Origin of the sequence: Micromonospora sp. WMMD1128 (genome assembly GCF_027497235.1) — a bacterium.
Taxonomy (GTDB): domain Bacteria; phylum Actinomycetota; class Actinomycetes; order Mycobacteriales; family Micromonosporaceae; genus Micromonospora.
Genome location: NZ_CP114902.1, coordinates 3,926,294 through 4,041,636 on the forward strand (window position 1 = coordinate 3,926,294; position 115,343 = coordinate 4,041,636).

105 protein-coding genes, 2 pseudogenes and 1 riboswitch (2 of these 108 running past the window's edge) are annotated in these 115,343 nt (G+C 73.3%); of the genes and pseudogenes, 18 read left to right on the forward strand and 89 right to left on the reverse strand.

Features of this window, described 5'->3' with window-relative positions:
• Positions 1–439: the 5' portion of an ATP phosphoribosyltransferase gene (gene hisG / locus O7602_RS17450; protein ID WP_281583701.1), read on the reverse strand. It extends 407 nt beyond the left edge of the window; 439 of the gene's 846 nt are visible here — the first part of the coding sequence; the start codon lies at positions 437–439; its stop codon lies beyond the left edge, outside the window.
• Between the two features lie 43 nt (positions 440–482).
• Entirely contained in the window at positions 483–764 is a 282-nt protein-coding gene (locus tag O7602_RS17455) for a phosphoribosyl-ATP diphosphatase (protein WP_348651336.1), read from the reverse strand.
• Between the two features lie 143 nt (positions 765–907).
• Between O7602_RS17455 and O7602_RS17460 the strand changes: the two genes are divergently transcribed.
• On the forward strand, positions 908–1,480 hold the full coding sequence (locus tag O7602_RS17460) for a helix-turn-helix domain-containing protein (RefSeq protein WP_281583703.1): 573 nt from the start codon (positions 908–910) through the stop codon (positions 1,478–1,480).
• A complete protein-coding gene (locus O7602_RS17465) occupies positions 1,477–2,769 on the forward strand; it encodes an MFS transporter (RefSeq protein ID WP_281583704.1) in 1,293 nt (430 codons plus the stop codon). The genes O7602_RS17460 and O7602_RS17465 overlap by 4 nt, the downstream gene beginning before the upstream one ends.
• 152 nt (positions 2,770–2,921) lie before the next feature.
• Here O7602_RS17465 and ribH read toward each other — a convergent pair whose 3' ends face one another.
• From ribH to rpe, 7 genes and pseudogenes are all read right to left on the reverse strand, one after another.
• Positions 2,922–3,419 carry a 6,7-dimethyl-8-ribityllumazine synthase gene (ribH, locus tag O7602_RS17470; protein WP_281583705.1) on the reverse strand — a complete coding sequence of 166 codons (498 nt, stop codon included), beginning with the start codon at positions 3,417–3,419 and terminating at the stop codon, positions 2,922–2,924.
• A 234-nt stretch (positions 3,420–3,653) separates the two neighbouring features.
• Positions 3,654–4,850, reverse strand: a pseudogene (locus O7602_RS17475) (bifunctional 3,4-dihydroxy-2-butanone-4-phosphate synthase/GTP cyclohydrolase II); the annotation flags it as partial.
• On the reverse strand, positions 4,847–5,545 hold the full coding sequence (gene pnuC / locus O7602_RS17480) for a nicotinamide riboside transporter PnuC (RefSeq protein ID WP_281583706.1): 699 nt from the start codon (positions 5,543–5,545) through the stop codon (positions 4,847–4,849). The gene pnuC and the pseudogene O7602_RS17475, both read right to left, overlap by 4 nt.
• On the reverse strand, positions 5,542–6,138 hold the full coding sequence (locus O7602_RS17485) for a riboflavin synthase (protein WP_281583707.1): 597 nt from the start codon (positions 6,136–6,138) through the stop codon (positions 5,542–5,544). Before O7602_RS17485 ends, pnuC begins: the two co-directional genes overlap by 4 nt.
• Positions 6,139–6,140: 2 nt before the next feature.
• Positions 6,141–7,202, reverse strand: coding sequence for a bifunctional diaminohydroxyphosphoribosylaminopyrimidine deaminase/5-amino-6-(5-phosphoribosylamino)uracil reductase RibD (ribD, locus tag O7602_RS17490; RefSeq protein WP_281583708.1), 1,062 nt, complete (start codon positions 7,200–7,202; stop codon positions 6,141–6,143).
• Positions 7,203–7,368: 166 nt separating this feature from the next.
• A riboswitch (FMN riboswitch) is annotated at positions 7,369–7,541 on the reverse strand.
• A gap of 81 nt (positions 7,542–7,622) precedes the next feature.
• On the reverse strand, positions 7,623–8,579 hold the full coding sequence (locus tag O7602_RS17495; protein ID WP_281583709.1) for a response regulator: 957 nt from the start codon (positions 8,577–8,579) through the stop codon (positions 7,623–7,625).
• Position 8,580: 1 nt separating this feature from the next.
• The gene (rpe, locus tag O7602_RS17500) at positions 8,581–9,261 is read right to left on the reverse strand and encodes a ribulose-phosphate 3-epimerase (RefSeq protein ID WP_281583710.1); all 681 of its coding nucleotides are present in this window, start codon (positions 9,259–9,261) and stop codon (positions 8,581–8,583) included.
• 261 nt (positions 9,262–9,522) lie between these two features.
• Between rpe and O7602_RS17505 the strand changes: the two genes are divergently transcribed.
• Both O7602_RS17505 and O7602_RS17510 read left to right on the forward strand, forming a co-directional pair.
• Positions 9,523–10,410, forward strand: a complete 888-nt coding sequence (locus O7602_RS17505) for a septum formation family protein (protein WP_281583711.1) — start codon at positions 9,523–9,525, stop codon at positions 10,408–10,410.
• A 77-nt stretch (positions 10,411–10,487) separates the two neighbouring features.
• Positions 10,488–11,378: a septum formation family protein gene (locus O7602_RS17510; RefSeq protein ID WP_281583712.1), complete on the forward strand. Its 891-nt coding sequence runs from the start codon at positions 10,488–10,490 to the stop codon at positions 11,376–11,378.
• A 43-nt stretch (positions 11,379–11,421) separates the two neighbouring features.
• Here O7602_RS17510 and O7602_RS17515 read toward each other — a convergent pair whose 3' ends face one another.
• The 20 genes from O7602_RS17515 to pyrR all read right to left on the reverse strand — a co-directional run bounded on the left by O7602_RS17515 (position 11,422) and on the right by pyrR (position 35,627).
• Positions 11,422–13,158 (reverse strand): M28 family metallopeptidase, encoded by a 1,737-nt coding sequence (locus O7602_RS17515; protein WP_281583713.1) that lies wholly within the window; start codon positions 13,156–13,158, stop codon positions 11,422–11,424.
• 140 nt (positions 13,159–13,298) lie between these two features.
• A complete protein-coding gene (locus tag O7602_RS17520) occupies positions 13,299–14,801 on the reverse strand; it encodes a transcription antitermination factor NusB (protein WP_281583714.1) in 1,503 nt (500 codons plus the stop codon).
• A complete protein-coding gene (gene fmt / locus O7602_RS17525; protein ID WP_281583715.1) occupies positions 14,798–15,724 on the reverse strand; it encodes a methionyl-tRNA formyltransferase in 927 nt (308 codons plus the stop codon). The genes O7602_RS17520 and fmt overlap by 4 nt, the downstream gene beginning before the upstream one ends.
• Positions 15,725–15,729: 5 nt before the next feature.
• Positions 15,730–16,290 (reverse strand): peptide deformylase, encoded by a 561-nt coding sequence (gene def / locus O7602_RS17530; RefSeq protein ID WP_281583716.1) that lies wholly within the window; start codon positions 16,288–16,290, stop codon positions 15,730–15,732.
• Positions 16,291–16,332: 42 nt separating this feature from the next.
• On the reverse strand, positions 16,333–17,607 hold the full coding sequence (locus tag O7602_RS17535) for a cytochrome P450 (protein ID WP_281583717.1): 1,275 nt from the start codon (positions 17,605–17,607) through the stop codon (positions 16,333–16,335).
• 87 nt (positions 17,608–17,694) lie between these two features.
• Positions 17,695–18,678, reverse strand: a complete 984-nt coding sequence (locus O7602_RS17540; protein WP_281583718.1) for an AAA family ATPase — start codon at positions 18,676–18,678, stop codon at positions 17,695–17,697.
• Positions 18,679–18,901: 223 nt separating this feature from the next.
• The gene (locus O7602_RS17545) at positions 18,902–20,884 is read right to left on the reverse strand and encodes a primosomal protein N' (protein WP_281590366.1); all 1,983 of its coding nucleotides are present in this window, start codon (positions 20,882–20,884) and stop codon (positions 18,902–18,904) included.
• Entirely contained in the window at positions 20,881–22,071 is a 1,191-nt protein-coding gene (gene metK / locus O7602_RS17550; RefSeq protein ID WP_281583719.1) for a methionine adenosyltransferase, read from the reverse strand. Before metK ends, O7602_RS17545 begins: the two co-directional genes overlap by 4 nt.
• A gap of 97 nt (positions 22,072–22,168) precedes the next feature.
• Positions 22,169–23,377, reverse strand: coding sequence for a bifunctional phosphopantothenoylcysteine decarboxylase/phosphopantothenate--cysteine ligase CoaBC (gene coaBC, locus O7602_RS17555; RefSeq protein ID WP_281583720.1), 1,209 nt, complete (start codon positions 23,375–23,377; stop codon positions 22,169–22,171).
• A 14-nt stretch (positions 23,378–23,391) separates the two neighbouring features.
• Positions 23,392–23,658, reverse strand: a complete 267-nt coding sequence (gene rpoZ / locus O7602_RS17560) for a DNA-directed RNA polymerase subunit omega (protein WP_025617742.1) — start codon at positions 23,656–23,658, stop codon at positions 23,392–23,394.
• Positions 23,659–23,709: 51 nt separating this feature from the next.
• Positions 23,710–24,243, reverse strand: a complete 534-nt coding sequence (locus O7602_RS17565; RefSeq protein ID WP_281583721.1) for a guanylate kinase — start codon at positions 24,241–24,243, stop codon at positions 23,710–23,712.
• Positions 24,244–24,268: 25 nt separating this feature from the next.
• The gene (gene mihF, locus O7602_RS17570; protein ID WP_013285515.1) at positions 24,269–24,586 is read right to left on the reverse strand and encodes an integration host factor, actinobacterial type; all 318 of its coding nucleotides are present in this window, start codon (positions 24,584–24,586) and stop codon (positions 24,269–24,271) included.
• Between the two features lie 177 nt (positions 24,587–24,763).
• Positions 24,764–25,600, reverse strand: a complete 837-nt coding sequence (gene pyrF, locus O7602_RS17575) for an orotidine-5'-phosphate decarboxylase (protein ID WP_281583722.1) — start codon at positions 25,598–25,600, stop codon at positions 24,764–24,766.
• A 114-nt stretch (positions 25,601–25,714) separates the two neighbouring features.
• The gene (locus O7602_RS17580; protein WP_281583723.1) at positions 25,715–26,989 is read right to left on the reverse strand and encodes an adenosylmethionine--8-amino-7-oxononanoate transaminase; all 1,275 of its coding nucleotides are present in this window, start codon (positions 26,987–26,989) and stop codon (positions 25,715–25,717) included.
• A gap of 32 nt (positions 26,990–27,021) precedes the next feature.
• Positions 27,022–28,038, reverse strand: a complete 1,017-nt coding sequence (locus O7602_RS17585) for a quinone-dependent dihydroorotate dehydrogenase (RefSeq protein WP_281583724.1) — start codon at positions 28,036–28,038, stop codon at positions 27,022–27,024.
• Between the two features lie 105 nt (positions 28,039–28,143).
• Positions 28,144–31,536, reverse strand: a complete 3,393-nt coding sequence (gene carB, locus O7602_RS17590) for a carbamoyl-phosphate synthase large subunit (protein ID WP_281583725.1) — start codon at positions 31,534–31,536, stop codon at positions 28,144–28,146.
• Positions 31,529–32,677 carry a glutamine-hydrolyzing carbamoyl-phosphate synthase small subunit gene (carA, locus tag O7602_RS17595; protein WP_281583726.1) on the reverse strand — a complete coding sequence of 383 codons (1,149 nt, stop codon included), beginning with the start codon at positions 32,675–32,677 and terminating at the stop codon, positions 31,529–31,531. The genes carB and carA overlap by 8 nt, the downstream gene beginning before the upstream one ends.
• 55 nt (positions 32,678–32,732) lie before the next feature.
• On the reverse strand, positions 32,733–34,064 hold the full coding sequence (locus O7602_RS17600; RefSeq protein WP_281583727.1) for a dihydroorotase: 1,332 nt from the start codon (positions 34,062–34,064) through the stop codon (positions 32,733–32,735).
• Positions 34,061–34,987: an aspartate carbamoyltransferase catalytic subunit gene (locus O7602_RS17605; protein ID WP_281583728.1), complete on the reverse strand. Its 927-nt coding sequence runs from the start codon at positions 34,985–34,987 to the stop codon at positions 34,061–34,063. Before O7602_RS17605 ends, O7602_RS17600 begins: the two co-directional genes overlap by 4 nt.
• Positions 34,988–35,042: 55 nt before the next feature.
• Positions 35,043–35,627, reverse strand: a complete 585-nt coding sequence (gene pyrR, locus O7602_RS17610) for a bifunctional pyr operon transcriptional regulator/uracil phosphoribosyltransferase PyrR (RefSeq protein ID WP_281583729.1) — start codon at positions 35,625–35,627, stop codon at positions 35,043–35,045.
• A 286-nt stretch (positions 35,628–35,913) separates the two neighbouring features.
• Between pyrR and O7602_RS17615 the strand changes: the two genes are divergently transcribed.
• A complete protein-coding gene (locus O7602_RS17615) occupies positions 35,914–36,402 on the forward strand; it encodes a helix-turn-helix domain-containing protein (RefSeq protein WP_013285505.1) in 489 nt (162 codons plus the stop codon).
• Between the two features lie 66 nt (positions 36,403–36,468).
• Here O7602_RS17615 and nusB read toward each other — a convergent pair whose 3' ends face one another.
• The 17 genes from nusB to O7602_RS17700 form a co-directional block, all read right to left on the reverse strand.
• Positions 36,469–36,879, reverse strand: a complete 411-nt coding sequence (nusB, locus tag O7602_RS17620; protein ID WP_281590367.1) for a transcription antitermination factor NusB — start codon at positions 36,877–36,879, stop codon at positions 36,469–36,471.
• 23 nt (positions 36,880–36,902) lie between these two features.
• Positions 36,903–37,460 carry an elongation factor P gene (gene efp / locus O7602_RS17625; RefSeq protein WP_107160036.1) on the reverse strand — a complete coding sequence of 186 codons (558 nt, stop codon included), beginning with the start codon at positions 37,458–37,460 and terminating at the stop codon, positions 36,903–36,905.
• Positions 37,461–37,504: 44 nt separating this feature from the next.
• Positions 37,505–37,951, reverse strand: coding sequence for a type II 3-dehydroquinate dehydratase (aroQ, locus tag O7602_RS17630; RefSeq protein WP_281583730.1), 447 nt, complete (start codon positions 37,949–37,951; stop codon positions 37,505–37,507).
• Positions 37,948–39,024: a 3-dehydroquinate synthase gene (aroB, locus tag O7602_RS17635; protein WP_281583731.1), complete on the reverse strand. Its 1,077-nt coding sequence runs from the start codon at positions 39,022–39,024 to the stop codon at positions 37,948–37,950. The genes aroQ and aroB overlap by 4 nt, the downstream gene beginning before the upstream one ends.
• A gap of 92 nt (positions 39,025–39,116) precedes the next feature.
• Entirely contained in the window at positions 39,117–39,626 is a 510-nt protein-coding gene (locus O7602_RS17640) for a shikimate kinase (protein WP_281583732.1), read from the reverse strand.
• Positions 39,623–40,801, reverse strand: coding sequence for a chorismate synthase (aroC, locus tag O7602_RS17645; RefSeq protein ID WP_281583733.1), 1,179 nt, complete (start codon positions 40,799–40,801; stop codon positions 39,623–39,625). The genes O7602_RS17640 and aroC overlap by 4 nt, the downstream gene beginning before the upstream one ends.
• Before the next feature lie 412 nt (positions 40,802–41,213).
• Positions 41,214–42,044 carry a shikimate dehydrogenase gene (locus tag O7602_RS17650; protein ID WP_281583734.1) on the reverse strand — a complete coding sequence of 277 codons (831 nt, stop codon included), beginning with the start codon at positions 42,042–42,044 and terminating at the stop codon, positions 41,214–41,216.
• Complete coding sequence (gene mltG / locus O7602_RS17655; protein WP_281583735.1) at positions 42,044–43,243, reverse strand: endolytic transglycosylase MltG; 1,200 nt, start codon at positions 43,241–43,243, stop codon at positions 42,044–42,046. The genes O7602_RS17650 and mltG overlap by 1 nt, the downstream gene beginning before the upstream one ends.
• The gene (gene ruvX / locus O7602_RS17660; RefSeq protein WP_281583736.1) at positions 43,227–43,700 is read right to left on the reverse strand and encodes a Holliday junction resolvase RuvX; all 474 of its coding nucleotides are present in this window, start codon (positions 43,698–43,700) and stop codon (positions 43,227–43,229) included. Before ruvX ends, mltG begins: the two co-directional genes overlap by 17 nt.
• A gap of 71 nt (positions 43,701–43,771) precedes the next feature.
• The gene (gene alaS, locus O7602_RS17665) at positions 43,772–46,453 is read right to left on the reverse strand and encodes an alanine--tRNA ligase (protein WP_281583737.1); all 2,682 of its coding nucleotides are present in this window, start codon (positions 46,451–46,453) and stop codon (positions 43,772–43,774) included.
• The gene (locus O7602_RS17670) at positions 46,450–46,755 is read right to left on the reverse strand and encodes a DUF6167 family protein (protein WP_091578080.1); all 306 of its coding nucleotides are present in this window, start codon (positions 46,753–46,755) and stop codon (positions 46,450–46,452) included. The genes alaS and O7602_RS17670 overlap by 4 nt, the downstream gene beginning before the upstream one ends.
• 31 nt (positions 46,756–46,786) lie before the next feature.
• On the reverse strand, positions 46,787–47,248 hold the full coding sequence (locus O7602_RS17675; protein WP_281583738.1) for a DUF948 domain-containing protein: 462 nt from the start codon (positions 47,246–47,248) through the stop codon (positions 46,787–46,789).
• 142 nt (positions 47,249–47,390) lie between these two features.
• The gene (locus tag O7602_RS17680; RefSeq protein ID WP_348651337.1) at positions 47,391–48,293 is read right to left on the reverse strand and encodes a hypothetical protein; all 903 of its coding nucleotides are present in this window, start codon (positions 48,291–48,293) and stop codon (positions 47,391–47,393) included.
• A 125-nt stretch (positions 48,294–48,418) separates the two neighbouring features.
• Positions 48,419–48,901, reverse strand: coding sequence for a hypothetical protein (locus O7602_RS17685; RefSeq protein ID WP_281583740.1), 483 nt, complete (start codon positions 48,899–48,901; stop codon positions 48,419–48,421).
• 1,983 nt (positions 48,902–50,884) lie between these two features.
• A complete protein-coding gene (locus tag O7602_RS17690; RefSeq protein WP_281583741.1) occupies positions 50,885–52,387 on the reverse strand; it encodes a replication-associated recombination protein A in 1,503 nt (500 codons plus the stop codon).
• Positions 52,388–52,461: 74 nt separating this feature from the next.
• Positions 52,462–52,674, reverse strand: coding sequence for a hypothetical protein (locus tag O7602_RS17695; RefSeq protein ID WP_018785054.1), 213 nt, complete (start codon positions 52,672–52,674; stop codon positions 52,462–52,464).
• A gap of 62 nt (positions 52,675–52,736) precedes the next feature.
• Complete coding sequence (locus tag O7602_RS17700; protein ID WP_281583742.1) at positions 52,737–53,306, reverse strand: GNAT family protein; 570 nt, start codon at positions 53,304–53,306, stop codon at positions 52,737–52,739.
• Positions 53,307–53,332: 26 nt separating this feature from the next.
• Here O7602_RS17700 and O7602_RS17705 point away from each other — a divergent pair, with 26 nt between their 5' ends.
• Positions 53,333–54,073: a GNAT family N-acetyltransferase gene (locus O7602_RS17705; RefSeq protein WP_281583743.1), complete on the forward strand. Its 741-nt coding sequence runs from the start codon at positions 53,333–53,335 to the stop codon at positions 54,071–54,073.
• A 575-nt stretch (positions 54,074–54,648) separates the two neighbouring features.
• On the opposite strand, the pseudogene O7602_RS17710 reads toward O7602_RS17705, so the two are convergent.
• The 10 genes and pseudogenes from O7602_RS17710 to O7602_RS17755 all read right to left on the reverse strand — a co-directional run.
• Positions 54,649–55,872: pseudogene (locus O7602_RS17710) on the reverse strand (MFS transporter); the annotation flags it as partial.
• Positions 55,869–56,492, reverse strand: coding sequence for a helix-turn-helix domain-containing protein (locus O7602_RS17715; protein ID WP_281583744.1), 624 nt, complete (start codon positions 56,490–56,492; stop codon positions 55,869–55,871). The gene O7602_RS17715 and the pseudogene O7602_RS17710, both read right to left, overlap by 4 nt.
• Before the next feature lie 69 nt (positions 56,493–56,561).
• Positions 56,562–57,371, reverse strand: a complete 810-nt coding sequence (locus O7602_RS17720; RefSeq protein WP_281583745.1) for a sugar nucleotide-binding protein — start codon at positions 57,369–57,371, stop codon at positions 56,562–56,564.
• A complete protein-coding gene (gene aspS / locus O7602_RS17725; RefSeq protein WP_281583746.1) occupies positions 57,371–59,176 on the reverse strand; it encodes an aspartate--tRNA ligase in 1,806 nt (601 codons plus the stop codon). Before aspS ends, O7602_RS17720 begins: the two co-directional genes overlap by 1 nt.
• 76 nt (positions 59,177–59,252) lie before the next feature.
• Positions 59,253–60,866 carry an MFS transporter gene (locus O7602_RS17730; protein ID WP_281583747.1) on the reverse strand — a complete coding sequence of 538 codons (1,614 nt, stop codon included), beginning with the start codon at positions 60,864–60,866 and terminating at the stop codon, positions 59,253–59,255.
• Between the two features lie 138 nt (positions 60,867–61,004).
• Positions 61,005–62,051, reverse strand: a complete 1,047-nt coding sequence (locus O7602_RS17735) for a S1 family peptidase (RefSeq protein ID WP_281583748.1) — start codon at positions 62,049–62,051, stop codon at positions 61,005–61,007.
• A gap of 295 nt (positions 62,052–62,346) precedes the next feature.
• Complete coding sequence (locus O7602_RS17740; protein ID WP_281583749.1) at positions 62,347–63,450, reverse strand: IS30 family transposase; 1,104 nt, start codon at positions 63,448–63,450, stop codon at positions 62,347–62,349.
• Positions 63,451–63,533: 83 nt separating this feature from the next.
• Positions 63,534–64,469 (reverse strand): acyl-ACP desaturase, encoded by a 936-nt coding sequence (locus O7602_RS17745; RefSeq protein WP_281583750.1) that lies wholly within the window; start codon positions 64,467–64,469, stop codon positions 63,534–63,536.
• A 51-nt stretch (positions 64,470–64,520) separates the two neighbouring features.
• Positions 64,521–65,855, reverse strand: a complete 1,335-nt coding sequence (hisS, locus tag O7602_RS17750) for a histidine--tRNA ligase (RefSeq protein ID WP_281583751.1) — start codon at positions 65,853–65,855, stop codon at positions 64,521–64,523.
• 48 nt (positions 65,856–65,903) lie between these two features.
• On the reverse strand, positions 65,904–66,617 hold the full coding sequence (locus O7602_RS17755) for an MBL fold metallo-hydrolase (RefSeq protein ID WP_281583752.1): 714 nt from the start codon (positions 66,615–66,617) through the stop codon (positions 65,904–65,906).
• Positions 66,618–66,875: 258 nt separating this feature from the next.
• Between O7602_RS17755 and O7602_RS17760 the strand changes: the two genes are divergently transcribed.
• Entirely contained in the window at positions 66,876–67,745 is an 870-nt protein-coding gene (locus tag O7602_RS17760) for a peptidylprolyl isomerase (protein ID WP_281583753.1), read from the forward strand.
• A gap of 86 nt (positions 67,746–67,831) precedes the next feature.
• Positions 67,832–68,668, forward strand: coding sequence for a peptidylprolyl isomerase (locus tag O7602_RS17765; protein WP_281583754.1), 837 nt, complete (start codon positions 67,832–67,834; stop codon positions 68,666–68,668).
• Positions 68,669–68,730: 62 nt separating this feature from the next.
• Here O7602_RS17765 and O7602_RS17770 read toward each other — a convergent pair whose 3' ends face one another.
• The 8 genes from O7602_RS17770 to ruvC form a co-directional block, all read right to left on the reverse strand.
• Positions 68,731–71,163, reverse strand: coding sequence for a bifunctional (p)ppGpp synthetase/guanosine-3',5'-bis(diphosphate) 3'-pyrophosphohydrolase (locus tag O7602_RS17770; RefSeq protein ID WP_281590369.1), 2,433 nt, complete (start codon positions 71,161–71,163; stop codon positions 68,731–68,733).
• A 253-nt stretch (positions 71,164–71,416) separates the two neighbouring features.
• Positions 71,417–71,983: an adenine phosphoribosyltransferase gene (locus O7602_RS17775; protein ID WP_281583755.1), complete on the reverse strand. Its 567-nt coding sequence runs from the start codon at positions 71,981–71,983 to the stop codon at positions 71,417–71,419.
• A gap of 97 nt (positions 71,984–72,080) precedes the next feature.
• On the reverse strand, positions 72,081–73,262 hold the full coding sequence (gene secF, locus O7602_RS17780) for a protein translocase subunit SecF (RefSeq protein WP_281583756.1): 1,182 nt from the start codon (positions 73,260–73,262) through the stop codon (positions 72,081–72,083).
• A gap of 1 nt (position 73,263) precedes the next feature.
• Positions 73,264–75,189 carry a protein translocase subunit SecD gene (secD, locus tag O7602_RS17785; protein ID WP_281583757.1) on the reverse strand — a complete coding sequence of 642 codons (1,926 nt, stop codon included), beginning with the start codon at positions 75,187–75,189 and terminating at the stop codon, positions 73,264–73,266.
• A gap of 224 nt (positions 75,190–75,413) precedes the next feature.
• Positions 75,414–75,758, reverse strand: coding sequence for a preprotein translocase subunit YajC (gene yajC, locus O7602_RS17790; RefSeq protein ID WP_281583758.1), 345 nt, complete (start codon positions 75,756–75,758; stop codon positions 75,414–75,416).
• A gap of 138 nt (positions 75,759–75,896) precedes the next feature.
• Complete coding sequence (gene ruvB / locus O7602_RS17795; RefSeq protein WP_281583759.1) at positions 75,897–76,961, reverse strand: Holliday junction branch migration DNA helicase RuvB; 1,065 nt, start codon at positions 76,959–76,961, stop codon at positions 75,897–75,899.
• A gap of 34 nt (positions 76,962–76,995) precedes the next feature.
• Complete coding sequence (gene ruvA / locus O7602_RS17800; RefSeq protein WP_281583760.1) at positions 76,996–77,598, reverse strand: Holliday junction branch migration protein RuvA; 603 nt, start codon at positions 77,596–77,598, stop codon at positions 76,996–76,998.
• Positions 77,595–78,125: a crossover junction endodeoxyribonuclease RuvC gene (ruvC, locus tag O7602_RS17805; protein ID WP_281583761.1), complete on the reverse strand. Its 531-nt coding sequence runs from the start codon at positions 78,123–78,125 to the stop codon at positions 77,595–77,597. The genes ruvA and ruvC overlap by 4 nt, the downstream gene beginning before the upstream one ends.
• A 183-nt stretch (positions 78,126–78,308) precedes the next feature.
• On the opposite strand from ruvC, the gene O7602_RS17810 reads away from it, so the two are divergent.
• Positions 78,309–79,091, forward strand: a complete 783-nt coding sequence (locus O7602_RS17810) for a 3-hydroxybutyrate dehydrogenase (protein WP_281583762.1) — start codon at positions 78,309–78,311, stop codon at positions 79,089–79,091.
• 14 nt (positions 79,092–79,105) lie between these two features.
• Positions 79,106–81,025 (forward strand): helix-turn-helix domain-containing protein, encoded by a 1,920-nt coding sequence (locus O7602_RS17815; RefSeq protein WP_281583763.1) that lies wholly within the window; start codon positions 79,106–79,108, stop codon positions 81,023–81,025.
• 110 nt (positions 81,026–81,135) lie between these two features.
• Here the strand turns inward: O7602_RS17815 and O7602_RS17820 are convergent, their stop codons facing one another.
• The 8 genes from O7602_RS17820 to dnaE form a co-directional block, all read right to left on the reverse strand.
• Positions 81,136–81,744 (reverse strand): TetR/AcrR family transcriptional regulator, encoded by a 609-nt coding sequence (locus O7602_RS17820; RefSeq protein WP_281583764.1) that lies wholly within the window; start codon positions 81,742–81,744, stop codon positions 81,136–81,138.
• Positions 81,745–81,755: 11 nt separating this feature from the next.
• Positions 81,756–83,321 carry an MFS transporter gene (locus O7602_RS17825; protein ID WP_281583765.1) on the reverse strand — a complete coding sequence of 522 codons (1,566 nt, stop codon included), beginning with the start codon at positions 83,319–83,321 and terminating at the stop codon, positions 81,756–81,758.
• 155 nt (positions 83,322–83,476) lie between these two features.
• The gene (locus O7602_RS17830) at positions 83,477–84,103 is read right to left on the reverse strand and encodes a transcriptional regulator (protein WP_281583766.1); all 627 of its coding nucleotides are present in this window, start codon (positions 84,101–84,103) and stop codon (positions 83,477–83,479) included.
• Positions 84,104–84,201: 98 nt separating this feature from the next.
• On the reverse strand, positions 84,202–85,353 hold the full coding sequence (locus O7602_RS17835; RefSeq protein ID WP_281583767.1) for an acyltransferase: 1,152 nt from the start codon (positions 85,351–85,353) through the stop codon (positions 84,202–84,204).
• 53 nt (positions 85,354–85,406) lie between these two features.
• Entirely contained in the window at positions 85,407–86,723 is a 1,317-nt protein-coding gene (locus tag O7602_RS17840) for a glycosyltransferase 87 family protein (protein ID WP_281583768.1), read from the reverse strand.
• 224 nt (positions 86,724–86,947) lie between these two features.
• Complete coding sequence (locus O7602_RS17845; RefSeq protein WP_281583769.1) at positions 86,948–87,985, reverse strand: aminotransferase class V-fold PLP-dependent enzyme; 1,038 nt, start codon at positions 87,983–87,985, stop codon at positions 86,948–86,950.
• A gap of 369 nt (positions 87,986–88,354) precedes the next feature.
• On the reverse strand, positions 88,355–89,251 hold the full coding sequence (locus O7602_RS17850; RefSeq protein WP_281583770.1) for a hypothetical protein: 897 nt from the start codon (positions 89,249–89,251) through the stop codon (positions 88,355–88,357).
• 38 nt (positions 89,252–89,289) lie between these two features.
• Complete coding sequence (gene dnaE, locus O7602_RS17855; RefSeq protein ID WP_281583771.1) at positions 89,290–92,823, reverse strand: DNA polymerase III subunit alpha; 3,534 nt, start codon at positions 92,821–92,823, stop codon at positions 89,290–89,292.
• 185 nt (positions 92,824–93,008) lie between these two features.
• On the opposite strand from dnaE, the gene O7602_RS17860 reads away from it, so the two are divergent.
• Positions 93,009–93,350, forward strand: coding sequence for a PadR family transcriptional regulator (locus O7602_RS17860; protein WP_281583772.1), 342 nt, complete (start codon positions 93,009–93,011; stop codon positions 93,348–93,350).
• Complete coding sequence (locus O7602_RS17865; protein WP_281583773.1) at positions 93,347–94,291, forward strand: permease prefix domain 1-containing protein; 945 nt, start codon at positions 93,347–93,349, stop codon at positions 94,289–94,291. Before O7602_RS17860 ends, O7602_RS17865 begins: the two co-directional genes overlap by 4 nt.
• A gap of 68 nt (positions 94,292–94,359) precedes the next feature.
• On the opposite strand, the gene O7602_RS17870 is transcribed toward O7602_RS17865, so the two are convergent.
• The 5 genes from O7602_RS17870 to O7602_RS17890 form a co-directional block, all read right to left on the reverse strand.
• Positions 94,360–94,920 (reverse strand): GNAT family protein, encoded by a 561-nt coding sequence (locus O7602_RS17870; RefSeq protein WP_281583774.1) that lies wholly within the window; start codon positions 94,918–94,920, stop codon positions 94,360–94,362.
• 58 nt (positions 94,921–94,978) lie between these two features.
• Positions 94,979–95,173, reverse strand: coding sequence for a DUF397 domain-containing protein (locus O7602_RS17875; protein ID WP_281590371.1), 195 nt, complete (start codon positions 95,171–95,173; stop codon positions 94,979–94,981).
• The gene (locus O7602_RS17880; RefSeq protein ID WP_281583775.1) at positions 95,169–95,387 is read right to left on the reverse strand and encodes a type II toxin-antitoxin system VapB family antitoxin; all 219 of its coding nucleotides are present in this window, start codon (positions 95,385–95,387) and stop codon (positions 95,169–95,171) included. The genes O7602_RS17875 and O7602_RS17880 overlap by 5 nt, the downstream gene beginning before the upstream one ends.
• Positions 95,388–95,479: 92 nt before the next feature.
• On the reverse strand, positions 95,480–95,677 hold the full coding sequence (locus O7602_RS17885; protein ID WP_281583776.1) for a DUF397 domain-containing protein: 198 nt from the start codon (positions 95,675–95,677) through the stop codon (positions 95,480–95,482).
• Positions 95,668–96,465 (reverse strand): helix-turn-helix transcriptional regulator, encoded by a 798-nt coding sequence (locus O7602_RS17890; protein ID WP_281590373.1) that lies wholly within the window; start codon positions 96,463–96,465, stop codon positions 95,668–95,670. Before O7602_RS17890 ends, O7602_RS17885 begins: the two co-directional genes overlap by 10 nt.
• 197 nt (positions 96,466–96,662) lie before the next feature.
• On the opposite strand from O7602_RS17890, the gene O7602_RS17895 reads away from it, so the two are divergent.
• Both O7602_RS17895 and O7602_RS17900 read left to right on the forward strand, forming a co-directional pair.
• Complete coding sequence (locus O7602_RS17895; RefSeq protein ID WP_281583777.1) at positions 96,663–96,947, forward strand: hypothetical protein; 285 nt, start codon at positions 96,663–96,665, stop codon at positions 96,945–96,947.
• Positions 96,944–97,201: a hypothetical protein gene (locus O7602_RS17900; protein WP_281583778.1), complete on the forward strand. Its 258-nt coding sequence runs from the start codon at positions 96,944–96,946 to the stop codon at positions 97,199–97,201. Before O7602_RS17895 ends, O7602_RS17900 begins: the two co-directional genes overlap by 4 nt.
• Before the next feature lie 135 nt (positions 97,202–97,336).
• Here the strand turns inward: O7602_RS17900 and O7602_RS17905 are convergent, their stop codons facing one another.
• The 7 genes from O7602_RS17905 to pgsA all read right to left on the reverse strand — a co-directional run bounded on the left by O7602_RS17905 (position 97,337) and on the right by pgsA (position 103,512).
• Positions 97,337–98,086 carry a YebC/PmpR family DNA-binding transcriptional regulator gene (locus tag O7602_RS17905; protein WP_281583779.1) on the reverse strand — a complete coding sequence of 250 codons (750 nt, stop codon included), beginning with the start codon at positions 98,084–98,086 and terminating at the stop codon, positions 97,337–97,339.
• A 106-nt stretch (positions 98,087–98,192) separates the two neighbouring features.
• The gene (pdxT, locus tag O7602_RS17910; RefSeq protein ID WP_281583780.1) at positions 98,193–98,798 is read right to left on the reverse strand and encodes a pyridoxal 5'-phosphate synthase glutaminase subunit PdxT; all 606 of its coding nucleotides are present in this window, start codon (positions 98,796–98,798) and stop codon (positions 98,193–98,195) included.
• A gap of 80 nt (positions 98,799–98,878) precedes the next feature.
• Positions 98,879–99,727: a pyridoxal 5'-phosphate synthase lyase subunit PdxS gene (pdxS, locus tag O7602_RS17915; RefSeq protein ID WP_281590375.1), complete on the reverse strand. Its 849-nt coding sequence runs from the start codon at positions 99,725–99,727 to the stop codon at positions 98,879–98,881.
• A 515-nt stretch (positions 99,728–100,242) separates the two neighbouring features.
• Positions 100,243–100,761, reverse strand: a complete 519-nt coding sequence (locus O7602_RS17920) for a hypothetical protein (RefSeq protein ID WP_281583781.1) — start codon at positions 100,759–100,761, stop codon at positions 100,243–100,245.
• A 32-nt stretch (positions 100,762–100,793) separates the two neighbouring features.
• A complete protein-coding gene (locus tag O7602_RS17925; RefSeq protein ID WP_281583782.1) occupies positions 100,794–101,954 on the reverse strand; it encodes a glycosyltransferase family 4 protein in 1,161 nt (386 codons plus the stop codon).
• Between the two features lie 8 nt (positions 101,955–101,962).
• Positions 101,963–102,895, reverse strand: a complete 933-nt coding sequence (locus O7602_RS17930; RefSeq protein ID WP_281583783.1) for a phosphatidylinositol mannoside acyltransferase — start codon at positions 102,893–102,895, stop codon at positions 101,963–101,965.
• Complete coding sequence (gene pgsA / locus O7602_RS17935) at positions 102,892–103,512, reverse strand: phosphatidylinositol phosphate synthase (RefSeq protein ID WP_281583784.1); 621 nt, start codon at positions 103,510–103,512, stop codon at positions 102,892–102,894. Before pgsA ends, O7602_RS17930 begins: the two co-directional genes overlap by 4 nt.
• A 252-nt stretch (positions 103,513–103,764) precedes the next feature.
• Between pgsA and O7602_RS17940 the strand changes: the two genes are divergently transcribed.
• Positions 103,765–105,924, forward strand: coding sequence for an elongation factor G-like protein EF-G2 (locus O7602_RS17940; RefSeq protein ID WP_281583785.1), 2,160 nt, complete (start codon positions 103,765–103,767; stop codon positions 105,922–105,924).
• Here O7602_RS17940 and O7602_RS17945 read toward each other — a convergent pair.
• From O7602_RS17945 to thrS, 4 genes are all read right to left on the reverse strand, one after another.
• Entirely contained in the window at positions 105,921–106,979 is a 1,059-nt protein-coding gene (locus O7602_RS17945; protein ID WP_281583786.1) for an aldo/keto reductase, read from the reverse strand. The two genes, O7602_RS17940 and O7602_RS17945, sit on opposite strands and share 4 nt — an antisense overlap.
• A 155-nt stretch (positions 106,980–107,134) precedes the next feature.
• Positions 107,135–107,755: a hypothetical protein gene (locus O7602_RS17950; protein ID WP_281583787.1), complete on the reverse strand. Its 621-nt coding sequence runs from the start codon at positions 107,753–107,755 to the stop codon at positions 107,135–107,137.
• Positions 107,756–107,873: 118 nt separating this feature from the next.
• The gene (locus O7602_RS17955; protein WP_281583788.1) at positions 107,874–108,419 is read right to left on the reverse strand and encodes an HIT domain-containing protein; all 546 of its coding nucleotides are present in this window, start codon (positions 108,417–108,419) and stop codon (positions 107,874–107,876) included.
• 114 nt (positions 108,420–108,533) lie between these two features.
• Positions 108,534–110,546: a threonine--tRNA ligase gene (thrS, locus tag O7602_RS17960; protein ID WP_281583789.1), complete on the reverse strand. Its 2,013-nt coding sequence runs from the start codon at positions 110,544–110,546 to the stop codon at positions 108,534–108,536.
• 203 nt (positions 110,547–110,749) lie between these two features.
• On the opposite strand from thrS, the gene O7602_RS17965 reads away from it, so the two are divergent.
• Positions 110,750–111,775, forward strand: coding sequence for a DUF1775 domain-containing protein (locus tag O7602_RS17965; RefSeq protein WP_281583790.1), 1,026 nt, complete (start codon positions 110,750–110,752; stop codon positions 111,773–111,775).
• Between the two features lie 559 nt (positions 111,776–112,334).
• Here O7602_RS17965 and O7602_RS17970 read toward each other — a convergent pair.
• Positions 112,335–113,267: an ADP-ribosylglycohydrolase family protein gene (locus tag O7602_RS17970; protein WP_281583791.1), complete on the reverse strand. Its 933-nt coding sequence runs from the start codon at positions 113,265–113,267 to the stop codon at positions 112,335–112,337.
• Between the two features lie 73 nt (positions 113,268–113,340).
• On the opposite strand from O7602_RS17970, the gene O7602_RS17975 reads away from it, so the two are divergent.
• On the forward strand, positions 113,341–114,030 hold the full coding sequence (locus tag O7602_RS17975; RefSeq protein ID WP_107160748.1) for a response regulator transcription factor: 690 nt from the start codon (positions 113,341–113,343) through the stop codon (positions 114,028–114,030).
• Positions 114,031–114,059: 29 nt separating this feature from the next.
• Positions 114,060–115,343 carry the 5' portion of a HAMP domain-containing sensor histidine kinase gene (locus O7602_RS17980; protein WP_281590377.1) on the forward strand. 105 nt of this gene lie beyond the right edge of the window, so the window shows 1,284 of its 1,389 coding nt (coding positions 1–1,284); its start codon is at positions 114,060–114,062; its stop codon lies beyond the right edge, outside the window.

Sequence of the window (115,343 nt, forward strand, 5' to 3'; positions counted from 1 at the left end):
CGAGCCGGATGGCGTTCTCCACCGCGCCGTCGAGCCGGATCACCTCGGCCTTGACGTCCAGCTCGGCCAGGTGCCGCTCGACCAGACCCGGGTACGCGGTGGCGATCCGGTGCCCGCCCAGCTCCCGTACGTCGTCCACGTCCTGCGGGCGGGCGGCGAACCGGAAGGTGGCCCGGCCGAAGGCCAGGTCCATCACCTCCTCGGCCGGCGCGCCGGAGTCGATCAGCAGGTCCCGCCCGGTGATCCCGACGTCCAGGTCACCGGAGCCGACGTAGGTGGCGATGTCCTTGGGGCGCAGGTAGAAGAAGTCGATGTCGTTGGGCTCGTCCCGGCAGACCAGGTCCTTCGGGTCGGTGCGCTGGCGGTAGCCCGCCTCGCGCAGCATCTGGGCGGCCTTCTCGGCCAGGGCGCCCTTGTTGGGTACGGCGACGCGCAGCATGGGAGTGCTCCTTCGTTCGATCGGATGATCAGCGGACGGGCACTCAGAGATGTCGGTAGACGTCCTTCAGCTCCAGCCCGGTGGCCAGCATCAGCACCTGCGCCTGGTAGAGCAGTTGGGAGATCTCCTCCGCGGTCCGTTCCGGGCCCTCGTGCTCGGCCGCCATCCACGACTCGGCCGCCTCCTCGACGACCTTCTTGCCGATGAAGTGCACGCCCTTGGCGAGCGCGTCGACCGTGCCGGAGCCCGGGGTGCCGGCGGCGGCCTTGGCCTGCAGCTCGGCGAACAACTCCTCGAACGTCTTCACGGAGGGCGATTCTTCCAGCCGTCCCCGACGGGCGCGCCCACCGGGTCCCCCGGCGTCGCCCACCTCACCAGCCGTCCCCGCCGGGCAGTCGACACGGGGCCACCTCCACCCGCAAAGAAAGCAAGCTTTCGAAATAGTGGTTTCGAAAGTAGTCTTTCGACATGACCGAGCAACGTCCCCGCGAGATCACGGACGTGGACACCCTCCGGGCCTTCACCCATCCGTTGCGCCTGCGCATCCTGAATGCCGTCGGCCTCCACGGGCCGCTGACCGCCACCGAGGTTTCCGAACGCGTCGGCGAGAGCCCCGCCAACTGCTCCTGGCACCTGCGTCAGCTCGCCAAGTACGGCTTCGTCGCCGACGCCGGTGGCGGCACCGGACGGCAGCGACCGTGGCGTCTGGTCACCGACGGCCACCGGTGGGGCGACGGAGACGAGAGCCCCGAGCTGGCCAGGGCCGGCGACGCCGCCGCCCGGGTCCTGCTCGACCTGGAATACCGCAAGCTCTGGGACTGGATGGCCGCCCGCCGCCAGGACTCCCCAGCGTGGCGTGACGCCGGGTTCTTCAACCAGTTCATCGGCTGGTACACCGCCGAGGAAATGGCCGGGCTCCGGGATGAGATCCGCGCGCTCTTCGCCCGGCACCTGGCGCGGCTCGACGACCCGGGGAGCCGGCCACCCGGGTCCCGCCCGGTTCGGATGGTGGCCTGGGGCGTGCCGGAGGTGGAGCGGTGAGAGGACTGCTACGTCGCCCGGACGTCCGGCTGTTCTTCATCGCGCTGACCGTGAGCACGATCGCCGAGTCGGTGCTGCTGCTGGCGCTTGCCGTATGGGTCAAGCAGCTCACCGGCTCCGACGGGCTGGCGGGCGCCACGTTCGTCGCGCTGACCGCCCCGATGGTGCTCGCGCCGCTGGTCGGTTGGGTGGTGGACCGGCTGCCCCGACGCCGGCTGTTCGTGGCGCTCAACGCCGCGACGGCCGTCCTGCTGCTACCGCTGCTGACCGTGCACGACGCCGGCCGGCTCTGGGTGGTCTACGCGGTGGCCGCCGGTTACGGGCTGTCCTATCTCGCGCTCGGCGCCACGGTCACCGCGCTCGTGCAGGAACTGGTCCCCGGCGCACTGCTGCCCGACGCCAACGGCGCGGCCCAGACCGTCAAGCAGGGACTGCGCCTCGCGGGCCCACTGCTCGGCGCCGGGCTGTACGTCCTCCTCGGCGGCCCGGCCCTGGCCGCCGTCTGCGCCGCCGGGTTCCTGTTGTCGGCACTGACCGGGCTGGCCCTACGGCCGTCGCCGACAGCCTGCACACCCCGGGCGCCCGGGGCCACGGACACCAGAGCCCCGGTTGTCGTCGCCGAGGTGGCCGGCCCGGATCGCGCGGGCGGGCGACACGAGCTGGTCGCCGGCGTCCGGCACCTGATGGGCGAGCCGGCGCTACGCCGCGCCACAGTGGCCGCCGTGATCGCCATGATCGGGTTGGGCTTCGGCGAGACGCTCTGGTTCGCGTACGTCGACCAGGGGCTCGGCCGGGAACCGGCCTTCCTCGGCGTGCTGGTCTCGCTCCAGGGCGTCGGCGGCCTGGCCGGCGGGCTCGGGTCGGCGGCGCTGGTGCGCCGGTGCGGCGAGCTGGGCGCGATGGCGATCGGCGTGGCCTGCGTCGCCGTCGCAAGCGTGGCGCTGACCCGACCGGTTCTCGCCCTCGCCGTGGCGGCCAGCCTGCTGATCGGGCTGGGCCTGCCGGTCGCCTGGGTGGCCGTGATCACGCTGGTGCAGCGGGGTACCGCACCCGATCTGGTGGGCCGGGCCTCAGCCGCGCTGGACGCGCTGGCGAGCGGTCCACAGGCCGTGGCCATCGGTGCCGGCGCACTCCTCGTCGGGCTGGTCGACTACCGCCTGCTCTACGCCGCGATCGGCGTCGTGCTCACGGCTGCCGCCGGCTATCTCGTCACCGGCCGCCGCCTGACGACACCTCCCACGGTCGATCACCCGGCCACCTCCGACGCCGTCCCAGCCACAGCGGGGTAGCCCCTGCCACGCCGCCTCTTCCGCCAGCCGCCGGAGCCGAACTCACCACCGACCCACCGCGACCCCGAGCACCGGCGATCATGAGGTTGGCGGCAGTCCGCCTCCGACTTGTCGCCGTCAACCTCATGATCGACAGGGCTGGAGGGCGGTGGTCAGGCGAAGCCGACGCGGTGGGCGTTCGCGGCGTCCAGGGCGCGGACGGCGAGCGCGGCGTCCAACGCGGCCACGGTGGCCGCCCAGCCCTTGTCCTCGGCCGAGCCGGGCAGCCCGGCCCGGTCCCGGGCCTGCTCGATGGTGTCCACCGTGAGCACGCCGTGCGCCACCGGCTTGCCCTCGTCCAGCGCCACCCGGGTCAGCCCCTCGGTGACCGACTGGCAGACGTAGTCGAAGTGGGCGGTCGCGCCGCGCACCACGACGCCGAGCGCGACCACCACGTCGAAGCGCCGGGCCATCGCCTGGGCCACCACCGGCAGCTCCACCGAGCCGGCCACCCGGGCCACCACGGCCCGCGCGCCGCACGCCTGCGCGGCGGCCACCGCCCGGTCGGCCATGTGGTCGGTCAGCTCGCCGTGCCAGCGCGCGGCCACCACGCCGACGGTCATCCCGGCGGCGTCCACCGCGGTCACGCCCGGCTCCCCGAAACCCGCCATCTCCTACGCTCCCCTCTCGTCACCGGCGACCGGACGCCCCATCGGCGCCTCGCCCACCTCGCCCGGCCCGGCCAGCCCATCCGGCCCGGCCAGCCCATCCGGCCCGGCCAGCCCATCCGGCCCGGCCAGCCCATCCGGCCCGGCCAGCCCATCCGGCCCGGCCAGCCCATCCGGCCCGGCCAGCCCATCCGGCCCGGCCAGCCCATCCGGCCCGGACGGCCCGTCCAGACCGTCCAGCAGGTGGCCCATCCGGTCCCGCTTGGTGCGCAGGTAGCGCACGTTCTCCGGGTTGGACCGCACCGGCAACCCCTCCCGGCCGGTGACGGTGAGGCCGTACCCCTCCAGTCCGGCCCGCTTGGCCGGGTTGTTGGTCAGCAGCCGCATCGAGCGGACGCCGAGGTCGTACAGGATCTGCGCGCCGGTGCCGTAGTCCCGCGCGTCGGCCGGCAGTCCGAGGTCGAGGTTGGCGTCCACGGTGTCGCGTCCCTGGTCCTGGAGCTGGTACGCCTGGAGCTTGTGCAGCAGGCCGATGCCGCGACCCTCGTGGCCGCGCATGTAGAGGACCACCCCGCGCCCCTCCTGGGCCACCCGGGCCAGGGCGGCCTGCAACTGCGGGCCGCAGTCGCAGCGCAGCGAGCCGAACACGTCCCCGGTGAGGCACTCGGAGTGCACCCGGACCAGCACGTCCCGGCCGTCGCCGAGGTCACCGAAGACAAGCGCGACGTGCTCGGCCGGGTCGTGCGTGGCGCGGTAGCCGAGCGCCCGGAACACGCCGTACGGCGTGGGCATCCGCGCCTCGGCGGCCAGCTCCACCTGCTTCTCGGTGCGCCGCCGGTAAGCGATCAGGTCGGCGATGGTGACGAGCGTCAGCCCGTGCTCGGCGCAGAACTTCTCCAGGTCCGGCAGGCGCATCATGGTGCCGTCGTCGTTGACCAGCTCGCAGAGCACGCCGGCCGGGCGCAGGCCGGCCAGCCGGGTCAGGTCGACCGCCGCCTCGGTGTGCCCGGGGCGCCGCAGCACCCCGCCCGACCGGGCCCGCAGCGGCACCACGTGACCCGGGCGGGCCAGGTCGGTCGGGTCGGTGCCGGCGTCGGCGAGCAGCCGGATGGTGTGCGACCGGTCGGCGGCCGAGATGCCGGTGCTGACCCCCTCCCGGGCGTCCACGGTCACCGTGTACGCGGTGCCGCGCCGGTCCTGGTTGGTGTGGTGCATCGGCGGCAGGTCCAGCCGGTCGCACTCGTCCTCGGTCAGCGGCACGCACACGTACCCGGAGGTGTGCCGGACCATGAACGCGAGCAGCTCGGGCGTGGCCAGCTCGGCCGCGAAGATCAGGTCGCCCTCGTTCTCCCGGTCGAAGTCGTCGACCACGACCACGGGCCGGCCGGCGGCGATGTCCGCCACCGCCTGTTCGATCGAACCGAAGCTGGTCATGCCACGACCTCCGAGTACGTCGCCGGGATCGGGGTGCGGGCGGCCACGGCGGCGCGGGAGGTGCGCCACCAGGTGTGGAAGCCGGCCGCGCAGAACGCGCCGTAGACCAGGTACATGGCGGCCGACGGGTAGAAGCCGCCGCGCAGCAGCAGCGGCACGCCGACCGCGTCGACGGCGATCCAGACCAGCCAGAACTCCACCCAGCCGCGGGCCATGCCGTAGGTGGCCAGCAGGCTGCCGACCAGGATCCAGGCGTCCGCGAGCGGCCCCCACGAACCGAGCGCGGCAAGCGCCGGGTAGGCGACGGCGGTGCCGACGGCGGCGGCGACGAGCAGGCCGAGCCGTTCCCGGCCGGTGGCCCAGCGCGGCACCACGGCCGGCTCCGCGCCGCCGCCGGACCGGCGGTTGCGCGTCCAGCGCCACCAGCCGTAGACGCTCACCGCGAAGAAGAAGACCTGGCGGCCGGCCTGGCCGTAGAGGTCGTGCGCCTGCGGGGTGGCGAAGACGCCACCGAGGAACACGGTGAACAGCAGCCCGTTGCCGATCATGCCGACCGGCCAGGCCCAGACCACCCGGCGCAGCCCGAGCAGCGCCGAGACCAGCCCGAACACGTTGCCCACGACCTCCCGGACCAGCACCGGCGAACCGGCCACGTGCACCTGGGCGTCGAGCAGCCAGGCGATCGGGCCGGTCACCGCGCACCGCCCATCAGCCGCTCGACGTACTTGGCCAGCACGTCCACCTCCAGGTTGACCGGGTCGCCGGGCCCCTTGGCGCCGAGCGTGGTGAGTTTCAGGGTGGTCGGGATCAGCCCGACGGTGAACCAGTCGTCGCCCACCTCCGCGACGGTGAGCGACACGCCGTCGACGGTGATCGAGCCCTTCTCCACCACGTAGCGGGCCAGCCCGGCCGGCAGCCGGAACCGGACCGTCTCCCACTGCGCGGCCGGTTCCCGGGCGGTCACCTCGCCGACGCCGTCGACGTGCCCCTGCACCAGGTGCCCGCCGAGCCGGCTGTTCAACGCGGCGGCCCGCTCCAGGTTGACCGGGTCGCCGGGGCGCAGCGCCCCGAGCGCGGTGCGGCGCAGCGTCTCGCCCATCACGTCGGCGGTGAAGACGCCCGCGTCGGCGTCGACCACGGTCAGGCAGACCCCGTTGACCGCGATGGAGTCGCCGTGCCGGGCGTCCGAGGTGACGAGCGGGCCGCGAATGGCGACAAGCGCCGAGTCGTCGCCGGTCTCGGTGCTCCGGACGATCTCGCCCAGTTCCTCGACGATGCCGGTGAACATGGTCAGGCCTCCCTCTTCCGGGGCAGCGCGGTGATCCGCAGGTCGGGTCCGACGGGCGTAACGTCGGTGATCTCCAGGTCGATGGCGTCGGCGATGGTCGGCACGCCCGCGTCCGCGAGTGCGGTGGGGCCGGCGCCGAGCAGCTTCGGCGCGACGTAGCCGACGATCCGGTCGACCAGGCCGGCGGCGAGGAACGCGCCGGCAAGCGTGGGGCCGCCCTCCAGCAGCGCGGCCCGCACGCCCCGGTGGTGCAGCTCGGCGAGGAGCGCCGCCAGGTCGACCCGGCCGTCCGGGCCGGCGCCGACCTCCGCGGCGGTCGCCACCCAGGTGCGCGCGGCGCCGTCGCGGACCCGGGCGTCGGCCGGGGTACGCCCCGAGCTGTCCACCACGACCCGCAGCGGCTGCCGGATGGCGAGCGTGCCGTCGCGCAGGTTGCGCGCGGTGAGCCGGGGATCGTCGGCGAGCACGGTGCCCACCCCGGCCAGCACCGCGTCGACGGTGCCGCGCAGCGCGTGCACGTCGGTGCGGGCCGCCTCCGAGGTGATCCACATGCTGGTGCCGTCGGCGGCGGCGGAGCGCCCGTCGAGCGTGGCCGCGTACTTCCAGATGAGGTACGGCCAGCCGCGGCGCATCGAGGTGAGCCAGGCGACGTTGCCGGCCTCGGCCTCCGCGGCGCGTACCCCGAGGGTGACCCGGACCCCGGCGGCGCGCAGCGTGGCCGCGCCGCCGGAGGCCACCGGGTTGGGGTCGGGCACGGCGATCACCACGCGGGCGACACCGGCGGCGATGAGCGCGTGGCTGCACGGGCCGGTGCGGCCGGTGTGGTCGCACGGTTCCAGGGTGACCACCGCGGTGCCGCCGCGGGCGCGCCGGCCGGCCTGCGCCAGCGCGACGATCTCGGCGTGCGGGCCGCCGGCGTACGCGTGGAAGCCCTCGCCGACGACCTCGCCGTCGGCGTCGAGCAGCACGCAGCCGACGATCGGGTTGGGGCTGGTGGCGCCGAGGCCGCGGGTGGCCAGCGCGACGGCACGACGCATCGCCTCGTCGACGGTGACGCTCGCCATGGCCGGTCCTGCCCTCCCGCTCGCCGGTCACGCGCGGGCGGGGTGGGAGGTGGCGGCGGGGTGGCCGCGGACACGCGGCGGCGGAGAACCCGGGAACGGCATGGCCGGCCCCGGGGAGCCCACGGTGCGCTGAGGGTGCTCAGCGGCCGGCGGGCCTCCCCCGTCCGCGCGCTGTCTCCCATCCGGACTTTCTGGGGGCGGACGAGCCGCACCCCAACCGTCGGCCCCGGATTCTCACCAGGTCCACCGTCCGGCCGAAGCCGTCCGGGTCGCGGGCTTACCACGGTCGGACCGTGGATCACCGCCGGTTCGGAATTTCACCGAGCCCCGCCAGCGCGTGGTGGGTACCCCGGAAGTCTTACACGTTCCGGCGCGACGCGCGCCACAGAGGCGAGCTACCTCACAGGCGCGGGCGTCCGGTCAGGTGACGCCGCGGCGGCGGTCGACCGCCACGTACGACCCGGGTTGGCTCTTGGCCACCGTCTTCATCTCCGACGCCACGGCGATGGCCTCCAGCGGGTCGGTGAACCGTTTGCCGCTGTCGGACAGCGACACGCCGATGGAGAGGGTGACCAGCGCGGCCCGGCGGATGTTGCCCCGCCGGTCCTTCAGCTCGACGAAGCCGCGCTCCCGGTCGGTCGGGTCGTAGAGCCCGTCGGCGGCCGTCTCGAAGTCGACCACCGCGCGGCTGGTCAACGGCCGGACCTGGGTGGGGGCGCAGACGATGACGAAGTCGTCGCCGCCGACGTGGCCGAGGAAGGCCGGCGGCAGCCCGATCGACACCACCGCCCGGTGCAGGCTGCGCGCGAGCGCGGAGATGAACTCGTCGCCGCGGACGAAGCCGTACCGGTCGTTCACGCTCTTGAACCGGTCGATGTCGACGTAGCCGACGGCGTAGTCGACGCCGCTGCGCACCCGGTCGCTGATCTCCCGCCGGATGCGGCTGTTGCCGGGCAGGCCGGTCAGCGGGGAGACCTCGCGGAACTCCTTGTTGCGGCGCAGCGTGGAGCTGACCCGGGCGACCAGCTCGGCGGTGTCGAACGGCTTGACCAGGTAGTCGTCGGCGCCGGCGCTGAGCCCGTTGACCTTGTCGGAGGTCATGCCCTTGGCGGTCAGCATGATCACCGGCAGCGCCGAGGTCATCGGGTCGGCGCGCAGCCGGCGGGTCAGCTCCAGGCCGTCGACGCGGGGCATCATCAGGTCGACCACGGCCAGGTCCGGCCGTTGCCGCTCGATGACCTCCAGCGCCTCCTGGCCGTCGGCGGCGTGCAGCACCTCGAAGCCGTGCAGGCGCAGGTTGAACTCGACGAAGCGGGCGATGTCCTCGTCGTCGTCGACGACCAGGATGACGTCGGGGCGGTCGCCGGCCGGGTCCATCTCAGGCCCCGGTCGTCGCGCGTTCCGCCAGGCCCCGCAGGCGGCGTACGGCCTCGGCCGGGTCGTCGGCGCCGTAGACCGCGGTGCCGGCGACGAACGCGTCGGCGCCGGCGGCGGCGGCCTGCTCGATGGTGTCCGCGGCGATGCCGCCGTCGACCTCGATCCGCAGCTCCAGGTGCCCGCTGTCCACGTGCCGGCGGGCCGTGCGCACCTTGTCCAGCAGCGACGGCAGGAAACGCTGGCCGCCGAAGCCGGCCTTGATCGTCATGATCAGCAGCGTGTCGAAGCTGGGCAACAGGTCCAGGTACGGCTCGATCGGGGTGTCCCGGTCGATCGCCAGCCCCGCCTTCGCCCCGGCCGAGCGCAGGTCCTTGGCCAACGCCACCGGGTCGTCGCACGCCTCGGCGTGGAACGTCACGTTGTACGCCCCGGCGTCGGCGTAGCCGGGGGCCCAGCGGCGCGGATCGGTGATCATGAGGTGCACGTCGAACGGGATATCGGTCACCGCGCGCAGGCTCTGCACCACCGGCAGGCCGATGGTGAGGTTGGGCACGAAGTGGTTGTCCATGACGTCCACGTGCAGCCAGTCGGCGGCGGACTCCACGGCGCGGACCTCGTCGGCGAGGCGGGCGAAATCGGCGGCCAGGATGCTTGGCGCGACGACGGGCGGCGGTACGGTCACCGGGCCAGTGTACGAACGCGGTCGCCGGCCGGTCGCGGCACGGCACCACAAGGAACAGGCTGTGACCCTTCCGTCACCTGTGGTGCAGAATCGGCCCGGACGGACGGGGAATCGGCACGAATAGTCGTCTGTGACTGGCCGATCGATTGAAAGATGACGAAACTCCTACCGGGACGGTCACATATGCTGCACGCCCGGGCGCGGGGGCGCCGCACGGGCCCGCGGCGACCGGATGCCATCTCTCCGGCGAAGGGGCGGACGATGCGACGGTGGCTCCACGCGCTCGCGCTCGTGGGCGCGGTGACGGCGATGCTCGCCGGCTGCGCCCCGGCGCACCGGGCCGACGGGGACCTCATCGACGACTGGGCGGCGTTGCCGGCGCCGCGGGTGTTCGTCCCGGCCACCGACGCGTGCCTGCCGCGGCTGACCGCGGTGGTGCAGGCGGCCACCTACGAGACGGTGGACTGCGCGGGCAGCCACCTGGCCGAGGCGGTGCACGTCGGCTCCTTCACCGGACGGGCGGCGGGCGGTGCCCGCCCGGAGCCGGGCTCGCCGGAGCTGCGCGGCGCCCGGACCGAGTGCGACCAGCGGGCCCGGGAGATGATCGGCGGGGACTGGCACGCCGCCCGGCTCACCCTGAACATCGCGCTGCCACCGGCGACCGCCTGGATGGCCGGCGCCCGCTGGTTCCGCTGCGACCTGGCCGAGACCGACAGCATCGACAACACCCGGCCGGTCAACCGGGTGGGCAGCCTGCGCGGCGCGCTCGTCGGCGACAACCCGCTCGTGCACCGCTGCTTCGACCCGAAGCTGATCGGCGCGAACCTCAACTACATGGCGCCGGTGCTGTGCACCGAACCGCACCGGGCCGAGTTCGTCGGCGTCTACTCCGAACGGGACATGAGCTGGGCGGAGTTCGCCCGGAGCGCGCCGTCGGCGCACCGGCGCTGCATGACGCTGATCGCCGCGTTCGCCGACGTGCCGGACAATGCCGAGCTGCCCTACCGGGCCGGGTCCATCTTCTATCCGCCGTCACAGCGGGAGTGGGAGGAGGGCGACCGGGGGGTGCGGTGTTTCCTGTGGAGCGACGACCGCAAACTGACCCGCTCGATGCGCGACGCCGGCCCCGAGGGACTCCCCGTGATCTAGGGCCCGGTGCCGTATGCTGCGTCGCCGAGGCGTACCGGTCGGCCGGGCGGCTCCGGACGGCGGGGAGGTCGGTCGCGATGCGGCGATGGTGGGCGGCGGTCGCCGCGGGCGCGGCTGCGGTGCTGGCGCTCGGCGGCTGTCAGGCGCCGGCCGGGGTCGACCGCGACCTGACCGACGAGTGGCCCGCCTTCGCCGCCCCGGTGGGTTTCGTGCCGGAGACCGACGTCTGCCATCCCACCGTCGCCGACGTCGGCTACCTCAGCGGCTACCAACCGGTCGACTGCGCCGCCGAGCACCGGGCGGAGACGCTGCACGTCGGCACGCTCACCGGCCCGGAGGCCGACCGCTCCGCGCCGCCGCGGGCCGGTTCGGCGGGGATCCGGGCCGCGCACGCCGAGTGCGCCCGGCAGGTGACCCGGGCCGTCGGCGGCGACTGGCGCTCCGGGCGGTTGCAGCTGTCCGTGGTCTTCCCGTCGGCCCTGGCCTGGTCCGGCGGCGCCCGTTGGTACCGCTGCGACGTCGCCGAGGTGTCGGACCTGGACGAGGGCAACGTGACCGCACGCACCGGCAGCCTGCGCGGCGCGCTCAAGCGCGGCTCACCGCTGGCGCTCGCCTGCTTCAACCCGAAGCTGAGCAAGGACGAGGTCCAGGCGATGCGGCCGGTGGCCTGCACGGCGAAGCACCACGCCGAGTTCGTCGGGATCTACCAGGCGCCCGACATCCCCTACGCCGAGTTCCAGCGCACCTCGCTGCGGGCGCACAAGGCCTGCCGGGGGCTGATCGCGAAGTACGCCAAGCTGCCGGACGACAACAACCTGCAGTACCGGGCCGGCACCATCATCTACCACCCGTTCGAGCAGCAGTGGCGCGACGGGGACCGGGGCGTGCAGTGCTTCCTCTGGGTGTCCGACCGGACGCTCACCCGTTCGGTCCGGGGCGCCGGCGGGAAGGCGTTGCCGATCACCTGAGCCGGGGGCGGGGCGGGCCCACGGCCCACCCCGCCCGGCGCGCTCAGCCGACCTGGAGCGTCACGTCGTCGATGACGAAGCTGGTCTGGAGCGAGGCGTCCTCGACGCCGGTCCACTTGAGCGTGACCGTCTGTCCGGCGTATCCGGCCAGGTTGAAGCTGCGCTGGGTGTAGCCGGTGGCCTTGTTCAAGTTCGAGTAGGTCGCCAGCGTGGTGGAGCCGACCTGCACGGTCAGCTTGTCGTACGCGGTCGAGGTGGTGGTCTCGGCCGAGTCGATGTGCAGCCAGAACGCCAGCGTGTAGCTGGTGCAGCCGGCCGGCAGCGTCACCGACTGGGACAGCGTGTCGGTGTGCGAGGAGCCGTACCCGTCCAGCCACGCCTTGTACGAGCCGGTGCGGGCCGCCTGACCCTGGTCGGTGGTGATCACGCCCGAACTGGCCGTCCACGACGTGCTGCCGGACTCGAAGCTGCTGTTGCCGATGAGCTGCCCGCCGGTGCAGCCGCCGCTGCCGCCGGTCACGGTGAGCGTGTAGGTGGCGGTGCGGGTGGCCGAGCCGGTCCCGGTGACGGTGATCGTGAACGTGCCGGTGGTCGCCGAGGACGAGGCGCTGACCGTCATGGTGGCGGAGCCGCCCGAGGTGACCGAGGACGGGCTGAAGCCGACCGTGACCCCGCTCGGGGCGCCGCTCGCCGACAGCGTCACCGTCTGGGCGCTGCCGGCGGTGGTGGCGGTGCTGACCGTGGCGGTGGTGGAGCCGCCCCGGGCGACGCTGCCCGAGGTGGGGCTTACCGCGACGGAGAAGTCGTTGGTCGGGGTGCCACCGCCGACCGCGAGCGCCCAGATCGCGTACGCCACACCGTCGGCGCTGCGGTTGAGCACGGTCGTGTTGATGTTGCTGGTGGTGTCGCAGGAGCGGTGGTAGCAGCCGTCGTACGCCGCGCCCGACGTGCCGCCCCACTTGGCGGCCTGCGCCGCGGTCTTGGTGTAGCTGGCGCCCGCCGCGTAGCCGGAGGTCTGGATGCCGGCGTTGGCGAACGAGTAGTCGTCGGAGCGGCCCTGCCCCTCGGTGTTCTCCTCCGGCGAGATGCCGAACGAGTCCCAGTACGCCTTGAGCGGCGCCGCGGTGGCCGAGGTGATCCGGTTGATGAAGTAGCCGCCGTTGGGCGAGCCCACCATGTCGAAGTTGTAGTAGCCCTTGATGTAGCCCCGCTGGGTGGAGCTGAGCTGGTTGACGTAGTGCTTGGAGCCCTGGAGCCCCTGCTCCTCACCGTTCCACCAGGCGAACCGGACCCGCTTGGTCATGGTCGGGTGCTGCGCGGCCAGCACCAGCGCGTTCTCCAGCAGGGTGGCCGAGCCGGAGCCGTTGTCGTTGATGCCGGGGCCGGCGGAGACGCTGTCCAGGTGGGCGCCGAACATGACCACCTGGTCGGTGGGGCCCTGCGGCCACTCGGCGATCAGGTTGCTGCCCGGGTAGGTGCAGCTGGTGCAGTTCTGCTCGGTGACCGTGTAGCCGGCGGCCTGGAGCTTGCCCTTGACGTAGCTGACCGACGCGGCGTAGCCGGCCGATCCGGCCCGCCGGTTGCCGCCGTTGCTGCTGGCGATGGAGTTGAGCTGGGTGAGGTGGGCCTGGACGTTGGTCAGGGAGACGTCGGGTGCGGCGAGCGCGGCGACGGCCGGGGCGGGCGCGGGGGCGGCGGAGGCGGTGCCGGCCAGGCTCGCCGTCGTCAGGGTGGCGACGAGGGCGAGCGCGAGGCTCATGGTCGGCGTGCTGCGTCTCATGGAGACTCCTCGTGGGAAACGCGGGGGTGACGGACCGTTGGACCGGTGATCGGAACAGTTACATGCATCGATCGAACAGTCAACGGGATGTCACATCCCGCGAACCCCCTCCCCCACGCGGGATGCACCCGCTCGCGGGGTCACCCCCGGCGCAGGACCGCCAGGAACATCGCGTCGGTGCCGTGGCGGTGCGGCCAGAGCTGCACCGTCGGGCCGTCACCCAGGCCCGGCATGCCGGCCGGCAGCAGCGGCCGGGCGTCGACGAAGTCGACCGGGAAGCCACACCGCCGGGACGCCTCGGTCACCGTCACGTGCGTCTCCACCACATGCGGCGAGCAGGTCACGTACGCGACCACGCCCCCCGGGCGGACCGCGCGCAACGCGGCGGTGAGCAGCTCGCGCTGGAGCCGGGTCAGCGGCGGCAGGTCCGACGGCTGACGCCGCCAGCGCGCCTCCGGCCGGCGGCGCAGCGCGCCCAGGCCGGTGCACGGCGCGTCGACGAGCACCCGGTCGAAGTGCCCCTCCGGCAGCTTCGGCTCGGTGCCGACGTCACGCCCGTCGGCGTGCACCACGGTGACCGGCAGGCCGCGGGTGGCCTGGTCGACCAGCCGGGCCCGGTGCTCGGCCACCTCCACCGCGGTCAACCGCGCGTCGCGCGTCGGCGCAAGCGCGCCGAGCAGCCCGGACTTGCCGCCCGGACCGGCGCACAGATCCAACCACCGGCCGTCCGGACCGTCGAGTGGCGCGGCGACGAGCGCGTCCGCCACCAACTGGGATCCCTCGTCCTGCACGTGCGCCCGCCCGTCGGCCACCGCCGCCAACTCACCCGGCGCGCCGCCGGACAGGTAGACCGCGTACGGGGAGAACGCGCCGGGCGCGCCGCCGACCTCGTCCGCGAGCGCCACCGCGTCGGCCCGGCCCGGCCGGGCGCACAGGTGCACCGGCGGGCGCTCGTTGTCCTCGATCAACAGCCTGGTGGTCTCCCCCAGGTCGCCGCCGAGCGCCTCGGCGAACGACCTGACGATCCACTGCGGATGGCTGTACGCCAGCGCCAGGTGCCCGATCGGGTCGGTCTCCTCGGCCGGGGCGAGCTTCGCCACCCAGGCGTCGGCGTCCCGGCCGGCGATCTCCCGCAGCACCGCGTTGGCGAACCCGGTGGCGCCCGGCCCGACCGTCCGGACCAGATCCACGGTGGACGACACCGCGGCGTGCGCGGGCACCCGGGTGTGCAGCAACTGGTAGGCCCCGAGCCGCAGGGCGTCACGCACCGGCGGGTCGATCCGCTGCACGTCCCGGCCCGCCGCGTCGGTGACGATCGCGTCGAGCGTGCCGGTGTGCCGCAGCGTGCCGTAGGTCAACTCGGTGGCGAACGCGGCGTCCCGGCCGCTCAGCCCGGCCTCGCGCAGCATCGCCGGCAGCACCAGGTTGGCGTACGCGTCGTCGCGGTGCACCGCCGCGAGCGCCTCGTACGCGACGTGCCGGGGCAGGTCCACCGCCGGCCGGACCGGACGCTGCCCGCCCCGCCGGTCGGCGCCACCCCGGACCGACCCGCCGGGCCGGCCCGTGCCACGCGGACGATCGCCGCCGCTGCGCTCGTACCCCCGGGGACGCCCGCCCTCGACGGACCGCTCCGGCCCGGTCATGAGAAAACCTCGCCCGCGGCGACCCGGGCGCCGCGCGCCCAGTCGCCGGCCGACATGGCCTTCTTGCCGGCCGCCCGCACCTCGCCGAGCCGCACCGGCCCGGTGGCGGTGCCCACAAGCACCTGGGACTTCTCCACCAGCAACTCACCCGGCTTCAACTCGGGGCCGTTCGCCAGCGGGATGACCGGGCCGAGCTTGACCCGGTCGTCGCGGAACATGGTCCACGGGCCGGGTGCCGGCGTGCACGCGCGCACCCGCCGGTCGACCGCGAACGCCGGGTCGGTCCAGCGGATCCGTGCGTCCTCCACGGTCAGCTTCGGCGCCAGGGACACCCCGTCGGCCGGCTGCGGCTCGGCCCGGGCGGTGCCGGCGCCGATCGCGTCGAGCACCGCGACCAGCAGCCCGGCGCCGGAGTGGGCGAGCCGTTCCAGCAGGTCGCCGGAGGTTTCCGCGGGCCGGATCTCGTCGGTGACGGTGCCGAAGACCGGACCGGTGTCCAGCCCCGCCTCCAGCTGGAAGACGCTGGCCCCGGTCAGCTCGTCGCCGTGCAGCACGGCGTGCTGCACCGGCGCGGCGCCCCGCCACGCGGGCAGCAGCGAGAAGTGCAGGTTGACCCACCCGTGTCGGGGGATCTCCAGCGCCGCCGGCGGCACCAGCGCGCCGTAGGCGACCACGGGCACGCAGTCCGGCGCGAGCGCACGCAACCGGTCGAGGAACTCCGGCTCACGCGGACGGGCCGGGGTGAGCACCTCGACACCGCGCTTGTCCGCCCACGCGCCGACCGGCGAGCGGACCAGGCCCCGACCGCGACCGGCCGGGGCGTCCGGACGGGTCACCACGGCGAGCAGCTCGTGGCCGGAGGCGGCGATCGCGTCCAGGGCCGGCACGGCGACCCCGGGCGTGCCGGCGAAGACCAGACGCATCCGGGTCACCGCCCCAGGCCGAACGGGTTGTGGAGAACGTGCGGGCTCACCTTCACCGTGGGCGGGTCGGCCTGGTCGTACCACTCGGCCTGGCGGATCGCCTTCATGGCCTCCTTGCGGCCGGCCGGGTCGAGCCGGTCGACGAAGAGCACCCCGTCGAGGTGGTCGGTCTCGTGTTGCAGGCAACGGGCCATCAGGCCGGTGCCGACGATCTGCATCGGGTCGCCGTGGGCGCTGAAACCCTTCGCGATCACGTTCTGCCGGCGTTTGGTGTCGAAGTAGAGGCCGGGGATGGACAGGCAGCCCTCCGGGCCGTCCTGCTCCTCGGCGTCGGGGAACTCCAGCACCGGGTTGACCAGATGGCCGAGCATGTCGTCCACGTCGAAGGTGAACACCCGAAGGCCCACCCCGAGCTGCGGCGCGGCCAGTCCGGCGCCGCCCTGCTCACGCATCGTGTCGGTCAGGTCGGCGACCAGCTTGCGCAGCTCGGCGTCGAAGTCGACCACCGGGTCGGCCGGCGTGCGCAGCACCGGATCGCCGAACAGACGGATGGGCTGAACGGTCACGCGGCGGGACTCCTTGTCTGGGACGGCTGGTGCGCCCCCAGTCTACGGAGTCGGCCCGAGGGCCCCGGGCGGCGTACCGGCAACGGTGACCGGGGCCGCCTCGCGCCCCGGCGTGACCGGCAGCGAAGCGTAACCGCGCAGGGTGAGCCGGACCCGCCGCTCGGGCCGGCCGGCCACCGCCAACCCGGGCAGCCGGCGCAGCAGCAGCGGGAACGCCACCTGCGCCTCCAACCGGGCCAGCGCCGCGCCGAGGCAGTAGTGCGGCCCGGCGCCGAAGGACAGCGGATGGACCTGTGGCCGCCACGGGTCGAAGCGCTCCGGCTCCGGATAGCGGCGCGGGTCCCGGTTCGCCGCGCCGAGCGACACCATGATCCAGCTCTCGGTGGGCAGGTCGACCCCGCCGTGCCGGGACGGCGCGGTGCTCATCCGCGAGGTGAGCTGCACCGGCGAGTCGTAGCGCAGCAGCTCGTCGACGTACGCGGGTGCGAACTCCGGATGCTCGCGCAGCGTCGCCGCCGCGCCCGGATGGTCGAGCAGCGCCACCAGGCCGTTGCCGAGCAGGTTCGTGGTGGTCTCGAAACCGGCCACCAGCAGCACGATCAGGTTGGCCAGCAGCTCGTCACCGGAGAGCCGATCGCCGTCGCCCTCGTTCGCCTGGACCAGCGCGGTGGTCAGGTCGTCGGCGGGGGCCCGGCGGCGGGCCGCCACCAGCTCGGTGAAGTAGGCGCGCAGCTCGCCCGCGCCCCGGTCGGCCACCGCCAGCTCCTCGGGCGTGATCTCCGGCTCCAGCACGTTCGTCAGGTCGGTGGCCCAGCGCCGGAACAGCGGCCGGTCCGCCGCCGGCACGCCGAGCAGCGCGCAGATCACCGCGACCGGCAGCGGGTACGCGAACCCGGCCATGAAGTCGACGGGTGCCCCGTCCCGGCCACCGGCCACCATCGCGTCGACAAGTTCGCCGGCCTGTGCCTCGACCACCTGGCGCATGGCGGCGATCCGGCGTGGGGTGAACGTGCCGGCGGCGAGCCGGCGCATCCGGCTGTGGTCGGGCGGGTTGGTGCGCAGCATCGACCGGGAGATCGACATCATCGCCGGGCTCTCCCGCCAACCGGGCAGGAACCTCTCGCGCAGCTCGTCGTCCATCACGCCGAAGCGGGGATCGCGCAGGATCGCGTCGGCCTCGGCGTACCCGGTGACCACGTAGAAGACCGGTCCGGCCTGGACCACCGGACCATGCGCCCGCAACCGCTCGTACGTCGGGTAGGGATCGACCCGGCCCGCCGGTGACAGCAGCAGCGCGAGGGCGTCGGCAGGATCCACGGTCGGGCCTCCCCGGGCGTCGGAGAACCCCATCATGCCCCCGCGCCGCCGGATCGGTCGATCCCCACGCCCGGGGGCGGGGTCGGGTCAGACGCCTGCGCCGGCCTCCCCGGCCAGCACCGCGCCGCCGCCGAGCAGGGCGTGCTCGGGCAGCGGCAGCGTGATGCCGTGCGCGTCCTCCCAGTCGTGGATCAGGGTCGGCCGGGCCTGGGCGGCGAAGAAGTCGGCCGCGCTCATCCCGCCGACCACCGGCTCCTCCACCTCGGCGACCAGCCGGGCGGCGACCATCGGGAGGCCGCCGCGCACCGCCGCGCTGAGCCGCCGGTGCCCGTCGACCACGAAGAAGTATTCCCCGGTGTAGCCGATGCTCAGCGGTTCCATCGCCTCGGCGTCGGTCGCGGTCGCCTCGCCGGCGTGCTCCAGGTCCCAGAGACCGCGCAACGTGGCCACGTCCTCGGTGGGGTAGACCCGGGTCGGGTCGAGCAGCAGCAGCGGCTGGCCGGCGCGCAGCACACCGGCGCCGAGCCGGCCCTCGTAGACGTCGACGACGTGCTGGATCACCTGCTCCGGGGTGGCCCGGGTGGTGTCGCAGATCAGGTCGTAGTTGCGCAGCCGGGCCTTGTCCACGCCGTACCGGACGATGAAGCGGTTGCGCTCGCTCTCGCTGCGCTCGCGCAGCTTGGCCCGCGCCTCCTCAAGCGAGGTGTAGCTCTCGGCCGGGCCGGACGGCCGGGCGAGCACCCGCCGGGCCGCCTCGGTCGGCTCGGTGATCATGTGCACCTTGAGCGCGTCGGTGAAGAAGTGCCAGGCCAGGCGGGAGTCCATCACCAGCGACTCGCCGGAGGCGGCGATGTCCCGCTGGAGCTGGTCGACGTAGCCGTCGACGGCCTGGTCCAGCTCGGCGTGCAGGTTGAGCTGGAGCGCGGTCATCTGCCGCTCCTGCGCCATCTGGCGGTAGAGGTCGCCGACGCTGACCCGGCGCAGCCCCAGCCGCTTGGCGATCTCGACGGAAACGGTGCTCTTGCCGCTGCCGAGATCACCGTTGAAGACGATCGACTGACGAACGGTCACGACTGGTCCACCCCTGCTCACCGGCTGACTGACGACATCGAATCCGTGTGGCCCGACGTGCCCGGAGCACCCGCCGCGCCGCGTCCCGTGCGGAAAATTCGCACGACTGGGCATGACGGGCGATGCTATCACCGCGCGCTGTCCAACTGCCGGACCAGGTGTGCGCCAAACCCCAGCTCACGACCGTGTGCGAGGAGCCGGACGCGCTCGGTGACGGCACCCCTCAGAACAGGCTGAGCGGGTCGACCTGAAGCCGGACCGGGTCGGCCGCCTTGCGGGCGCTACGCTGCCCGGCCGCGGCGTGCAGCGCGCCGGCCAGGTCGGCGGCCCGGGCCCGCGGCACCCGGACCAGCATCCGCTCCCGGCCGTCATCGGCCGGCACCGGCCCGAGGATCTCCGCGTCGTCCGGCAGCCCCGCGCCGGCCAGCAGGTCGGCCACCGCCTCGGCCGCGCCGGTGACGCTTGCCATCCGCACCGCCGGCGGGAAACCCAGCTCGCGGCGCTCGGCCAGCTCCCGCGCCGCGAACCAGGCCGCGTCCCAGCGCAGCAGCGCCTGCACCGGGGCGAGCGCGCCGTCGGCCACCACCACCACCCGGCCACCGGCCGCGCCGGGCCGGGCCAGCGCGGCGGCGGTCAGCCACCGGCGCAGCGCCTCCTCGCCGGCCCGCAGGTCGGCCCGGGTCAACAGCGCCCACGAGTCGAGCAGCAGCACCGCGCCGTAGCCGCCCTCGGCGACCGGCTCGGCGCCCGGTGTGGCGATCACCAGCCCGGCGCCGCCGGGCACGGTCGCCAGCACCTCCTCCCGCCCGGAGGTCCGCACCGGCACCCCCGGGAACGCCCGACCCATTTCCTCGGCGGTCCGCCGGGCCCCGGTGACCGAGGCGCGCAGCCGCCGTCCACCGCACTCCGGGCAGGCGTACGCGGCGGCGACCCGACCGCACCACCGGCAGGCGGGTGTGCCCTGCGCCGACGGCAGGCCGAGCGGACCGGCGCAGTGCGGGCAGCGGGCCGGCGCACGGCAGTCGGCGCACGCGACCGAAGGCAGGTAGCCGCGACGGGGCACCTGCACCAGCACCGGCAGGTCGGCGCGAAGCGCGTCCCGGGCCGTGGTCCAGGCCAGGCTGGGCAGCCGGGCGGAGGCCGCGCCGGGGTCCCGGGCCAGCTGCGGATCGTCGCCGGTGGGCGCCATCGCCGGCATCCGCGCGCGCACGGTGGCCCGGTCGGCGACCACCTCCCGGGCCCACCCGGTCTCCACCAGCAGCTGCCCTTCGGCGGTCCGGGCGAACCCGCCGACCAGGGCCGCCGCGCCGGCCAACTGCGCCCGGGTGAGCAACACCTCGCGGGCGTGCGGGTAGGGCGCCCGAGGCTCGGAGTGCAGGTCGTCCCCGTCGTCCCAGACCGCCACCAGGCCGAGCCGCTCGACCGGGGCGAACATCGCCGCCCGGGTGCCGACCACCACCGGCACCTCGCCCCGGCGGGCGGCCAGGAAGGCACGGTACCGCCGGGACGGGCCGGCGGCGGCGGTGAGGCAGGCGTGCCGGCCGGCGCCCAGCACCGCGGTCAGGGCGGTGCCCAGGCGGTCCAGGTCCCGGCCGTCGGCGACCACCACCACGGCGCCCCGGCCCCCGGCCACGGTCGCCGCCACGGCGTCGGCGTACCGCTCGGCCCAGTCCTCCCCCGGCAGGGCGGACCAGACGGCACGGGGCGCCCGGCCGTCGGCGAGCGCGCGCAGCAGCGCCGGCCCGGCCGGATAGTCCCGCCAGCCCCGCGGATCGACGGCGGGCTCGACCGGTTCGGCGGCCTCGGCCGGCGTGTCGGCGGCGGTGGCGGACTTCTCGGCGCGGGCGTGGCGCGGCGGCACGGCCAGCCGGAGCACGTCGGCCAGGCTGCCGGCGTACCTGTCGGCCACCGCCCGGGCCAGCCGCGCCACCTCCGGGGAGAGCACCGGCACCGGGGAGACGACCTTCTCCAGGTACGCCAGCTTCGGGTGGTCGGACTCGGCGGCGCGCTCCAGCAACCACCCGTCGACGAGCTGACCGGCGAAGCGGACCTTCACCCGGACCCCGGGCCGCGCGTCGGCGTCGAGCGTCTCGGGGACCAGGTAGTCGAACGGGCGGTCGAGGTGCGGCAGCGGCACGTCCACGCAGACGCGAGCGACCGGCGACCCCTCGGCGGGTCGCCGGTCGCGGCGCGTGGTGGCGCTCAGGCTCCCGCGGCCGACTTGAGGTCGGCGGCCCGGTCGGTGCCCTCCCAGGTCAGCTCCGCCAGCTCCCGGCCGAAGTGGCCGTACGCGGCGGTCTGCCGGTAGATCGGGCGCAGCAGGTGCAGGTCCCGGATGATGGCGGCCGGACGCAGGTCGAACACCTCGGCGACAGCCTTCTCGATCGAGGCCACCGGCACCGTCTCGGTGCCGAACGTCTCGACGAACAGGCTCACCGGGTGCGCCTTGCCGATCGCGTACGCGACCTGCGCCTCGCACCGCTCGGCCAGCCCGGCGGCGACCACGTTCTTGGCCACCCACCGCATCGCGTACGCGGCCGACCGGTCCACCTTCGACGGGTCCTTGCCGGAGAACGCGCCGCCACCGTGCCGGGCGTACCCGCCGTAGGTGTCCACGATGATCTTCCGGCCGGTCAGCCCGGCGTCACCCATCGGGCCGCCGATCTCGAACCGCCCGGTCGGGTTCACCAGCAGCCGGTAGCCGTTGGTGTCCAGCCCGAGACCCTCCAGCTCGGGCGCGATCACGTGCTCCCGCACGTCCGGCGTGAGCAGCGACTCCAGCGAGATGTCCGCCGCGTGCTGGCTGGACACCACCACCGTGTTCAGCCGCACCGGCCGCAGCCCGTCGTACTCGATGGTCACCTGGGTCTTGCCGTCCGGCCGCAGATAGGGGATCGTGCCGTCCTTGCGCACCTGGGACAGCCGGCGGGCCAGCCGGTGCGCGAGCGCGATCGGCAACGGCATCAGCTCGGGCGTCTCGGAGCAGGCGAAGCCGAACATCATGCCCTGGTCGCCGGCGCCCTGCGCGTCGAGCGCGCTCTCCGAGCCGCCGGTACGCAGCTCGAACGCGTTGTCCACGCCCTGGGCGATGTCCGGCGACTGCGCGCCGATGGACACGCTCACCCCGCAGGAGGCGCCGTCGAAGCCCTTCTTCGACGAGTCGTAGCCGATCCCGAGGATGGTCTCCCGCACGATGGTCGGGATGTCGGCGTACGCCTTCGTGGTCACCTCGCCGGCGACGTGCACCTGGCCGGTGGTGATCAACGTCTCGACCGCGACCCGGCTGTGCGGGTCCTGTTCGAGCAGCGCGTCGAGAATGCCGTCGCTGATCTGGTCGGCGATCTTGTCCGGGTGGCCTTCCGTGACCGATTCGGACGTGAACAGACGTGTCACGGCACTCCTAAGCATGTGAAGACTTTTAAAGGTCGCTCGGCGGCAGTTTAGTCGTCCCCGTCGCACTGTGAGTGCGGGAACGCCAGCCGACCAACTCTCAGGACGGTAGGTCGAGTCGAGCGGCCACGAGGTCCCAGACGGCGTCGGCCAGGGCCTCCTTGGGCTGTTCGGTGAGCCGGTGGACGGCTCCGTCGGCGCCGATCACGGTGGCCGCGTTGGTCTCCGCGCCGAAGACCTTGTCGACGCCGACCTCGTTGACCACGATCAGGTCGGCGCGCTTGCGGGCCAGCTTGGCGCGGCCGTTGGCCTCGGCGTCGTGGGTCTCCGCGGCGAACACCACGAGCACCTGCCCGGGCCGACGGCGCCGGCCCAGCTCGGCGGCGATGTCGGGGTTGGTGACCAGCTCGATGGTCGGCGCGACACCGTCCTCCGACTTCTTGATCTTCCCGGTCGCGTAGGTGGCCGGGCGGAAGTCGGCCGGCGCGGCGGCCATCACCACGGCGTCCGCGTCGGCGGAGGCCGTGAGCGTCGCCGTGCGCAACTCCTCGGTGGTGCCCACCCGGACCAGGTCCACCCCGGCCGGGTCGGCGAGCGCCACGTTGGCGGCGACGAGCGTCACCCGGGCGCCCCGGGCCACGGCGGCACGGGCGAACGCGTACCCCTGCTTGCCGGAGGACCGGTTGCCCAGATAGCGGACCGGGTCGAGGGGCTCGCGGGTGCCGCCGGCGGTGACCACCACGTGCCGGCCGGACAGGTCGGCCGGGGCGTCCACGCCCCGGGCCAGCGCCCGGCGGGCGACCGCGAAGATCTCCGCCGGATCGGGCAGCCGACCCTTGCCGGTGTCCCGCCCGGTCAGCCGACCGACCGCCGGCTCGATCACCCGGACGCCCCGCGACCGCAGCGTGGCCACGTTGGCCACGGTCGCGGGGTGCTCCCACATCTCGGTGTGCATGGCCGGCGCGAGCACCACCGGGCACCGCGCGGTCAGCAGCGTGTTGGTGAGCAGGTCGTCGGCGAGGCCGTGGGCGGCCTTGGCGAGCAGGTCGGCGGTGGCGGGCGCGACCACGACGAGGTCGGCGTGCTGCCCGAGGCGCACGTGCGGCACCTCGTGCACGTCGGACCAGACGTCGTCGGCGACCGGCTGGCCGGAGAGCGCCGCCCAGGTCGGCGCGCCGACGAAGCGGAGCGCCGACGCGGTCGGCACCACCCGGACGCGGTGACCCGACTCGGTGAGGAGCCGGAGCAGCTCACACGCCTTGTAGGCGGCGATGCCGCCGCCGACCCCGAGGACGATCTCGGCGGGCATCGGCGTGGGCGCGGTTACGGCTGGTCGGTCGGCTCGGCGGTGAGCAGGCCGGAGTTGATCTCGCGCATCGCGATGGAGAGCGGCTTCTCCTGCGGGGTGGTCTCCACGAGCGGGCCGACGTACTCCAGGAGGCCCTCACCGAGCTGGCTGTAGTAGGCGTTGACCTGACGGGCGCGCTTGGCAGCGAAGATCACCAGCGCGTACTTCGAGGTGGTCTTCTCGAGCAGCTCGTCGATCGGCGGATTGGTGATGCCCTCGGGGTTGGTGGCGATGGATCCCACGAAATTTGACCTCTGCGTCTCGTGCGCCGCACGGGGGCGGTCGGTGGCCGCTCAACCGCCCGGGGGCGGTCGGGCCGGGGCCAGGAATGACGAACCGAGCAATCCTACCAGCTCGGCCGCCGCACGCTCGGTCCGGTCGTGGGCCACGGCGTGTGCGAAGACGGCCGCGACGGCCGGGTCGGCGCGGTACGCGGGCGGCGCGAGCAGCACCAGCCGGGCCTGCGGCACCGCGGTCGCGACGGCGAGCGCGCCGGCCAGGTCCAGCGGCAGCAGCACCGGCCGCCCCTGCGCGAGGCGGGTCCGCACGTCGGCGCGGGGCACCCCCCGGCGGTACGGCCCGATCCGGCACCACTCCAGCAGCTCGCCGGCGTCGACCAGCCGGTCGAAGCCGGCCCGGTCGAGGAAGAGCCGGTCGACGCCGTCGCGCTCGCCGGGCCGGGGCGGGCGGGTGGTGGCGACCACCGGCACCCACACCGACGCAAGGCGCGCCCGGACCAGCTCGACGACACTGCCCCGCCCGGCCCCGGAAGGGCCGGACAGGACAGTGAGCCGAGCCGCCGAGCGCGCCTCGTCATCCGTGCTCACCGCTTGTTTCTACACGGTGGTCCGTTCAGTTGGCGGCGAACTCACCGAGCAGCGCCTTGCGCTGCTGCTCGCCGAGGCCACGCAGGCGACGGCTGTCCGCGATCTTGAGCTTCTCCATGATCTGGGTGGCCCGGATCTTGCCGATGCCCGGCATCGCCTGGAGCACTGCCGAAACCTTCAGCTTGCCCACGACGTCGTCGGACTCGGCCCGCTCAAGGACGGTGGCGAGGGTGGTCTTGCCCTGCTTGAGCTGCTCCTTCAGCTCAGCGCGGGCCTTGCGGATCTCCGCAGCCTTCTCCAGCGCGGCAGCGCGCTGCTCGGGGGTCAGTGACGGGAGCGGCACCAGTTCTCCTCAGGTCCCTAGTACGGCGGGCGGAGCCCCACCGCAGCTGTGAAACGTGGTGTCGCTGGCAACCAAAGGGGTCCGTGGTTCCCAGCGCGGGGAAAACTAGCGGTCAACGGAGCTTTCGGCAACGTGGACGCGCGATGATCAACGTAAAGTGACCGAGCCGTCAGTCAGTCAGGCGGCGCTCAGGGCGGTCCGACACTCGGCCTGCGCGCGCTCGGTGGCGGCCCGTAGGGCGGCCGGCTCGGGCCCCGCACCCAACACCTCCCGGGAGTACGACGGCAACACCGACGGCAGCGCGGCGCCGAAGACCGCGCGTAGTCCGGCCGGGGTGCCGCCCTGCGCGCCCATCCCCGGGGCGAGCAGCGGACCGTTGACCGCGGCGAAGTCGTGACCGGTCTCACCGATCGTCGCACCGACCACCAGACCGAAGCTGCCGAGCGGCTCCGCACCCCGGTTGAGCTGGGAAATCTCATCGATCACATGCTGCGCGACGGTGCGCCCGTCGGCCCCGACCGCGCGCTGCACGGCGGCGCCCTCGGGGTTCGAGGTGAGGGCCAGGACGAACACCCCGCTGCCGTGCGCGGCGGCCGTCTCGATCATCGGCGCGAGGGAACCTACTCCCAGGTAGGGGCTCGCGGTGATCGCGTCGACATACAGCGGGTTGGATGGATCGAGGTACGCCGAGGCGTACGCGCGGACGGTCGATCCGATGTCTCCGCGCTTGACGTCGAGGAGAACGAGCGCGCCCGCATTTCGCAACTGTCGGATAGTTGACTCAAGCACGCCGACCCCGCGCGCGCCGTAGCGCTCGAAGAACGCCGACTGCGGCTTGACCACGGCGACCCGGTCGCCGATCGCCTCCACCACGGTGCGGCTGAACCGCTCCAGCCCGTCCACGTCGTCGGGCAGCCCCCAATCGGCCAGCAGGCCCGGGTGCGGGTCGATGCCCACGCAGAGCGGACCGCGCTCCGCCATGGCCCGGTGCAGTCGGGTGCCGAACGTCTCCATCACGTCTCTCCTTCTCCCGGCGGCCTCGACCGCCTCCGTGTCACCGCGACGGGCCTCCCGTCGCGTCAGGTCGTCACGGCCGGGCTCAGCCGGCCTTCACCGCCCCGTCGGGGCTCAGCCGGCCTTCACCGCCGCGGCCACGCCGGCCGCGATCCGGGCCACGTCGGTGTCGTCGCAGACGTACGGCGGCATGGTGTAGACGAGATCCCGGAACGGGCGCAGCCACACCCCCTCGGCCACCGCGGCGGCGGTGGCCGAAGGCAGATCCACCTCGTGGTCGAGCTGCACCACACCGATCGCGCCGAGCACCCGTACGTCGGCCACCCCCGGGGCGTCGCGTAACGGCGCCAGGCCGGCCCGCAGCCCCTCGGCGATCCCCGCCACCCGGCCGGCCCAGTCACCGGCCCGCAGGAGGCTCAGGGAGGCGTTGGCGACCGCGCAGGCGAGCGGGTTACCCATGAACGTCGGCCCGTGCGCCAGCACCCCGTCGGCGGAGATCGCGGCGGCCACCTCCCGGGTGCAGAGCGCCGCGGCCAGCGTGAGGTAGCCGCCGGTGAGCGCCTTGCCGACGCAGAGCACGTCCGGCGTGACGCCGGCGTGCTCGGCGGCGAACATCCGCCCGGTCCGGCCGAAGCCGGTGGCGATCTCGTCGAAGACCAGCAGGATGCCGTGGCGCCGGGTCACCTCGCGCAGCACCCGCAGGTAGTGCGGGTGGTGGAACCGCATCCCGCCGGCGCCCTGCACCACCGGCTCCACGATCACCGCGGCCAGCTCGTCGGCGTGCCGCTCGACGGCGTCGGAGAGCGCCGCCTCGTACGCCGGGTCCGGCGGGGTGTCGAAGCCGGCCGGCGGCAGCGGCGCGAACACCTGCCGGGGCAGCACGTCGCCCCAGAGGTGGTGCATGCCGCCCTCCGGGTCGCAGACGCTCATCGGGTGGAACGTGTCGCCGTGGTAGCCGCCCCGCCAGGTGCCCAGCCGGCGGCGCCCCGGGCGCCCCACGGCGCGCTGGTACTGGAGGCACATCTTCACCGCGACCTCGACGCTGACCGAGCCGGAGTCGGCCAGGAAGACGTGCTCCAGGCCGTCCGGGGCCAGCTCGACGAGCGTCTCGGCCAGGCGTACCGCGGGCTCGTGGGTGAGCCCGCCGAACATCACGTGGCTCATCCGGCCGAGCTGGTCGGTCACCGCGGCGTCGAGCACCGGGTGCCGGTAGCCGTGGATCGCCGCCCACCACGACGACATGCCGTCGACCAGCTCCCGCCCGTCGGCCAGCCGCAGCCGTACGCCCTCGGCGCTGCGCACCACGAGCGGCGGGCTGGCCGGCGGCAGCGCCGCGTACGGGTGCCAGACGTGCCGGCGGTCGGCGGCGAGGATCTCCTCGGGCGTCACGGCTGCTCCTTCGTGGGGTGCGCCCGGTCCGGTCAGCGTCCGGCGACCGCCCGGACGGTTGACCGGACCAGGGCCGGGCCCCGGTAGATGAATCCGGTGTAGAGCTGGACCAGGTCGGCGCCGGCGTCGAACATCCGGGTCGCGTCGTCCGGGTCGAGGATGCCGCCGACGCCGATCACCGGCAGCCGTCCCCCGGTCTCCCGGTGCACGAACCCGACCAGTTCCCGGGCCCGCCCGGTCAGCGGCCGGCCGGACAGGCCACCGGCTTCGGCGCCGCGCGCCCGGTCGGCCGGGGCGAGCCCGTCCCGGCCGAGTGTGGTGTTGGTGGCGATGACGCCGGCCGCGCCCCGGTCGAGGCAGACCTCCAGCAGCTCGGCGACGGCGGCCTCGGTGAGGTCCGGGGCGATCTTCACCAGCACCGGCTTCTCGCCGACCAGCGCGGCGAGCAGCGCGTCCAGGTGGGAGCGGTCCTGAAGCGACCGCAGGCCCGGGGTGTTCGGTGAGGACACGTTCACCGCGAAGTAGTCGCCGTGGTCGGCAAGCGCCCGGTAGGAGGCGAGGTAGTCCTCGACGGCGTCGTCCAGCGGGGTCACCTTGGACTTGCCGAGCGAGATGCCGAGCGGCACGCCGAGCGGGCGCGGCAGCGCCGCCAGCCGGGCCGCCAGGGCCGGCGCGCCGGCGTTGTTGAACCCCATCCGGTTGATCACGGCCTCGCTGTCGGGCAGCCGGAACAGCCGGGGCCGGGGGTTGCCCGGTTGGGCGTGCGCGGTCACGGTGCCGACCTCGACGAAGCCGAAGCCCAGCGCCGGCCAGGCGGGCAGCGCGACCCCGTTCTTGTCCATCCCGGCCGCCAGCCCGACCGGGTTCGGGAACCGCACCCCGAACACGGTGCGCGGCGAAGCCCGAAAATAGACCCGCCGCAACGCGGCCAACGCCGCACCCCGCCGAGAAACCCCCGCAAGCCGCCCGAGCGTCCACTCGTGCGCCACTTCCGCATCCCCACCCCCAAGGGCAAAGAGCCGGGGCCGCACCACCTTCTCAAACATCACCCCGCACCCCCGGTCCGGTGATCATGAAGTTGACGGCGGCGGCGGAGATCCACATCGCCGCCAACTTCATGATCGCCGGGCACTTCGACGCGGACGTGCGGGTGGTCACTCGTTGGCCCGAAGGGCGGCGTGCAGGTCCTGGAGGGGGCGGACCCGGAGGTCGCCGTTGATGCGCGCCTCGATGCCCATCACCGCCGCCGCGGCGCCGGGGACCGTGGTGACGCAGGGGATGTCCGCCATGACGGCGGCGCTGCGGATCTCGTAGCCGTCCGAGCGGGCACTCGCCCCGGAACCCTGCGGTGTGTTCACCACGAGCGCCACGTCGCCGCCGAGGATCAGCGAGACCGCGTCCGCGCCCGCACCCGCCTCGTAGTGCTTGCGGATCTGCTCGCAGGCGATACCGTGCCGGCGCAGCACCTCGGCCGTGCCGGTGGTGGCGACGATCTCGAAACCCAGATCGGCCAGGCGCTTGATCGGGAAGATCATGCCGCGCTTGTCCCGGTTCGCCACCGACACGAAGATCTTCCCGGTGGTGGGCAGCGACCCGTACGCGGCGGCCTGCGACTTGGCGAACGCCTGACCGAAGCCGGTGTCAATGCCCATCACCTCGCCGGTGGAACGCATCTCCGGGCCGAGCAGCACGTCGATGCCCTTGCCCGACGGGGTCCGGAACCGCTTGAACGGCAGCACCGCCTCCTTGACCGCGATCGGCGCGTCCGGCGGCATGCTGCCGCCGTCCCCGGTCGGCGGCAGCATCCCCTCGGCGCGCAAGTCGGCGATGGTGGCGCCGAGCGCGATCCGGGCCGCCGCCTTGGCCAACGGCACCGCCGTCGCCTTCGAGACGAACGGCACGGTGCGGGATGCGCGCGGGTTGGCCTCCAACACATAGAGCAGGTCGCCCTGGAGCGCGTACTGGACGTTGAGCAGGCCGCGTACCCCGACGCCGCGGGCGATCGCCTCGGTGTAGCGGCGCACCTCGGCCAGGTGCGAGCCGGCCAGCGTGATCGGCGGCAGCGCGCAGGACGAGTCGCCGGAGTGGATGCCGGCCTCCTCGATGTGCTCCATCACGCCGCCCAGGTAGACGTCGCCGTCCGCGTCGACGAGCGCGTCCACGTCGATCTCGATGGCGTCGTCGAGGAAGCGGTCCACGAGCACCGGGTGGTCGGGCGAGATGTCGGTGGCCCGGCCGATGTAGTCGCGCAACGTGGGATCGTCGTAGACGATCTCCATGCCCCGACCGCCGAGCACGTACGAGGGCCGGACCAGCACCGGATATCCGATCTCGTCGGCGATCGCCTTCGCCTCGTCGTACGAGGTGGCCATGCCGTGCGCGGGCGCGCGCAGCCCGGCCCGGGCCAGCACCGCGCCGAACGCGCCCCGCTCCTCGGCCAGGTGGATCGACTCCGGCGAGGTGCCGACGACCGGCACGCCCGCGTCCTTGAGCCGCTGGGCCAGGCCGAGCGGGGTCTGACCGCCGAGCTGCACCACCACCCCGACCACGCCGGGACCACCGGCCGCCTTTCCGGACGAGTCCTCGGCGTGCCAGACCTCCAGCACGTCCTCGAACGTCAGCGGCTCGAAGTAGAGCCGGTCGGCGGTGTCGTAGTCGGTGGAGACGGTCTCCGGGTTGCAGTTGACCATCACCGTCTCGTAACCGACGCCTTCGGCGCCGGAACCGGACCCGGCGGCGGTGCCGATCGGCGCGCTTCGCAGCGCCTGGACCGCGTGCACGCACGAGTAGTCGAACTCGATGCCCTGTCCGATCCGGTTCGGCCCGGAGCCGAGGATGAGCACCTTCGGCCGGGCCGAGGGCGCCACCTCGGTCTCGGCGTCGTACGTCGAGTAGTGGTAGGGCGTGGTCGCCTCGAACTCGGCCGCGCAGGTGTCCACCGTCTTGTAGACCGGCCGGATCCCCAACCGGTGCCGCAGCGTACGGACGCCGTCCTCGGCGGCCAGCTCGGGTCGCAGCGCGGCGAGCTGCCGATCGGACAGGCCGGCCCGCTTGGCCCGCCGCAGCAGCGCGGCGTCGAGCACCGGGGCGCCGGCGATCTCGGCCCGCAGCTCGACCAGCGCGGCGATCTGGTCCAGGAACCACGGGTCCATGCCACCGGACGCCTCGGCCACCTCGGCGATCGACGCGCCCAGGCGCAGCGCCCGCTCGACGGTGTAGAGCCGGCCGTCGTGCGGCACCCGCAGCGCGGCGAGCGTGTTCTCCCGGGTCGCCCCCGCCGGGTCGGGGGTGGTCCAGAAGCCCGACGCCTTGGTTTCCATCGAGCGCATCGCCTTGTTCAGCGCCTCGGAGAAGTTGCGGCCCAGGCTCATCGCCTCCCCCACCGACTTCATCGTGGTGGTCAGCTCCGGATCGGCGCCGGGGAACTTCTCGAACGCGAACCGGGGGATCTTCACCACCACGTAGTCGAGCGTCGGCTCGAACGCGGCGGGCGTCCTGAGCGTGATGTCGTTGGGGATCTCGTCAAGCGTGTAGCCGACCGCGAGCTTCGCGGCGATCTTGGCGATCGGGAAGCCGGTGGCCTTCGACGCCAGCGCCGAGGAACGCGACACCCGCGGGTTCATCTCGATCACCACGATCCGGCCGTCGGCCGGATTGACCGCGAACTGGATGTTGCAGCCGCCGGTGTCCACCCCGACCTCGCGCAGCACCGCGATGCCGAGGTCACGCAGCCGCTGGTACTCCCGGTCGGTGAGCGTCATGGCCGGGGCGACCGTGACGCTGTCGCCGGTGTGCACGCCCATCGGGTCGACGTTCTCGATCGAGCAGACCACCACCACGTTGTCGTGCCGGTCGCGCATCAGCTCCAGCTCGTACTCCTTCCAGCCGAGCACGCTCTCCTCGATCAGCACCTCGTGCACCGGGCTGGCGGCCAGTCCCGTGCCGGCGATCCGGTCGAGGTCCGCGTCGGTGTGCGCCATCCCGGAACCGAGGCCGCCCATGGTGAACGACGGCCGGATGACCACCGGCAGACCCAGCTCGGCGACCGTCTCACGCACCTCGTCCATGGAGTGGCAGACCCGCGAGCGCGGGGTCAGCGCGGCCGGGTCCTCGACGCCGAGGCGTACGCCGGCCTTGGCCACGATCTCCTTGAACAGCTGCCGGTCCTCGCCCCGGTTGATCGCCTCGATGTTCGCGCCGATCAGCTCGACGCCGTACTTCTCCAGCACGCCCGCGGAGTGCAGCGCGACCGCGGTGTTCAACGCGGTCTGCCCGCCCAGGGTGGGCAGCAGCGCGTCCGGGCGTTCCCTGGCGATGACCAGCTCGACGAATTCGGGGGTGATCGGCTCGACGTACGTGGCGTCGGCGAACTCCGGATCCGTCATGATCGTCGCCGGGTTGGAGTTGACCAGGCTGACCCGGATCCCCTCGCTGCGCAGCACCCGACACGCCTGGGTGCCCGAGTAGTCGAACTCGCAGGCCTGTCCGATCACGATCGGCCCCGAGCCGATCACCAGGACGTGCTTCAGGTCGGTCCGCTTAGGCATTCTTTCCGCCTTCGATGAGCTCCGCGAAGCGGTCGAACAGGTAGTCCGCGTCGTGCGGGCCGGCCGCCGCCTCCGGGTGGTACTGGACGGTGAAGGCGGGCACGTCCTCGGCCCGCAGCCCCTCGACCACGTTGTCATTGAGGCACACATGGGAGACCCGGACGCCGCCGAAGTCGGTGTCGACCACCTGGTCGGGCACCACCGCTCCGTCTCCGGCGCCCGGCACCCGCACCGCGAAGCCGTGGTTGTGGCTCGTCACCTCCACCTTGCCGGTGGCCCGGTCGAGCACCGGCTGGTTGATGCCGCGGTGGCCGTACCCGAGCTTGTAGGTGCCGAAGCCGAGCGCCCGGCCGAGGATCTGGCTGCCGAAGCAGATGCCGAACAGCGGGATCCGGCGGGTGAGCACCTCCCGCGCGAGGGCCACCGGGCCGTCGGCGGTCGCCGGGTCGCCCGGACCGGGCGAGAGGAACACCGCGTCCGCGCCGGTGGCGAGCAGGTCGTCGATGGTCGAGCCGGCGGGCAGCACGTGGGTGGTGACGCCGCGCGCGGCGAGCCGGCGCGGCACGTTGCGCTTGATGCCCAGGTCCAGCGCGGCCACCGTGAACCGGTGCTCGCCCTCGGCCTCGACCACGTACGGCTTCGCGGTGGTCACCTCGGCGGACAGGTCCGCGCCGACCATCGACGGCGCGCGGCGGACCCGCTCCAGCAGGGCGTCCGGGTCGTCGTCGACACTGGAGACGCCGACCCGCATCGCGCCGCGCTCGCGCAGGTGCCGGGTCAGCGCCCGGGTGTCCACGCCGCTGATGCCGACCACGCCCTCGGCGGCGAGCCGGTCCTCCAGGCCGCCGGTGGCCCGCCAGTTGGAGCTGATCCGGGCCGGGTCGCGCACCACGTAGCCGGCCACCCAGATCCGGCCGGACTCGTCGTCGGAGCCGTTCACGCCGGTGTTGCCGATGTGCGGCGCGGTCTGCACCACCACCTGGCGGTGGTAGGAGGGGTCGGTGAGCGTCTCCTGGTAGCCGGTCATTCCGGTGTTGAAGACCGCCTCGCCGAAGGTCTCCCCGACGCTGCCGTACGCCTCGCCGTGGAACGTGCGCCCGTCCTCCAGGACGAGGATCGCGTTTCTCCGCCTACTGCTCACTGCGCCCGCCTTCCGTTCGCGACTGCGGGACTCCGCTGCGCTGCGTTCCTCGCGCTCACTTGACAGCCTTTCCGTCCAGAACCGTCGGCTCGCCGCGCAGGAAGGTCGCCACGATGCGACCCGGCAGCGTCATGCGGGCGTACGGGGTGTTGCGACTGCGGCTGGCCAGCTCGGCCGGCTCGATCACGCGCCGGGCGGCCGGGTCGACCAGGGTCAGGTTGGCCGGCACGCCGGGCGCCGGGTCGAGCCCGTGCCCGGCCAGCCCGGCGATCCGGGCCGGGACCCGCGACATCCGCTCGGCGATCAGGTCCCACCGCGGGCCGAGCACGTCGAGCGCGATCGAGAGCGCGGTCTCCAGGCCCAGCATGCCGGGCCGGGCGTACGCCCACTCGCACTCCTTGTCCTCCACCGCGTGCGGCGCGTGGTCGGTGGCGATGACGTCGATCACGCCCTCGGCCAGCGCGGCCCGCAGCGCGGCGACGTCCGTGGCGGTACGCAGCGGCGGGTTGACCTTGAAGACCGGGTCGTAGCTGCTCGCTGGGCTCCAGTTGTTCGCGAGTGCGGGGCTCGCAAGCCCACTCCTCCCGCTCACCGCCTCGTCGGTGAGCAGCAGGTGGTGCGGCGTCACCTCGGCGGTCACCCGCACCCCGCGCGACTTGGCCTGCCGCAGCACCTCGACGCTGCCGGCGGTGGAGACGTGGCAGACGTGCAGCCGGCTGCCCACGTGTTCGGCCAGCAGCACGTCCCGGGCGATGATCGCCTCCTCGGCGACCGCCGGCCAGCCGGTCAGCCCGAGCCGGGTGGACACCTCACCCTCGTGCATCTGCGCGCCCTCGGTGAGCCGGGGCTCCTCGGCGTGCTGGGCGATCACCCCGTCGAATGCCTTGACGTACTCCAACGCCCGGCGCATCAGCCGCGGGTCGGCGACGCAGTGCCCGTCGTCGGAGAAGATCCGCACCCGGGCCGCCGAGTCGGCCATCGCGCCCAGCTCGGCCAGGCGCTCGCCGGCCAGCCCGACGGTGACCGCGCCGATCGGCTGCACGTCGACCAGGCCGGCCTCCCGGCCGAGCCGCCACACCTGCTCGACCACGCCGGCGGTGTCGGCGACCGGCGAGGTGTTGGCCATCGCGCAGACCGCGGTGTAGCCACCGAGCGCCGCCGCCCGGGAGCCGGACTCGACCGTCTCGGCGTCCTCCCGGCCCGGCTCGCGCAGGTGGGTGTGCAGGTCGACCAGGCCGGGCAGCGCGACCAGGCCGGTCGCGTCGACAGCCGTGGCGTCGTCCGCGGTCAGGCCGGCGCCGACCTCGGCCACCACGCCGTCGCGGATGAGCAGGTCGGTCGGCTCGCCGTCGAGCACACGGACGTTCCTGATGAGGTACGCGGTCACCGGTTGTTCCCTCCGAGCAGCAGGTAGAGGACGGCCATCCGCACGGAGACCCCGTTGGCGACCTGTTCGACGATGGTGGAGCGGGGCGAGTCGGCCACCTCGGGCGTGATCTCCATGCCCCGGTTCATCGGGCCTGGGTGCATGACGATCGCGTGCTCGGGCAGCCGGCGCATGCGCGGCCCGTCCAGCCCGTACCGGCGGGCGTACTCCCGGGCCGACGGGAAGTAGGAGTCGCTCATCCGCTCCCGCTGCACCCGCAACATCATCACCACGTCCACGTTCGGTGCAACGGTGTCGAGGTCGTAGGAGACGTCGATGCCGGGGGCGAGCGCGGGCGCGATGTCGACCGGGATGAGCGTCGGCGGGCCGACGAGCGTGACCTTCGCGCCGAGCGTGCTGAGCAGCAGCACGTTGGAGCGGGCCACCCGGGAGTGCAGCACGTCGCCGACGATCGCCACGTGCAGGCCGGCGAGCCGGCCCAGGCGGGAGCGCATGGTGTACGCGTCGAGCAGCGCCTGGGTGGGATGCTCGTGGGTGCCGTCGCCGGCGTTGACGACCGACCCGTCCACCCAGTCGGCCAGCCGGTGCGGCGCGCCGGAGGCGGGGTGCCGGACGACCACCGCGTCCGCGCCCATCGCCTGGAGGGTGAGCGCGGTGTCCTTCAGGCTCTCCCCCTTGGCCACGCTGGAGCCCTTGGCCGAAAAGTTGATCACGTCGGCGCTGAGTCGCTTGGCGGCCGCCTCGAACGAGATCCGGGTCCGGGTGGAGTCCTCGTAGAAGAGGTTGACCACGGTGCGTCCGCGCAGCGCCGGCAGTTTCTTGACCTCACGGCCGGCCACGGTGGCCATCTCGGCGGCGGTGTCAAGCACCAGCGTGGCGGTGTCGGCGTCCAGGTCCGCGCCGGAGAGCAGGTGCCGGATCATCGAGCCCACCTTTCGTTCGCGACTGCGGGGCTCCGCTTCGCTGCACTCCTCGCGCTCACCGGAGGTCGCCTCCGTACAACTTGACCTCGTCGGCGCCGTCGGTCTCGGCGAGGGTGACCTTGACGTTCTCGGCCAGCGCGGTGGGGATGTTCTTGCCCACGTAGTCGGCGCGGATCGGCAGTTGGCGGTGGCCGCGGTCGACCAGGACGGCGAGCTGCACGGAGGCCGGGCGGCCGACGTCGCTGAGCGCGTCGAGCGCGGCCCGCACGGTGCGGCCGGAGAAGAGCACGTCGTCGACGAGCACGACCCGGCGGCCGTCGATCCCGCCCGGCGGCAGGTCGGTCGGGCCGACCGCGCGGGTGGCGTGCCGGCGCAGGTCGTCGCGGTAGAGCGTGATGTCGAGCACGCCCACCGGGACGGTCACGTCCTCGAAGGTGCTGATCCGGGCCGCGAGGCGGCGGGCCAGCGGCACGCCCCGGGTGGGGATGCCGAGCAGCACGGTGTCGGCGGCGCCCTGGGTCTTCTCCAGGATCTGGTGGGCGATGCGGTCGACCACCCGCGAGACGTCGGGTGCGGCGAGGATCACCTTTACCGAGGGTTGTCGCGGCGGCGACGGATGGGCAGCCGGTGGGTAGGCCACGGCGGACCTCCTTCCCCGCCTCACGGGACGGGTCGTTAAAGGACGTCGATCAACTCCCGGCGGACCCTCGACGGGCCCGGACCGGGGCTTCACGCCACGTTACCAGCGGTCATCCGACCCACCGTCGCCGGTCCTGACCTGCCGGTCAGCCCGGAGAAATGTGGACAAGCCAGACCGGTGCCCAGACGTCGTGGACCGTAACACTTGACCACGTGTCGCAATCCCCGTACCGTCACGCTCCGTAGCGATAGCTGGGAGAACCCCGAGCAGCACTGGGAGTGTCCGAATGCCCTCTGAATACGCCAAGTCGCTGGGCGCCCGCCTGCGCTCCATCCGCCAGCAGCAGGGCCTGTCCCTGCAGGGGGTGGAGGAGAAGTCGAACGGGCGGTGGAAGGCCGTCGTGGTCGGCTCGTACGAGCGCGGCGACCGCGCCGTCACCGTGTCCCGCCTGGCGGAACTGGCCGACTTCTACCGCGTTCCCGTCTCCGAGCTGCTGCCCGACGGCAGCGGGGTGCGGCACGAGCCCACCAGCAAGATCGTGCTGGACCTGGAGCGGCTCTACGACGAGGCCTCCGAGGACCTCGCGTACGTCGCCCGGTACGCCCGCGCCATCCAGCAGCAGCGCGGTGACTACAACGGCCGGGTGCTCTCCATCCGCGCCGACGACCTGCGTGCCCTCGCCATCGTGTACGACGCCTCACCGTCGGGCCTGATCGAGCGGCTCACCGAGCACGGTGTGCTGGTCGCCGACCCGCGCGCGTTCTTCGCCTCCTGACGACGCCCGCTGTCACGAAGGGCCCGTGCCGTCCGGCACGGGCCCTTCGTCGTTCCTGCCCACGGCTCAGCGGGTGGCGTACTCGGCGATCCGGCCGAGGATGCCGTTGAGGAAGCGGGGCGAGTCGTCGGTCGACATCTGCCGGGCCAGCTCGACGGCCTCGCTGATCGCCACCGCGTCGTCGATCTCGTCGACGTAGAGCAACTCGTACACGGCGATCCGGGCCAGGTTGCGGTCGACCACCGGCATCCGGTCCAGCGTCCACCCCTCGGCGTAGCTGGCGATCGTCTCGTCGATCCGGTCGAGGTGCGCCGCGACGCCCTCGACCAGCCCGACCGCGTAGCCGACGTGGTCGGGGCGGGGCTGCTCGATCCGCTCCAGATAGCCGGCGAGCACCTCGACCGGGGGGCGGTCCCGCAGGTCGGCCTCGAAGAGCACGTCAAGCGCCCGCTTACGCGCCTTGCGACGCGCCGGCATCTGCTGCTTCGGACCCTCGGCCATCAGGCTCGGCCGAGGTAACGGCCGTCGCGGGTGTCGACCTTGATCTTCTCGCCGGTGGTGATGAACAGCGGCACCTGCACGGTGGCGCCGGTCTCGACGGTGGCCGGCTTGTTGCCGCCGGTGGACCGGTCACCCTGCAACCCCGGCTCGGTGTAGGTGACCTCGAGCACCACCGAGGTCGGCAGCTCGATGTAGAGCGGCACGCCCTCGTGCGTGGCGACGGTCGCCTCGGCCTCCGGGAGGAGGTAGTTGGCGGCCTCGCCGACGGTGCCACCCATCACGGTGATCTGGTCGAACGTCTCCAGATCCATGAAGACGTAGTCCTCGCCGTCGGCGTACAGGTATTGCATGGTGCGCTTGTCCACGGTCGCGGTCTCGACCTTGGTGCCCGCGTTGAAGGTCTTGTCGACCACCTTGCCGGACAGCACGTTCTTCAGCGTGGTGCGCACGAAGGCACCACCCTTACCGGGCTTGACGTGCTGGAACTCGACGACGGCCCACAGCTCGCCGTCCAGGTTGAGTACCAGGCCGTTCTTCAGGTCGTTGGTGGAGGCCATTTCCTGCCTTGATCATCAATTGGCGGACAGACCTGCCAAGTCTACTAGCTGTGTCGAATCGGACTCGCACGCTGCGCCAGATGGTGCAGCGCCAGCCGGTAGCCGTCCACCCCGAGCCCGCAGATCACCCCGGTGGCCACCGCCGAGACCACCGAGTGGTGCCGGAACTCCTCCCGGGCGTGGATGTTGGAGATGTGCACCTCGACGAGCGGGCCGCGGAGCAGGGCGCAGGCGTCCCGGACCGCGATCGAGTAGTGCGACCAGGCGGCCGGGTTGAGCACCACCGCCGCCTCCTCGTCCGCCGCCGCGTGCAGCCAGCCCAGCAACTCGTGCTCGGCGTCGGTCTGCCGGACCACCACGTCCAGCCCCAGCTCACGCCCGGTCCGCTCGCACATGGCCGCCAGGTCGGCGTAGCTGGTCACCCCGTAGACGTCGACCTGGCGGGTGCCGAGCCGGCCCAGGTTCGGCCCGTTGAACACGTACACCCTCACGAGCTGATCTCCCGGTACGCCTCGGCCAGCAGCTCGTCCGGCGGGCCCTCCAGCATCGCCGGGCGGGCGAGGCCGTCGAGCACCACGAACCGCAGCCGACTCCCCCGCGCCTTCTTGTCCACCCGCATCGCGGCGAGCAGCTCCGGCCAGGCGTCCGCCCGGTAGCCGGTGGGCAGGTCGAGCGCGGCCAGCACACGCCGGTGCTGCCGGGCGTCGTCGGCGTCGAGCCGCCCGGCCAGCCGGGCCAGGGTCGCGGCGTACACCAGCCCGACCGCGACCGCGTGGCCGTGCCGCCAGCGGTAGCCCTCCACCTTCTCGATCGCGTGGGCGAGCGTGTGCCCGTAGTTGAGCACCTCGCGTACCCCGGACTCGCGCAGGTCCCCGCCGACCACGTCCGCCTTCACCCGGACCGCCCGCTCCACCAGCTCGCGGACCACCGGGCCGGTCGGGTCCAGCGCGGCGGCCGGGTCCCGCTCGACCAGGTCGAGGATCACCGGGTCGGCGATGAAGCCGCACTTGACCACCTCGGCCATCCCGGCGGCCAGCTCGGCCGGAGGCAGGCCGTCGAGCGTCGCCAGGTCGCAGAGCACGCCGGCCGGCGGATGGAACGCGCCGACCAGGTTCTTGCCGGCGGTCGTGTTGATGCCGGTCTTGCCGCCGACTGCGGCGTCCACCATGCCGAGCAGCGAGGTCGCCACCGGCACCCACCGCACCCCGCGCAGCCAGGTGGCCGCGACGAAACCGGCCAGGTCGGTGACCGCGCCGCCGCCCACCCCCACGACCGCGTCGGTACGGGTGAAGCCCGCCGCGCCCAGGCGGTCCCAGGCGGCGGCGGCCACGTCGACGTGCTTGCCCGCCTCCGCGTCCGGCACCTCCACCAGCAGCGGCGTCACACCGTCGGCGCGGGCTCGCTCGGCGAGCCGCTCGGTGAGGGCCTTGAGCGGCGCCGCGTGCAGGTAGGCCACCCGCTCGGCGCCGGGCAGCAGCGCGTGCGGCGGGTCGAGCAGGTCACGTCCGACAAGCACGTCGTACGGCCGGTCGCCGCCGACCGGGATCCGGGTCACCTCGTCCATCGCCGGCAGCCTAGTGCAGCGCCCGGCCGCATGCGGCGACTGTCCACTCCGTGATCGGCGCGGCTGGTGGTGCTCGGCGCGTTCCACCGCCGTCAGGGCTTGAGCAGCGCGGCGATCTCGGCGGCCAACTCCTCCGGGTCGCGGCCGTCGGTGACCACGGTCGCGGTCGCCACCTCGGCGTAGAGCGGGCGACGCTGGTCCAGCAGGTGTTTGAGGGTGGCGCGCGGGTTCAACGCCAGCAACGGCCGGCCGGCGCCCAACCCGACCCGCCGGATCGCGTCGGGCAGCTCCACCGACAGGTGCACCACGGTGTGGCCGATCAGCGCGGCCCGGTTCTCCTCGGCCAGCACCGCGCCGCCGCCGAGCGCCAGCACCCCGCCGTGCGAGGTCAGCGCCGCCGCCACCGCGGCCCGTTCCAGCGTACGGAAATGGTCCTCGCCCTCGTCGACGAAGATCTCCGGGATGGGCTTGCCGGCGAGGCGCTCGATGTCGGTGTCGGTGTCCCGGAAGTCGACGCCGAGCGCCTCGGCGAGCGCCGCCCCCACCGTGGTCTTGCCCGAGCCGGGCGCCCCGACCAGCACGACCACCGGGCGGGTGCTCACTTGATCACCAGGCTGTCGAGGTAACCGGACAGGTTGCGGCGCATCTCGGCGATCGAGTCGCCGCCGAACTTCTCCACCGCCGCCTCGGCCAGCACCAGCGCGACCATCGCCTCGGCGACCACGGCCGCGGCCGGCACCGCGCACACGTCGGAGCGTTGGTTGATCGCGGTGGTCGGCTCCCCGGTGGTCACGTCGATCGTCGCGAGGGCACGGTTCAGCGACGAGATCGGCTTCATCGCCGCCTTGACCCGCAGCGGCTCGCCGGTGGTGATGCCGCCCTCCAGGCCGCCGGCCCGGTCGGTGACCCGGCGGACGCCGGTGGCGGTGGGGATGATCTCGTCGTGCGCCTCGGAGCCGCGGGAGCGCGCCTGCTGCCAGCCGTCACCGATCTCGACGCCCTTGATCGCCTGGATCGACATCACCGCGGTCGCGAGGCGGGCGTCGAGCTTGCGGTCCCACTGCACGTGGCTGCCCAGGCCCGGCGGCACGCCGTACGCGAGCACCTCGACCACTCCGCCGAGCGTGTCGGCGTCCTTCTTCGCGGCGTCGACCTCGGCGACCATCCGCGCGCTCGCCTCGGCGTCGAGGCAGCGCAGCGGGTCGGCGTCGATGCGGGCGGCGTCCTCCGGGGTGGGCCGCAGGCCCGGCTTCACCGCCACCGGCCCCAGCTCCACCACGTGGGAGACGATCTCGACGCCGAGCGCCTGCTTGACCAGCGCCTTGGCGACCGTGCCCACGGCGACCCGGGCGGCGGTCTCCCGGGCACTGGCCCGCTCCAGGATCGGCCGGGCGTCGGTGTGCCCGTACTTCTGCATGCCGGCCAGGTCGGCGTGGCCCGGGCGGGGGCGGGTCAGCGGGGCGTTGCGCGCCTGACGGGCCAGTTCGTCCGCGTCGACCGGGTCGGCGGCCATCACGGTGCGCCACTTCGGCCACTCGGAGTTGCCCACCCGGATCGCCACCGGGCTGCCGAGCGTCACCCCGTGCCGCAGCCCGCCGATGATCTCGATCTCGTCCTGCTCGAACGCCATCCGGGCGCCCCGCCCGTAGCCGAGCCGGCGGCGGGCCAGCTCGCCGCCGATGTCGGCGCTTGTCACCTCGACGCCGGCGGGTACGCCCTCCAGCATCGCGACGAGGGCGGGTCCGTGCGATTCACCTGCAGTCAGCCAGCGCAACACAGCGGACAGTCTGTCACGCCTCCGACCCGGCCCGGCACGCTGCCGCCGGTGTCCCGCCCTGCGGACGCACCAGTCCGCGCAGCGGCTCCGGGCGGCCGGGCGGCTCCGGGCGGTGGGGCGAATGGACGAGGCCGGGATGGAGCGGGCGCGGCCCGGGGCTGGAACCCCCGGTCTGGGCGGGATAGGCCAGCGGCGCCTACAAACTTGATGACATGGATGACTCACTCCTTCGGGGCGGCCACCACACGCGCTGAGTGAGTCACCTACGCCATCAAGTTTGTAGGCAACCCGAGGCATGCCTAGCAGGACCAGCACCATCGGCCGCGCTGACCTGGGACCTGACTGGCGTGGCGTCGCAGGACCCAGTGGCGCGGCAAGGGCACGCCACGGCACCGCCGCCCGCTGGTCCTGGTCAGGCGAGGGCTCCGCCCCTACCCTCAAGCGCGGCGCGCATCGCCTCGCGCGGTGCGGGAACGCCGGTGAACTGCTCGAACTGCCCGACCGCCTGGGCCAGCAGCAGATCCAGTCCAGAGATCACCCGGCACCCGGCGGCCAGCGCGCCGGCCGCCAGCGGGGTGGGCCACGGGTCGTAGAGCGCGTCGAAGAGCACCGTCTCCGGCCGCCAGTCGAAGTTGTCGGCGAGCGGGTCGGCGACGCCCTTCGGCACCGTGGAGATCACCAGGTCGGCCCGGGCGTGCGCGGGCGCGCCGTCCCACTCCGCGCCGGCCAGCGGCACGCCGGCGGCCACCGCCACCGGACGCAGCTCCTCGACCGCCTCGGGTCGGCGGGCCACCACCGTCACCTCGGCCGCGCCGATCCGGGCCGCCGCCGCGATCGCCGCCCGCGCGGTGCCACCGGCCCCGAGCACGGTGACCACCGCCCCGGCCACGCAGCCGGCGCCGGTGAGCACCTCGACCATGCCGGTGATGTCGGTGTTGTCCGCGTACCAGGCGCCGTCGGATCGGCGTACCAGCGTGTTGGCGGCGCCGACGGCGGCGGCGACCGGCGAGACCTCGTCGGCAAGCGCGAGCGCCGCCTCCTTGCCCGGCATGGTCACCGACAGCCCGGCCCACTCCGGGCCGAGGCCCGCGACCAGGCCGGGCAGCTCGTCCGCGCCGGCCTCGATCTTCGTGTACGACCAGCCGGTCAGCCCGGCCGCCGCGTACCCGGCGTTGTGGATCGCCGGGGAGAGTGAGTGGGCGATCGGCCGGCCGACCACCGCCGCACGGTGTGGGGCGGCCATCAGATGATCCCGGCCTCCTTGGCCTTCTGCTCGTTGCGCCGTTGTTGCTCGTAGGTCTCGGCGAAGGCCGAGTGGCCCTCCTTGTCAATGGCCACGAAGAAGAGCCACTTGCCCGGCGGGGGATCCATCGCCCCCTCCAGCGCCTGCTTGCCCGGGTTGTTGATCGGTGTGGGCACCAGACCGCGCAGCTTGCGGTTGTAGGGGTTCTTCGGGTCGTCCAGCTCGGAGGCGGTCATCTCCTTGGACGTCTTGGTCTTCTGCCCGGTCAGCTCCAGGTAGTAGTTGACCGTGACGTCCATCTCCAGGCAGTTGCAGGGGAACTCGCCGTAGACCCGGTTGTAGGCCACCCGGGCGACCTTGCCCAGGTCGTCGGGGTTGCCGGCCTCGGCCTGGGCCAGCGACGCGACGATCAGCGCCTCGTACGGGGTGACCCCGCCGCGCTCCGCCTGCACCCGGTCGGCGAACTTCATGTCGCCGGTGACGGAAAGGAAGTTGTCCACCATCAGCTTGAGCACCGTCTCGGCGGTGGCCTTCGGCGGGATCTCGTAGGTGTCCGGGAACAGGAAGCCCTCGACCGACGGCTTGACCTTCTTGCCGTCGGAGCGCGTGAACCACCAGTCCGGCACGCCCAGCGCCTCCGGGTCCTTCGCGGCGGTCTCGAAGTCCTTGACCGGGATGTCGGTCTTTTCGGAGAGCAGCTTGTAGATGTTCTTGGCGGTGCGCCCCTCCGGGATGGTGAGCCCGTTGACGACCTTGTTCTTCAGGTCGAGCATGGCCACGACCGCCGCCTCACCGCTCATCTGCTTGCGCAGCTTGTAGGTGCCCGGCTGGATGTTCTTGCTGCGCGAGTTCGCCTCGGCGGCCTCGATGAACGCCTTGGTGCTCTTCACCACATCGGCGGCCACAAGCGTGTCGGCCATGTCGGCGATCAGCGCGTTCTGCTTGATCTGGACCGTCACCTCGCCGGTGCCGGAACCGTCGTAGTCGGGGGTGACCAGGTAGTTCTGGATGCGGTCGAAGCCGTAGTAGGCCCCGCCACCGATGCCACCGAGCAGCACGAGCGCGAGGGCGAGCGCGAGGAGGGTCTTGCCCCTGCCGCCGCCGGACTTGCCCTGCCGGCGGAGCACCGCGCCGCGCCGGTGCCGGCCCTTCTCACCCCTCTCCTGTTCGTCGAACCCCAGGTCAAGGTCGTCGATCATGCGTTCGCCTCCGCTGTGCGTCCAGCCAGCTCTGCAGAATCTCCACCGCGGCGGCCTGGTCGACCACCGCTCGTTGGCGCTTTCCCCGGACGCCCCGTTCCGCCAGCCTACGACTCGCGAGGACGGTAGACATCCTCTCGTCCGTCAGCGTCACCGGAATCGGCCCCATCACATCCGCCAAACGGGTGGCGTAGGCGGAGACGTTCGCCGCCGCCGGGCCGTGTTTCCCGGCGAGGTTCACCGGCAGCCCGACGACGATACCCACCGCCTCGTGCTCGGCGGCCAGCCGGACCAGCTCGGCCATGTCGGCGGGCACCGCGTCCGGCTCGGCGGTCAGGTCGCGGGCCAGGGTGACGAGCGGGGTGGCGAGGATGCCGTGCGGGTCGGACCGGGACACGCCCACCCGAACCTGCCCGACATCCACCCCCAACCGGACACCGTGCACGAACTCAGCCATCTACCGCCACACCTCCCCTGAGTACGGGCCAGGGCGGACCGGGAGGTCCGCCCTGGCATCCAGCGCAGCGCTCATGGGGTGTCGGCGACCGCTTTCTCCACCGTCACCAGCAGGTTCGACGCCTCCGTGGCGGGCAGGCCGCCGCCCTGGGCCAGGTCGTCGCTGCCGCCGCCCCGGCCGGAGAACGCCGCCTTCACCAGATCCTTCGCGCTCAGGCCCCGCCCCCGGGCGGCCTGGTTGACGGCCACCACCAGGGACGCCTTGCCGTTGGACCGGGCGGCCACCGCGACCACCGCCGGGCGGGCCGCGTCGATCCGGCCCCGGATCTCCTGGGCCAGGGTCCGCACGTCGTTCGCCGCCGCGCCCTCGGGCGCCTCGGTGCCCACGTACGCGACCCCCCGCACGTCCTTCGCCTGCGCCGCCAGGGCCCCGGCCCCACCGAGCACGAGCTGGGCGCGGAGCTTCTCCAGCTCCTTCTCCGCGTCGCGCAACTGGGTGACGGTCTGCTCCACCCGGTCGGCGACCTGCTCGCCCGGCACCCGGAACATCTCGGCCAGCCGGGAGACAAGCAGGTGCTCGCGGGCCAGGAAGCCGAACGCGTCCATGCCGACGAGCGCCTCGATCCGGCGGACCCCGGAACCGACCGACGCCTCGGAGAGGATCTTGACCAGGCCGAGCTGGGCCGACCGGGCCACGTGGGTGCCGCCGCACAGCTCCCGGGCGTAGTCACCGACCTCGACCACCCGGACCCGCTCGCCGTACTTCTCGCCGAACAACGCCATCGCGCCGATCCGGCGGGCCTCCTCCTGGCTGGTGACGAACGCGTGCACCTCCAGGTCGGCCAGGAGCACCTCGTTCACCTGCTGCTCCACGTCCTGCAGCACGCTCGGCGTCACCCCGGTCGGGGTGTTGAAGTCGAACCGCAGCCGGCCCGGCGCGTTCAGCGAACCCGCCTGGGTCGCCGACTCGCCGAGGAAGTTCCGCATCGTCTGGTGCACCAGGTGCGTCGCGGTGTGCGACCGCGAGATCGCCCGGCGACGGGACACGTCGATCTCCGCGTACCCGGTCTCCCCGGCCCGGACCTCGCCGCGCACCACCCGGGCCCGGTGCACGATCAGGCCGGGCACCGGCTGCTGCACGTCGAAGACCTCGACCTGGCCGCCGCCGACCGTGATCAGGCCCTGGTCCGGCTGCTGGCCGCCGCCCTCGGCGTAGAACGGGGTGGTGTCGAGCACCAGCTCGACCGTGTCGCCCTCGGCCGCGGCGGCCACCGACGCGCCGCCGGCCAGCAGCGCCCGCACCCGGGACTCCCGGTTCAGCTCGGTGTAGCCGGTGAACTCCACCGGCCCGCCGCCGTCGAGCACCGACCGGTACGCCGACACGTCGGTGTGCCCGGTCTTGCGGGCCTGCGCGTCGGCCTTGGCCCGGCCGCGCTGGTCGGCCATCAACCGGCGGAAGCCGTCCGCGTCGACCTGGAGGCCCTGCTCGGCCGCGATCTCCAGGGTCAGGTCGATCGGGAAGCCGTACGTGTCGTGCAGCTGGAACGCCTTGTCACCGGAAAGCGCCGGCCGGCCGGCCGACTTCGTCTCCGCGATCGCGGTGTCCAGGATCGTGGTGCCGGCGCGCAGCGTGGCCAAGAACGCGTCCTCCTCGGCGTACGCGTACTGCGAGATCCGGCCGAAGTCCTCGGCCAGCTCCGGGTACGACGGGGCCATGCAGTCCCGCGCCACCGGCAGCAGCTCCGGCAGCGCCGGTTCCTGGTAGCCCAGCAGCCGGACCGACCGGATCGCCCGGCGCATGATCCGCCGCAGCACGTAGCCACGGCCCTCGTTCGACGGGGTCACCCCGTCGCCGATCAACATCAGCGCGGTGCGCACGTGGTCGGCGACCACCCGCAGCCGCACGTCGTCCGGGTGCGACTGGTTGGCCGCGTGCCCGGAGTGCGCGCCGTACCGCTTCCCGGTCAGCTCGGCCGCCCGGTCCAGGATCGGCTTGACCTCGTCGATCTCGTAGAGGTTGTCCACACCCTGCAGCAGCGAGGCCATCCGCTCCAGGCCCATGCCGGTGTCGATGTTCTGCGCCGGCAGGTCGCCGAGGATCGGGAAGTCCTCCTTCCCGGTGCCCGGCCCCCGCTCGTACTGCATGAAGACGAGGTTCCAGAACTCCAGGTAGCGGTCCTCGTCGACCTCCGGACCACCCTCGCGGCCGTACTCCGGGCCCCGGTCGTAGTACAGCTCCGAACACGGCCCGCACGGGCCGGGGATGCCCATCGACCAGAAGTTGTCCGCCTTGCCCCGGCGCACGATCCGCTCCGCCGGCACGCCCGTGGCACGCCAGATGTCGTACGCCTCGTCGTCGTCCAGGTAGACCGTCGCCCAGATCCGCTCCGGGTCCAGCCCGAAGCCACCCGCCTCGACCGACTTCGTGGCCAGGTCCCAGGCCAGCGGAATCGCCCCGGACTTGAAGTAGTCACCGAAGGAGAAGTTGCCGTTCATCTGGAAGAACGTGCCGTGCCGGCTGGTCTTGCCGACCTCGTCGATGTCCGGCGTCCGCAGGCACTTCTGCACGCTCGTCGCCCGCTGGTACGGCGGCGTCTGCTGGCCCAGGAAGTAGGGCACGAACTGCACCATGCCCGCGTTGATGAACAGCAGGTTCGGGTCACTGATGGCGGGCAGCGGAGCGGACGGCACCACGGCGTGCCCGTTCGCCTCGAAGTGGGCGAGGAACCGCCGCTTGATCTCCGCCGTCTTCATCGCTGGTGCTCCTCCGGGAAAATCTCTCGGTCACCGATCCGCGGGTCCTCCCGCAGCTCGGCGAACTCGTCGTCGTACGCCTCGCCGCGGGCGAAGGCCTCGTGGATCTCCTGCTCACGCTCGGCCATCCCGACCCGGACGTCGTCCACGAAGGCACGCACCGACTCGACCAGCCCACCGGCGGACTCGGACAACCCGCTCGCGATGCCCGCCGGGGTGTACGCCTGCGCCGTCCGGGTGGCCTTGCGCACCACCAGGACGCCCACGGCCAGGCCGATACCCAGCCAGAACAACCGCCTCATGCTCTCATCCTCCCGCGTACGCCGGTCGGGGTCAGCGGTTGCCGCGCTTGGCGGCCCGACGCTGCTGCTTGATGGTGTCGCGCACCTCACGCTCGGTCTCGGCGTGCCGGCGGGCGGAGGCGGCCTTGCGCACGCCGTACCCGAACGCGGCCACCTTCACCAGCGGGTTCGCGGCGGCGGCGGAGACCACGGTGGCCAGGTTCGCCACGTTCGCGGTGACGTTCTGCGCGTGGCTGGTCATGGTGTCCACCTTGGCGAGCTGGAGGTTCACCCCGTCCAGCGAGGTCTGCACCTGCTCCAGCGCGGTGTTGACGTTCTTCACCGTGGTGTTCACGTCACCGAGCAGCGGCCCGGTCCGGTCGTTCAGGTCGTTGATCATGCGGGTTGCGGCGTCGACGGTGTGCCGGAGACGCAGAATCGGCAGCGTCAGGATCAACACGAGCATTGCGAACGCGATCGCCGCGACGAGCGCCGCGACCTCTCCAAAACTCACGCATGTCCTCCTCAACCAGCGTTCCGGCACGACGTCCCGGAACGCGCGACCGTTCCTACCCTTTTCGCGCCACGCCGACCCGGTCACCGGGCGCGGGCGGGCGCGCCAGCCCCAGACCCTACCGTCCGTGATGGAAGTCGGCTCACGACGGTGACGGGGTCGGCTCACCGAGGGGGTCGTCGGTGAGCGTCGGGTAGGGGTCCTCACCGGTGAGTGACGGATCGGTGGTCGGGGTCGGCCCGGTGCGCTCGTCGTCGATCGCGTTACGCACCTTCACCGACACCAACGAGCCGGCGCACGTCCCCGCTGCGGGCTCGGCGGGCACGGACGGCGCCGGCTCCCCGTCCACCGGCGGCGGCGTGCAGGCGGGGTCGCGGACCCACAGGTCGAGCGTCAGCTCGTCCCGACGCCAGCAGGTGTAGCTGCCCTCGACCTTCTCCTCCGGGCAGCGGTCAACCTTCCAGCGTCGCCAGCCGTCCTTGGCCAGCGCCTGCTCGTAGACGGCGACGGTCTTTTTCCACCCCTGCTCGGACTCGACCGCGCGTTCCCGCAGCCGGCAGTCCTGGAGGCACCAGCGGCTACCGCTGACGTTGTCGACAGTCTTCGTCGCCGCCCAGGACGGCACGTCGAGCGCGTCGAGGGTGTCGAAGACCGGGTCGTGGCTGAGCGTCCGCATCCCGAAGTAGAGCGGCACCGCCCCCAGCAGCACGAGGCTGACCAGGGCGAGGACACCCATCCGCAGTCGACGCCGCTCCCGCATCTGCCGCCGCAGCTCGGAGCGGGCGCCGCGCGCCCCGTCCGCCTCCGGCTCGTCCTCGACCGCTACCGGGCCGGCCGGTCGTGGCGCCGGTCCGTCGCCCGGACCGGGCCGCGCCCCCGCCGGCTCCCCCGGCGGTACGACCGCAGCCGCCCGCGCCACCGCCGGCGCGCCACTGGTCGGCGCTCCGGCAACCGGCGCTCCCGGGGAACCGGGCCGGCCCGGTTCCGCCGTGGGCGGGACGGCCCGCCCGGTCGTCCGCTCGTCCGGCCCGGCCGGACGGGCCACGCCCGCAGCCGCCCGGGCCACCACGGGCGCGGCAGCCGCACCCGGTCCCGGCGCTGCCACCGACCCGGCAGCCGCACGCGGCCCCGGCGCTACCGCCGGCCCGGCAGCCGCACGCGGCCCCGGCGCTACCGCCGGCCCGGGTGCGGCAGCGGGTGGGACGGCGCCGTCGGGCCGCGTCGGTCCACGCCCGTCACCGGTGGGCCGTACCGTGGCCGCGCCCTGACCATGTGCGACACGTCCGGCGCCGGGCGGGCGACCGCCGGCGCGCGACGGGTCGTCGGCCGGGCCGTGGCCACCGGGGCCGGCCGACCCACCGACAGGCATGGCACCGCTGCGCTCCGGGTCGCCGTGCGGCCCGAACCCACCCGGGCCCACCGGTGGGACGCCGGCACGAGCCGGACCACCACCGGCACGGTCACCACCCACCGGCGGCACACCGGCACGAGCCGGACCACCACCGGCACGGTCACCGCCGACCGGCGGGACGCCTGGGCGGGCCGCGCCTCGGGCGGGGCCGGGCTGGCCGGCTCGGACCGGCGGCACGGCCGGGCCGGGCTGCTCGGGTCGTACCGGTGGCACGGCGGCACCGGCCCTGGCGCCCGGACCACGGTCGGCGCCGCTCGGGCGTCCGGTCGGCTCCTCGGCCGGCGGGCCGGCCGGACGGCGGGCGGCCGGCATGGCGGGATCGGTGTGCGAGGTGCGGCCGGCCTGCCGCAGCCAGTCGGCGGGGCGTTCCGGCCGCTGCGGGCGAGGTTCACCCGCGTCGTCGGCCACCCGGCGCGGGGTCCGGGCCGGGTCGGTGGCGGGTTCGGCCGCGCCGGGACCGGCCCCGGAACCACGGGCCGGGGCCTGGCGCGGCGTGGGCGAGCCCGCGCCCTGGACCGGGCCGCCGGAGACGGGCGCGGTGGCGCCGGGAAGGGCCGGGGCGTTTCCGCTGCGCGGCACGGCCACCGGCCGGTCCGGCTCCACGGCGGCCCGGCGGCCGGCACCCGGCACGGGCCGGGCGGGGTCGACCCCGCCGGCCGCTGCGTCGTCCGGCCGAGCACGGCGACCCGCGCCGGGGACCGGCCGTACCCCGGCCGGCGGCATGTCGTCCGGCCGTGCGTGGTGGCCCGGACCGGGGACCGGCGGTGCGCCTGCCGGGTCGTCGTCGGGCCGCGCCCGCCGACCCGCGGCGCCGGCCGGCGCATCATCACGCCGCGCGCGCCGACCCGCCGCCATGTCGGCCGGCACGTCATCCGGGCGTACGCGCCGCCCCGCCGCCGTACCCGGCGGCATGCCGACCGGCACGTCGTCCGGTCGCGCGCGCCGACCCGCGCCGGCGGTCGGCTGAAAGCCACCGGAGTCGTCAGAGGCGTCGGGTCGCGCCCGGCGTCCACCGGGGCCGCGCCGGACCGCCGGGTCGACTCCGGCCGGATGGACGTCGGTCTCCTGTACGCCGTGCCGGCCACGCGGGGTGGGTGGCGTCGACATCCGAGGGTCGTCGACGTCCCCGGCCGGCGGCCGGCCCGGGGCCGGATCGACCGGTCCGCGGTTGGGCACGGGCCCGGCGAAGCCCGGACCGTTCGAGGGCCCGCCCCGGGGACCGGCCGGGCCGACGGGACGGTCGGGGACCGGCGGTTGCTGGCCGGTGGGGCCGTCCGCGCCGCGACCGGATGGCCGGCCACCCGGCCGGGGCGCCTCGGGTACTCCGGGCCAGGGGCCGTCCACCGGACGACGCGGGCCGGTCGGATCGGAGCCCGCGGGGTGGACGGGCGGGGGCCCGTCGGGGCCGCGCTGCGCGACCGGGGCACGGGAGTCAGTCCGGTCGACGCCCGGAGGCATCTGCGGGCCGGGACGAGCGGCGCCCCGAGGAACGTCTCCGCCGGGACGACCGGCGCCCGGAGGCAGCGCGGCTCCGGGCGGCATCGCGGCCCCGGGACGACCGGGGGGCGGCGGCACCTCAGCGCCGGGGTGGCTGGCGCCCGGAGGCGGTGCCGGGGCGCGTCGGCCGGTGTGCTCGGGTCGGCCGGTGTGCTCGGGTCCGCCTGGGTGGGGGCGGCCGGGCGCCTGCGGCGCGGAACCGGCCGGGCCGGCTGCCGGTGACGGACCCGGGCGGCCTCCCACAGGTGACTGCGCACCCGACCGAGCCGACGCCGGAGAGTGCGGACCCGGCGGAACCGCTCCCGGAGGCTGCGGCCCTGGCCGACCCCCCACCGGAGGCTGCGGACCCGGCCGACCGGCGGCCGGAGGCTGCGGGCCGGGCCGACCGGCGGCCGGAGGCTGCGGGGCCGGTCCGCCGGTTGCCGGTGGCACACCGGGGCCGGGTCCGGCGGAACCGGGAGATGCCAGGTCCGGCCGGGACGGACGGCCCGGCTCGGCCGTGGGCGCACCGGGCCGAGGCGGCGTGTCGGCCGGGGCGTCCCCGTCCGGACCGAGCTCGCCGCGCTGCTGCTTGGCCGTACGCAGGTCGTCGATCCAGCCGAACTCCTCGCCCGGCACCGTCTGCTCCGGCTCGGCCTCGGCTCGACCGCGCCCCCACCGCCGTCCCTTGGCCCGCGGGTCACGCCGCTCGTCGGGGCCGTCCGCCGGCCGATCCGGACTACGCGCCATCACTGCTGACCCCCCTCGGCGGCGTCGCCGCCGCCCTCGTTCGCCCCGCCCGCCGGCTCGGTGCCGTCCGCCCGCGCCCCGGTCGCGGCTGCCGGCGCACCGGCCTCCCCCCGCGTCACAGGTGTGGGCAACCCGCGGACGATCCGGCGCAGCACCGGCAGCCGGGTGGCCACCGTCCGCTCCGCGCCGTGCCCACTGGGCCGGTAGTAGTCGGTCCCCACGAGGTCGTCCGGAGCGTACTGCTGGGTGACCACCCCCCGGTGGTCGTCGTGCGGATAGCGGTAGCCCGCCCCGTGCCCGAGGCCGCGCGCTCCGGAGTAGTGGGCGTCGCGCAGCCCGCGCGGCACCGGACCGCCCCGACCGGCGCGTACGTCGGCGACGGCGGCGCCGATGGCGGTGGTGGCCGAGTTCGACTTCGGGGCGGTGGCCAGGTGGATGACCGCCTGGGCGAGGTTGAGCTGCGCCTCGGGCAGGCCCACGTATTCGACCGCGTGCGCGGCGGCGGTGGCCACTGTCAGCGCGGCGGGATCGGCCATCCCGACGTCCTCGCTGGCGAAGATCACCATGCGGCGGGCGATGAACCGGGCATCCTCGCCGGCCACAAGCATCCGGGCCAGCCAGTGCAGTGCCGCGTCCACGTCCGAGCCGCGCATGCTCTTGATGAAGGCGCTCGTCACGTCGTAGTGGGCGTCGCCGTCCCGGTCGTAGCGGACCGCCGCCACGTCGACCGCCTGCTCGGCCACGGCGAGGTCGATCCGCCCGGCGCCGGTGGCGGTCGCGGTGGCCGCCGCCGCCTCCAGCGCGGTGAGCGCCTTGCGGACGTCGCCGCCGGCGAGCCGGACCAGGTGGTCCTCCGCCTCCTCGGCGAGCACCAGCGCGCCGCCGAGACCGCGCTCGTCGATCACCGCGCGGCGCAGCAGCCCGCGGACCGCGTCGTCGTCGAGCGCCTGGAGCGTGAGCAGGACACACCGGGACAGCAGCGGCGAGATGACCGAGAAATAGGGGTTCTCGGTGGTCGCCGCGAGCAGGGTGACCGTGCGGTCCTCGACGGCGGCGAGCAGCGAGTCCTGCTGGGTCTTGCTGAACCGGTGCACCTCGTCGATGAAGAGCACTGTCGGCGGGCCACCGGAGCGGCGCTGTCGTCGGGCGGTCTCGATGACCGCGCGGACGTCCTTCACCCCGGCGGTCAGCGCGGACATCGCCACGAAACGTCTGTCGGTGGCGCGTGCGACGAGGTGGGCGATGGTGGTCTTGCCGCTGCCGGGCGGGCCCCAGAGGATGACCGACATCGGCGCCGCGCCCTCGACCAACTGCCGCAACGGCGCGCCGGGAGCGAGCAGATGGTCCTGACCGACCAGCTCGTCGATGCCGGCCGGTCGCATCCGCACCGGCAGCGGAGAATCCGCCCGGGTGGCGGTGAACCCGTCGCCGCCGCCGAGAGCCGCGGGAGCGTCGGGCGCTCCGGCGGGCTCGCCGAGGGTGAAGAGGGCGTCGGATTCCATCCCGAGAACAGTACCGGGCCGGGCCGACGACGCCGGAATCGCGCCGCCGACCCGACCCAGGTGGTCGTTTCCGGTCAGCCGCGACCCGGACGGCGACCCCGGTACCAGCGACCGCCACCGCCACCGCGCGGGCCGGAGCCGACCCCGGCCAGGTAGAGCGAGAGCAGCAGGAAGCCGATCAGCATGAGGGTCGAGGTGCTGAACAGATCCGGGGCGCCGAGGTCGGTGTTCATGAAGTCGAGAAGCAGCGCGAAGCCGAACACGATGGCCGCGAGAATGGCGAGCATGTCGTTCCTCCGGTGGGGGTTCCCAGTAGGTCGGCGACGGATGTACCCGATCGGTCTGTTCGTCAATCTCCACGGTGGAACCGGTCGGTGGCGAGAATCGCGTACCGCGCCGAGTCCCGCCAGCGACCCCGGACGAGGAGGTGGTCGCGACTCACCCCCTCCGAACGCAGGCCGGCCTTCTCCAGCACCCGTCGGGACGCGGCGTGGTCGGGGCGGGTCGTCGCCTCCGCCCGGTGCAGCCCCACCTGCCCGAACGCGAGATCCAGCAGCAGTCGCGCGATCTCCGTGCCCAGTCCGGTGCCCGAGAACGCGGTACGCACCGCGTAGCCGATCTCGCCGCGCCGATGCTCGACCGACGTCACGGTCAGCACACCGAGGCCGACCAACCGGTCGCCGTCGACCGCCGCGAGGCGGTACGCCGGGCGCGGGTCGCCGCCGGCCGTCTCCCGCCACGCCGTCAGCGCGGCGCGGACCGCGTCGAGGGTGGGTGTCTCGTCGTCCAGCAGCCCGTCGGCCACGGCCGGCTCGCTCAGCAACGCGTACAGCGCCGGCGTGTCCGCGTCGGTCCACTCGCGCAGCACACAGCGCGGACCGGGCAGGTGCACCGCCCGGACGGAGCGGATGGGGGTCATGACCTCTCCTCTCGTAGGCTGGCGGCATGATCGCCGCCGACCAGGTGCTGACCGGACGGGACGCGCTGCTCGCCGCGACCGGCCACCACCCGTACGTCCGGCACGCGCTCCGGCGCGACCAGGCCGTACGCGGGTGGCGGCGCGAGGGCACGGTCGGTTGGCTGCTCCCGCCGGGCGAGTCGTCGGCCGGCGGCGCGGTCGGCGCGCCCGGCCCGGCCCTGGACGCCTTCGCCGACCTCTGGGCGGACGGAACGCTGCGGCCCGGCCAGTCGGTGAACCTGCCCCGTGCCACGGCCGCCGAGGTGGCCGCGCGCCTGCCGGTGGCCCGGACCGGCGAGTGGGACTTCCTCTGGGCCACCGACCCGCCCGCGCGGCAGCCGGGACAGGAGCGGGTGGTCCGGCTCACCGGGGCCGACCACCCCGCGCTGGCCGCGCTCGTCGAGGAGGCATACCCCGGCACCACCTCCCGGCCGGGCGATCCGGGCATCGTCGACTGGTACGGCATCCGGGACGGCGAGCGCCTCATCGCCTGCGGCGCCGACCGCAGCCGGGGTGACATCGGTTTCCTGGCCGGGCTGGCCGTGGCGCCCGGGGATCGCGGCCGGGGCCTGGGCGCGGCGCTGACCGCCGGGATGACGCGCGCGCTGGTCGCCCGGTACGACCAGGTGGCGCTGGGCGTCTACACCGTCAACGTCGGCGCGATCCGGCTCTACCGCCGGCTCGGCTTCACCGGCACCGCGCCGCGCACCACGGTCTACCTGGCCTGAGGCGCGGCGTGCCCGCACGCCCGTTCGCCCACCGCGCCACGATCGCCCGCTCCATGATCGGCGGCTCGACGCACGGCGGCTCGACGGCGTGCGGCGGGAACCGGTTGGCGACGTGGCCGCGGCCCGGCGAACGGGGTGGGGTGACGCGACGGAGGCCGCCGGGTGGACGTGCGTGTTGCTACAAACTTGATGGCACAGATGGATCGGGCGCTGTCCGCTCTTCCGGTGACCGGCGTGAGTCGTTCGTGTCATCAAGTTTGTAGCCTCCGGTGACCTCGTCACCCGGCGCCGGGTGACATCCGTCAGATGGACCGGCCTGCGGCCCCAGCTCCACCGCCGGCCCCCGCCCCCGCCCCCGCGCCGGCCCCGGCTCCGGCGTCAGTTCCCGCGCCGGCGGATGGTGCCCTCACCGGAACGGCCACCGGACCGGGGCCGGCGGGGCTCCCGTCGGGACCGGTGGCGGGGACCGGACCTACCACGGGGCGCGCAACCTCAGACTCGGCAGCCCCGGAATCCGCGATCTCGGGCTCGACGGCCCCGGGCTCGACGGCTCCGGAGCGCGCGGCGGCCCGGCTGGCGCGCCAGGCCGGCAGGTAGAGCGGCGCGGCCACGGCGAGCATCACGGCGCCGACCAGCATGGCGACGCTGATGCTCGTGACGTCCGCCAGCGCGGTCAGCACCACCGCGCCGAGCGCACCGGCCGGCTGGGCCATCATCGAGTTCAGCGACAGCACGCTGGTCCGGTACGGGCCGTCGACCTGGCGGTGCAGCAGCCCCATGTGCAGCGGATTCGACGCGCCGTGCACGGTGTAGCAGGCCAGGTACGCGATGAGCACGCCGACCGGGCCGGCCAGCAGACCCATGCCGACCACTGTCCCGCCCTGGAGCACGCGCATCAGCGCGGCGGCCGGGGCGGCCCCGAGGCGGCGCAGCAGGAACGGGGTGAGCGCGGCGCCGGCCGCGTTGGCCAGCCAGGCCGCCGAGCCGGCGGGACCGAGCAGCGCCGCCGCCCGGTCGGCGTCACCGACCACCTCGGAGAGCCGGACCGGCAGCAGCGACTCGAACGTGACCATGCCGAAGCCCCAGAACAGCTCGACCGCGACCAGTGCCAGCAGGACCCGGTTGCGGCGCAGCAGGCCGACGGCGTGGCCGACCATCCGGGGTGCCTCCAGCACCGAGGCGCGCAGCGCGGCCGGGCCCGAGGCCGGGCGCTGCTCGGCCATGAGCGCCAGCAGCGCCACGATCGAGACCGCCTGGAGCACGACGGCGACAAGCACCGGCAGGGTCAGCGCGCTGACCGGCCCGATCGGGCCGAGCGCGACCAGGCCGCCGCCGAGCAGCGCGCCGGCGCCGATGGCGACGCCGATGACGGTGCCGGCCCAGCCGAGGCCGCGCTCGTACTCGGCGTCCGGGTCGGCGGCCAGCGTGGCGTCGACGTACCAGGACTCCAGCGGGCCGCTGTCGAGCGCCCGGTAGACCCCCTGCAACGCCCAGACCAGGAAGAACATCCAGAACGAGTCGGCCACCGCCATCAGCGCCAGGGAGGCCAGGCCGACCACCCAGGCGACCAGCAGGACCGGCTTGCGACCGAGCGCGTCGGCGAAGCCGCCGGTGGGCAGCTCCAGCGCCAGCACGACCAGGCCCTGCGCGGTGGCGACCAGGCCGATCTGGGACAGCGTCAGCCCGCGCTCCTGCATCAGCAGGATCATCACGGTCATGAGCAGGCCGTTGGGCAGCCAGCGCAGGCCGTAGAGAGTGAGGTAGCGGGACCGGACCTGGCGTACGGACAAAGCGGTCACGGCTTCTCCTCGGCGCGGGGTGGGGTGAGGGGCCGCAGGTCGGCCGGGAGCGGGAGGGAGGCCAGGAAGATCTGCACCTGCTCGGCGCCGGGCTCGGCGGGGTCGGCCTCGGCGCGGTAGCGGTCGAGGATCCGCCACAGCTCGACCTTGAGCGCTTCGAGCCGTTCCACCGGAATGGTCATGAAGATGTCGCCCATGCCGAGGGCGTCGCGCCAGGCCGGCGACCACTCGTCGCGGACCGCGAACCACCGCTGGGCGATCTCGGCGAACTGCCGCACCTGTTCGCCCTGGAGCCACTCGATCGCGGCGCGGGCGTCGGGGTCGTCGTCGAAGTCGGTGCTCTCCCAGTTGGTCACGTCGTGCGCGGACCGCCAGAACCGCTGCCGTCCGCTGCCGAGGTCCGGGGCCTCCTCGACCAGCCCGACGTCGGCGAGCTGGCGCAGGTGGTAACTGGTCGCGCCGGTGTTGGTGCCGAGCAGCTCGGCGAGGCCGGTGGCCGTTGCCGGGCCGCGGACCCGCAGGGCGCCCAGCAGCCGGGTCCGCAGCGGGTGGGCGAGCACCCGGACCTGTTGATGATCGAGCCGCACCTGCCGCGGCTCGGGCTTCTCCACACGTTCCATGGATGCACAATATCTGTGCACAGTTTCTGTGCACAAGACCCATGCAAAGAAACTGTGCAATCGAGGAGGTCAGGCGAACAACTCGGCGACGCCGCGCAGTCGGGTCCGGAGCAGGCCGGCGGCGCGGGTCGAGTCGAGGCGTACCTCGACCGGGCGGTGCAGGCCGGCGGCGACCGTGGTGGTGGTCCGCAGCCCGGCCGGGTCGACGCCGAGCCGGCGGGCCAGCAGCCGCCCGATGTCGGCGCGGCTGACCTGGTCCGGGCCGGCCACGTTGAGCGGGCCGGCCAGCTCGGTAGGCAGCAGTTCCAGCACCGCCGCGGCCAGGTCGGTGACGTCGACCGGGCAGCGGATCTCGTCACTGAACAGCGTGGCCCGGCCGGCGAGCGCGTCCCGGCACCGCTGGATCTGCTTGCTCCCCTCCCCCAGGATCAGCGAGGTCCGCACCAGCAGCGCGGCCGGGTCCACCGCCCGCACCGCCGTCTCGGCCGCCGCCTTCGCCGCCCCGTACGGATACACCGGTGAGGGCGCCTCGTCGTCGGCGTACGGCTCCGGCCGGCCGGCGTGCAGCGCGTCGCTGGACAGGTGCACCAGCCGCGCCCCCACCTCGGCGGCGGCGGACGCGACGTGGGCCGCCCCGTCGGCGGTGACGGCCCAGTCGTCGAAGCGGTACGGGGTGCTGACGACCGCGTCGGGGCGTACCCCGGTCAGCAGCGCGCGCACGGCGGCGCGGTCGGTGACGTCGAGCCGGTGCGACGCGACGCCCGGCGCCGCGACGGCGGCCCGGTGGTGGGTGCCGACCACCAGGTGCCCGGCGGCGACCGCCTGGCGGCACACCTCCCCGCCCAGGAACCCGCTGGCACCCACCACGAGCAGGTGCATCAGGTCGGGTCGGCCACCGGGGCGGCCGGGCCGGCGGTGCCGGCGTGCGGGGCGGCCGGGGCCTTCGGCTTGGCGTCGATGCCGGCCTCGGCGCGCTGCTGCCCGGTGATCGGGGTGGGCGCGCCGGTCAGCGGGTCGAAGCCGCCACGGGTCTTCGGGAACGCGATCACCTCGCGGATCGAGTCCGCGCCGGCGAGCAGCATGCAGACCCGGTCCCAGCCGAACGCGATGCCGCCGTGCGGCGGTGCGCCGTACTTGAACGCCTCCAGCAGGAAGCCGAACTTGTCCTGCGCCTCGTCGGCGGTGATGCCGAGCAGGTCGAACACCCGCTGCTGCACGTCGCCCCGGTGGATACGGATCGAGCCGCCGCCGATCTCGTTGCCGTTGCAGACGATGTCGTACGCGTAGGCGAGCGCCCGGTCCGGCGCGGACTCGAACCGGTCCACCCACTCGGCGTTCGGCGAGGTGAACGGGTGGTGCACGGCGGTCCAGCCGCCGTCGTCGGTCGGCTCGAACATCGGCGCGTCGACCACCCAGCAGAACGCCCACGCGCTCTCGTCGACCAGCCCGGCCCGCTTGGCGATCTCGATCCGGGCCGCGCCGAGCAGCTCCTGCGCCTCCCGGGTGTTCGTGCTCGCGGCGAAGAAGACCGCGTCGCCGGGCTTCGCGCCGACCGCGTCGGCCAGGCCCGCGAGGTGCGCCTCGGAGAGGTTCTTCGCCACCGGGCCGCGCGCCTCGCCGGTCTCCGCGTCGAGCACCACGTACGCCAGGCCGCGCGCGCCGCGCGCCTTGGCCCAGTCCTGCCAGCCGTCCAGCTCCTTGCGGGTCTGCGACGCGCCGCCCGGCATGACCACCGCGCCGACGTAACCGCCCGCGTCGATCGCGCCGGCGAACACCCGGAACCCGGTGCCGCGCAGGTAGTCGGTCAGCTCGGTCAGCTCGACGCCGTAGCGCAGGTCCGGCTTGTCCGAGCCGTACCGGGCCATCGCGTCGTGCCAGGTGATCCGCGGGATGGGGCGGGTGATCTCGTGGTCGGCCAGCTCGGACCAGAGTTTCGCCACGATCGCCTCGCCGAGGTCGATCACGTCGTCCTCGGTGACGAACGACATCTCGATGTCGAGCTGGGTGAACTCCGGCTGCCGGTCGGCGCGGAAGTCCTCGTCCCGGTAGCAGCGGGCGATCTGGTAGTAGCGTTCCATCCCGCCGACCATGAGCAGCTGCTTGAACAGCTGCGGGGACTGCGGCAGCGCGTACCAGCTGCCCGGCTGGAGGCGCACCGGGACCAGGAAGTCGCGGGCGCCCTCCGGGGTGGAGCGGGTGAGCGTCGGGGTCTCGATCTCCAGGAAGTCCCATTCGTGCAGCACCGTGCGGGCGAGCTGGTTGGCCCGGGAGCGCAGCCGCATCGCCCTCGCCGGGCCGCCACGGCGCAGGTCGAGGTAGCGGTACTTCAACCGGATGTCGTCGCCGGCCTCGACCTGGTCGTCCACCGGCAGCGGCAGCGGCGCGGCCTCGGAGAGCACCTCCAGCGCGGCGGCGGTCACCTCGACCTCGCCGGTCGGCAGCTCGGGGTTCTCGTTGCCGGCGGGCCGGCGGGTCACCTCACCGGTGACCTTGACGCAGAACTCGTTGCGCAGCGCGTGCGCGTCCTCCTCGCGCAGCACCACCTGCACGACGCCGGAGGCGTCGCGCAGGTCGACGAAGACGACACCGCCGTGGTCGCGCCGGCGGGCCACCCACCCGGCGAGCGTCACCGTCGAGCCGGCGTCCGCGGCGCGCAGGCTTCCGGCATTGTGGGTACGGATCACGGCTGATGTCTCCTCATCGTCGGGCTGCCCCCGCATTCTGTCAGGGTGGACCGGCCGCCCTCCGGGCACCCGCCGGTCACCGCGGCTCGGCCGGCAGCAGGTGGCTGACCCGGATGTCGTCCTCGGCGAGCGCCCGGGCCCGTTCCTCCACCACCCGGTCCCCTCCGGTGAGCCGGCCGCTGTGCTGGCGCAGGTGCTCCTCCCACGTCGGCACCGCGTAGACCTCGACGAAGCCGTGCGCCCGCTCGCCGGCCCGGAACAGCCCCCAGCGCATCGCGCCGGTGCGCCGGCGGGAGCGGCCGACCGCCCGCATCGCCTCGACGAACTCGGCCTGCCGCTCCGGGCGCACCGTGTACGAGACGGTGACGAGCACCGGGCCGCCGCGCGCCGGCGCCTCCAGCACCAGGTGCGGCTCGGGCCAGAACATCGCCGGGTCCCGGTTCACGCTCCCGGTCTCCCGCAGCGGCCAGAGCAGCACGCTGAGCGCGCCGGCCGCCATCACCACGGCCGCCACGGTGAGCGCGCCGACCAGGCCGACGACCTCACCGAGCGCGCCCCACGCGACCGCGCCGAGCGCCTGGCCGCCGGCGAAGACCATCTGGAAGACCGACAGGCCGCGGGCACGTACCCAGCCGGGCAGGAACAGTTGCATGGCCGCGTTCACGCTTGACAGCACCGTCATCCAGGCCAGCCCGGCGGGCAGCAGCGCGACCACCGCCACGGCCGGCACCGGCACCAGCGCGAGCACGGCGAGCACCGCCGCGTAGAGCAGCCCGGCCAGGAGCAGCAGTTGGTTGTTGGTGAGCGCCAGGCGGATCCGGGGCAGGACCAGCGCGCCGGCCACCGCGCCGACGCCGAGCGCGCCGAGCAGCACGCCGTACCCACCGGCGCCGAGACCGAGCCGGCGGCTCGCGACGAGCGGCAGCAGCGCCCACAGCGCGCTGCCCGGCACCACGAACAGGGCCGCCCGCAGCAGGATCCGGCGGACCACCGGAGAGTGCCGCACGTACCGGCCGCCGGCGCGCAGCGCGGCGGTGAACCGCTCCGGCGTGGCGTCGTGGTCCCGGCGTCCCGGGCGCCAGCGCAGCAGCGTCACCGCGAAGATGGCGAACGTGGCCGCGTTGACCGCGAAGACCACCGGCACGCCGGCCTGGGCCACCAGCACGCCGGCCACCGCCGGCCCGACCGAGCGGGCCAGGTTGACGCTTATCGAGCCGAGCGCCGAGGCGGAGACGATCTGCGACCTGGGCACCAGCTCGGGGATGACCGCCTGCCAGGCGGGCAGTGTGAGCGCCTGGCCGACGCCGAGGCCGAAGGTGAGGGTGAGCAGCAGCGCCGGTGGCATCCGGCCGAGTGCGGTGAGCACGGTGAGCAGCGCCCCGACGGCGGCCAGGAAGCACTGCACGGCGATCAGCAGCCGCCGCCTGTCGAACGTGTCGGCGAGCGCGCCGGCCGGCAGCGCCAGCAGCAGCACCGGCAGCATGCTGGCGGTCTGCACGAGCGAGACGAGCGTCGCCGCGCCGGGCCGGTCGACGAGCAGCCACTGGGCGCCGACGGTCTGCATCCAGATGCCGACGTTGCTGGCCAGCACCGCCAGCCACAGATTGCGGAACGCGGCCGACCGCAGCGGCGACCAGGCGGACGGCGGCCGGTCGTCCGCGTCACCCACGTCGGTCGGGAAGGCGTTCACCGGCCGGTACCTGTCCTGTCCACGGCCACACACTCCCACCCATCACCCGGCCCGGACCCACCCGGGTCCGGTGATTGCGGGCCCGGCACGCACGGAACGGGCCGCCGGTCGCCCGGCGGCCCGTTCGTGGGGTACGGATCAGAAGACGCTCACGCCGTAGACGCTGAGCGGCTCGGTGACCGGCTGGAAGTAGGTCGTGCCACCGGTGCGGCAGTTGCCGCTGCCGCCGGAGGTGAGGCCGAGCGCGGTGCTGCCGCTGAACAGCGAGCCGCCGCTGTCGCCGCCCTCGGCGCAGACGTTGGTGCGGATCAGGCCGGAGACGCTGCCCTCGGCGTAGTTGACCGTCGCGTTGGTGGCCGAGACGGTGCCGCTGCGCAGGCCGGTGGTGCTGCCGGAACGCCGGACCGACTGGCCGACGTAGGCGTTACCGGCCGAGGTGATGTCCTGGTAGCTGCCGTTGTAGAGGTAGACGTTGCCGGCCGCATTGGCCGAGTTGCTGTGCCGGACGATGCCGTAGTCGTTGCCCGGGAAGCTGGTGCCGGCCCGGGTGCCGAGCACGGACGTCTGGCCGGAGTTGGAGTACCAGGTCGAGCCCAGGTTGGTGCAGTGCCCGGCGGTGAGGAAGTAGTAGGTCGAGCCGCTGCGCACGTTGAAGCCGAGCGAGCAGCGGTAGCCGCCGGTGTAGATGGCCTGGCCGCCGGAGATCCGGGTGGTCAGGGTGCCGGCCTCGGCCTCGATCCGGACCGCGCCACCGGTGCGGGCGGCGGCGGCCTTGACCCGCTCCAGCTTTGCGCCGGTGACGGTGCTGTCCACCGAGACGACGACCTGGTTGGTCGCGGCGTCGGTCCACCAGGCGGTGCCCGGGATCTTGGCGGAGCGCTCCAGCTCCCCGGTGGCGGCCTTGAGCTGGTTGGCGCCGCGGGTGACGAGCTTCGGGGTGGCGCCGGCGGCGTGCACCTGGCGGGCGGCGGCGGCGTCGGTCACCGTGACGACCATCTTGCCGCTGGCGTCGGCGTACGTGCCGGCGGCGCGGTCGCCGAGCTTGGCGGCGAGGGTGGCGGCGGCGTCGGGCGAGGCGGGGGCGGGGGCCGCCTGGGCGGGCGCGCCGAGCAGCGAGCCGGTGACCAGGGTACCGGCCACGGCGACGGCGGCGGCGCGACAGAGCGTGGACCTCGTGGGTCGCATGTGACAACCTCCGAACGGGGGTGAACGGGCGCTGTGATGGGGACACGCCCGAGGACAACCCGGCCGACCTGGGGAAACCGTCCGGGCTGACCAAAGTATTCACATATTTAAGATCGTAAGCAAGACGCAAGTTTGCCCGGATTCGCACCGCCACCCGATGTAACGCCCGAGCAACAACATCGTCACCAGGTGTCAGACCCCACCACCCGGCCGCCCGCACAACGCCCCGAGCATGGGGTGATCATGAACTTGGCGGCCTCAGCAGAGAGGCGGGGTCAAGGGGTGAGTGCAATCGTTAGGGTGCGATGAGTTGTGCGAGGCGTTGGGCTGGTGTGTTCCAGTTCAGGGTTTCGCGGGGTCGGGTGTTGAGTTCGTGGGCGATGTCGTCGAGCCCGTTCTGGTCGATGGTGCGGAAGTCGTAGCTGCTTTTGGGGAAGTACTGGCGGAGGAGGCCGTTGGTGTTCTCGTTGGTGCCGCGTTGCCAGGGGCTGTGGGGGTCGCAGAAGTAGACCGGGCAGCCGGTGGCGATGGTGAAGTGCGGGTGGGTGGCCATTTCGGTGCCCTGGTCCCAGGTCAGGGAGCGGCGTAGGTGCGCGGGCATGCGGGTGGCCAGGTCGGTGAGGACGCCGATGACGGCTTCGCTGTCGCGGCCCTGGGGCAGGGCGCCGAGCATCACGTAGCGGGTGGCTCGTTCCACCAGGGTCACGATCGCTGAGGCGCCGGCCTTGCCGATGACCAGGTCACCTTCCCAGTGCCCGGGCACTGCCCGGTCGGTGGCCTCGGCCGGCCGGTTGCTGATGTGCAGGTCCCCGATCCAGGGCCGCCGGCTGCGGGCGGCGCCCGCGGCACGCGACTGCCGGCGCCGCTGGGTGCGTCCCGACCGTAGCGCCACCTGCCGGGTCAACTCGGCTCGCAGGCCGCCCCGCGACTGCACGTAGATCGCCTGGTAGATCGTCTCGTGGGACACCTGCAACTCCGGCCGGTCGGCGAACGTGGCCCGCAACCACGCGGCGATCTGTTTCGGAGACCACCTCCGGGCCAGTTTCCCCGCCACCACCCGCCGCAGCCGCGTACCCACCGCAAGCTTGCCCTGCTGCGGCCGACGCCTGGCCGCGTCAGCCCGCCGCTGCGCCCACTGCGCCTGATACCCCCACCGATACGGGCGACGAGCCCGCCCAGGCGGCAACGACCGCCCGAGCGGATTCTTCGTCCCGTGCCGCGCACTGTGGTGACGCGCCACCTCCCGCGACACCGTGCACACCGGCACCCCGAGCAGCCCCGCGATCTGCGAGATCGTCCTCCCCGAACCCCACAGATGCTCCAACACCTGCCGATGCCCGAACGTCAACACACCCGGCCTCGCCACCAGCACCTCCAGCCCAACCAAGATCAGTTGCACTGAAGCTTAGAAACTGCCAGATCAACACCGCCGCCACCTTCATGATCACCGGATGGCTTCGGGGGAGGGCGGACGGGTGGGGGTCAGGGGGTGGGGGTCAGGCGAGCGGCGCGGGCGGCGCGGCGCTCCTCGAACCGGGACGCCTGGGTCTCCAGCGTGTCGAGCTGGGCGGCGATCTGCTCACGGGCGGCCTCGCCGTCGCCGTTGAGGCCGGTCACCTCGAACAGGTTCCACTGGCGCAGCACCGGCACCACCACCTCGTCCCGGTGCTGGCGCAGGTCGTAGATGCCGGCCAGGGCGATCGCCACCGACTTGCGGGCGAAACCGTCGATGCCCACCCCGGGCATCTGGAAGTCGGCGAGCACGTCGGCGACCGCGCGCATGGCCTGGCTCGGCGCCAGCTCGAACGACGCGGCGAGCAGGTTGCGGTAGAAGACCATGTGCAGGTTCTCGTCCGCCGCCACCCGGGCCAGCAGCGCCTCGCAGGCCGGGTCGCCGGTGGCCCGGCCGGTGTTGCGGTGCGAGATCCGGGTGGCCAGCTCCTGGAACGACACGTACGCCAGCGAGTGCAGCACCTCGTCGTCGTGGGCGTTGCGGTAGCCGGCGGACATGTGCACCATCCGGGCCCGCTCCAGCGCCACCGGGTCGACGGCCCGGGTCACGGTGAGGTAGTCCCGGATCGCGGTGCCGTGCCGCCCCTCCTCGGCGGTCCACCGGTGCACCCAGGTGCCCCACGCGCCGTCCCGGCCGAACAGCGTGGCGATCTCGTGGTGGTAGGAGGGCAGGTTGTCCTCGGTGAGCAGGTTGACGATCAGCGCGGTGCGGGCCGCGTCGGGGATCGTCGAGTCCGCCGGCGACCATGCCTCGCCGCCGAGCGGACCGTCGAACGTGCGGCCAGCGCTCCACGGCACGTACTCGTGCGGGAACCACTCCTTCGCCAGCGACAGGTGCCGGTCGAGGTTCTTCTCCACGACCGGTTCGAGTTCGGTGAGCAGAGCGGTCTGGCTGAGCACGGACACGACGTTCTCCCTACGGTGGCGTAACTTACGCCACCGTAGGTGCAATCGGCGTCAGGCGCCAGTGCCGGCGACCAGCGGCGCGAGGTCCGCCCGCGGCGGGGTCCACTCGCCTGCCGCGGCGGGCGCCTGCTCGCCGGAGCGGATGTCCTTCACCTCGTCACCGTCCGCGCCGGGGAACCAGACGTACGGGATGCCGCGCCGCTCGGCGTACCGGATCTGCTTGCCGAACTTCGCCGCGGACGGCGACACCTCGGTGGGCACCCCCCGCGAGCGCAGCGCCGCCGCGACCGCGTCGCTGGCCGCGCGGTCCTCCTCGGCGGTGACCGCGACCAGCACGCAGGTCGGCACCGACCGGGACACCGACAGCGCCTCGGCGCCGAAGAGCAGGCCGAGCAGCCGGGTCACCCCGATCGAGATGCCCACCCCGGGGAAGCGGACGTTGCCGGAGCTGGCCAGGTTGTCGTACCGGCCGCCGGAGCAGACCGAGCCGAACCGCTCATAGCCGACCATCTGCGTCTCGTAGACCGTGCCGGTGTAGTAGTCCAGGCCACGGGCGATGCGCAGGTCGGCGACGCAGAGCCCCGGCGAGTGCGCGGCGGCGGTCTCCATCACGGCGGTCAACTCGGCGATGCCCTCGTCGAGCAGCGGGTCGGTCACGCCCAGGGCGCGCACCGCGTCGGCGAAGGAGGCGTCCGGCGCGGAGATCTCGGCCAGCGCCAGGCATGCCTTGGCCTGCGCCTCGCTCGCCCCGGCGGCCTCCGCGAGCAGCTCGGCCACTTTCGCCGGGCCGAGCTTGTCGAGCTTGTCCACGGCGCGCAGCGCCGCCATCGGGTCGGTCAGCCCGACGCCCCGGTAGAAGCCCTCGCAGATCTTGCGGTTGTTGACCTGGATGCGCACCGGCGGGATGGGCAACGAGCGCAGCGCGTCGCCGATCACCAGCGGCATCTCGGCCTCGAAGTGCGCCGGCAGCGTGTCCCGGTCGACGATGTCGATGTCGGCCTGGAGGAACTCCCGATAGCGGCCCTCCTGCGGGCGCTCCCCCCGCCACACCTTCTGGATCTGGTAGCGGCGGAACGGGAACTGGAGCTTGCCGGCGTTCTCCAGCACGTAGCGGGCGAACGGCACGGTCAGGTCGAAGTGCAGGCCGAGCGCGTCGTCGCCGGCCGGGCCGTCGGCGTCGGCCTGCAACCGGCGCAGCAGGTAGACCTCCTTCGAGGTCTCCCCCTTGCGCAGCAACTGGTCCAGCGGCTCGACCGAACGGGTCTCCAGCGGCGCGAAGCCGTACAACTCGAACGTGGCGCGGATCCGGTCCAGCACGAACTGCTCGATCATCCGCTGCGCCGGCGTCCACTCGGGGAAGCCGGAGATGGGCGTGGGCTTGCTCATGGCGTACTCCTTGATCCCGCGCGGACCGCGCGGGGATGGCACGGGCGGCTAGAGGCCGCGGGTGGGTGCGGCCGGGCGCGCGTCGCCCGCCACCTCGACGAGGTACGGGTTCGTCGCGCGCTCGCGGCCGACGGTGGTCGCGGGGCCGTGGCCGGGCAGGACGACTGTGTCGTCGGCCAGCGGGAGGACCTTGTCCCGAAGGCTGGCCAGCATGCGGGGCATGCTGCCGCCCGGCAGGTCGGTGCGGCCGATCGAGCCGGCGAAGAGCACGTCACCGGAGAGGCAGACCTCGTCCGCCTCCCAGGGCGAGCCGGCGCCGGGCAGCCGGAACAGCACCGACCCGCCGGTATGGCCGGGAGCGTGGTCGACGGTGATCTCCAACCCGGCCAGCGACAGCGTCGCGCCGTCGGTCAGCTCGGCCACGTCGTCCGGCTCGGTGTACGGCAGCCGCCCACCGAACAGCGCGGTGAGGTCCGCCGAGAGCGCCTTGGTCGGGTCGGCGAGCATCTCGCGGTCGGCCGGGTGCACGTAGGCGGTGATGCCCCGCGCGCCGCAGACCGGCGCGACCGAGAACGTGTGGTCGAGGTGGCCGTGGGTGAGCAGCACGGCGGCCGGATGCAGGCGGTGCTCGGCGAGCACGGCGTCGAGCCGGTCGATCACCCCGATGCCGGGATCGACCACCACGCACTGCTCCCCCGGCCCGGTCGCCACCACGTAGCAGTTGGTGCCGAAGGCGTCCGCGGGAAAGCCGGCCACGAGCACGTCCGTCCCCTCTCCGTCCGGTCGTCGTCGTCGCTCAGCAGCCTAGTCGCACCGGCGAGCGGGTTTCTGCCGCCACCGGCACCGGGCGTCCCACCGATCCCAGTGACCACATCCGATAAGCGCGGGCGGACCTCGTACACCACATTCACAGTCGGTACCCGTACACTCTGGCGGGCGTGTGGCGTGGCGCACCCCGATTCGCAGCGCGGGCGGTGCCGGCGACGCCGACGACGATCAGGCAGAGGAAGGGGAGCACCTGTGGCTTCCAGCAGGGACCGGCAGCGCAAACTGGCGCGGGCCAAGCTCGACCGGCAACTCGCCCGGCGGGCCGCGGCCGCGCGGCGTCGCCGGCAGATCCAGGCCGGCGTGGGCGCCGCGGTGGTGCTCGTGCTGATCGTGGCCGGCTCGGCCTGGGCGCTCGGCGCGTTCGACTCGGAGCCGGAGAAGCAGGCCGCCGAGGACACCTGCCTCTGGACCCCGCAGGACGCCACCGGGAACACCAACCTCAAGGACGTCGGCACCCCGGCCACCCGGGACCTGCCCACGTCGGGCACCCGGCCGATGACTGTCACCACCAACCAGGGCGGGCCGATCACCGTCGAGCTGGACCAGGCCGCCGCCCCCTGCGGCAGCGCCAGCCTTGCCCACCTGGCCGGCCGGCAGTTCTACGACGACACCAAGTGCCACGAGATCACCAGCGAGGGCGCGCTGCGCTGCGGCGACCCGAGCGGCACCGGGATCGGCGGGCCGACCTACACGTTCTACGACGAGAACGTCCCCTCCGCGCCCGAGCCCAGCCCGTCGGCCTCGCCGGCCCCGGGCGAGCCGCCGGCGTACCCGAAGGGCACGGTCGCCATGATCGGTAGCCCGCCGGGCAGCAACGGCAGCCAGTTCCTGATCTTCTTCAAGGACTTCAACCCGGCCAAGCCGGCCTACAGCATCGTCGGCAAGGTCACCGGCGGGCTGGACGTGGTGGAAAAGATCGGCGCGCTGCCGACCGTCGACAACGGCGGCGGCGTCAAGGTCAAGCCGAAGACGGACGTGGTGATCCAGAGCCTCACCGTCGGCGAGCCGAACGCCTCGCCGCCCGCGCCGAGCGAGCCGGCGAGCAGCCCCAGCGCCGGATGACCCGCCGTTGAGCGGGCGTTGATCGACCTTTTGACTTGGCGGCGCCCGGCGCCGTCCCCCGGATACCCAGCAGGTGAGGAGTGACCGTGACGTCCACGAGAGACCGCCAGCGGGCGGCGGCGCGGGCCCGGCTCGAACGGGAGATGGCCGAGCGGGCCGGCAAGGCCCGCAAGCGCCGGCAGACGCAGGCGATCGTCGGCGCCGCCGCCGTGCTGGTGCTCGTCGTGGCCGGCACCGTCTGGCTCGTCACGTCGCTCGGCGACGACGACGAGAAGTCCGGCGACACCGCCGCCGCCGGCTTCGCCCAGTGCGCCTACACGGAGGTGCCCAAGGAGGGCCGGCCGGCGCAGATCAAGGATGTCGGGCTGCCACCGACGCAGCAGGTCGACAAGGGCAGCCAGACGATGACGATCGAGACCAACCTGGGCCCGATCACCGCCAAGCTCGACCGGGCCGCGGTGCCCTGCACCGCCGGCAGCTTCACCCACCTGGCCAGCAAGGGTTTCTTCGACAACACCAAGTGCCACCGGCTGGTCACCGAGGGCATCAAGGTGCTCCAGTGCGGCGACCCGAGCGCGACCGGCAAGGGCTGGCGGGACACCGACGGCACCGGCGGGCCGAGCTACAACCTGGCCGAGGAGAACCTCCCCACCAACAAGCGCCCGCCGTACCCGGAGGGCGTCATCGCGATGGCCAACTCCGGCCAGCCCGGCAGCACCGGCAGCCAGTTCTTCATCGTGTACGGCGACAGCCAGCTCGACCCGAACTACACCGTGCTGGGCACCATCACCGGCGGCATGGACGTGGTGAAGCAGGTCGCCGCCGCGGGTGACGACGGCGCGTTCGCCGAGCAGGCCGGCGGCGGTCACCCGAAGAAGGAGATCGTCATGACCAAGGTGACGATGAGCGACATCGAGGGCTGACCCCGAGTCCGACGAGAAACGCCCGCCGGTCGGACCGGCGGGCGTTTTCCGTGCGCAGGCTCTCAGGCGCCGGACGTCACCCGGTACGCGTCGAAGACCCCGTCGACCTTGCGCACCGCGGCCAGCAGGTGCCCCAGGTGCTTCGGGTCGGCCATCTCGAAGCTGAACCGGCTGACCGCCACCCGGTCCCGGGTGGTGGTCACCGTCGCGGAGAGGATGTTCACCCGCTCCTCCGACAGCACCCGGGTCACGTCGGCGAGCAGCTTGTGCCGGTCGAGCGCCTCCACCTGGATGGCGACGAGGAACGTGGAGGCCGACGTCAGCTTCCAGCTCACCTCGACCACCCGCTCGGGCTGGGCCCGCAGGTCCTCGGCGTTGGCGCAGTCGTCGCGGTGCACGCTGACCCCGCCGGAGCGGGTGACGAAGCCGAACACCGAGTCCGGTGGCACCGGCGTGCAGCAGCGGGCCAGCTTGATCCAGACGTCGCTGACGCCGCGGACCACCACGCCCGGGTCGGCGCTGCTCTGCCGGCTGCGCGGCGGCCGGGTGGCGACGGCGGTCTCGGCGATGTCCTCCGCCGCGCCCTCCTCGCCGCCGTAGGAGGCCATCAGCTTCTGCACCACCGACTGCGCGGAGACCTGACTGTCGCCGACCGCCGCGTAGAGCGAGGCGACGTCCGCGAGGTGCAGGTCCCGCGCGATGGCCATCAGCGCGTCCGAGGTGAGCATCCGCTGCAACGGCATGCCCTGCTTGCGCATCGCCTTGACGATCGAGTCCTTGCCGGCCTCGATCGCCTCCTCGCGCCGCTCCTTGTTGAAATATTGCCGGATCTTGGTGCGTGCCCGGGGGCTCTTGACGAAGCCCAACCAGTCCTGCGTCGGGCCGGCCGTGTCGGACTTCGACGTGAAGATCTCGATCACGTCGCCGTTGGACAGCGTCGACTCCAGCGGCACCAGCTTGCCGTTGACCCGCGCGCCGATGCACTTGTGCCCGACCTCGGTGTGCACCGCGTACGCGAAGTCCACAGGCGTCGACCCGGTCGGCAGCGGGATGACGTCGCCCTTCGGCGTGAAGACGTACACCTCCTGGCTGGACAGGTCGAACCGCAGCGCGTCCAGGAACTCGCTCGGGTCGGCCGCCTCGCGCTGCCAGTCCAGCAACTGCCGCAGCCAGGTCATCTCGTCGATGTGCGCCGGCGGGCCCACCACCTGGGTGCCCTTGTGCTCCTTGTACTTCCAGTGCGCGGCGATGCCGAACTCGGCGGTGCGGTGCATCGCGTACGTGCGGATCTGCATCTCCACCGGCTTGCCGGTGGGCCCGATGACAGTCGTGTGCAGCGACTGGTACATGTTGAACTTGGGCATGGCGATGTAGTCCTTGAACCGGCCCGGCACCGGCTGCCAGTTGGCGTGGATGACCCCCAGCGCCGCGTAGCAGTCGCGCACCGTGTCGACCAGGATCCGCACCCCGACCAGGTCGTAGATGTCGTTGAAGTCGCGACCCCGCACGATCATCTTCTGGTAGATCGAGTAGAGGTGCTTCGGCCGGCCGGTCGTCTCCGCCTTGATCTTGGCGGCTTTCAGGTCGGTGCCCACCTTCTGCGTCACCTGGCGCAGCAGCGACTCCCGCTGCGGCTGGTGCTCCCCGATCAGGCGCAGGATCTCCTCGTACCGCTTCGGGAACAGCGTGCCGAAGGCCAGATCCTCCAGCTCCCACTTGATCGTGTTCATTCCCAGGCGGTGCGCCAGCGGCGCCAGGATCTCCAGCGTCTCCTTGGCCTTCTGCTCCTGCTTGGGGCGGGGCAGGAAGGTGAGCGTCCGCATGTTGTGCAGCCGGTCGGCCAGCTTGATCACCAGGACCCGCGGGTCCTTCGCCATGGCCACCACCATCTTGCGGATGGTCTCCGCCTTGGCCGCGTCGCCCAGCTTGACCTTGTCGAGCTTCGTCACGCCGTCGACGAGCAGCGCGACCTCGCCGCCGAAGTCGGCGCGCATCGCGTCGAGGGTGTACTCGGTGTCCTCGATCGTGTCGTGCAGCAGCGCCGCCACCAGCGTGGTGGTGTCCATGCCCAGGTTGCCCAGGATGGTCGCCACCGCGAGCGGGTGCGTGATGTAGGGGTCGCCGGACTTGCGATATTGCCCCGAGTGCCAGCGCGCGGCGGTGTCGAACGCACGCTGCAACAGGCGCGCGTCGGCCTTCGGATGGGCGTCCCGGTGGGCGGAGATCAGCGGCTCCAGCACCTCGCTGACCTGCGAGGTCTGCCAGGGCGCGTTGAACCGGGCCAGGCGGGCGCGCACCCGCCGGCCGGTCGGCGCGTTGGAGAGGGCGAAACCGCCGCTGGTCGAGGGGTCACCGTCGGTCGGGAACGGCACCACCACCGCGTCGCCGTCGGCCGCCGCGTCCGGCGTGCCGCCGTTCGCCCCGGCGGGCGTGTTGCCGCCGTGCTCGGTCACCGAGCCGTCCGCGTCGCCTGTCGGGTGCACCGTGCCCTCCACCGGAGGGACGACATCGTTGGACACCGGCCTCCTCACCGTTCGCCGGGATGCGCCGGCCGTCGGGCCGACGTCTGGTCCAACCGACCCGGGGGTCGGTGTTGTTCCGCGCCGGCCACCGGGGCTGCGCCCCGGCGGCTTCGCCGCCCGGACGGTCACCCGCCCGGTCAGGCAATGGGCAATCCTACCGGTACGCAGGGTGCGCCGCCGCTCCCCCGGACGCCCCGTGCCGGCGGACCGACCGGGTGCCGGCGGGTCACACGGTCAACAGGGCATGGACCGGACGCGGGGCCAGCCGCTCCCGGCCCCCGAGGAAGCCCAACTCCAGCAGGACGGTGAAGCCGGAGACGGTGCCGCCGGCACGCTCCACCAGGTCGAGCGTGGCCTCGGCGGTCCCGCCGGTGGCGAGCACGTCGTCGAGCACCAGCACCCGGTGGCCGGCGGTGAACGCGTCCTGGTGGACCTCGAGCGTCGCCTCGCCGTACTCCAGCGCGTAGGAAGCCGAATGGGTCGCGCGGGGCAGCTTGCCGGCCTTGCGCACCGGCACCACGCCGACCCCGGTGGCGTACGCGACGGCCGCGGCCAGCACGAACCCGCGCGCCTCGATGCCCACCACGGCGTCGAACGAGTCGGGCCCGTGGTAGGCGATGATCCCGTCGATCACCTCGCGGAACGCCACGCCGTCGGCGAACAGCGGCATCAGGTCCTTGAACATGACCCCCGGCTTGGGGAAGTCCGGCACGTCGAGCGTCCGGCTGGCGACCAGCTGGGCGGCCTCCGGGCCGCTGTCTCCCCGTACGCCTGCGGTGTGGGTCTCCGTCACGGTGCGTCCCATGTCCTCTCGAAACGACGACGGCGTCCGTCATGCGGTGGCAACAGCATGACGGACGCCGTCCGGTCGGTTCTGCCCGGCCCGGCGGTCAGCGGCGCTTCGCGCCACCCGGCCGGTTGCCCCCGCCGGGACGGCCGCCCCGGGCGCCGCTGGGGCGCTTGCCGCTGGGGCGCGCGCCGACCTTCGGCGCGGCGCCGGCCAGGGCCGCGTCCGCCTCGACCGGCTGGTCGCCGCTCGGGGCGGGACGCGGGGCGCCCTTCGGCGTGACCTCGCCCCGGGAGATGGCCGCCCGGCGGGCGTGCACCCGCTTGTTGTGCGCGCTGATCCGCGGGTCCTGGTTCTTCAGCAGCACCAGCAGCGGGGTGGCCAGCAGGATCGAGGTGAGGAACGCCACCGCCATGCCGACGAAGAGCACCAGGCCCAGGTCCTTCAGGGTGCCCGCGCCGAGCAGGCCGGCACCGATGAACAGCAGGCCGCCGACCGGGAGCAGCGCCACCACCGAGGTGTTCAGCGACCGCATGAGGCTCTGGTTGAGCGCCAGGTTGGACGCCTCGCCGTAGGTCAGGTTGTTGTTCGCGGTGATGCCGCGGGTGTTCTCCTGCACCTTGTCGAAGACCACCACCACGTCGTAGAGCGCGAAGCCCAGGATGGTGAGGAAACCGATGATCGTCGACGGGGTGACCTCGAAGCCGACGAGCGAGTAGATGCCGGAGGTGAGGACCAGGTTGGTGAGCAGCGAGATGATCGCGGCGACCGCCATCCGCCACTCGAAGCGCAGCACCAGGTAGACCGTCACCACGGCGAGGAAGATCAGCAGGCCGAGGAACGCCCGCGAGGTGACCTGACTGCCCCACGCCTCGGAGACCTGGCTGCCGCTGATCTGGTCGGCCTGGATGCCGAACTTCTCCGCCATGGCGGTCTTGGCCGCGTTGGCCTGCTCGGCGGTGAGCTGCCCGGTGCGCATCTCGTAGTATTCGCCGCTGGTGCCGCCGACCTTCTGCGCGGTTACCACCTGCACGTCGGGGGCCTCGGCGGCCAGCGCCTCGTCGACGGTCTGCTCGGCCCGGTCCAGCGTGCCGACGCTGGCCGGCACCTGGAACGAGTTGCCGCCGGCGAACTCGATGCCGAGCTTGAAGCCGTTGAGCGCGAAGCTCAGCACGGCGATCAGCACCAGCGCGCCGGCCACACCGAACCAGAGCTTGCGCTTGCCGACGATGTTGAGATCGGCCTCGCCACGGTAGAGCCGGGCGGCCAGACCACTCTTAGCCATCTCAGGCCTCCTTGACGCGCGGGTTGCGGGCCGTGCCCGACTCGGCCGACCGGGCCGGCAGCGCCCGGCCCAGACCGCTCACCCGCGGGGACAGGAACGCCCGGGTGCGGGCGAACATCGTCATGATCGGGTGACGGAAGAGGAACACGACGACCAGGTCCAGCACGGTCGCCAGGCCGAGCGCGAAGGCGAAGCCCTTCACCGTGCCGACCGACACGATGTAGAGCACCACGGCCGACATCAGCGTGATGGCGTTCGCCGAGATGATCGTCCGGCGGGCCCGGACCCAGGCCCGCGGCACCGCGCTACGTGGGCTGCGACCCTCGCGGATCTCGTCCTTGAGCCGTTCGAAGTAGATGACGAACGAGTCCGCCGCCACGCCGAGCGAGACGATCATGCCGGCGATGCCGGCGAGCGTGAGCGTGAACCCGATCGACCGGCCGAGCACCACGAGCGCGCCGAAGACCAGCAGCGCGGAGAGCACCAGGCTGAGGAAGATGACGGAGCCGAGCAGCCGGTAGTAGAAGAACGAGTAGATGATGACGAGCAGCATGCCGATGCCGGCCGCCAGCAGACCCGCCTGGAGGTGGCTGGAGCCCAGCGTCGCGGTGACGTTCTGCTGCTCCTGCGGGACGAACGTCACCGGCAGTGCGCCGTAGCGCAGCTGGCTGGCGAGCGCGTTCGCCGACTTGCTGTCGAAGCTGCCGGTGATCTGCGAGTCGCCGGTGAGCACGCCCTGGATCTCCGGCGAGGAGACGATCTCGTTGTCCAGCACCACGGCGACCCGGCACTTGCCGTCCTGGCCGAGCGCGGTCTGGTCGCACGCCTGACCCTCGTTGTTGAACGACTCACGGGTCAGCGCGGTCCACTTCTCCTGGCCCTTGCCGGTGAAGTTGAGGCTGACCACCCAGGAGCTGGTCTGGTCGAGCTGGGCGGAGGCGTTCTTGACGTCGGTGCCCAGCACCTTGGCCACGTCGAGCAGGTATTTCGCGCCGGACTCGCAGGCCACCGCCTTCTGCTTCTCGTCCTTGATCGAGGCGGCCGGCCGCTTGTCGAGCTGGGCGCAGGTGATGGTGGGGACGTTGAACTGCATCTCCACCGGCAGCACCGCGACCTCCTGCGGGGTCAGCGTGCCGAACGGCTTGAGCTTGTCCGCCAGCGACGGGTCGGTGGCGAGGTCGGCCGGGGCCTGGAGGCCCGAGGCGGCGGCCCACGCGGCGGCGCCCACCTTCTGCTGCACGGCCTGGCGCTGCTGCTCGATGCTCTGCGGCACCGGCTCGGCGCTGGCGCTCGGGCTCGGCGCGGCAGCGCTCGGCGTGGCCGACGGCGTGGCGCTCGCGCTCGGCGCGGGGGCCATACCGCCCTGCCCACCGGCGCTCGGCGACGCGCTGACCTTGGCGCTGCTGCTCGGCTTCGGCGACGCGCTGCCGGACGGCTTCGGCGTGGCGCTGCCCGAGGGCTGGGCGCTGCCGGACGGGGCCGGGGTGGCGCTGGGGCTCGGTGGCGGCGCGGCGGCGGCGCCGCTGCCGTCGGTGGCCTTGAGCACCTTGCGGAAGCGCAGCTCGGCGGCGCTGCCCACGTCGGTCAGGTCACGGTTCTCGCCGGGCAGGGAGATGACGATGTTGCGGTTGCCCTCGGTGACCACCTCCGCCTCGGCCACGCCGTAGCCGTTGACCCGGCTCTCGATGATCTGGCGCGCCTCTTCGAGGTTTTCCGAGGTCGGCGGCTTGCCGTCGACCGTGTTGGTGGCCTCGAGCGTCAGCCGGGTGCCGCCGATGAGGTCCAGGCCGAGCCGGGGCTCCAGCCGGTCCTTCCAGCCACCACTGGCGCCACCCGAGAAGAACACCAAAAGATAGAGGACGACGAAGATGAACCCGAGCACGGCGAGCTGCCGTCCGGGGCGCATCTGTCCCTGAGGTGGTGCCACGGCTGTCCTGTCTCCCTGTACGGTCGCGCCGTTTCCACGGCGGCGACAACTGTCGGGCCGGGGGTGTCCGCCCGACTGCTCCGGCTTGCCGGCGCCGGTGACCGGCACGCCGACCCGGTCGCGACGCGGGGGCATCGCGCGGGCCTGGCCGCGTGCCGGCGTCGGACGCCGACCCAACTATCCACTTCTGGGGGGTGTTTCCGCTGCCCCGTTCGGGGCGATGGTCACTCCTTGACCGGTTCGGTCTCCTCGCTGATCGTCTCCGCCTCGGGCGCCTCGGCCCGCTTGACCACCCGGGCGATGGCGGGACGGGCATAACGGGTCTGCACGCCCGGCGCGACCTCCAGCAGGACCGTCTCGTCCTCGATCGCGGTGACCGTGCCGTGCAGGCCGCCGATGGTGACCACCTCGTCGCCGGGGGCGAGGGCGGACTGCATCTGCTCCGCCTCGCGACGGCGCTTCTGCTGCGGACGGATCATCATGAAGTACATGACGACGAAGAGCAGAGCGATCATGAGGATCGGCGTCAGACCGCCGGCTCCCCCGCCACTCGCTGCTGCGTAAAGCACGGTGTCGACCTTCCGGTTGGCCCCCGCCGGCCCCGGGGGGCGCCGCTGCGGAGGCGGATTCTCACGTCCTGTACAGACCGCGGCGAAGTCTAGTCCCTGCTCCTGAGAAGACCGAACGCGACACAGATCACGAACGGATCACGGCTGGTCGATCTGGGTCGAGAACAGATCGGGCCCCGGAGGGGTGTCCGCGCCAAATGTACCATTCGGGGGAATCCGGCCGAGATGATGCCAGGCGGCCCCCGTGGCCACCCGGCCCCGGGGCGTACGCGCCAGCAGACCGGCCCGGACCAGGAACGGCTCGCAGACCTCCTCGACCGTGTCCGGCTGCTCCCCCACCGCCACGGCCAGGGTGGAGACCCCGACCGGGCCACCCCGGAACGAGTCGACGAGCGCGGTCAGCACCGCCCGGTCGAGCCGGTCCAGGCCGAGCGCGTCCACGTCGTAGACGGTGAGCGCGGACCGGGCGGTCTCCACCGTGACCACCCCGTCGGCCCGAACCTCGGCATAGTCGCGGACCCGGCGCAGCAGCCGGTTGGCGATCCGCGGCGTGCCCCGGGACCGGCCGGCGATCTCGGCCGCGCCGTCCGGCGTGATCGGCACGCCGAGGATCCGCGCGGACCGGTGCAGCAGCGTCTCCAGGTCGGCCGGCGAGTAGAAGTCGAGGTGCGCGACGAAGCCGAACCGGTCCCGCATCGGCCCGGTCAGCAGGCCGGCACGGGTGGTGGCGCCGACGAGCGTGAACGGCTCCACGTCGAGCGGGATGGCGGTGGCGCCCGGCCCCTTGCCCACCACCACGTCGACCCGGAAATCCTCCATGGCGCTGTAGAGCAGTTCCTCGGCCGGCTTGGCGATCCGGTGGATCTCGTCGATGAAGAGCACGTCGCCCTCGGCCAGGCTGGTCAGGATCGCGGCCAGGTCGCCGGAGCGCTCGATCGCCGGCCCGCTGGTCACCCGGATGCCCGTGCCCAGCTCGGCGGCGACGATGTTGGCCAGGCTGGTCTTCCCGAGGCCGGGTGGGCCCGACAGCAGGATGTGGTCGGGTGGGGAGCCGCGCCGCATCGCGCCCTGCAACAGCAGGTCGAGCTGGTCGCGGACCCGGTCCTGGGCGATGAACTCGGCGAGCCGCTTCGGCCGGACGCTGGCCTCCGCGTCCAGGTCGGTGTCGTTGACGTACGCCGAGACCAGGTTGTCGTTGCTCATCCGCGCACGTCCCCCGCCGGCCGGCTCACGCTGGTCATCGGGTGCGCCCCAGGAGGCGGATCGCCTGCTTGAGCAGAACCGGCACCGGCGGCGTCTCGCCGTCGACGGTCTCGGCGACCGCGACCACCGCCTGCTCGGCCTGGGCGGCCGACCAGCCGAGCCCGACAAGCGCCTGACGCACCTGCTCCGGCCACGCGCCGGCGGTCACGCCGCCCGCGCCGTCCGGGCCGATCGCCACCGGGCCGACCCGGTCCCGCAGCTCCAGCACGAGCCGCTCGGCGCCCTTCTTGCCGATGCCCGGCACCCGGGTCAGCGCGGCGAGGTCGGCGTTGGCGATCGCCTTACGGATCGCGTCCGGGGTGTGCACGGCGAGCACGGCCTGGGCCAGCCGGGGGCCGACCCCGCTCGCGGTCTGGAGCAGCTCGAACAGCGCCTTGGCGTCGTCGTCGGCGAAGCCGTAGAGGGTGAGAGAGTCCTCCCGGACCACCAGGCTGGTCGCCAGCCGGGCCGGCTGGCCGACCCGCAGGTCGGCGATGGTGCCGGGGGCGCACTGCACGGCGAGGCCGATGCCACCCACCTCCACCACAGCGTGGTCCGGACCGGTCGCGGTCACCGTGCCGCGCACACTTGCGATCATCGTCGCGCCCCTCCTCGTCGGGCCTGGTCGGCCGCGGCGGCCAGCTTGGACCGGGTGCCGCCGCGCCAGACGTGACAGATGGCCAGCGCCAGCGCGTCGGCGGCGTCGGCCGGCCTCGGCGGCTCCGCCAACCGCAGCAGCCGGGTGACCATGGCGGTCATCTGCTTCTTGTCGGCCTGACCGGAACCGGTCACCGCCGCCTTCACCTCGCTGGGCGTGTAGGTCGTCACCGGCAGTCCGGCGCGCGCGCCGGCCAGCACCGCCACGCCGCTGGCCTGGGCGGTGCCCATCACGGTACGCACGTTGTGCTGACTGAACACGCGCTCCACCGCCACCGCGTCCGGCCGGTGCTCGGCGACCAGGTCGGTGAGCGAACGGTCCAGGTGCAGCAGGCGCATCGGCAGCTCGTCGGCCGGATCGGTGTAGACGACGTAGTAGGCGACCAGGGTGCAGGGGCGGCCCGGCACACCCTCGACCACGCCGACCCCGCACCGGGTCAGCCCCGGGTCGACGCCCAGCACCCGCACGCCGCCTCCTCCCCGAGCCGCCAGCAGTACGTGTGTTCGACACCCTACCGATGTGACCGCGCGGCCGGACCAGCGGACACGCCGGGGGGCGGTCGGTGACGCACGGCACCACACACCGGAACGGTCGAGTATGTGTCGACGCCCCATGTGCCCGGGGGCCACACGCCTCGTAACTTCTGCGCCATGACGGCAGAACCCGTGGCGGTCCCCCACGTCGTACACGTCGACCTCTCCGGTCGCACCGCCCTGGTGACCGGCGGTGGCAGCGGCATCGGGCGGGCCTGCGCCCTGCGGTTGGCGGCGGCCGGCGCGGCGGTGGTGGTGCTGGACCGCAACGTGGAGGCGGCCAAGGCGGTGGCCGCCGAGGCGGGCGGCCGGGCCGAGGGCATCGACCTGGCCGACCCGCAGGCGGTGGACCGGCTCGACGTCGATGCCGACATCGTGGTGAACAACGCCGGGTTGCAGCACGTCGCGCCGGTGCAGGACTTCCCGGTGGAACGCTTCGAGTACATCCAGCGGGTGATGGTGGAGGCGCCGTTCCTGCTCATCCGCCGGGCGCTGCCCCGGATGTACGCGAACGGCTGGGGCCGGATCGTCAACATCTCCTCCGTGCACGGGCTGCGTGCCTCGCCGTACAAGGCGGCGTACGTCTCGGCCAAGCACGCCCTGGAGGGCCTGTCCAAGGTGGTGGCGCTCGAGGGCGCCGGGCACGGCGTGACGGCCAACTGCATCAACCCGGCGTACGTGCGGACCGCGCTCGTGGAGAGCCAGATCGCCGACCAGGCGGCCAGTCACGGCATCGGCGCGGACGAGGTGGTGGAGAAGATCATGCTGGCCCGGGCGGCGATCAAGCGGCTGATCGAGCCGGAGGAGGTGGCCGAGCTGGTGGCGTACCTGTGCGCGCCGCCCGCCGCGTTCCTCACCGGCGCCTCGATCGCCCTCGACGGGGGCTGGACGGCCAACTAGTGGCACCGCGCACAATGTCGGTCATGTCGTCGCCGGTGGAGTTCCTGGAGCTGCTGGCGCGCGAGGCCGCGGCGGTCGAGTTCGAGGGCCCGCTCGTCGCCGCGCGCGCCGCCGGCCTGCCCGCCGACCGGCTGGCCGAGCTGGAGCAGGCGAAGGTGGTGGCACTGCGGGTCCGGGCGCTGCTGGAGCGCCGGCGTCGCCGGGAGACCGAGCTGTCCGGCCTGTACGACACCGCGAGCGACCTGGCCGGCCTGCGCGACCTGGACGACGTGCTGCGCGCGATCGTGCACCGGGCGCGGATCCTGCTCGGCACCGACGTGGCCTACATGACGCTCAACGACGACGAACGCGGCGACACGTACATGCGGGTCACCGACGGCTCGATCTCGGCCCGGTTCCAGCGGCTGCGGCTGGAGATGGGTGACGGGCTGGGCGGCCTCGTCGCGCAGACCGGCACCCCGTACGTCACCTCGAACTACCAGGAGGACGAGCGGTTCCGGCACACCGGGGAGATCGACGGCGGGGTGGGCGAGGAGGGCCTGGTGGCCATCCTCGGCGTGCCGCTGCGGCTCGGTTCCAGCGTGATCGGCGTGCTCTACGCGGCCAACCGCTCCGCCCGCCCGTTCGCCCGGGAGGAGGTGTCGCTGCTGGTCTCCCTGGGTGCGCACGCCGCGGTGGCGATCGACACCGCCCGGCTGCTGGCCGAGACCCGCGCGGCGCTGGCGGAGCTGTCCGCGGCGAACAGCACGATCCGGGCGCACAGCAGCTCGGTGGAGCGGGCCGCCGCCGCGCACGACCGGATGACCGCGCTCGTGGTCCGCGGCGGCGGCATGGAGGACGTGGCGGCGGCGGTGACCGAGGTGCTCGGCGGGGCGCTGCTGGCGCTCGACGCCGAGGGGCGGCGGCTGGCCCGGGTGGGCGAGATCGAGGAGCCGGACCGGGCGGACATGGTGGAGGCGATCGCCGCGTCCCGCACCGAGGGGCGCAGCGTCCGCCGCGGTCCGCTCTGGTACGCCGCGGTGGTGGCCGGCGCGGAGAACCTGGGTGCGCTGGTGCTGCGCCCGGACGACGAGCTGGTCGACGCCGACCAGCGGATACTGGAGCGGGCCGCGCTGGTGACGGGGTTGCTGCTGCTGTTCCGCCGGACCGTGGCCGAGGCGGAGGGGCGGGTCCGGGGCGAGCTGCTGGACGACCTGATCGCCCGGCCGGTGCGGGACACCGACGCGCTGCGCAGCCGGGCCCGGCGGATCGGGGTGGACCTGGACGCCCCGCACGTGCTGGTGGCGGTCGGTGACGACGCGTTCGCCGAGACCGGCTCGGCCCGGCAGCGGGTCCTGTCGTGGGCCACCACGTACGCCTCGACCCGGGGCGGGCTGGCGGCGGCGCGCGACGGGCGGGTGGTGCTGATGCTGCCCGGGCGGGACGCGGGCGGCGCGGCCCGCGCGGTGGCCCGGGACCTGTCCCGGTTGACCGGCCGGCCGGTGACCGCCGGGGCGAGCGGACCGTCGACCGGGCCGGCGTCGCTCGCGGTCACGTTCGCCGAGGCGGAGCGCTGCCTGACCGCGCTCGGCGCGTTGGGCCGGACCGGGCAGGGGGCGAGCACGGCGGAGCTGGGGTTCGTCGGGTTGCTGCTGGGCGCGGTCGGCGACGCCGGTGACCGGGACGTGAGCCGGTTCCTCACCGCCACGGTGGGGCCGGTGGTCGACTACGACGCCCGGCGGGGCACCGCGCTGGTGAAGACGCTGGAGGCGTACTTCGGGGTGGGTGGCAGCCTGGCCCGGGCGGCCGAGCAGTTGCACGTGCACGTCAACACCGTGACCCAGCGGCTGGAGCGGGTCGGCCAGCTGCTGGGCGTCGACTGGCAGAAGCCGGAGCGGGCGCTTGAGGTGCAGCTCGCCCTGCGCCTGCACCGGCTGCGCGTCCCGCCCGGCTAGGCCGCCGGGTACGGGCCGGGCGGGCCCGGCGCGGGCGGGCCGGGCCGCCGGGTGCGGGCCGGGCGGGCCCGGCGCGGGCGGGCCCGGGCGGCGCCGGGGAGCTGGTCGGCTCAGCGGGCGCGCAGGCCGTCCAGGACCGCGTCCACGATCCGCCCGGGCAGGATCCGTTCGTCCCACTCGGGGTGCCAGGGCAGCATCCGCTGGGTCAGGATCGGCGCGGTGAGCAGCGCCATGGCGACCTCGATGTCGATGTCGGCGCGCAGCTCGCCGCTGTCGACCGCGCGGCGCAGCACCTCGCGCATCGCCTGCCGCCGGGGCTCGATGATCGCCTCGTACGCCGCCCGGTGCGCGGAGCTGCGGTTCACCTCGGGCACCAGACAGGGCATGATCTTGCGGACCCGCGGGTCGACGTGCTGGCCCACGGCGCTGACCAGCAGCACCAGGTCGTCCCGGACGGAGTGCCCGCCGGTGCGGGGCGGGGCGCCCTTGAGCCGGCCCAGCGCGTCCACAAGCAGCGCCTCCTTGCCCGGCCAGCGGCGGTAGATGGTGGCCTTACCCACCCCGGCCCGGGCCGCGATCGCCTCGATGGAGAGCGCCTCGACGGAGTTGCCCTCGGCCAGCAGGTCGAGGGCGGCCTCCACGATCGCCTCGTCCGCGCGGGTGCTCCGCGGTCGCCCGGGCGACCGCGGAGCATCCGCCGTGGAAGTCATGTCAGACATTGTCCACGAACCTATGCGGTTCCGGCCAACTCCGGCTCGCCGGCCGGGGCGGCCTCGGGCGCGGGAGCCGGACGGCCGGGCATCCAGCGCGCCACGATCACCACGCCGAGCGCCGCCGCCAGCGCGGAGACCCCGGCCGCCCAGTGCATCGCGGAGACGAAGGAGTCGTTCGCGGCCTCGATCAGCCGAGGCGCGGCCGGGCCGACCTGGCCAGCGACCCCGTACGCCCCGGAGACCGACTCCCGGGCCGCGTCGCGGACCGGGGCGGGCAACGCGGACAGCGCCGGGGTGACCTGGTCGCGGTAGACCGCGGAGAGCACCGAGCCGAGCACCGCCACGCCGAGCGCGCCGGCCACCTGGCGGACGGTGTTGCTGACCGCCGAGCCCACGCCGGCCTTCTCCCGGGGCAGCGCCGACATGATTGACTCGGTGGCCGGCGGCATGATGTTCGCCATACCGGCGCCCTGGAGGAAGCCCAGTGCCGAGAAGATCCAGATCGGCGTCTCGGCGTCGATGAAGACGAACGCGGCGAGCGCGACGATGGTGAGCGCCAGGCCGACCGCCGCGACCGCCCGGCCGCCGTAGCGACGGACCATCGCGGCGCTGCGCGGGGCGAAGATGAGCTGGGCCGCCGCGAAGGGCAGGAAGAGCAGGCCGCTCTCCAGCGGGCTGTAGCCACGGACCAGTTGGAGGTAGAACGCGCCGAAGAACATCACCCCCATCGCGGCGAAGAAGACCAGCCCGACCAGGGCCACCGGGGCGGCGAACCGGGGCACCCGGAACAGCCGCACATCGAGCGACGGGTGGTCGCTGCGCAGCTCGTGCGCGACGAACCAGCCGAGCGCCGCGAGGCCGCCGGCGATCGAGACCCAGACCTGCGGCCGGCCGAAGCCGTGCTCGCCGCCGTCGATGATGCCGTAGGTGAGCGCGACCAGGCCGATCACGGAGAGCAGCACGCCGAGCAGGTCCACCCGGCCCGGGGACGGGTCGCGGGACTCGGGGACCAGGATCGCCACCAGCAGCACCCCGACCGCCACCACCGGCACGTTGATCAGGAACACTGAGCCCCACCAGTAGTGCTCCAGCAGCGTGCCGCCGAGGACCGGGCCGATGGCCACGGCCAGACCGACCGCGCCGGCCCAGACCCCGATCGCCCGGCCGCGCTCGCGGGGGTCGAAGACGTTGGAGATGATCGAGAGCGTGACCGGCATGATGGCCGCGCCACCGACGCCCATCAGCGCCCGCGCGGCGATCAGCTGCGCCGGGTCCTGCGCGTACGCGGAGAGCAACGAGGCCAGGCCGAACAGCGCCAGCCCGAGGATCAGGAAGCGTCGGCGGCCGAACCGGTCGCCGAGCACGCCGAAGGTGAACAGCAGGCCGGCGAAGACGAGGGTGTAGGAGTTGATCGCCCACTCCAGCTCGCCCTGGCTGGCGCCGAGGCCGCGCACCGGGTCGGCGAGGGTGCGCAGCGCGACGTTGAGGATGGTGTTGTCGAGGACGACCACGAGGAGGCTGATCACCAGCACCCCGAGGATCGCCCACCTCCTCGGGTGTCCGGTGTTCTCGTGCGGTTCCATGGTCGGGTTCTCCCCCCGCTCACCCGTGTCAAATTCGATACGGGGCAGACTCGTAACGATGCCGAGCGTAGGCGAGCGATTTTCGATACGGAACCGGTTCGTATCGATTGTGCGCCAGGTCACGTTAAGCGGGGCCCCCGCCTCTACCGGAAGCGTTAAGCGGGGGCCCCTCCTTGCAGGCAGGCGGCGGTGGCTTCGGTGAGGGTGGTGAGGCGACGCGGGGCGGCGGGAACGGGTGGGAACGGCTCGATCCAGCCCGGTCCGGCGGCGAGGACACGCAGTCCGGGGGTGTCCCGCCCGAGCCGGACCAGGCGGTAGGACCGGCCGGTCAGCGGGCTCTGCGCCCACACCACCACCACCCGCGGCCGGACCCGGCGCACGGCGCTGGCAAGCGCCGTCCAGGGCAGGGCCGGGCCGAGGTGCACGCTGTCCAACCCGCGCTCGCGCAGGGCCGCCGCGAGCGCGTGCAGGCCGAGGCAGTGCGACTCCTGCTCGGCCCCGGCGAGCAGGACGCGACCCGCCCGCCGCGCCGGACCCGGCTCGCGCGCCAGCACGTCCAGACCGCAGCGGACGCCCTCGGCGAAGGCGTGTTCGACGGCCACCTCGGCGGCGCTGCGGCCGGGCAGCGCACCGAGCAGGGGCGCGCAGACCCGCTCCCACAGCGGCGTCACGCCCCACCGGTCCGCCGCCTCCACGATCAGCGCGGCGACCCGGCCGTCGTCCAGGTCCTCCGCGGCGAGCGTGAGCCGCTTGCGCGCGTCCTCGACGGCCTCGGCCGGCATCGGCCCGGTCCTCCCCACCAGACGAACCCTCCCGGTAGACGGTCTCTACCGGGAGGGTTCGTCGGAACGGGGCGGTCTGGATGCACCGGCCCGTCGGGTCAGCGGGCCTCGCGGGCCTGGCGTACGGCGGCGGTCAGCCGCGGCTTCATCCACCGCGCCACCGGCCGCTCGACGAACCGGTGGATCAGCCACGCGGCGAGCAGCAGGCCGGCGAAGACCGCACCGATCAGCAGCCACGGGGACAGGTGGTCCTGGGCGCGCTGGATCAACGCGATCCCGAGCGTCTGGTGGATGAGGTAGAGCGGGTAGGTCAGCGCGCCCGCCGTGGCCACCCAGGACCAGCGGACCCAGCCGAACCGGCCGAGGGCGACGGCCGCCATGAGGGCGAGGAAGAACACGACGATCACAGCGGACGGCAGGTAGCCGACCTCGCGGGCCCGGGCGAGGCCGGGCAGGCGGGTGAGCGCGACCAGGCCGGAGAGCCCGACGATGGACCAGAGCAGCAGGTTCGGGCCGAAGCGGTGGATGAGGTAGAGCGCGACGCCGGCGATGAAGTAGCTGGAGTGGTTCGCGGCGGTCACCTGGATGAGCCACGTGTTGCCGAACTTCGGTACGACGAGCGAGCCGATGGTCCAGAGGGCACAGAAGGCGACCACGCCGCGGTAGCTCAGCCCACGGGCGACCAGGATCGCGAAGAGCAGGTAGAAGATCATCTCGACGGTGAGCGTCCAGTAGGACAGGTCGAGGTGACCGATGCCGAGGAAGTCCTGCATCATCGTCAGGTTGCCCAGCACCTGACGCGGTTCGGGTCGGCCCTCCCGCGGCACCAGCAGGAGCACCCCGGTGGCCAACAGGACCGCGAACCAGTACGCCGGGTAGAGCCGCACCACCCGGGAGACGAAGAAGTCGCCGACCGTGCGGCCCCACGCGCTCATGCAGATCACGAAGCCGCTGATGATGAAGAACAGCTGCACGCCGAGGAAGCCGTACTTGGCCACGGCGTGCACCGGCCCGAAGATCGCCCCCGCCGACGGGTCCTGCCACGCGCCGAGCTTGTCCCCGACGAGGTGGTACGCGACCACCATGACCGCCGCGCCGAGGCGCAGCCCGTCCAGGACCAGCAGCCGCGGCCGGCGCGGGGCGGGCGTCTCGGCGGCGGGCGCCGGGACGGCCGGTTCGACAGGCGGGCCGGGGTGGGCCGGATCCGGCGCTGAAACCGGTGCGAGGCGGTGGTCCGTCGCCTGCGTCATCGACGTCTCCTGGGGAGGGGGGTGGTGGGGGGTGGCCGGTTCGACGGGCCGGCTCATGCCGGTACGCGCTCCGGCAAGATCGACGCCGGCCGCTCCGCGGCGCGTCGCCGGTGCCACAGCCAGAGCCCGGCGAGCGCGAAGAGTACCAGTGTGGAGCCGACGTAGGCATCGAGTGCCAGCGCCTGCGCCGCACCCTCCAACTTGCCCGACTTCCAGATCAGGCCGAGCGGGATGACCTCACCGGTGCGGATGCGCCCCGGCCACATGAGGTACGGCAGCACGGCCGCCACCGCGACCACGCCGGCGAGCACGCGCGCCGCACCACCGGCACGTCGCACCACGTCGACGAGCACCAGCACCATCGGGCCGATCCAGAGCCAGTAGTGCGACCAACTCACCGGCGAGACGACGAGCATGGTCAGGCCCACCACGACCATCGCCATGGTCTCCTCACCCTGCCGCTGGAGCGCGACGGCCAGGGAGAGCGCGGCCACCGCGACCACGACGACGGAGATCAGCCACCAGATGTTGTTCGGCTCGTTGATGTCGAGCACGCGGGCGACGGCGCCCTGGAGAGACTGGTTGCCGCCGTAGCGCGGGCCCAGCGTCATCAGCACCCGGCTGGAGTCGAACGCCCGGCCGGTGAGCCAGTAGTCGTACGAGCCGCCCGGCTGGATGATCACGCCCAGCAGGGTGAGCCCGGCGAAGGTGGCCGACGCCACGACGGCCGCCCGGATCCGCCGGGTCAGCAGCAGGTAGACCACGAACAGGCCGGGCAGCAGCTTGACCGCGGTGGCCGCGCCCACGCCGATGCCCTTGAACCGGCTCCGGTCCGGCCGGGAGAGGTCCGCCACGACCAGCAGCAGCACGAAGATGTTGATCTGGCCGAGGCTGAGGTTGCGTTGCAGCGGCTCGGTCCAGAGCAGCAGGGCGAGCGCCGCGGCGGCCAGGCCCAACCGGCCGCGGACCCCACGGTGACCGAGCATGCCGGTGGTGAGATAGAGCGCGCCGAGCATGGCCAGCAGCCCCAGGGCGTTCCACCCGTACAGGGCCGTGCGGGGGTCGAGCCAGGTCAGCGGCGTGATGAACGGCAGCGTCACCGGCGGGTAGGTGTAGGGCAGATTGAGCGAGGTGTAGCCGAGCTGGTAGACCGGCTCGCCGTCCAGGAAGGCGTGCGCGGCGCCCAGGTACATCCTGAAGTCGATTTTGATCAGCGGATGGGCGCGCACGAACGCGGCGTATGCCGCGACTGACCCCACAAGCGCCACCAGGCCCGGAACGAGCATCCAGTTCGGGAGGGTGACCTGCGGCGGCGCCGGGCGATCGGGTGGGGTCTCGGTGGCCAGCCGGCGGATACGCTGGATGATCATAGTGGCTTGGATCGTAGCCTAGGCCGGACGGCGCGGGGTACCGCCGTTCGGCCGCTGCGGACGGCCTCGGTCCGGGAAGGTGACCACCCGGCGGGCGCCCCCGCCGCGCCAGCCGCCCCAGCGCCGCGGGCGCCTCGGACAGCGGCACCGTGCCGCTGACGAGCGGGGTCGTCTCCCGGGATCTGCTGCGCGGTCACCCGAAGATCGGCGGCCACCCGGCCTGATCAGCCGGTCAGCGCGTTCAGGGCCAGGTCGACGTCCGCCTCGGTGGTGTAGAGGTGGAACGAGGCGCGCACCCGACCGGCCCGGACCGCCGCCCGCACCCCGGCCCGGGCCAGTTTCTCCTGCGCGCCCGCCACCTCGACGGTGACGATCGCGCTGTCACCGGGCGGGCGGCCCAACCCGGTCAGGAAGCGGTTGGCAAGCGCCACGTCGTGGTCGCGCACCTCCGCCAGGTCCAGGTCGGCGAGCAGCTCCAGCACCGGGGCCGCACCGGCGTAGCACAGCCAGGACGGGGAGATGTCGAACCGCCGGGCGTCGTCGGCCAACCGCATCGGCGTGCCGTAGTAGGAGGCGTGCGGGTCCTGGCCGGCGTACCAGCCGGCGGCGTCCGGGCGCATCCGCTCGCGCAGCGCCGGCGCCAGGTAGGCGAAGGCCGAGCCGCGCGGCGCCATCAACCACTTGTACGCCCCGACCAGCACCGCGTCCGCCCGGTCCGCCGCGAACGGCAGCCAGCCGCACGCCTGGGTGGCGTCGACCACCACGAGCGCGCCGTGCGCCCGGGCCGCCGCGACGATCTCGTCGTACGCCGCGACCGTGCCGTCGGCGGACTGCACCACGCTGAACGCCACCACGTCGGTGCCGGCGTCGATCGCGTCGACAAGCCCGGCCAGCGGGACGGTGCGCACCCGCACGCCCCGCTCCTCCTGCACCAGCCAGGGGAAGAGGATCGAGGTGAACTCGCCCTCCGGCACCACCACCGTGGCGCCGGGTGGCAGCGCCGCCGCGATCGGCGCGGCCATCTGCGACACGGTTGCGCCGATGCTCACGTCGGCGGCGTCGACGCCGACCAGCCGGGCGAACGCGGCCCGGGACCGGTCGACCGAGGTGTCCCACACCTCGAACGACACCCCACCGGTGCGCCATTCGGCGAGCACCTGCTGCACGGCATCCCACACCGGGTCGGGCGGCAACCCGTAGGTGGCGGTGTTCAACCAACCCGGCTCCGGCTGCCACAACTTCTGTGCCTGCTCCAACTCCATGCGCCGACGCTAGCCGGAGTCGCCGGTCTTCGTGGACCGCCAATCCCACCCCCGTGGCCCACCGCCCTCCCGCCGTTCCCACCGCACCACCGCGCGTGATCCACACCACCTCGGCGAGATGGCGGTATCGGACGGCCCGGATACCGCCACCTCGGCGTAATGGAGTCGATCATGGGCCGGATACCGCCGCCTCGGCGTAGTGGCGCGTCGAGGCACGGTCTCCGGGCGCGGCCGGGAGGAGGCAGGACCGAAACGCGCCGGACCACATCGGACCGCAGGAAGACCACCGGAGGTCGCGTACCTACCGACCGGGCCGGCTCAGTCGGGCGCGGGCAGGTCCGCGAGCGTCGTCGCCATCTCCGTGCCGGCTCAGTCGGGCGCGGGCAGGTCCGCGAGCGCCGTCGCCATCTCCGCCCGGACCCGGGACAACGGCCAGCCGGCCAGTTCGGGCAGGCCGTGCCGGTCCCGCAACCGCCGCACCGCCGCCATGCCGACCAGGTAGCCGCAGCGCCGGGGCAGGTCGCCGCGCAGCGGCGAGTCCCGCATGAGGAAGTACGCCGCGTGGCGGTCCGGGTCGGTCGCGTCGAGGTCGGCGCGCACCCGGCCCAGGATCTCCGGCCAGCGGCGGCGGCACTCGTCGAGCCACCACCGCTGGTCGGGCCGGCCGAACCAGAGGTACGCCTCCAGCGGGCGACCGGGATCGAGTTCGGCGGTGACCTGGGTGGCCAGCCCTTCGGCGAAGAGCTGGTTCGCCACCCCGTGCGGCGGCCAGTCGCGGATCCCGGCCCGCCGGTCGTGCACCACGTGCGCGACCTCGTGCCGCACCAGCAGCCCGTCGTCGTCCGGCGGGCCGAGGCGTTCCACGGCGAGGAAGAGCGCGAACCGGCCGCCCAGGTCGTCGGCCCAGCCGTTGGCGCGGTGCAGCCCGACGAGCACCACGCACTCGACCGGTCCGCCCTCGCCGGACCAGCCGAGCGCGCCGGCCGCGTCCGCGACGCCGGCGGGCAGCAGGTCGCGTACCGCCTCGGCGCGTGCGGCCAGGTCGGCGACCCGGTCGCGGAGCCCGGCCACGGCGGCGGTCACGTCGGCCGGGTCGGACCAGTCGCCGTCGCGGTCGAGCACCCGGAAAACGCCGGGGTGCCGGGCCAGGTAGCCGGATCGCCACCGCTGGGGCCAACTGTCGGCCGGCGCGGACCGGCATGCCCGCAGGCAGGCCAGCGCGTCGGGGACCAGGTCACGGACGTGCAGCAGGTGATCGGGCGGCATCCTCGCGATGCTGCCCGATCACCGACCGGGCCGCACGGTCAGCTCACGTTGGCCGGGCCCAGGACGCTCTTCAGGTCGCCCATCAGCGCGGTGGTCGCGGCGACCCGGAACGGGCCGAGCCGCAGCGTGGTGGTCTTGCCGCCGTTGAGCAGCTTGACGTGCACCTCGGTGTCGCCGGGGTGCAGCACCAGGGTCTCCTTGAGCCGTTCGACGAGCGGCGGGGTGCAGCGGTGCACCGGGATGGTGAGCGTGACCGGCTTGTTGGCCGGGTTGCTCGTCACGTCCGGCATGGACATGTCCATCGCCATGATGCGGGGGGTGTCGTCGCGGCGGTCCACCCGGCCCTTCACCACGACGATCGCGTCCTCGGCGATGTACTGCCCGATCACCTCGTAGGTGTTGGGGAAGAACAGCGTCTCCACCCCGCCGGCGAGGTCCTCCAGGGTGGCCGAGGCCCAGGCCCGGCCCTGCTTGGTGACCCGGCGTTGCACGCCGGAGAGGATGCCGGCGAGCGTGACCACCGCGCCGTCGGGCACGGTGCCCTCCTCCGACAGCGCGGCGATGGTGGTGTCGGCCGCCGCGCCGAGCACGTGCTCCAGGCCGAACAGCGGGTGGTCGGAGACGTACAGGCCGAGCATCTCGCGCTCGAACGCCAGCTTGTCGCGCTTGTCCCACTCCCCCTCGCCGATGACCGGCATGACCGTGGTGCTGCCGCCGGCGTCGGTGTCACCGAAGCCGGCGCCGAAGAGGTCGTACTGGCCGACCGCCTCCTTGCGCTTGACGTCGGCGTACGCGTCGATGGCGTCGGCGTGCACCGCGAGCAGGCCCTTGCGCGGGTGGCCGAGCGAGTCGAACGCGCCGGCCTTGATCAGCGATTCGATCGTCTTCTTGTTGCAGGCCACCGCGTCGACCTTGGACAGGAAGTCGTAGAAGTCGGCGTACTCGCCCTTCTCGTCGCGGCACCGCATGATCGACGCGACCACGTTCGCGCCGACGTTGCGCACCGCGCCGAGGCCGAAGCGGATCTCCTTGCCGACCGGGGTGAACGGGCCGGCGGAGGTGTTCACGTCCGGCGGGAGGACCTGGATCCGCATCCGGCGGCACTCGGACAGGTAGAGCGCCATCTTGTCCTTGTCGTCGCCGACGGAGGTGAGCAGCGCCGCCATGTATTCCGCCGGGTAGTGCGCCTTGAGGTAGGCGGTCCAGTAGGAGACCAGCCCGTACGCGGCGGAGTGGGCCTTGTTGAACGCGTAGCCGGCGAACGGCACCAGGACGTCCCACACGGCCTGGATGGCGTCGTCGGGGTAGCCGTTCGCGCGGCAGCCGTCCCGGAACGGGACGAACTCCTTGTCCAGGATCTCCTTCTTCTTCTTGCCCATCGCCCGGCGCAGCAGGTCGGCCTGGCCGAGCGTGTAGCCGGCGAGGATCTGCGCGGCGCGCTGCACCTGCTCCTGGTAGACGATCAGGCCGTAGGTGGGGGCGAGGATCTCGCGCAGCGGCTCCTCGAGCGCCGGGTGGATCGGGGTGATCTCCTGGAGCCCGTTCTTACGCAGCGCGTAGTTGGTGTGCGAGTCGACGCCCATCGGGCCGGGCCGGTAGAGCGCCAGCACTGCCGAGATGTCCTCGAAGTTGTCCGGCTTCATCATCCGCAGCAGCGAGCGCATCGGCCCGCCGTCGAGCTGGAACACGCCGAGCGTGTCGCCGCGGGCGAGCAGGTCGTACGCGGGCTTGTCGTCGAGCGGCAGGGCGAGCAGGTCCAACTCGGTGCCGTGGTTGAGCCCGATGTTCTTCACCGCGTCGTCGATGATGGTCAGGTTGCGCAGGCCGAGGAAGTCCATCTTCAGCAGCCCGAGCGACTCGCACGTCGGGTAGTCGAACTGCGTGATGATGACGCCGTCGGCGTCGCGCCGCATCAGCGGGATGTGCTCGATGATCGGCTCGGCGGACATGATCACGCCGGCCGCGTGCACGCCGGTCTGCCGGATCAGCCCCTCGATGCCCTTGGCGGTCTCGATGACCTTCTTGACGTCCGGGTCGGAGTCGTAGAGGCCCCGGATCTCGCCGGCCTCGGCGTAGCGCGGGTGCTTCGGGTCGAAGATGCCGGACAGCGGGATGTCCTTGCCCATCACCGCCGGCGGCATGGCCTTGGTGATCCGGTCGCCGACCGCGTACGGGAAACCCAGCACCCGGGCCGAGTCCTTGATCGCGGCCTTCGCCTTGATCGTGCCGAACGTGGCGATCTGCGCGACCTTGTCCTCGCCCCACTTGTCGGTCACGTACTTGATGACCTCGCCGCGCCGACGCTCGTCGAAGTCGATGTCGACATCCGGCATCGAGACGCGCTCGGGGTTGAGGAACCGCTCGAAGATCAGCCCGTGCGGGATCGGGTCCAGGTCGGTGATGCCCAGCGCGTACGCGACGAGCGAGCCGGCCGCCGAGCCGCGACCCGGTCCGACCGCGATGCCCTGGCTCTTGGCCCACTGGATGAAGTCGGCGACCACGAGGAAGTAGGACGGGAAGCCCATCTGGATGATGACGCCCAGCTCGTACTCCGCCTGGACGACGTGGCCCTCCGGGATGCCGTTCGGGAAGCGGCGCTTGAGCCCGGCGAACGTCTCCCGGCGGAACCAGGACTCCTCGGTCTCGCCCTCGGGGACCGGGAACCGCGGCATCAGGTTGTGGAAGGTGAACATCCCGGTCGGGTCGACCTTCTCCGCCACCAGCAGCGTGTTGCGGCAGCCCTCCAGCCAGGCGTCGGAGTTGTCGACCGCGCGCATCTCGTCGGCCGACTTGATGTAGTAGCCGCTGCCGTCGAACCGGAACCGGTTCGGGTCGGACACGTTCGCCGCCGTCTGCACGCAGAGCAGGACGTCGTGCGCCTCGGCCTGCGCTTCGTGGGTGTAGTGCGAGTCGTTCGTGACCACCGGCGGGATGCCCAGCTTCTGGCCGATCTCCAGCAGCTCCTTGCGCACCCGGTGCTCGATCGGGATGCCGTGGTCCATGATCTCCAGGAAGTAGTTGTCCTTCCCGAAGATGTCCTGGTATCTGGCCGCCGCCTTCAACGCCTCGTCGAACTGGCCGAGGCGCAGCCGGGTCTGCACCTCGCCCGACGGGCAGCCGGTGGTCGCCATCAGCCCGGACGCGTTCTCGGCGAGGATGTCGGCGTCCATCCGCGGCCACTTGACGAAGAAGCCCTCGGTGTACGACTTGCTGGTCAGCGTGAACAGGTTGTGCAGGCCGACCTTGTTCGCCGCCCAGATCGTCATGTGCGTGTAGCCGCCGCTGCCGGAGACGTCGTCGCTCTTCTGCTCCGGGCGGCCCCACCGGACGCGCTTCTTGTGGTGCCGGGACTCGGGCGCGACGTACGCCTCGATGCCGATGACCGGCTTGACCCCGGCCGCCATCGCCTGCTTGTAGAAGTCGTTCGCGCCGTGCATGTTGCCGTGGTCGGTCATCGCCACCGCCGGCATCTCCTGCCGGCTCACCTCGGCGAAGAGGTCCTTGAGCCGGGCCGCGCCGTCGAGCATCGAATACTCGGTGTGTACGTGCAGATGCGCGAACGAATCGCCCATGCGTGGCGCCCCCCGGGTTGTGGATCAAGCTGCGTCGGAGCCGACCGACCCACCCTACCGAGGTGATCTCACCGGCTCCACCGTCCGCGCCGAGGGTGGTCGGCGTCTCTGCGGAGGGTTGTGTGTGTGACGCACGATGCTGTGCTCTCTTGCAATGGTGTGTGGCACACACTATCGTGTGACGCATGGTCAGCGACGAGGTTCTCCGAACGCATCTCCAGGAGTTGCGGCGCGGCACGATCGTGGTCGCCAGCCTGGTCGCCCTGCGCCGCCCCGACTACGGCTACGCCCTGCTGCAACGGCTGGCCGCGCACGGCTTCGCGGTCGACGCCAACACGCTCTACCCGCTGCTGCGCCGCCTGGAGGACCAGGGGCTGCTGACAAGCGAGTGGAACACCGAGGAGAGCCGGCCGCGCAAGTTCTACCGCACCAGCGACGACGGCGAGACGGTGCTGAACCGCCTCCTTGACGACCTGACCGCGGTGCGGACGTCCGTCACCGAGCTGATCGAAGGAGTGGGGCGATGAGTTCCCTGACCGACCGCTACGTGGCGGCCACCCTGCGGACCGTGCCGGCGCAGCGCCGCGACGAGTTGGCCGAGGAGTTGCGCGCCGCCATCGCCGACATGATCGACGACCGGACCGCCGGCGGGCAGGACCACGCCTCCGCCGAACGCGAGGTGCTCACCGAAATGGGTCGCCCCGAGGTGCTCGCCGCCCGCTACAGCGACCGCACGCTCCAGCTCATCGGCCCGCGCTACTACCTGCTCTGGTGGCGGCTGCTGCGGCTGCTGCTCACCTACATCCCGGCGACCGTCGGCGTGATCGCCGGCGTCGTCAAGGCCACGGTCGGGGACGAGCCGGGCGCGGCCATCGGGACCGCGATCGAGGCCGCGTTGCAGGCCGCGGTGCAGATCGCGTTCTGGGTCACGCTCTCCTTCGCCGTGCTGGAGCGCGCCCAGACGCCGCTCGGCCTGCCCGAATGGACCGTCGACCAGCTCCCCGAGGAGACCCGCGACCGGCAGATCAGTCAGCCGGACAGCTGCGCCTCGATCGTCTTCCTGCTCTTCACCATCGCGGTCCTCGTCGGGCAGCACTTCCAGCGCTGGAGCACCGACGACGGCTCCCGGATGCCGGTGCTCGACCCGGCACTGTGGAGCTTCTGGCTCCCGGCCCTGATCGCGGTGCTGGTCGCCAACATCGGCCTGGAGGTCGCGAAGTGGCGGGCCCGGCGCTGGACCTGGCCGCTGGTGGCGGTCAACGTGCTGCTCAACCTGGCCTTCGCCGGGCCGGTCGTCTGGCTGCTGCTCACCGACCGGCTGCTCAACCCCGAGCTGATCGACCACTTCGCCTGGCTCCGCGACGGCGGCGCGGACGACATCGCCCGGGTCACCGCCGCGGTCATCGTCCTCATCGCGATCTGGGACGTGGCCGAGAGCGCGGTGAAGGCGCTACGCGCCACCCGATGAGACCCGGTCCCGGTCCGGCGCACACGGGGGCACCGGACCGGGACCACGGGTACGGCGGGTGGCGGCGCTCAGGCCGCCGCCCGCCACTCCCGCGCCAGCAGGGCGTAGACGACCTCGTCGGTCCACTCCCCCTTGACGAACTCGTTCTCCCGCAGGTGCGCCTCCCGCCGCATGCCCAACCGCTCCAGCACCCGGGCCGACGCGACGTTGCGGGCGTCCAGGCGACCGACCATCCGGTGCAGGCCCAGCCCGTCGAAGCCCAGCCGCAGCAGCTCCCGGGCCGCCTCGGTGACGTACCCCCGCCCGGTGTGCTCCGGGTGGGCCACGTACCCGATCTCGCCCTGCCGGTGCTCCCGGCTGGTCCAGGTCAGCAGCACGTCGCCCACGACCACACCGGTGTCCGCCAGGGTGACGGCCAGGTTGAGCACGTCACCCGGCGCGCGCAGCGCGGTGCGCCGCACCAGCCGGTCGATCGCCGCCCGCGCGGCAGCGTCGTCGTAGGGCTCGTGGTAGAGAAAACGGGTGACCTCCGGACGGCCCCGGTAGTCCCGGACCACGGCGAGGTCGTCGGCGGTGAAGGCGCGCAGCAACAGGCGGTCCGTGCGCAGCGGCAGATCGGGTACGAGCACTCCGGCAGGGTACGGGCACGTCAGCGCCCCGGTCAGCCCGGTTTCGCCGGGCCTCGCGTCAGCGGGTCGCCTGCGTTCCGGCGACGGTGAGGAACGCGGACCACGCCTCCGGAGTGAAGGCCAAGGCGGGACCCTGCCGATCCTTGCTGTCCCGGACCGCCACCACACCGGGGAGGTTGTCGGCGACCTCCACACAGTTGCCCTGCGCACTGCTCCTGGTGCTCGTGCGCCAGGTCGCTTCCGTCAGATCAATCACGGTGCCTCTCCTTGATCCGCTGATCGAAGTGGAAACCGTTGCCTCCACAAACTTCCTGAAGGTCTGCCAGTGCGCGCCGCCGCCGCTCACGGCTGGATTTCACAGCCTGCCGAAGTGCCTCCGTCACGGTCTCCTGCTTGGTCCGGGTGCCGAGCGCGACAGTCGCTTCCTCAAGAAGATCCTCGTCGAGATCAAGCAGTATCTTGGCCACTACCGACACCCCCAAGAGATAACCTCCGGACAGCCCGGATAGTCACGGACCACGGCGAGGTCGCCAGCGGCATGGGCGCGCAGCAGCCGGCGTCAGCGGGTCGCGGCTGTCTTCGAGTGAGAGACGAACGCCTGCCAGGCGTCCGGCTCGAAGACCAGCACGGGACCGCGCTGGTCTTTGCTGTCCCGGACGACAACGGCACCCGGGAGGTTGTCGGCCACCTCGACGCAATTTCCGCCGTTGGTCCCCGACTTCGTCGACGTACGCCACCGGGCGGTTGTCATGTCCATGTCAGTGCCGCTTCCTTGATCAGCGCCAGAGAAAGCTTCCGGGGCAGGGCGTCCCGGACGACGATCTCCCAGGTGCGTTCGAGCGTAGCAATCTCGGCCGCGCCGCTGACCGTCTCCGAACGGACCTGGTTGTCGATGTGGCCGAGGGTGGAGTCATCCGGCATGCTCGCCAGGATGAAGCCGCCTTGCAGCCCAGGATAGAGACCTGTCTCTTCGGGCACGACATGTATTCGAACGTGCGGTAGCTCAGCCGCCGCAGCGAGGTGTGCCAACTGTTCCCGCATGATCGCGCGGTCGTCGTTCGCGGTCCGGCGCAGGACGGCCGCGTCGAGCACCGCCACGAGGCGCGGCGGGTTCTCCTGGTTGAGGATCGCCTGCCGCTCGATGCGGGAGCGGACCCGCTGGTCCATCTGCTCGACGGTGAGTTGCCCGCCCGCGTGCAGGATTGCTCGCGCGTACGCCTCGGTCTGCAGTAGTCCGGGCACGAAGGCGGGTTCGTACCAACGCAGAGCCGTCGCCTGCTCCTCGACGCTGATCCATTCCCGAAGCCAGGGCGGAGCCATGTCCAGGACCGAGAGCCGGTCGAGCAACCGACCGAAGATGCCACCGGTCCGCAACGCCCTGTCTATCGCCGCCGCGTAGTCCGTCGTGGGCGGTCTGCTGCCCGTCTCCACCGCGCTGACGTGCGTGCCGGAGTAGCTGATCAACCGGCCGAACTCCTCCTGGTTGAGGCCCCGCGTGGTTCGCGAGCGACGCAACTCGTCAAGCAGGATCTCCGCCGCCGTCATGGTCACGGTCCCCAAACCTCCTCCAACCCGCCGCACCTTTTCCTCACCACTCTCGCCAGCGGAGATGCTTCCCGCCGCCGTCGCTCCACAAGGGCCTGATCGCTTCTGCGGCCCGGCATTCACAACGCAGAGTTTCACACACGGTACCGACAGTGAAGGTCGACGGCCGGCATCAGCAGTCCTTTTCGGAGGTGGACATGGGTCGGTGGAAGTGGTTCCAGCGGCAGGATGAGCCCGTCGACGTGGTGGAGCGTCCGGCGTACGGCCATCAGGGTGGCGCCTACGGCGACCACGCGGAGTGCGTCGTGACGGGGGCGGAGCGGCGGCAACCCGAGCCGCCGTTCGCGGTCATCCTGGCCGGCTACGTGATCGACCTTCACCACCGGGCCGTGTGTCCCAGGTGCCGACCCGACGGCGGGTGCGAGCGGCTCGTCCGGGCCGTGGCGACGCTCCGGGCGTGGCGGGACCGGAAGCGCGGATGACGCCGCGATCCGGGGACCTGCTCCACGTCACCCGGGCCGCCTCGGTCCAGTTCGTCCGGCCGATCATGTTCCGGGTCATCCGGCCGCTCGACTGGACCACGTACGACGGGTGGGCCTGGCTTGACGGCTACGAGGTGAACGCCGCCGGGGACGCCGTCGCGCGGCGGACCATTTTCGTCCGGCCGGCGGGCTTGCGGCGGCTGTCGCCCGCCCGTCCGCCGGCCCGGGCAAGGGCCCGCGCCACTACGCCGTAGTGGCGGTATCCCGGGACTGGGATACCGCAACTACGCCGAACTGGTGTCGATCATGCGCCGGAAGCCGGCGCACGGGGGTCGTGCGCGCCGGAAGCCGGCGCACGGGGGTCATGCGGCGGAAGCCGGCGCACGGGGTCAGCCGACGGCGGCCAGGACCTCGTCGGAGACGTCGAAGTTGGCGTAGACGTTCTGCACGTCGTCGCAGTCCTCAAGCACGTCGATCAGCTTGAAGATCTTGCGCGCGCCGTCCTCGTCAAGCGGCACGTTCACGCTGGGGACGAGGGAGGACTCGGCCGACTCGTACTCGATGCCGGCGTCCTGGAGGGCGGTGCGCACCGCGAGCAGGTCACCCGGCTCGGAGATCACCTCGAACGCCTCGTCGAGGTCGTTGACCTCCTCGGCGCCGGCGTCCAGCACGGCCATCATCACGTCGTCCTCGCTGGTGCCGGCCTTCGGCACGATCACCACGCCCTTGCGGGAGAACATGTACGACACCGAGCCGGCGTCGGCGAGCGAGCCGCCGTTGCGGGTGAGCGCCGTGCGTACCTCGGTGGCGGCGCGGTTGCGGTTGTCGGTGAGGCACTCGATCAGCATCGCCACGCCGCTCGGGCCGTACCCCTCGTACATGATCGTCTGCCAGTCGGCGCCGCCGGCCTCCAGGCCGGAGCCGCGCTTGACCGCGCGGTCGATGTTGTCGTTCGGGACCGAACTCTTCTTCGCCTTCTGGATGGCGTCGAACAAGGTGGGGTTGCCGGCCGGGTCGCCGCCGCCGGTGCGGGCCGCCACCTCGACATTCTTGATCAGCTTGGCGAACATCTTGCCGCGCTTGGCGTCGATCACGGCCTTCTTGTGCTTGGTGGTCGCCCACTTTGAGTGGCCGGACATCTGAGTACCTCCGTTAGTGATCCACGCCCTGCGTCGGCAGCCCTCGCCGGAGCCGAACCCGGCAATCCTACCGAGGCCACGGCTGAGAGGCACCCACGGGCGCTCGTCAGGCGGCGGCCCGGACCAGGTCCACGAAGAGGCGATGCAGGCGCAGGTCGCCGGTCAGCTCCGGGTGGAACGAGGTGGCCAGCAGATTTCCCTGCCGGACCGCGACGATCCGGTCGGCGGCCGGGCCCTCGGTCACCCGGCCGAGCACCTCGACGCCCGCGCCGACCCGCTCGACCCACGGCGCGCGGATGAACACCGCGTGGAACGGCGCGCCGTCGACCCCGGTGAGCGCCACCGGCGCCTCGAACGAGTCGACCTGGCGCCCGAACGCGTTGCGCCGGACGGTCATCTCGATGCCGGCGAAGCCGCGCTGGTCGGGGCGGCCGTCCAGCACCTCGGTGGCCAGCATGATCATGCCGGCACAGGAGCCGTAGACCGGCATCCCGCCCGCGATCCGCTTGTCGATCGGCTCGCGCATCTCGAAGATGTCCACCAGCTTGCTGATCGTGGTCGACTCGCCGCCGGGCACCACCAGGCCGTCGACCGCGTCCAGCTCGCCCGGCCGGCGCACCGGCCGCGCGTCGGCGCCCACGCCCGCAAGCGCCGCGACATGCTCGCGCACGTCACCCTGAAGGGCCAACACACCAATCACGGGTACGGTCACGCGCGTCGCTCCTCTCACCGGGTGTTAAGCGGGGCCCCCGCCTCTACCGAAAGCGTTAAGCGGGGGCCCCGCCTTACACCTCACCAGCCGCGCTCGGCCAGGCGGTGGGGCTGGGGGATGTCGTCGACGTTGATGCCGACCATCGCCTCGCCCAGGCCGCGGGAGACCTTCGCCAGCACGTCGGGATCGTCGTGGAAGGTGGTCGCCTTGACGATCGCGGCGGCCCGCTGCGCCGGGTTGCCGGACTTGAAGATGCCCGAACCGACGAAGACGCCCTCGGCGCCGAGCTGCATCATCATGGCCGCGTCCGCCGGGGTGGCGATACCGCCGGCGGTGAACAGCACGACCGGCAGCTTGCCGCCCTCGGCGACCTCCTTGACCAGCTCGTACGGGGCCTGCAACTCCTTCGCCGCGACATACAGCTCGTCGGCCGGCAGGGTCTGGAGCCGGCGGATCTCCTGCCGGATCTTCCGCATGTGGGTGGTGGCGTTGGAGACGTCCCCGGTGCCCGCCTCGCCCTTCGAGCGGATCATGGCGGCACCCTCGGTGATCCGGCGCAGCGCCTCGCCCAGGTTCGTCGCGCCGCAGACGAACGGCACGGTGAACGCCCACTTGTCGATGTGGTTGGCGTAGTCGGCCGGCGTCAGCACCTCGGACTCGTCGACGTAGTCCACACCGAGCGCCTGGAGGACCTGCGCCTCGACGAAGTGGCCGATCCGGGCCTTGGCCATCACCGGGATGGAGACGGCCGCGATGATGCCGTCGATCATGTCCGGGTCGCTCATCCGGGACACTCCGCCCTGGGCGCGGATGTCGGCGGGCACCCGCTCCAGCGCCATCACGGCCACGGCGCCGGCGTCCTCGGCGATCTTCGCCTGCTCGGGGGTGACCACGTCCATGATCACGCCGCCCTTGAGCATCTCGGCCATGCCGCGCTTCACGCGGGCGGTGCCGACGGCGGCGTCGGTGGTCGGGGAGGGGGAATCAGACACGGTTCATCGCTCCTCGGCGTGCGGTGACGGGCGTGCTGTCACGGTGGCTGCGCAGAATGCTACGACCGGCGCGACGCCGCTCCGACAGCCAATCGGCCCCCCGGTGGACTGCCCTGTGGCCGCCGTCACGGCGTGCGGCGCGCCCGGCGGTGCGGCGGCAGCGCGGTGCGGCGGCAGCGCGGTGGCCGAACAGGTGCCGACTGGGCGCCTAGAAACTTGATGACGTGAATGGATCGGCCGAGATTCCTCGCTGATCCACCTACGCCATCAAGTTTCTAGGCGCCGAAGAAGGTCATCCGATGCCGCGGGGTGGCCGCCCGGTGGCAGATAATCGGCCAGGGAAGCCCGAGGGGCGGCGGACGGCCGGGACCGCCAGTCAGCGGACACGGTCCTCAGCCAGGGAGCACAGCCGCAAACCGGTGGGCACAGCCGTCGGCAGAAAGCCGCGGCGCTCAGCCGGTGGGGACGTCGGCGCGTGGGACCACCGTGGGGTCGTCGATGTCGAAGTAGCGGGGCCACTCCCGTCCCCGCCCCATCCGGAACAGCCGCACCACGGGTCGGCCCCGGGCCGAGCGGGCGTCCCGGACCAGGTCGGTGTGCACCTGCCGGGCCAGCGCCAACCGCCGGCTGGCCGCGATCACCGCGCCGCAGGCCGGGTCCGCCGGATCCAGCCGCACCGCGCGCAACTGCCGGGTGAGGTCGTTCTCGGCCGCCTCGCGCTCCTCCGGGACGGCATCCAACGCGATCCGGGCCGCCGCGTACAGCTCCACGCCGTACAACTCCACGCCGTACCGCTGCTCGGCCAGGACCGCGGCGGCGGCGGCGCGGCGCAGCAGGTGCGCCTCCAGCGCGCGGGACGCCGACTCCGCGCGGATCTGCAACCGCTGCACCCGGCCGGCGGTCCAGATGAGGTACGCCGAGACCAGCCCGACCGCCAGGACCGCGCCCACCACCCACCACATGCCCGGCATCGTAGTGCTGCTCCTCATCCCGGCCGGCCTGGTCAGCCCAGCCCCGCCCATTCCTGGTCCATGACCCGGCCGTCGGTGGCCTCGATCGCGGCTGCGTACACCTCCAGCACGCGACGAGCGATCACGGGCCAGTCGAAACTCGCCGCCACCTGGTCGCCCCAGCCGGTCAGCCCGGCCCGCCGGTCGTCGTCGTCGAGCAGCTCGGTCAGCGCGGCCCGGAGCGCCGCCGCGTCCCCGGTCGGGAAGAGCCGGCCGGCCCGGCCGCCGTCGAGCACCCGGCGGAACGCGTCCAGGTCGCTGGCGACCACCGTGGTCCCGGCGGCGAGCGCCTCGGTGAGGATCATCCCGAAGGACTCCCCGCCGGTGTTCGGCGCGACGTAGAGGTGCACGCTGCGCAGCATGCGCGCCTTGTCCGCCTCGGAGACCAGGCCGAGGAACGTGACCCGGTCACGCAGATCGGCCGGGAACCGGCCGTACAGCTCGTCGGCGTCGCCCGGCCCGGCCACCAGCAGGCGCAGCCCGGGTCGGTGCGGGGCGAGCGCGACGAACGCGTCGCACAGGATCGGGAAGCCCTTGCGCGGCTCGGTGAACCGGCCCAGGAATCCGAGCGTGCCGCCGCGGCCCGGCGCGCACTCCCCCGGCCAGTCCGGCAGCGGCGGCACCCCGGCGTACTTCGCCACCGCCACCCCGTTGGGGATCTCCACGGCCCCGCCGTCCATGTGCTCGACCTGCATCTTGCGGGCGAGCGCGCTCACCGCGATCCGGGCGGTGATCCGTTCGAGGAGGATCTGCAGCACGCCCTGCGCCGCGGAGAGCACCCGGGACCGGGTCATCGCGGTGTGGAACGTGGCCACCACCGGGCCGCGGGCGCAGAGCACCGCGAGCATCGACAGGCTCGGCGTGAGCGGCTCGTGCACGTGCAGCACGTCGAAGTCGCCCCGGTTGATCCACCGGCGTACCCGGGCGGTCGACACCGGGCCGAAGGCGATCCGGGCCACCGACCCGTTGTAGGGCAGCGGCACGGCCCGACCCGCCGACACCACGTACGGCGGCAGCGTCGCGTCCTCGTCGGCCGGGGCCAGCACGCTCACCTCGTGGCCGAGCCCGAGCAGCGCCTCGGCCAGGTCCATGACATGGTTCTGCACCCCGCCCGGAATGTCGAAGGAGTACGGGCACACGATGCCGATCCGCATGGCGCCCCCTAGACCGTCCCGGTGGCGGCCGGTGGCGGCGTCGACGTCGACGCCCCGCCCGGCCCCTGGTCCAGCCACATCCGCTGCAACATGTGCCAGTCTTGCGGATGCCGGGCGATGCCCGCGGCCAGTCCGTCGGCTATCCGCTGTGTCACCACCCGGACCCGGGCGTCGAGCGGGGCGCTGTCCGGATCCGGCAGCGCCAGCGGGCCCTCGATCGCGGCGTGGGCGGCGTCCGGCTCGTACCACATCGACGCCACGTAGAGCGGCGCGCCGGTGCGCAGCGCCAGCAACGCCGGGCCGGGTGGCATCCGGGTCCGGCCGCCGAAGAAGTCCACCTCCACACCCCGGGCGGACAGATCCCGGTCCGCCAGCAGCGGCACCACGTAACCGGCGTGCAGCCGGTCCACCAGCACGTCGAACGCCGGCCGCGCGCCGCCGCGGTTGGGCAGGATCTCCATCCCCAGCCCTTCCCGGAACCCGACGAACCGCTCGTAGACGCCGTCCGGCAGCCGCTCCGCCACGGTGGTCATCGGCCAGCCGGTGGCCGCCACCCAGGCGCCCGCGGCGTCCCAGTTGCCGGCGTGCGGCAGCGCCACCACGGCCCCCCGCCCGGCCGCCACGTCGGCGGCGAGCAGCTCCGCGCCGTCGAGGCGGAACCCGGCGAGGATCTCCGCCCGGCTCAGGCCCGGCAGCCGGAACGCCTCCAGCCAGTAGCGGGCGTACGAGCGCAGGCCGGCGCGGACCAGCACGTCCAGCTCCGCGTCGGGCAGGTCCGGGCCGACCACCCGGCGCAGGTTGGCGCGCAGTCGACGCGTACCCCCGCCGTCCTTGCGGTGGGCACGGTCGGCGCCCGCCCGGAAGGCCGCGGCCGCGACGGGCCGGGGCAGGGCGCGGATCAGGCGCCAGCCCGCGACGAAGCCCGCCTCGGTGAGGTTCACTCGACGCCGACCCGCTGGGCCTGCCGGTAGACGTGCGTCATCCGCTGCCCCACCGTGAAGATCGAGACGGCGGCGAGCAGCCAGAGCGCGACCTCCAGGGCCGGGTCGAGGCCGACGCCGGTGAGCAGGCCGCCGACGCCGACGATGAGCAGCCGCTCGGTGCGCTCGGCGACGCCGACGTTGGCGCTCATGCCGAGCCCCTCGGCGCGGGCCTTGACATAGGAGACCAGCCCGCCCGCGGCCAGGCAGATCAGCGCGGCGGCCACCCCGGAATATTGGTGCTGGGTGGCCAGCCAGTAGGCGACCGCGCCGAACACCGCGCTGTCGGCGACCCGGTCCATGCTCGAGTCGAGGAACGCACCGAACCGGGTGGACCCGCCGCTCATCCGGGCCATCGTGCCGTCGAGCAGGTCGGTGAGGGCGAAGACCGTGACGATCAGCGCGCCGGCGACCAGGTGGCCACGCGCGCCGAAGCCGAGCGCGCCGACGAGCACGCCGACGGTGCCGGTCACGGTCACCGCGTTGGGGGACACGCCCGCGCGGAGCAGTCCGCGCGCGATCGGCTCCACGATGCGGGTCATGCCCGCCCGGGCCGTCACTTGGAAGATCTTCGCCATGGCGGTCCCACGATAACGGCCGGCAGCGGCCGGGCACACAGCCGGGCGTGCGACCCGCCCGGCGGGCCTTGTGCCGGCACCGGCGCGGGTGTGAGATCGAGCGTGAGGGGTGAGCCAGTTCACCGCATCACCGGTCCCCGTGCCCGTCCCGTGGGGGACCACCGGAAGATATCGCCGCGGCGCCCACCGGGGTCCGCTCCCCCGTCGCCCGCGGCGGTCGCCACCACCACCGGTTGAGGGAGGTGCGCCGCGATGGCGCAGAAGAGTCACGAGAAGGGTGTCACCGGCGGCGCGCCGGTGGTGACCGAGCCCGGCAGGGTTCGCAACGTGGTGCTCGTCGGGCACTCCGGCGCCGGCAAGACCACCCTGGTCGAGGCGCTGCTCGCGGCCAGCGGCACGATCGGCCGGGCCGGCGACGTCACCGACGGCACCACGGTCTGCGACCACGACCCGGCGGCCGTACGCCAGCAGCGCTCGGTGAGCCTGGCCTGCGCCCCGCTGGTCCACCGCGACGTCAAGGTCAACCTGCTGGACACGCCCGGCTACGGCGACTTCGTCGGCGAGCTGCGCGCCGGGCTGCGCGCCGCCGACGCGGCGCTGTTCGTGGTCTCCGCGGTGGACGGGATGGACGCCGCGACCGCCGCGCTCTGGGAGGAGTGCGCCGCGGTGGACATGCCGCGCGCGGTGGCGGTCTCCCGGCTGGACCACCCGCGCGCCGACTTCGACGAGGCGGTGGCGCTCTGCCAGCGGGTCTTCGGCGACAACGTGCTTCCGCTCTACCTGCCGATGCTCGGCGACGACGGCGAGTCGGTGGCCGGGCTGATGGGGCTGATCACCCGCCGCGTGTTCGACTACTCCACCGGGCTGCCGGCGGCGGTGCGCGAGCCGGACCCGCAGCACCTGCCGGCCATCCAGGAGTCCCGGGACGAGCTGATCGAGGGGATCATCGCGGAGAGCGAGGACGAGACCCTGATGGACCGCTACCTCGGCGGCGAGGAGATCGACCCCGAGGTGCTCATCACCGACCTGGAGACGGCCGTCGCCCGCGGCCACTTCTACCCGGTGGTGCCGGTCTGCGCGGAGACCGGCGTCGGCCTGGACGCGCTGCTCGACGGCCTGGTCGCGGCGTTCCCGTCGCCGCTGGAGCACGACCTGCCGGCGGTGACCGGCCTGGACGGCTCACCCCGCCCGCCGCTGACCTGCGACCCGGCCGGCCCGCTGGTCGCCGAGGTGGTCAAGACGACGGTGGACCGGCACGTCGGACGGGTCTCGCTGGTCCGGGTCTTCTCCGGCACGCTCCGCCCCGACCAGGTGATCCACGTGTCCGGGCACGGCCTGGCCGAGCGCGGCCACCCCGACCACGACGCCGACGAGCGGGTCGGGCACGTCTACAGCCCGCTCGGCGCGACGCTGCGCGAGGTGCCGGCCTGCGTCGCCGGTGACCTCTGCGCGATCACCAAGTCGGGCAGCGCGGAGACCGGCGACACCGTCTCCGCCAAGGACGAGCCGCTGCTGATCGCGCCCTGGGAGATGCCGGAGCCGCTGCTGCCGGTGGCGATCGTGGCGCGCAGCCGGGCCGACGAGGACGCGCTGGCGCGCAACCTGTCCCGGCTGGTCGCCGGCGACCCGACGCTGCGGCTGGAGCGCAACCCGGAAACCCACCAGCTGGTGCTCTGGTGCATGGGCGAGGCGCACGCCGACGTGGTCCTCGACCGGCTGCGCGGCGGCGGCGTCGAGCTGGACACCGAGCCGGTGCGGGTGGCGTTGCGGGAGACGGTCACCGCCGCCGCCCGGGGCCACGGCCGGCACGTCAAGCAGTCCGGCGGCCACGGCCAGTACGCCGTCTGCGACATCGAGGTGGAGCCGCTGCCCCGGGGCGCCGGCTTCGAGTTCGTCGACCGGGTGGTCGGCGGCGCGGTCCCGCACAACTACATTCCGTCGGTGGAGAAGGGCGTCCGGGCGCAGATGGAACGCGGCCTGGTCGCCGGCCACCCGGTGGTGGACCTGCGGGTGACGCTCGTCGACGGCAAGGCGCACAGCGTCGACTCGTCCGACGCCGCGTTCCAGACCGCGGGCGCGCTGGCGCTGCGCGACGCCGCCGAGAAGGCCCAGCCGACGCTGCTGGAGCCGGTCGACGAGATCACCGTCCGGATCCCCGACTCCTCGGTCGGCGCGGTCATGGGCGACCTGTCCGGCCGGCGCGGCCGGGTGCTCGGCACCGAGCCGGACCCGGACGCCGAGGGCCGCACCCTGGTCCGGGCCGAGGTGCCCGCCACCGAACTGCTGCGCTACGCGGTGGAGCTACGCGCGATGACCGCCGGCACCGGCACGTTCCGGCGCGAGTTCGCCCGCCACGACCCCATGCCCACCCACTTGGCCGACCAGGCCCGCAAGGAAGCCACCACCGGTTAGGGGCGGACGGCGGGGACGGGGGGCATCGGCCAGTGGGGGCGGTCGGCGTCCCGGCGGGCGGCCGAGCGTACCGCCGCGAGCTGCCGCTCCACCTCGGCGAAGTGGTCCGGTTCGAGCGGACCCCGGGCCAGCGCGGCGGCGTTCTCCTCGACCTGGGCGACCGTGCGGGCGCCGGGGATCGGCACCGCCCGGTCGCTGCGCGCCCAGATCCAGCCGAGCGCGCCCTGCGCCAGGGTGCGACCGTCGGCGGTCAGCGCGCCCCGGACGGCGGCCACCCGGCGCAGCCACTCCGGGGCCGGCCGGCCGCCGCGGAACCACTCCAGCCAGTTCGGTCCGAGACCGCGTACGTCGTCACGGGGCAGCGTCGACTCCGGCGTGTACTTGCCGGTGAGCAGCCCCATCCCGAGCGGCCCCCGGGCCAGGCTGGCCAGGTCGTGCTTCTCGCAGGCGGCCAGCATGGCCGGGGCGTCCCGGAGCACCGACAGCGCGTGCTGCACGGCGACGGCGCCCTGCGCGACCTGGGCGAACGCGGCGGCCCGGTCGGTCCGGTCGGTGCTCCACCCGTACGCCCGGATCAGGCCGTCGGCCACCAGGTCGTCGAGCGTGCCGATCAGCGCCTCGGCACGGGGCAGCGGCAGGTCACCCAGGTGCAACTGGTAGAGGTCGATCCGGTCGGTGTCCAGCCGGCGCAGCGAGTCGACCACCGCCCGGCGCAGGTACTGCGGGGAGGCGTTCTCCCCGGTGGCCTGCCGGCTGTGCTCGTCGAACGTGTAGCCCCACTTGGTGGCGATCACCGCGTCGTCCCGCCGGCCGGCCAGGGCGCGCCCCAGCACCCGCTCGCCGTGCCCGGCCCCGTACGTGTCGGCGGTGTCGAAGAGCGTCACGCCGAGGTCGATGGCGCGGCGGAGCGCCCGCACCGACTCGTCGTCGTCGACCGCACCCCAGCCCAACGGGCGGGCGCCCTCCGCCCACGGGCCGCCGATCGCCCAGCACCCCATGCCGAGGGCGCTCACCTCGATGCCGCTACGTCCCAGCGACCGCGTGCTGACTGCCATCGCCGCATCCTGTCACTTTCCCGGCAACCGTGGGCCTTTTCGTCACTCAGGCATCCGGCGCTCGCCACTCTCCGTGATGCCACCCACCGGCAGTCGCGGTGTGAGATGTGTCGGCCAAGCCCGAAGTACCCGGCGCGGGCCCGCGGCACCCGTGCTCAGCCGGCGAAGGCCAGCAGCACCGGGCCGTCCTGTCCGGACCACGCGCCGACGAGCCGGCCCGCCGCCGAGTGGTCGGCCGGGACGGGCCGCCGGACCAGCGCCAACTCGACACCCCCGGCCCGGATCAGCGTCGGGTCGCCGTCCACCACCTCGTCGACCGGCCCGGCCGGCAACGCCCGGTCGGTGCGGCTGCCCGACAGGGTCATGCTCGGCTCCCGCACCTGCCGTACGCCGTCGACCTCGAAGTATTCCTCCGCCTGGCCGGCGTCGGCGAGCACCGCGGCGGCCAACGCCGGCGGGTAGACCGGGTCCCCGGCGGCGTCGTACACCCAGCGGCGGCCCAGCACCGAGTGCTCCACGGTGCCGACCAGGAAACGGTCCGCGCCGGCCAGCGGGGCGCCCCGGTAGGTCAGCGGCACCTGGAGCACCGGCCCCTCGCCAGCGCGCACGAGCAGCGTCTCCATGCCGACCGCGCCGGCCGGGTCGTCGAACCGGTAGGCGGCCACTCGGGTGACCGGAGCGCCGGCCTCGCCGGCGAACCACGGCCGGCCGGGCAGCCATCCGACGAGCAGTTCCAGCTTCGTGGGGCGCAGTTCCGCGCGGTGCAGCAGAGCCATGCGCAAGATCGTACTGTCGAGGGGCTCACCGCTGCGGCCCGGCGGGCCGAGCCGGTCGAACCGCGGCGGCCCGGCGGGCCGAGCCGGTCGAACCGCGGCGGCCCGGCGGGCCGAGCAGTCAGGCCGGCCAGGCCTTCGCGAACAGGTCGCGGGTGTCGGTGAGCAGTTGCGGCAGCACCTTGGTGCGGCCGATCACCGGCATGAAGTTGGCGTCCCCACCCCAGCGGGGCACCACGTGCTGGTGCAGGTGCGCGGCGATGCCCGCACCGGCCACGCCGCCCTGGTTCATGCCCAGGTTGAACCCGTGCGCGCTGGACACCTGCCGGACCACCCGCATGGCGTCCTTCGTGAACGCGGCCATCTCGGCCGTCTCCGGCGCGTCCAGCTCCGTGTAGTCGGCCACGTGCCGGTAGGGGCAGACCAGCAGGTGGCCGGGATTGTACGGATAGAGGTTGAGCACCGCGAACACGTGCGCACCCCGGGCGACCACCAGACTCTCCTCGGGTGGGCGGCCCGGGGCCAGGCAGAACGGGCAGCCGGTCGGCTTCTCGTAACCCCCCTCGGGCCGGTCCTCGCCGGAGATGTAGGTCATCCGGTGCGGCGTCCAGAGCCGTTCCAGCCCGTCCGCCAGGCCATCGTCCGCGTGCCGCTCCGCCCCTGTCACACAGGCGATCCTACGATCCGCGCCACCTCCCCGCCGAACCGCGCCGCCGAACCGTGGCCGCCCGGTCAAGCGGGTGGCGTACCTCTACCGGAGGCGTTAAGCGGGGCCCCCGCCTTACACCTCGGCGGTGGGGGCGCTGTTGGTGCGGGACTCGGTCACCTCGCGGACGTGCGCCACCGCCTCGGCGAGCGGTACGCCGTTGCGCTGCGAGCCGTCCCGGTAGCGGAAGGAGACCGTGCCGGCGGCCACGTCGTCGTCGCCGGCGATCACCATGAACGGGATCTTCTGCTGCTGGGCGTTGCGGATCTTCTTCTGCATCCGGTCGTCACCCAGGTCGACCTCGGCCCGGATCCCGTGCCGACGCAGCGTGCCGGCGAACTCCTCCAGGTAGTCGCCGTGCTCGTCGCGGATCGGGATGCCGACCACCTGCACCGGCGCGAGCCAGGCCGGGAACGCGCCCGCATAGTGCTCGGTGAGCACGCCGATGAACCGCTCGATCGACCCGAACTTCGCGCAGTGGATCATCACCGGCTGCTGGCGGGTGCCGTCGGCCGCCTGGTATTCCAGCCCGAAGCCCTTCGGCTGGTTGAAGTCGTACTGAATCGTCGACATCTGCCAGGTGCGGCCGATGGCGTCCTTGGCCTGCACGGAGATCTTCGGGCCGTAGAACGCCGCGCCACCCGGGTCGGGGACCAGGTCCAGGCCGGTCTCCAGCGCGCACCGCTCCAGCACCTCGGTCGCCGTCGCCCAGTCGGAGTCGGTGCCGACGAACTTGTCCGGCCGGGAGTCGTCGCGGGTGGACAGCTCCAGGTAGAAATCGTCGATGCCGAAGTCACGCAGCAGGCTCAGCACGAAGCCGAGCAGGTGCTTGATCTCCGCCGGAGCCTGCTCCCGGGTGCAGTAGGAGTGCGAGTCGTCCTGGGTGAAGCCGCGCACCCGGGTCAGCCCGTGGATGACGCCCGACTTCTCGTACCGGTAGACCGACCCGAACTCGAACAGCCGGATCGGCAGTTGCCGGTAGGACCGCCCGCGCGACCGGTAGATCAGGTTGTGCATCGGGCAGTTCATCGCCTTGAGGTAGTAGTCGCTGCCTTCCATCTCCATCGGCGGGAACATCGTGTCCTTGTAGTAGGGCAGGTGTCCCGAGGTGTGGAAGAGACCTTCCTTGGAGATGTGCGGCGTCCCGACGTACTGGAAGCCCTCCTCGATGTGGCGGGTGCGGACGTAGTCCTCCATCACCCGCTTGAGCACGCCACCCTTGGGGTGGAAGACGGGCAGGCCGGAGCCGATCTCGTCGGGAAAGCTGAACAGGTCGAGGTCCGCGCCGAGCTTGCGGTGGTCGCGCCGGGCGGCCTCCTCCAACAGCTTGAGGTACGCCTTCAGCTCGTCCCGGGTCGGCCAGGCGGTGCCGTAGACCCGCTGGAGCTGCGGGTTCTTCTCCGACCCGCGCCAGTAGGCGGCGGCGGAACGCATCAGCTTGAACGCGCCGATCAGCCGGGTGTTCGGCAGGTGCGGGCCCCGGCACAGGTCCGACCAGCAGACCTTGTCCTCGTTGGCGGCGAGGTTGTCGTAGATGGTCAGCTCGCCGCCGCCCACCTCCATCACCTCGGAGGAGTCCAGCCCCTCGCCCTTGACCTCGATCAGCTCCAGCTTGAACGGCTCGGCGGCCAGCTCGCCCCGGGCCTCGTCCAGGTCGGCGAAGCGGCGACGGCGGAACCGCTGGCCGGACTTGACGATCTCCTGCATCCGCTTCTCGAGCTTCGCCAGATCCTCGGGCTGGAACGGCTTGTCGACGCCGAAGTCGTAGTAGAAACCGTTCTCGATCGGCGGACCGATGCCGAGCTTCGCCTCCGGGAAGACGTCCTGCACGGCCTGCGCCAGCACGTGTGCGGTGGAGTGGCGCAGCACCTCCAGGCCCGCCGGGCTGCTCAACGCCACCGGCTCGACCGTGGTCTCCTCGGCCGGCATCCAGTCCAGGTCGCGGAGCTGACCCCGCGGGTCGCGGACCACCACGATCGCCTTCGGCCCGGTGGTGGGCAGGCCGGCCGCGGCCACCGCGTCGGCCGCCGTGGTCCCGGCGGCGACGACGACGGGGTCGGCCACGACGGGGGTACGGGGTGCGGACACGGTGACTCCTGTCGTCGACGGTACGGATCTGCCGGTGACCGGCCCCTGCGATGCTATCGGTCGCCCGGACCCGCGCCGCCGCCGACGCCGGGCCCGGCGCGACACGAGTTCCGCCGGGCGTTGAACCTTTCCGCCGTCCCGACCGAACTACCAGGTGGGGCCGGAGCCGGTACCGACCCCAGTCGAGAAGGATGGGGACGACGATGAGGATGACCCGTCAGGGCCGGTGGGCGGCGTCGCTGCTGGCCGCCGCGCTCGCCGGAGCCGTGGGCTGGCCGGGCCTGGCCAGCGCCGCCGGCGTGACCGTGACGACCTCCCCCGGCGAGGTGCACCAGGGCGACGCGATCGAACTGTCCGTGGTGGTGCCCGCGGATCGACCCGGTACCCGGACCACGAAGATCGAGCTGACCATGCCGCCGGACGCCCCGATCGGCGAGGTCTACCCGATGTCCGTGCCGGACTGGGGGCCGACCATCACCACCCGCGACCTGGATCAGCCGGTGGCGGGCATCCACACCTCCGAACTGAACCAGGTGACCGAAGCCGTGACCTGGCTACGGGCACCCGGCGCCGGCACCGGCGCGGCCCGGCTGCCGCTGGGCATGGGGCCGATGCCGGCCACCGACCTGCTCACCTTCACCGTCGTGCAGACGTACGCCGATGGCACGGTGGTCCGCTGGACGGACCCGGCCGGCGGCGCACACCCGGCGCCGACGGTGCCGTTGCTGCCGCCGCTGCCGGGCACCGCCACGCACGGCGGCGACGCCGGTGCGGCCGGCGGTGGCCACGCCGGCCACGGTGCTGCGGGCAGCGGCCAGGACGGCGCCGCGCCGGGCGGCGCCGCCGCGGGCCCGGTGACCGAGGCGGCCGACGACGGCCCGAGCGCGGACCTGCTGCTCGGTGGCGGCCTGCTCGCCGGCCTGGCCGGCGGTGCCGCGATCGGCTGGCTGCTCAGCCGCCGCCGGCGCACCACCCTGGCGCTCCCGTCCGACCCCGACCCCGCCAGCCCCGACGCCTCCGCCTCCGACGCCCCCGCCTCACCCGCCTCCGCCTCCGCCTCCGACGACCTCACCCCTGACGACCTCACCCCTGACGACCTCACCCCTGACGACCTCACCCCTGACGACCTCACCCCCGGTCACGGCGACACGTCCCAGGCGACCCCGGCGGGCAAGCGTGCTTCCGCCGACGAACCCGTCTCCGCCGGCGCGGCGCGCTCGCGCGCATGATGACCCCAGCTCGACGACGACGAACGAGTGCTCGCAGGAAGACGTTCGACTCCTGCCGATCTTCCATAGGAACTCCGTGATCGACGCCGAAGTCTGAGATCTTGTCGGCAAATGGCCCCTGGAGGGGCGTTTTGCTTCCAAGTCACCTGGTCTCGTCGGGACGCCGCACAGGCGTGAAAACGGGCAACCGGCCGCACGGTGGCCTGCTCTCCGGCCGGGTCTCGTGCGAGGAAGCGCGGGCGGTGATCGTTTGGCCATGATCAACACCAGTTCGGTGAAGTGGGGGCATCGCCGGTGGTCGGATACCGCCACATCACCGAACTGGCGTCCGGCCTACCGACGTCTCCCGAGCACCGGGGGCATCAAGACGGCAAACGGGTGCAAGCTGGGTCAGTTTACCGGTCAGATCTCTCCCATGTCCGCCATGTGAGAAGGTTTGTCCGCCATATGGAAGCAGTCGCGAGCCGGGAGCCATGGCAGGAGTTGACCAAGGACTTTTGGGGCGCGGGGAAGCGCTTCGAGGACGCGAACTCCTTGATCACCGGACGAGGAGGGGGCGTCAGGGGGTGGGGGCGGTGAGCCAACCGGGCAGCGGCTCGCGGGCGGTCAGCCACCCCTCGGGGACGCCGCCGGGGGTGCCGACGCCGGTGTACGCGGCGACGATCCCGCCGACGATCGCCGCCGTGGTGTCCACGTCGCCGCCCGCCTCCACGCAGGCGCGGATCGCGGCCGGGTAGTCGTGCAGCAGCGTGGCGGCGACCCAGAGCGTGAACGGGACGGTGTCCGGCGCGGTGACCCGCGAGCCGTTGCCCACCGCGTCGGCCACCTCGCCGGCCGGTTGACCGAGCAGCGCGGCGGCCCGGCGTACGCCCCGGTGCACCTCGCCGGCCGGGTCGAGCGCGCCGGCCACGGCGCTGAGCAGGCGGTGCGGCTCGGGCCGGGTGCCGTCGAGGCGGGCCCGGGCGGCCAGCGAGGCGGCCACCGCCACGGCCACCGCTCCGGCGCTGCCCTCCGGGTGGGCGTGGGTCACCTCGGCGCAGGCGCGCGCCTGGTCGGCGGCGCGGTGGATGGAGTCGGCGTGCCACGCCCCGAGCGGAGCCACGCGCATCGCCGCGCCGTTGCCGAGGGAGCCCTGCCCGTCGAACGCCGACGCGGCGGCCACCGGCCACGGCGTGCCGGCGCGGATCAGCCGCAGGACGCTCACCGCGCCGGGGCCGTACCCCCGCCGGGGCTCGCAGCGCGCGGCGAAGGCGAGCGCCAGCCGGTCCCGGTCGACCCGGCCGGTGGAGGCCAGCTCGGCCACCACGGAGCAGGCCATCTCGGTGTCGTCGGTCCACTCCCAGGGCGGCGCGGGCAGCCGCCCCGCGGCGAGGTCGGCGGGACGCCGGCCGGGGACGGCGAACTGGGAGCCGAGGGCGTCACCCACCGACAGGCCGGCCAGCGCGTCGCGGGCGAGCGTCAGGCGGGTGTCGGGAAAGAGGATGAACGTCATCGCCGTTCCAGCTTGCCCCGTCCGCCGGGCCGCCGCAACGCGATCGACTTGCCACGCCGAGTACGGTGCTGACGTGGCAACCGTCCTGCTGGTCGAAGACGACCACGTCGTGCGTGGCGCGATGCTGCGGTCGCTCACCGACCGGGGCCACGCGGTGCACGCCGTCGGCACGGCGTTGGACGCGTTGCGCCGGGTCGCCGCGGAGACGCCCGACCTGGTGGTGCTCGACCTGGGCCTGCCGGACCTGGACGGCTCGGACGCGCTGCGCATGCTGCGGGGCATCACCGACGTGCCGATCATCATCGCCACCGCCCGCGACGACGAGCAGTCGGTGGTCCGGCTGTTGCGGGCCGGCGCCGACGACTACATGGTCAAGCCGTTCACCGGCGCGCACCTGGACGCCCGGATCACCACCGTGTTGCGCCGGGCCGGTCGGGCCAGCCGGACCGTGCAGCCGGCCGTGCACACGGTGGGCGGCCTGCGGGTGGACGTGGGCGAGCGCAGCGCGGTGCTGGACGGGGAGGCACTGGCGCTGACCCGCAAGGAATTCGACCTGCTGGCGTATCTCGCCGCTCGTCCCGGCCGGGTAGTGTCCCGGCGGGAGCTCTTGGAGGAGGTATGGCGGCAGCCATCGGTCGGCGAGGACCAGACCATCGACGTACACCTGTACTGGCTCCGCCGCAAAATGGGCGAGTCCGCGGCGAAGCCGCGCTACCTGCGCACCGTGCGGGGGGTCGGCTTCCGGCTGGTGGCGCCGGACTGAGGCCGGTGCTGGCCTGGCTCACCGCCGGCATGTGCAGCCTGGTCGCGCTCGCCTTCCTCATCCCGCTCGGCCTCACGCTGTCTGACAAGTCCCGCGAGGAGAAGCTGTCCGACGCCGCGCGGCGCGGCGCGCTGGTGACCGGCGCGCTGGCGGTCAGCACCGACCCGGAGGTGGTCCGGCGGGCGGTGGCGGCAAGCGGTGACGACCCGGCGCTGCGCCCGGTGGTGCACGGCGTCGGCGCCGACGAGTCGGCCGGTCGCGCCGACGCGTCCGCGCTTGCCGACGCCGCCGCCCAGCGACGCTCGGTGGTGACCGAGGTGGACGGTGGGGTGCTGCGGCTGGACCCGGTGGTGCTCGGTGACCGGGTGGCCGTGGTGGAGGTCTTCGTACCCGACGAGGTGCTCGACGCCGGCGCCGGCGGACGCTGGCTGCTGCTGCTCGCGGTGGCGCTGGCCCTGGTCGGCGCCGCGGTGGTCGTGGTGGACCGGGTGGCGGCCCGGGCCGTGGACGCCACCGGCGACCTGGTCAAGGCGGCCCTCGCGGTGGGCGACGGCGAGCTGGGGGTACGGGTGGAGCCGACCGGCCCGCGGGAGCTGGCCGAGGCGGGGCACGCGTTCAACCGGATGACGGAACGGTTGGCGGCGTTGCGTGCCGACGAGCACGAGCTGGTCGCCGACCTGTCGCACCGGCTGCGTACCCCGCTGACCGCGCTGCGGCTGGACGCGGAGGCCCTGGAGTCCGACGACACGAGCATCGGCACGTTCAGCGAGGCGGAGCTGGACCGGCGGCGCGGCATCCGGCGGATCCGGCAGGCCATCGTCACGCTTGAGGGCGAGGTCGACCAGCTGATCAAGACGACCCGCAAGGCGGTCAGCCAGGAGACGGCGCCGGCGTCCTGCGACGTCAGCGAGGTGGTCCGGGACCGGATGGTCTTCTGGTCGGCGTTGGCCGGCGACCAGAACCGGCCGCACCGGGTGGTCGGGGCGCAGTTGCGCATCCCGGCGCCGGTGCCCCGGGCCGAGCTGGCCGCCGCGCTGGACGCGGTGATCGGCAACGTCTTCCGCTACACGCCGCAGGGCACCGCGTTCGAGGTGGCGGTGAGTCGCCGGGACGGCTGGGTGGCGATCCGGATCGACGACGCCGGGCCGGGCATCGCCAACCCGGACCGCGCCCTGCGCCGGGGCGAGAGCGACCAGGGCTCCACCGGGCTGGGGTTGGACATCGCCAAGCGGGTCGCGTTGCAGGCCAACGGATCGGTGAGCCTGGACCGCGCCCGGCTCGGCGGGGCCAGCGTGGTGATGCTGCTGGCCGAT

Excerpts from the sequence above, each read along its gene's own strand:
- O7602_RS17705 (WP_281583743.1), top strand. The coding sequence starts at position 53,333 with ATGATCGCCGCCGACCAGGTGCTGACCGGACGGGACGCGCTGCTCGCC.
- O7602_RS17715 (WP_281583744.1), bottom strand. The coding sequence starts at position 56,492 with ATGGAACGTGTGGAGAAGCCCGAGCCGCGGCAGGTGCGGCTCGATCAT.
- O7602_RS17920 (WP_281583781.1), bottom strand. The coding sequence starts at position 100,761 with ATGCCGGGCATGTGGTGGGTGGTGGGCGCGGTCCTGGCGGTCGGGCTG.
- O7602_RS17825 (WP_281583765.1), bottom strand. The coding sequence starts at position 83,321 with ATGGAACCGCACGAGAACACCGGACACCCGAGGAGGTGGGCGATCCTC.
- O7602_RS17950 (WP_281583787.1), bottom strand. The coding sequence starts at position 107,755 with ATGGCTCTGCTGCACCGCGCGGAACTGCGCCCCACGAAGCTGGAACTG.
- O7602_RS17670 (WP_091578080.1), bottom strand. The coding sequence starts at position 46,755 with ATGAGGCGGTTGTTCTGGCTGGGTATCGGCCTGGCCGTGGGCGTCCTG.
- O7602_RS17845 (WP_281583769.1), bottom strand. The coding sequence starts at position 87,985 with ATGGAGTTGGAGCAGGCACAGAAGTTGTGGCAGCCGGAGCCGGGTTGG.
- ribH (WP_281583705.1), bottom strand. The coding sequence starts at position 3,419 with ATGGCGGGTTTCGGGGAGCCGGGCGTGACCGCGGTGGACGCCGCCGGG.
- O7602_RS17605 (WP_281583728.1), bottom strand. The coding sequence starts at position 34,987 with ATGATCCGGCACCTGCTCTCCGGCGCGGACCTGGACGCCGACACCGCC.
- O7602_RS17495 (WP_281583709.1), bottom strand. The coding sequence starts at position 8,579 with ATGGACCCGGCCGGCGACCGCCCCGACGTCATCCTGGTCGTCGACGAC.
- ruvB (WP_281583759.1), bottom strand. The coding sequence starts at position 76,961 with ATGAGCAACGACAACCTGGTCTCGGCGTACGTCAACGACACCGACCTG.
- hisS (WP_281583751.1), bottom strand. The coding sequence starts at position 65,855 with ATGAGCAAGCCCACGCCCATCTCCGGCTTCCCCGAGTGGACGCCGGCG.
- O7602_RS17720 (WP_281583745.1), bottom strand. The coding sequence starts at position 57,371 with ATGCACCTGCTCGTGGTGGGTGCCAGCGGGTTCCTGGGCGGGGAGGTG.
- pdxS (WP_281590375.1), bottom strand. The coding sequence starts at position 99,727 with ATGGCCGAGATGCTCAAGGGCGGCGTGATCATGGACGTGGTCACCCCC.
- O7602_RS17850 (WP_281583770.1), bottom strand. The coding sequence starts at position 89,251 with ATGCCGCCCGATCACCTGCTGCACGTCCGTGACCTGGTCCCCGACGCG.
- O7602_RS17700 (WP_281583742.1), bottom strand. The coding sequence starts at position 53,306 with ATGACCCCCATCCGCTCCGTCCGGGCGGTGCACCTGCCCGGTCCGCGC.
- dnaE (WP_281583771.1), bottom strand. The coding sequence starts at position 92,823 with ATGGGCGATTCGTTCGCGCATCTGCACGTACACACCGAGTATTCGATG.
- O7602_RS17510 (WP_281583712.1), top strand. The coding sequence starts at position 10,488 with ATGCGGCGATGGTGGGCGGCGGTCGCCGCGGGCGCGGCTGCGGTGCTG.
- O7602_RS17895 (WP_281583777.1), top strand. The coding sequence starts at position 96,663 with ATGGGTCGGTGGAAGTGGTTCCAGCGGCAGGATGAGCCCGTCGACGTG.
- O7602_RS17830 (WP_281583766.1), bottom strand. The coding sequence starts at position 84,103 with ATGCCGGCCGAGGCCGTCGAGGACGCGCGCAAGCGGCTCACGCTCGCC.
- O7602_RS17695 (WP_018785054.1), bottom strand. The coding sequence starts at position 52,674 with ATGCTCGCCATTCTCGCGGCCATCGTGTTCGGCTTCGCGCTGCTTCTC.
- aroB (WP_281583731.1), bottom strand. The coding sequence starts at position 39,024 with ATGGACGAGGTGACCCGGATCCCGGTCGGCGGCGACCGGCCGTACGAC.
- O7602_RS17900 (WP_281583778.1), top strand. The coding sequence starts at position 96,944 with ATGACGCCGCGATCCGGGGACCTGCTCCACGTCACCCGGGCCGCCTCG.
- O7602_RS17865 (WP_281583773.1), top strand. The coding sequence starts at position 93,347 with ATGAGTTCCCTGACCGACCGCTACGTGGCGGCCACCCTGCGGACCGTG.
- O7602_RS17810 (WP_281583762.1), top strand. The coding sequence starts at position 78,309 with ATGACGGCAGAACCCGTGGCGGTCCCCCACGTCGTACACGTCGACCTC.
- O7602_RS17485 (WP_281583707.1), bottom strand. The coding sequence starts at position 6,138 with ATGTTCACCGGCATCGTCGAGGAACTGGGCGAGATCGTCCGGAGCACC.
- ruvX (WP_281583736.1), bottom strand. The coding sequence starts at position 43,700 with ATGGCTGAGTTCGTGCACGGTGTCCGGTTGGGGGTGGATGTCGGGCAG.
- alaS (WP_281583737.1), bottom strand. The coding sequence starts at position 46,453 with ATGAAGACGGCGGAGATCAAGCGGCGGTTCCTCGCCCACTTCGAGGCG.
- O7602_RS17650 (WP_281583734.1), bottom strand. The coding sequence starts at position 42,044 with ATGGCCGCCCCACACCGTGCGGCGGTGGTCGGCCGGCCGATCGCCCAC.
- O7602_RS17820 (WP_281583764.1), bottom strand. The coding sequence starts at position 81,744 with ATGTCTGACATGACTTCCACGGCGGATGCTCCGCGGTCGCCCGGGCGA.
- O7602_RS17965 (WP_281583790.1), top strand. The coding sequence starts at position 110,750 with ATGAGGATGACCCGTCAGGGCCGGTGGGCGGCGTCGCTGCTGGCCGCC.
- secF (WP_281583756.1), bottom strand. The coding sequence starts at position 73,262 with ATGGCTAAGAGTGGTCTGGCCGCCCGGCTCTACCGTGGCGAGGCCGAT.
- O7602_RS17520 (WP_281583714.1), bottom strand. The coding sequence starts at position 14,801 with ATGACCGGGCCGGAGCGGTCCGTCGAGGGCGGGCGTCCCCGGGGGTAC.
- O7602_RS17945 (WP_281583786.1), bottom strand. The coding sequence starts at position 106,979 with ATGGCAGTCAGCACGCGGTCGCTGGGACGTAGCGGCATCGAGGTGAGC.
- ribD (WP_281583708.1), bottom strand. The coding sequence starts at position 7,202 with ATGGCGAGCGTCACCGTCGACGAGGCGATGCGTCGTGCCGTCGCGCTG.
- O7602_RS17815 (WP_281583763.1), top strand. The coding sequence starts at position 79,106 with ATGTCGGTCATGTCGTCGCCGGTGGAGTTCCTGGAGCTGCTGGCGCGC.
- mltG (WP_281583735.1), bottom strand. The coding sequence starts at position 43,243 with ATGATCGACGACCTTGACCTGGGGTTCGACGAACAGGAGAGGGGTGAG.
- O7602_RS17835 (WP_281583767.1), bottom strand. The coding sequence starts at position 85,353 with ATGACGCAGGCGACGGACCACCGCCTCGCACCGGTTTCAGCGCCGGAT.
- nusB (WP_281590367.1), bottom strand. The coding sequence starts at position 36,879 with ATGCCGGCGCGTCGCAAGGCGCGTAAGCGGGCGCTTGACGTGCTCTTC.
- O7602_RS17515 (WP_281583713.1), bottom strand. The coding sequence starts at position 13,158 with ATGAGACGCAGCACGCCGACCATGAGCCTCGCGCTCGCCCTCGTCGCC.
- O7602_RS17885 (WP_281583776.1), bottom strand. The coding sequence starts at position 95,677 with ATGGACATGACAACCGCCCGGTGGCGTACGTCGACGAAGTCGGGGACC.
- O7602_RS17460 (WP_281583703.1), top strand. The coding sequence starts at position 908 with ATGACCGAGCAACGTCCCCGCGAGATCACGGACGTGGACACCCTCCGG.
- pyrF (WP_281583722.1), bottom strand. The coding sequence starts at position 25,600 with ATGGAGACGTTCGGCACCCGACTGCACCGGGCCATGGCGGAGCGCGGT.
- O7602_RS17940 (WP_281583785.1), top strand. The coding sequence starts at position 103,765 with ATGGCGCAGAAGAGTCACGAGAAGGGTGTCACCGGCGGCGCGCCGGTG.
- O7602_RS17690 (WP_281583741.1), bottom strand. The coding sequence starts at position 52,387 with ATGGAATCCGACGCCCTCTTCACCCTCGGCGAGCCCGCCGGAGCGCCC.
- O7602_RS17615 (WP_013285505.1), top strand. The coding sequence starts at position 35,914 with ATGCCCTCTGAATACGCCAAGTCGCTGGGCGCCCGCCTGCGCTCCATC.
- O7602_RS17735 (WP_281583748.1), bottom strand. The coding sequence starts at position 62,051 with ATGCGACCCACGAGGTCCACGCTCTGTCGCGCCGCCGCCGTCGCCGTG.
- O7602_RS17505 (WP_281583711.1), top strand. The coding sequence starts at position 9,523 with ATGCGACGGTGGCTCCACGCGCTCGCGCTCGTGGGCGCGGTGACGGCG.
- coaBC (WP_281583720.1), bottom strand. The coding sequence starts at position 23,377 with ATGCCCGCCGAGATCGTCCTCGGGGTCGGCGGCGGCATCGCCGCCTAC.
- carB (WP_281583725.1), bottom strand. The coding sequence starts at position 31,536 with ATGCCTAAGCGGACCGACCTGAAGCACGTCCTGGTGATCGGCTCGGGG.
- O7602_RS17925 (WP_281583782.1), bottom strand. The coding sequence starts at position 101,954 with ATGCGGATCGGCATCGTGTGCCCGTACTCCTTCGACATTCCGGGCGGG.
- efp (WP_107160036.1), bottom strand. The coding sequence starts at position 37,460 with ATGGCCTCCACCAACGACCTGAAGAACGGCCTGGTACTCAACCTGGAC.
- O7602_RS17860 (WP_281583772.1), top strand. The coding sequence starts at position 93,009 with ATGGTCAGCGACGAGGTTCTCCGAACGCATCTCCAGGAGTTGCGGCGC.
- O7602_RS17890 (WP_281590373.1), bottom strand. The coding sequence starts at position 96,465 with ATGACGGCGGCGGAGATCCTGCTTGACGAGTTGCGTCGCTCGCGAACC.
- fmt (WP_281583715.1), bottom strand. The coding sequence starts at position 15,724 with ATGCGTCTGGTCTTCGCCGGCACGCCCGGGGTCGCCGTGCCGGCCCTG.
- pgsA (WP_281583784.1), bottom strand. The coding sequence starts at position 103,512 with ATGGCGAAGATCTTCCAAGTGACGGCCCGGGCGGGCATGACCCGCATC.
- O7602_RS17970 (WP_281583791.1), bottom strand. The coding sequence starts at position 113,267 with ATGACGTTCATCCTCTTTCCCGACACCCGCCTGACGCTCGCCCGCGAC.
- O7602_RS17905 (WP_281583779.1), bottom strand. The coding sequence starts at position 98,086 with ATGTCCGGCCACTCAAAGTGGGCGACCACCAAGCACAAGAAGGCCGTG.
- O7602_RS17840 (WP_281583768.1), bottom strand. The coding sequence starts at position 86,723 with ATGATCATCCAGCGTATCCGCCGGCTGGCCACCGAGACCCCACCCGAT.
- ruvA (WP_281583760.1), bottom strand. The coding sequence starts at position 77,598 with ATGATCGCAAGTGTGCGCGGCACGGTGACCGCGACCGGTCCGGACCAC.